Source organism: Thermoactinomyces sp. DSM 45891, assembly GCF_900119485.1.
In the GTDB taxonomy this organism is placed as follows: Bacteria; Bacillota; Bacilli; order Thermoactinomycetales; family Thermoactinomycetaceae; genus Baia.
Genome location: NZ_FPJZ01000004.1, coordinates 13,773 through 129,115, shown reverse-complemented (window position 1 = coordinate 129,115; position 115,343 = coordinate 13,773). Strand labels below are relative to the sequence as shown.

The window sequence follows — 115,343 nt, the reverse complement described above, 5'->3', positions numbered from 1 at the left end:
CATTCTATGTTCACAACCTCCAACGTATGCAAAAAGAAGAGCAGCCGACATAATCAGCTGCTCTCCTCTATAATATAACTATAGTTCTCTTCTGCCTTCTAATGCTTTTGTTAGTGTAACTTCATCTGCGTACTCTAAATCTCCACCTACCGGTAATCCATGAGCAATCCGAGTTACTTTTAACCCAAAAGAACGAACTAATTTCGAGAGATACATAGCCGTTGCCTCCCCTTCGATATTGGGATTGGTTGCAAGAATCAATTCCTTAACCGTTTCATCTCCTAGCCTTCTAAGGAGATCCGGTATCTTTAACTGTTCTGGACCAATGCCTTCAATCGGAGAGATTGCACCGTGTAACACGTGGTATAAACCATCAAACTCCCTCGTTCGCTCCATTGCCATCAAATCCCTTGCATCTTGAACCACACAGATCGTGCTACGATCTCGCTTGGAATCGTTGCAAATATAACAGGGATCTTGATCGGTGATGTTTCCACAAACAGAGCAAGTACGTAAATCCCGTTTAGCACGCACCAATGCCTTAGCAAAATCCATTACATCTTCTTCTTCCATCCGAAGGACAAACATCGCCAAACGTTGAGCCGACTTCGGACCAATCCCTGGCAAACGAACAAAACTCTCAATCAGTTTCGAGATCGGTTCAGGTACATACACTGGGAGACACCTCTATCCTGTTTCTAAAACAACCCAGGGATATTCATTCCACCTGTAAACTTACCCATATCTTTATTTACTAGCTCTTCCACTTGTTTGAGTGCTTCATTGAACGCTGCCGTGATTAAATCTTGAAGCATTTCTGCATCATCTGGATCAATTACTTCAGGAGCAATTTCAATTCCGCGAAGTTGTTTGTGACCGTTCATCGTCACCTTCACCACGCCGCCTCCGGCTGTCCCTACTACCTCTTTGCTTTCTAATTCTTCTTGGGCTTTTGCCATCTCTTGTTGCATTTTCTTAACTTGCTTCATCATTTGATTCATGTTACGCATTCAAATCATCCTTTCTTGTATAAAACTAGTCCTTTTTAATCTGAACTAGATCTTTCCCGAATATAGTGATTGCTTGATCCAAAATGGCTGAATCCCTAGCTGAACCCATTTGATTAGGGGATTCCTGTCTCTTAGATACTACACGATCCTCTACCATTTCAGAAGAGCTTTTTTGCTGCTCGTCCGACTGAACTAACTCCCAGTCACTCCACATAACCGTTTGAATTTGATAGGTATGTTGCAGGGTTTGCGAAATTACTTGCTCGATAATGCCCCGATTCGGTTGTCGTTCAGTGGTTTCGCAATGAATCTCGGTTTTAAAAGCCAAAATAACCATTTGATCTGTCGCAGCAACAGGCTCTCCATTGACTAGCCAAGCATGCACAGTCACCCGTTCGTTTCGTACTTTATTCAAGATATCGCTCCATGATTGTTGAATCCTTTGCAACGCTTTCGGTGATATTTTTGCAAGTAGCTGCGGGGACAGCTTTTTACCTTTTTGAATAGTAGGTTTCGAAAGGGATGGTCTTGGCGCTACTTCAGCTGGCAAGGATTCCCGATTCACCACTACTTGTGATTGATCATGCGAAGGTTGAGCCAGCCTCTCCACTATTTTCTCCAATTGTTCTATTTTTTGATGTAGCAATTGGATTTCCTGTGAGGGAGGCCTGAAATCTCGATCAGAACTGACGCACTCATTCATAGCTCTGAGCAGAGACATTTCCAAAAAGATCCTCGGGTTACTGACATGCTTCAAGTGGGGTTGATCCTGAAGTAGGGAGTCAAGGATTACCTGGAGTTGTGCAGTTGTTACTTTCATTGCTAATTCTGCGGTAGGTCCATTTTGCTCTGCTCCTTGCAACTTTGCTACTTTAGGTGCTGTTTGGATAAGCAGCAAATCACGGCAAGTATAAACGAGATCGTAAAGAATACGATCAGGCTCATTTCCTTCTGCTGAAAGCTGATCCAACAATTGGAGTATGAGACTAGGATTCCGTTCATGTATTCCTTGAATTAACTGATACATAGTCTCTTTACTCACAATTCCCAGAACCGACCTAACCACTTCTTCAGTAAGAACTTCCCCTCCAAATGCAATCGTTTGATCTAATAGACTCAAGGCATCCCGCATTCCGCCATCGGCCGTACGAGCTAAGGTGAATAAAGCTTGATCTTCATATCGAATCTGGTTCGTTTCACAAATCAGCTGTAAACGTTTCACAATCACTTCAAAGGATATCCGCCGAAAAGAAAATCGCTGGCAACGTGAGATAATGGTGGGAAGCAGTTTATGCGGCTCTGTTGTCGCTAGGATAAAAATAACGTGAGGCGGTGGTTCCTCCAATGTTTTCAATAGGGCATTAAATGCTTCTGTCGTCAACATGTGTACTTCATCTATGATATACACTTTATATCTCGCTTCGGTGGGTGCGTATTTTACCTTATCCCGTAGATCTCGTATCTCATCTACCCCTCGATTCGATGCGGCATCCATCTCAAACACATCCATCGAAGAACCATCTGTAATTTGACGACAAATTTCACACTGATTACATGGCTCTGCCGCAGGACCATTTTCACAATTTACGGCCTTGGCAAAAATTTTCGCCGCACTCGTTTTTCCCGTCCCTCTAGGACCACTAAATAAATAAGCATGTGATAGCTGTTGCTCCACAATTGCATTTTGAAGCGTTCGAGTCACATACTCCTGTCCTACCAGATCTTCAAAACGTTGGGATCTCCATACTCTGTATAAGGCGCGATAGGACATAGAAAAAACACTCCATATCGATTCAAATTCTACTTCATTCTTATCTGCTTCTTTTATGATACTATATCAAGCGGCAAACACCAAAAAGAAAACCCACTAAAAAAAGTGGGCTTTCTTCGCTGGAAGGGCAACCGTAAAAATAGTACCCGTAGCGCTTGATTCTACGGAGATGGTACCGTGAAAGCTGTCAATTAGCTTTTTACAATTATATAGTCCGACTCCTGTACCATTTTTCTTAGTCGTGTAATAAAGATCAAAAATTCTAGAAAGGTTTACTTTAGGAATTCCGCACCCTTCATCCTTTACATGAATCGAAACATTCCCTTTTTCGGGATCGTAATCCAGTTCGACTACTACCCCTCCCCCCTCCTTAGACGCTTCCATCGCATTGATACAGAGGTTCATAATCACATGTCGAAGTTCAAGTTCATTTGCAACGACAGGGGGGATTTCTCGATTCCGATCTTCAAAATAAAGATGAATTCCTTTATTCGAAGCATGACCTTGTAAAAATCGGACGGTATCTTGAAGGGACTTCTGGGGATGAATGATTTCTAAACTGTTTTGTTGCTCCACTTTGGCAAAGCTCGAAAATTTTTCTAGTGAATTTTGTATAAACTCTAGGTACTGATGCCATTGTTCTGGTTTGCTACCGCTTTCATTTTCCCTTTCCATCTGGAGGAATCCCTTAAAGCAAGTAAACGCATTTTTTAAATCGTGAGCCGTATTTGATGCAATTAAACCCAAATGCGATAGCCGATCCATATGCTTGATGTTCTCTTCTAGCATCTTGGGTACCGTTATATCTTCGATGGTTACATAAAAATCATTCTTGCTTTCACATTCAAGGGGAACCGATTTAAATAATAGATATCGATCACACCCCTTAACCGTCCATTTGATTTCCATTTGTTTTTCCACTTGCAAATCCTCAAAGAAATCATACAATGCTCTGAGGTTGTTTCGATCCATCGGTCGTAAATTACAAATAACAAACCATTGTCTGTCAAGAAGCGTTTTGGCTGTAACTCCCAGAAAACGCTCTGCATAACGGTTCATTTCACGAAAAATCAGATATTCATCTAAATAGAGATATCCAATTCCCATCTTTGATAACAAAATCTGTTCAGGACGCTCCATGTTGTAGTTTGGCAATAGAGTCCGTAACTGGTATGCCCTCGGACTATTCGTACTAACTAACGTTTGTCGATCCGTATTAACCATACCTTTTCCACCACACTATAACTCGCCTCAAGACCATGGCATCTCAGATCCTCCGGGTTGGAATGGAAGGAATCCCTATCGCATCCCTACCATTTTTAAGTATTTACTTCACTAATTCGCTTCTAACTTCTAACTTCCTTCTTTTGGTAAAATATATTTTGTTAAAATTGAGTCCGTGTCAGTTAGTCAGGATTCCTCTCTTCCTCCTTAAAACTAAAATAAGTCAACTCCATCATGAAGTTGACTTACCTCTCGTATGTAGCCGTGCACCAATCTCTGACTCAAACAACCTATACGGCACCTATCACTCTTGCTCCGATCAGGCAACCCTACGGCACACGAACGATCTCCCTTAGTGCTGCTTCCTTCCGGATCTGACACGGTTCAGAAGTGCTCGTTGCGTAGGACCCAATCTTCAACACAGGACTGATAGACCTGCTATAAACTGAATAAAGCCTCGGATTGGAATTCAGCCCCGCTACAGCGGATTGCGGGTTACAGGGCACCGCTACCTCCCCACCTAGCACGGTAATAGTTACTATAACACAGAATCCATATACAAGGCAACGCAGGCGATGAGGATTCCGAGCAACACAGATTCTAAAATGTAAGCGTCAGTTGATTGCTTTCTGGTAGGTCGATCAAACAGCCATATCCTTTCAATGAATCCACAACCGTTCCACTTGCTTTCGTTCTCTTTTGGAAGTCATCAATGGATAAAAATTCCCCATTTTTTCGGGATTCAGCCATATTTTGTGCTACGTTCGCACCCAGCCCCGGGATGGTAGCAAACGGAGGAATAAGGAAATCCCCATCGATCATAAATCGGGATGCATGAGATTGGTAAAGATCAATTGGCTTAAATTTAAACCCCCTCGCATAGAACTCTTGCGCCAATTCGAGCGCTGTAATAGAAGATCTCTCTTTCGGTGAAGCCGAGTAATTTTTCTCTTTCTCTTTAATATCGAGAGTCGTTTTTCGAACTTGCCCTTCTCCCTTTATAATATTTTCTAAATCAAAGGAGGATAAGAGCCTGTAAAAAAACGCAGCGTAATAATGGATGGGCATATGAACCTTGTACCAAGCAATCCGCACCGCCATCGTTACATAAGCACAAGCATGCGCCCGTGGAAACATATACTTGATCTTTTTACAGGAATCGATATACCACTCAGGTACATTATTCTTACGCATCTCTGCTTCAAACTCTGGTGAGAGACCTTTCCCTTTTCTTACTTTTTCCATAATATCGAAAGCAACTTTAGGAGCTAACCCTTTATACATCAAGTAGCTCATAATCTCATCTCGGGTACAAATCGTTTCAGAAAGCTTATGCCCTTTTTTTACTAGTTCATGGGCATTACCTAGCCATACATCTGTTCCATGAGAGAGCCCTGAAATCCGTACCAGCTCTGAAAAGGTAGCGGGTCGGGTATCCTCTAACATCTGCCTAACAAACCCCGTTCCAAACTCTGGAATCCCCAATGTCCCCACGGTAAGCCCACCAATATCTTCTGGACTGATCCCCAACGCTTCTGTGCGATTAAAAATACTAAGTACCTCTTTGTTATCCAGTGGCAATCGAACAGGATCGATACCCGATGTATCTTGCAACATCCGCAAAGTCGTAGGGTCTTGATGAGCTAGTAAGTCCAGTTTCAATAATCGGCCTTCAATCGCCTTATAGCCAAAGTGAGTAGTGGGTGCATTCGCCTCGGAGTCATCGGCGGGATATTGAACAGGAGTAAACTTCAATACATCACTGTCTTGCGGTACAACCATTAATCCACCTGGATGTTGACCCGTTGTCTTTTTTACTCCTACACACCCACTTGCTAATCGCTGGATTTCGGCATTTCGCAGGGTAAGCCCTTTTTGTTCAGCATACTTCCGAGCGTATCCATACGCCATTTTATCTTGTACCGTACCGATAGTCCCTGCCCGAAATACACTGGACTTCCCAAGCCATTCCTCAGTAAATGCATGAATTCGATGTTGATATTCACCTGAGAAATTGAGGTCGATATCAGGGGTTTTGTCTCCTTCGAAACCAAGAAATGTTTCAAACGGAATATCCTGTCCATCTTTATATAAGAGAGCATCACATTTTGGACATCTTTGATCTGGCAAATCGTATCCTGTCTCATAAGAACCATCGGTAAAAAACTCACTGTATTGGCAGCTCGGACATCGATAGTGTGGTTGCAGTGGATTTACCTCTGTAATAGAGCTAAGTGTAGCGACTAAGGAAGATCCAACCGATCCACGAGACCCCACTAGATATCCATCCTCATTAGACTTCATGACCAGTCTCCGGGCGATGATATAAATCACAGCAAATTCGTTCCCGATAATGGAATCAAGCTCTCTTTCGAGACGTGACGACACAACCTCAGGCAGTGGATCCCCATACCACTCTTTCGCCTTTAGATAACAAGACTCGCGTAACTCTTCTTCTGCTCCTTCAAGTTTCGGGGCAAATAAGTCGTCTGGAAACGGCTGAAATGATTCTACTTGCTCTGCAACCTTTTGCGGATTCGTTAAAACAATCTCTCTCGCCTTTTCGTCTCCTAAATAAGAAAAGCCTTGTAGCATTTCATCCGTTGTGCGCAAATATGCTGGAGACGTGGAAACAGGTTTTCCTGGTTGACTCATATGCAAGATCGTCCGGTGGACCGCTTCCTCAGGCTGGATATAGTGAGCATTTGAAGTAGCAACCACAGGTTTGTTAAGCTTCTCACCCAGCCGAACGATCAGGCGATTAGCCTCCTTTAATCGCTCTGTACTTTCCACTAGTCCCTTTTCTACTAAATGCTGATTTACTTCAATCGGCTGAACTTCCAAGTAGTCATAGAATTTTGCTACTTCTTCTACTTCCTCTGGTGCTTTGTTAAGTGCACATTCATATAGCTCACCTTGTTCACAACCTGAACCGATCAACAAGCCTTCTCGGTATTCTTCTAATTTACTTCGTGGAATTCTAGGAACACGGTAAAAATATTCCAAGTGAGATAGTGTCACAAGCTTATAGAGATGATATAGTCCGATTTCATTTTTAGCCAATAATACTGCATGATATGGACGGCTCTTTTTCACATCAAAGCATTCCAGATTTTGATTTAAATCCAAGAGACGTGTCAGTCCTCGCTTCATCGATTCCTGTACCATTTTCCAGAGAATCGTTCCCGTTGTATCAGCATCGTATATCGCTCGGTGATGCTGTTCCAATGTTACTCCCAAATACTTCGATAGCGTGTTTAATCGATGATTCTTCATAGAAGGATATAAAAAACGAGCTAACTCCAACGTGTCCAATACCGGATTTTCAATGCGAGGCTGATTCATCCGCTTTACTGCTTGTTGTAGGAATCCCATATCAAATCGAGCATTATGAGCAACCAATATAGAACTACCAATAAAATCTACGAATCTCTGGACCACATCACCTATTTCAGGGGCATCAACTAACATCTCATCCGTAATATGAGTCAAATTTTTAATCGTATCTGTCAGAGGTCTATGTGGATTCGCAAACTCGGAAAACCGTTCTACAACCAAGCCATTTTGAATCTTCACCGCCGCTAGCTCGATGATTGTATCGTGCACAACGGAAAGCCCCGTGGTCTCTACGTCAAATACCACATATGTTTCCTCAGACAACTCAGTCTCTCTTGGGTTTATTACAACCGGGACTCCATCGGAAACAATATTGGCTTCCATCCCATAGATAAGCTTAATCCCTTTTTCTTTCGCAGTTTCATACGCCTTTGGAAATGCTTGAACCACACCATGATCCGTAATCGCAATAGCCTTATATCCCCATTGAGAGGCTGTTTTGATGAGATCGGCAGGACTGGTTAAGCCATCCATCGCAGATAGTGAGGTGTGAGCATGTAACTCCACCCGATTTTCACCTGATGTATCTTTTCTAGTCGTAACTTGTACCTCTACAAAATCATGCGCAATCATAGCCAACTCACGGGAAAACGTATCTTCTCTCACTGATCCCCGGCATTTCAACCATGTCCCTACCTTAACCTGCTGAACCATACCCATATTTTCTTTTTCGGCAAAATACTTAACCGTTAGGGAATCCGTATAGTCAGTTAGGAAAAACGTAAATAAAAATTTTCCTGTTCTCAGCTCTTTGGATTCAACCTGGAATACTTTACCTTGAATGGTAACTCGCTTCTCCTCCTCTTGAATTTCGCGAATCGGTAAGGGTGCATCTTGAATAGATGTACCTATTTTGATCACTTTTGCCCCCTCGTCAGTAGATCTACTTGCTTTGCTCTGCTCTATCAAAACAGCTTGTTCTTTCAATGTTTGCTCTACAATCGCCTTCTCTGTTTCGATCTTTTTCTGAACAAACTCTTGTTTATGTTCCTCGGCCGGCATATCAGCCAAAAGGATAACAGGTAGACAAACTCTTGTTAATTGTTCGTAATATTTAGATATAAGATAATCCACGCGAACACGCTCAGCTAACTGTTTCATTGTTGGATGTGGAAATAAAATATCGATCTTCTTTCCATCAAACCTCCACTCCGCCTGGGCTAGCCAACTGCTTGCAGACCTCGTATGATTTTCTTCAATTTGTTTTTGAATCCACATTTTCGACTGGGTGAGGGCGATTGAATGATTAATGTGAGAATAGGTGTAGTGAGTATGAACACAAATGGGCTGATAAAATTCCTGAAGTCTTTTCTCAATCTCACTTGTTCTATCAAACGGTAGAAAGGTAGGCATCTCGAAATGAATTTCCCACGAATTCTGATCGAGAACGACCTCCACCTTTACAATCCTGCCTTCTCGATACACTTCGTACCAACTCCAAGGCAACTTAGCGTCCTCAAATAAGTTTTTCATTGGATCAGACATATGTATGGCTCCTTTTGTATGGTCACAATTCCATCATCTTCTACAAGGAATCCAGAAGTCCTTCCATCACCTAATAATTCAAATAATAAATAAGAGCTTCACAAAAATTTACAACATATAACTAGTCATAAAAATGTAAATATTATATAAATAAAGTAAGGAATACAGCTAATAAGGAGGGATTTTATATGATCCAACCTATTCTCTGGGATTCCTGTGACCATTGTGGCGGAAAAGTGATCCGCACCGATAATGGCGGATATCGTTGTACCGAATGTGACCAACCGGCAGAAGTATAACATAGAAAAGAGATACTATTCTAAACGAGGAATAGTATCTCTTTCATCTAAGCAGACGACTTATTTTTACACTTTACGATTGGGAAGCTCAACCATCACAATCATTCATCTTTATAAAGTAAAGGTAGGCTTACTAGAAGCATAACCATCCCTAATGACAAAAAATATAGCGGCATTGCAAGAACGGTTCCATTATGAAAAATGCTCATTCCATAAATTATAACGCTAACCAATAGATAATAACCTAAGCTAAATATCGCACTTGCAGAACCAATGGCGTCTTGAAAGTCAATGAGAGCTAAGCTTAAACAGTTTGGCAAAGCAGTACCTGTACCAAATAGAATCATAAACACACTCACAATCATGACTAACATTTGGATGGAACTCGGTAAAAAATGTACTGATGAAGCAATCACTGTACCGGTAAGCATCATAGCTAATCCGCGCACGATAATCTTCTCAGGTTTCATGTAGGTGACAAGTCGTTTGGATAACATCGCACCTGCAATAGAAGCAAGCGCAACGATAATGCCTAAAAAACCATACTTCGCACTTGTTAGTGTAAAGTATTTCGTAAAAATAAACGGTGCTTCGGAATAGTAGCTAAACAATACACCGTTAATACCTCCAATTAATACACCATAGCGCCAGAGACGAACATTTGTGATCATACGTTTTACGATTGGGAGTAAAGTCTTCATTTCGATTGAAGCAGGCGCTGTTTCGGGTAAGCGTAAAAATACATAGAAAAATAAAATCACACTCATCACGACTAACACCACAAATACGATTTTAAAGCCCAAATAATAATCAGTAAAACCGCCGATTAACGGGCCAACGGCAGGTGTGAAAGCAAGAGCGGCCGAAACTTGAGCAAACCGTTTATGGCGCTCAATGCCCGAAAAGCTTTCCCGTATAATCGTTTGTGTTATGACAGATCCAACACTAGCACCAAACGCTTGAAGAAAGCGCGCTACTAATAAAACTGCCATTTCATTTGCTACTAAACAAAGGATGTTACCAACAAAATATACAAGTAGCCCATAAAGCATTGCCTTGCGACGACCGATTTTATCAGATAAACGTCCAAAGAAACATACTCCGAATGCAAAAGCGATAAAGTATACACTCATTACTAGCTGTGCATCACTCATAGAAACCTCAAACGCTTCTGCGATCGAAGGTAATGATGGACTAAAAATGGTTTCACTAATTTGGGGAAAGCCTACTAATACAATCAGTAATAATAAGCTGAGTGTTTTGTTTTCGATGTTTTTCTTCAAAATAATCCGCTCCTAAATCATAATAGGCTGGAAAGAAAAACATCGTAGCTTCGGAATGGGGCTCTTCATGAGTTTCACTTTTTCTACATAACTCATGAATTCACTTCCTTTCTTTCAAACTTTCTTCCTGTTACCCTAAACAGAAAAAAGCCGTCAGAAGACGACTTCCTGTTGTTCCTTATGGCAGAGAGGGTGGGATTTGAACCCACGGTACGCCGGAAGACGTACAACAGATTTCGAATCTGCCTCCTTCGGCCTCTCGGACACCTCTCCATAGTAAAAATCTTTACAAGATATAATTCTATGTGTATCTATTTTTCTTGTCAAGCATTGGATTGACCTAACACGCGGTTTTTCTTTGCTTCTTTTCTCTTTTCACGAATCCCTCGAAAAAATTGGGTGAGTAGATCGCTACATTCTTGTTGCAATACGCCAGATTGAATCTCCGTCTGATGATTGAAACGAGTATCCTGAAGCAGATTCATTAATGATCCTGCGCAACCTGCTTTCGGATCGAGGGTTCCGAAAATGACCCGTCTTATCCTCGATTGAATGATCGCTCCTGCACACATCGGGCAAGGCTCTAATGTAACGTATAAATCACAATCGATCAGACGCCAACTACCTAGTCGCTCCGCCGCCTCCTGAATCGCGATCATCTCCGCATGAGCAGTAGGGTCTTGATCCTTTTCACGTAGGTTATAACCACGTCCTACAACTTCTCCTTGGAACACCACAATCGCCCCAATAGGGACCTCGCCAATCTTCTCTGCCTTTCTTGCCTCTTCAATCGCCATCTTCATATAAAACTCTTCCATATCATTTTCCTCTCGATGTCATACAACATGCTAAAAGGGGGAAGCAGACTCCCCCACATCCCTACTAATGAATCGCAGCACCATTAAAATGAAACGTCGACAACATCAAATCAGGTGCCTTCACCGTACTCATCGAACCCGGCCAACTGTGCAGTTTTGATTCATCCCCTACTGCAATCACCTGATTAAAAGCACTTGAAATCTTCTCCGTAAAACGCAGGTTTTTAACTGGTGAAACAATTTTACCATTTTCAATATAAAAAGTCCCACCACGTGTCATGCCTGTAAGTAAGATCTCCTTTGGATGCAGTACACCAATATAATGGAAACGGGTAATGAGGATTCCTCTCTCCATCTGTGCAATCATATCAGCACGAGAAGTTTTTCCTGCTTCCATGTGAAGATGAGAAGGACTGATCCCCATATAGGATGGACTCAAGGGGTACCTTGCATTCCCTGTTGATTTACATCCATACTTCTTGCCTGTTGCATCATCATAAATCATGCCTGTTGCGACTCCATCTTGGATCAACGAAACCTTTTGCTTTGGTAGCCCATCCCAATCAAAACCATCTGGCAATCCTTCTTTTCCTAAAGGATCTTCACTAATAGAGAGTTGTTCACTTAATACACGGTAGCCCATCCGACTTGATAGGAAGCCATTTCCTTGATGATACGTAACAGGGTTGAAAGCAAGCACACCCAGATAGGAAAGTAACTCTGCCGTTGCCTTCTGCTCTAATATCACAGGATAGTCACCAGCAGGTAGCTCGATTGCACCTTCACTTAATTGGCACTTCTCGATTGCTACCCTTCCTACTTCTTCTACTTGAAGGTCATAAAAGGATTTTTTGGTATCAGATGCATAGCCAGATCCTGTTTTCCCTAGCACCACGGCATGAACTTCTGCCTTAGTCCGCCTTCCGTACACCCTTACTCCCGAACTATTGGCCACTGCTTGATCTACCACCTGAACCTGAACGGCTCCCGCAGCTCGTAGATGATTGGCGACTGATCTTGATATAATCACTTCTACCATTTTAGCCATTTCAGCGGCCGTTACTTGCTCCGTCGCTTCATCACAGCCATTTACTTGAGGAATGATTTCCTGCTCAGGAAACGCAGCTACCGCTGGGTGAATCGGCGCAAATTTAGCTAACCCCACCGCTTGTTTTACAGTACGATACAAGGTTTGTTCATCTAATTGATTACAAGATGCCATTCCGATCCGTCCCGATAGGAGCACCTTTACAATCATCGTGTGATCTTGCTTGCGTACATTTTGGATAATTTGATTGTTAGCGTACCTAGTTAAGGTATGTTGATCTCCTAGTAAAAAGCAGGCAATGTGATCTGCCAACCCTTGTCCGGTATTAATTACAAAATCGCATGCTTGTAAAAAAGCTTTCGCAATCGTATGCTCCTGAATTCTCACCTTTAGCTCACTCCAATCTGTACCTGACGGAATCTAGCAGTCGATGCACCGTGACTCACAAAAATGGTTTGATAAGGCTCGCCTTTTCCACAGTTTGGCACTCCCCATAGTTGCCAATCATCATGGGCGATCGCATCACAACGAGACCAAAATTCAGGACTATTCGAAGTATAGAACGGATTCTTGAGCATTCTAATTCGCTTCCCACCCTTAATCTCCCACGCAATTTCACAACCGAACTGGAAGTTATACCGAATATCATCGATACTCCAGCTTTTTATCCCTTCCATATAAATTCCGGACTCTGTAGTGGAAATGATCTCGTCGACTGTAAAGTCACCGGGTTCTAGGTGAACATTGGTCATTCGTACGATCGGCACGTTTTGCCATCCAACTGCTCTCATCGCCCCTGAACTTTCTCTATGAATGCGAGGAGCTGTATCCCTGCCACTTAGATAACCAACAAATTTCCCATTATCCACAAGGGGAGTCCTCTGTGCAGAGACACCTTCATCATCATATAAGTAGGTTCCCACTCCACCTTCCGTCGTAGCATCTGCTGTTAAACAGACCATGTCCGAACCATACTGAAAGTGATCCAAGCAATCAGATGTGAGAAAGCTTTCTCCTACAAAACCAGATTCCTCGCCGAGGGCACGATCTAACTCAACAGCGTGTCCACAAGATTCATGAATCTGAAGGGCAAGCTGGGAACCATGAAGAATCAGAGTTTGAACACCTTCTGGACAATCATCTGCTTGTAAAAGTTGCGCCGCCTCCTGTGCCACCCTCTCTGCCTCACCTACTAATCCTAAGCCCTCTATATATTCATAACCTGCTTGCTGAAAGTTGCCTTGGAACGTATTTGGATAAGATCTAACTTGCACATCTTTCCCATCAGAAGCAACTGCTTGGATTCCTGCACCTACAACCGTTGTTTCCTGATAAATATGAGAACCCACACTATTTAAAAAGAGCTTTTCTTCCCGATGCATATACATCATCGATTTAGCAACCGTCACCTCAGGCTGTACCCGTAAGGCTGCATTCGCTTGCTCTAATAACTCCATCTTCTCTGCTAAAGGAACATCGAATGGGTCTCTTTTTAAGGAAGTACGATATTCCGCCACTGCTTTTTCAATCGGACTTAGTACCAACTCTTCTTGACGAACAGACCCACTCGCTCTCGCTAGCTCGATAGCCTGCACGATACATTTCCGAACCTCTTGTTCACAATGTTTCGGAGTACTAACAAACCCCCATCCTCCGTCTATCAAAACTCGAATCCCAATCCCTTGATCCTCATGATAAAGAAGCTTTTCTAACTCCCCATTATGGATTTCGATTTCCTCTTTGATAAATTGAGAAACACGAACATCTATATATTCGATTCCTAGCTTCTCAGCCTCTTGAATTGCGAACTTAGCTATGTGCTCCATAGGTTCCTCCTGAACAAGGATTCAAATCTTATCTAAATAATTCATTTCTTAATCGCATTTTCCTCTAAAATTGAAAAAAGACCTAGATGGATTCCTAAGCCTTTTTCTTACATTTTGGGTACAGCTACATCTGTTTTGCACGATGAGCAAGTTCCATAGATTTCAAATTTATGTCCCGTTATATCAAAGTCTTCAGGCTTCCCCAAAATGGCGTTCATCGGACAAACATGGATCGTACGCGTCTTTCCACAAAACGTACATATCAGGTGATGGTGATGCTCATCTCCTCCGCAACAAAAACGGTAACGCCTCTCCCCTTGCCATTCGGTCGCCTCCACTATGCCAATATCCTCAAATAACGCTAGATTACGATAAATCGTATCAAAACTAAGTCCTGGATAATCTGCCTGCATATAATCTAAAACTTCTTTCGCACTAAGGTAACGACTCTCTCTATAAAAAACCTCAACCAACCTTTTGCGCTTACCCGTGTATTTATAGCCATTCCTCTTCAGTATCTCGAGTGCTCCTTGTAAATCCATCTACAACCGCTCCTATCATGAATCTATGGAAATCGCTCTTTATAGACGTTATTTATTTTTTTGTAGTCGCGAGATCAGGTAAACTACCTTTTTAATCAAAAACACGCATAACAACATCATGATAGAAACTAATACAATGGCCCCGCCAGAAGCTAAATCAAAGCGGTAGGCAACCAATAGTCCTAAAATAACAGATAATTCACCATATAAAATAGAAGCAATCAATGTTTGTCGAAAGCTATTCGTATGTTGTAAAGCAGTTGCTACAGGTAGGGTAATCAACGCAGATACTAACAAAATCCCCACAACTCGAATGGAGGAGGCAATCACAAGCGCAACCACTACAATAAAAAGAAAATGAACCGTCGAGCGATTTACACCTGTTAAAACAGCATTCTCTTCATCAAATGACAAAGCAAATAATTCTTTCCGAAATAAAACCAGTATCAATAGTGTGATTGCTGCCACCATCAAAATCATTTGTAATTCATCGGTTCGTACTGCCAATATATTTCCGAATAAATACCCGGTAATATCAACATTAAATCCATCAGCCGCGCTAATCAGTACAACCCCTAGACCCACGCCACCAGACATAATAATGGGAATTGCAATCTCCGAATACGAACGATACATCCTCCTCAATCGCTCTACAAACAGAGAACCTATCACTGAAAAGCCCATCCCTATATAAATGGGATTGATCTCTGTGAGCAGATTCAATTTCTTTTGAAGAAATAAGCCTGCCGCAACTCCGGATAACGTAACGTGAGATAACGCATCAGCAATTAATGAAAGCCTCCGCACGACCAAATATACGCCAATCAACGGAGAGATAAATCCGATCAAGAGCCCTGCATAAAGAGCATGTTGTAAGAACTCATACTGAAAAAAATCCTCAATCAAACTTCTTACCTCCTTCACATCCTAGTGATGGTGATGCTCTACTAGTTGAATATCATAATCATATGCCGCTGAGAGAATCTCCTTCTGACGTCGCTGAAACTCGGCCGCCTCTCCGTGAAAAAAGAGCCTCTTATTCAGACACGCCACTCGGTCTACATAAGAAGAGATAACCCCAATATCATGTGTTACCATGATAACTGACAACCCTTGATTCTGATGAAGAAATCGCACCAACTCATAAAATTGAGTGGTTGATTTCGCATCTACTCCAACCGTCGGCTCATCTAATATCAAAAGCTCCGGATTCCCCACCAAAGCCCTAGCAATAAAGGCTCTTTGTTGCTGTCCACCTGATAGCTTTCCGATATTCCGATTAGCCAAATGAGACAACTCTACTTGCTCAATTACTTCATCCACACGTTGCCAATCAGATTTTTTATATCTTTTAAACAGCCCTAGCTTTCCCGTAAGTCCAGACGCTACAACCTCACGAACCGTGGCTGGGAATCCTAAATTAAAGCTATTCGCCTTTTGGGAGACATAACCAATCCTTGAGCGCTCCTTAAAATGAGCAATCGAAGAACCAAAGAGATCGATTTCCCCTTGCTGTGGCGTCATCAACCCCAGTACAATTTTCATCAAAGTAGACTTCCCTGAGCCATTCGGCCCTAAAATCCCTAAAAATTCCCCTTCTTCCAGAGATAGAGACACATCATCAAGCACTTTTTGATTCCCGTAGGAAAAATAGAGATGGCTCACCTTCAGTATCGGAGTACTCATATTACATCGCACCTAATGCCTTCGCTAGATTTTCTTTATTCTTTCTCATCACACTAAAATAATCTTGCTTGCTCTTAATCTCTTCAGCAGTTAACCCCTCAAGCGGATTTAAAATAAGCGCTTCCGCCTTCACTTCATTTTTTACTACATCCGCCATCTTACCGCTAACCAGTGTTTCGAAGAAAATGTACTTCACCTGATGCTCCTTCACTTCATCAATAATTGCCTTTAGCTCTTTCGGTGTTGGCTCATCCTCAGGCGAAAGCCCTGATATTGAAATTTGCTTCAATCCATATCGATGAGCTAAATAGCTAAATGCAGCATGAGACGTGACAAATTCCTTCTTTGTTGCCTTTTTGGCCATCGTTTGAAACTCCACATCCAACTGATCAAACTGTTTCTCAAGCTCAGTAAAGTTTTTAGTGTATTCCTCTTTATGAGCTGGATCAGCAGATACAATCGCATCATAAATCTTACGAGACTCCTTCTTAGCCAAAGTAGGATCTAGCCATAGATGCGGGTCCATCCCTTCGTGATCGTGGCTATGATTGTGGTCTCCTTTAGACCCCTCGTCCAACGTTAGTCCATCCGATGCATTCACGATTTTCGTCTTGCTCTTATCTAGATTAGAAACTGCCTTCTCCGTCCATGACTCAAATCCCGATCCATGATAGAGAAAGATATTTGCCTTGCTTAACTTCGCTAAATCTTTAGCAGATGGCTCAAAATCATGGGATTCAGTCCCAGCCGGAACCACATTCGTCACTTGAACATGACTTCCCCCGATTTTCTTAGCAAAATCCTCTAACGGATATAGAGTCGTCACAATCGATACTGAACCATTCTGATTTGTGCTATCCTTCGATTCTTTCGACGAACAACCTATTACAGAAGTTAAAAAAAGACAAGAAGCAATTATGCCGTAAACATACTGTTTTTTCATACCTATTTTCCTCCAAAAACGTTCATCTTTTAAAAGTAACATCATTATATAGGAAGGGATGAGTTATTGTAAATCGTAAATATTACGTTTTAAATGTTCTTTATTACATTTTTACCTACCTATTATTTCCTTAACTGCAGATAGATAACAAATATGATACAGAAAAAGCCCGCTATATGCAGGCTTCCAATCAACAAAGTATAACTTGCTATGCAGCTTAACTAGCTAGTGACTGCATAGACGATTCTTGTTTCGCTGCTTTTTTCTTCCCCAAGTATCTTCCACCTATCTGGGTCAAAATCACAGCACCAACGAAATACCCCAGCAAAATGAGTGCATCGTGATACACAACGGATTCGTTACCACTCGATAGAATAGCTCGTAATCCGTGTACTGTATACGACATCGGTAAGAACGGATGAATCATTTGGATGAAGTCTGGAGAAAGTTCAATCGGATACGTTCCCCCACTTGATGCCAATTGGAACATCAAAATGACAATTGCCATGAATCGTCCAACGTTACCCAGGTACGTCACCAGCATCTGGTTAATAGCGATAAATGTAACTCCCATTAACATCGTAAAAACATACAACCAGATAGGGAGCTCCACTTTAATTCCCAATCCTTGCGTTAATGCTAATGAAGTAATAACCGCTTGGATCATCCCAACGATACTTACCATCCCGAGTCTCACTGGACGATACGAGATCTTCGATGAGAATTGGAAAATGTCAAAGATAGTAAAAAGAATCATTGCTCCTACCCATAAAGAAAGGGAGAGGAAGTAAGGCGCAAAACCAGTTGCATAGTTTGGTACTTTATGGAGCTCATTTTCCTTTACATGAACCGGATCAGACATAACGGATCCCTTCTCCGTATCCGCAACCAATGATTCCTTTGCCTTATCCACACCGTCTTGTAGCTCTGATGCTAGTCTATCTGAGCCCTCATTAATGATTCGGCCTAATCCTTTGGATAAGTCACCTAATCCTTCTTTCTGTAGTTTGGTGACCCCTTGCGCTACTTTAGCACTACCATCTGCTAATTCCTGTACTTGCTTTAATCCTTCCGGGATCTTATTTTTCTTCTCTTCCAGCTTTGTAATCTCGATATCTACAGCACTGGTCAAACCTTGAAAATTGGATGCAAAATCTTTGTACGAAGAAGAAGAAGCTAATTTTTTTATTTCTTCCTCCATCTTGCTTGCTTCCGACTGGCTACCTACATTCAGTTGTTGAAGCTCACTATGAATATCGATAAGTTTTTTCGTGTTTGGATCTTTGGCTAACTCAGGATGCTCTTTTATCAATATATCTAGTTTTTGACGTGCCTGTTCCTGTAGTTTTTGGGCATCCTTCAAACGCTTGGTAATTTTATCAAATGTTTCTGCTTTATAAATATTGCTTTTATCTTTTTGTATATTATCATTAATTTTATGAAGAAAATCCTGTGCCTTTTTCATATTATCCCAAGTAATATGATATCCTTTCAGTGCTTCTTCTAAGTCTTTAACGGTCTGGTGAAGTTTCGAGACCAATTTCGCATTTCCTGCGGCAACCTTCTGAGCACCATCTTTCAATACTTCCGTCTTTGCAATCATTGTCTCAGTGCCATCTTTAGCTTTTTGTATACTGTCCGTTAACTTTTGCGCCCCATCAGCTGCTTCTTGCAGTTTATCTGTACTCTTATGCAACTCAGCAAACATTTCTGTTAGAAATTCTTTTGTCAGTTGATTTCCTATATCTGTTTTTAATGTTTGAACCACACTATTCCCTAATCGGCTCGTTAAATAGTTTTGACTCGGATCGGAACGATATTCGATTAGGCTTTGGAGAGGTTCAGGGCTATCAACAGTTAATGCCTTCTCACTAAACTCCTTCGGAATAATGAGCGCGAGAGCAAAGGTTCCATCTTTAAATCCTTCTTCCATCTGCTTGCGATTCACAAATTCCCATTTCACTTTCGAATTATCTTTCAGCTTATCTACTATCTTGTTTCCTGCTTCTACCGTACGATCAGACTTATGCACACCCACGTCTTCGTTTACCACAGCTACAGGTAAATATTTCACATTTTCATATGGATCAAAAAAGGCCCACAAATAAATAAAACTATACACAAGAGGCAACGCCAATACTCCCAGCATTGCTAACCGCATAGATTTAATTTGCCAGATCTTCGCAAAGTCGGAGTACTCCAGAAGGAGGGCCTTTGCTTTTTTTCGTTTCATCATAACGTACATTCCCTTCGAGATCGGAAGAAGCTTTTTTCAGTGTAAAAAGTCCATTTTCTCAAAACTGACTGGTCAGTCAATAAATATTATAATATAAAAATATGCACAAAGAAAGTACTTTGTGCCTTAAAATATCATCTATTTTATTAACAAACTACGAAAGACGAGTTGGCTCAAACTTTGGATAATCATTTGAGTAAGTTCCTCTGATTCTTCAGAAGTCCATGCACGATCCTCGAGAGTGTATAATTTATGCAGAACCAATACGCTCCCTGCTCCAAAGATTGAGATTGCCATTTCAGATGGATAATCAAATTGGAAATCGCCAGTAGAAATCCCTCTCTCAATCAACGACTCAATTAGCTGAATATATTCACGAATGCTCGCACGAAACTTCTGTTGTCGCTCCTTTGTTCCAAAAGCTTCATTCAGAAGTAGCTTGGCCAACTTTCCATTTTCCATAAAAAATTGACTATGAGCTCGAATCAATCCATGCATCTGATCAACTGGAGAATCCTCACTGTCGATATGACGCTTCACACAATCTATCAACTTCTCCATACCTTCGTCCATTAATCCGGTAAACAAATCCTCTTTACTCTTAAAATGATAATAAATCGTTCCCTTTGCTACACCTGCCGCCTGTGCAATATCATCCATCTTTGCTTGGTCAAAGCCTTGATCGGAAAATACCTCTACAGCCGCTTGAAGTATAACATCCACTTTTTGATGGCGCATGGTAAGCACACTCCTGTATCCGTTCACTGTTAAGAACATCTTACATGGAAATGCAAACGTTTTCAAAGAGAAAAATTTAAAACTATAAAGATTACCGTAAAACAACTGGATAAACTCCATCATTTCCTGGGAAATAATTTAGCTATCTGCAGGGAATCCCTACCCTCGTATCAACATCTCCTTACTTTGAATCGTTCCAATCATTTACCGGGATCGTAATCGCCATCGTTACCAGTGATTTTAAGATTTGAATTCCTTTATCGAGTAAGATAAAAAGGATTGCTTGCCGATAAATTCATGTCATAATAAATATATAAATATGTAAATATATGAATACATAAACAGAGAGGAGATAAATGGTATGAAGAAGATGATGAGAATTTATACATTAGTCATGTTTGCTGCACTCTTAGCCTTTTCAATCCCCGCTAATACTTTTGCAGAGACGAGGGTAAATACAGCCGATATTTTGGATTTAAAGAAAGAGGTACAGACAGCTTTAAACTATACCTATCGCGGAATTTACCAAGTGAAGAGTATAGACAAAGTAACAGCAAACAATCCACATGTTCGACAGAGCGGTTCACCCGTAATTAATGATGTGGGTGTAGCGTACGTAGGGGTAACAAGGATAGAAAATAACTTAGATATCCCGCAAACCATAAGTACTCAAGCATTTAGTGAAAAGATAAGTGATACTGTATCCAATTCTGTCACACGTGGTCTTAAGATAGGAGCTGAAATTACCGCGGGCTTTTCCTTCTTAGGCGGGAAGCTATCTACAGAATTTTCTTTTAGCAGTACACAAGGAAACAACACTACCGTGGAAAGAACGATCTCTGTTCCATCACAACAAATTGTGGTTCCCGCCCGCACTAGAATACAGATAACAGCCAATCTCCATAAAAAGGAGATCTCTGGAAAAACCGCTCTCAGAACTGGCCTAGGTGGAAAGGTGCGTGTAAAAGATTTACTCAATTCGATCGAATATGAAATGAATTTATATGACATTGTTCAGGAATCTAGAAAAAAGGGCAATACTAGAAGTCCACTGATACCAAACCCCAGTAATAGTACCGTGTCGTTTAGTGGTGCAGGAACATACTCTGGAACCTATGGAACTGACCTTGAATTGAAATTGGACTACTTTGATCTAGGTTCAACTAATGGCAATAGTAGGTTTGCAAGGGGTGTCGTACCTCAGCCGTATAAGTCAGAGACCATTATATTCAATGTAGAATAAAGTTAAACGAAAATGATCACTCCTATTCTCCCCGAATACCATAAAACCCAAAGCCAGTACTAACTGGATAGGGAAAGACACCTTCTTCAAAATGGTAAAGTGCCCACTAAACCATAGAGAGGTGTCCTTATGAAACGTTTACCATCCTTTATCAAACGCTACAATCCCTGATACCAGCAGATGAAATAGAAAACTAGATTACAAAGCACTTTATCTAGATAAAGGTTTGCAATTTGTTTGCACTTAGGGGCTATAACATCATATTTTCAATGTCATAGCCCCTAAACCCCTTGATAATATTGGCGCACCCGAGAGGACTCGAACCTCCGACACCCAGTTTAGGAAACTAGTGCTCTATCCTGCTGAGCTACGGGCGCATATCATTATCTGCCTCTCGTCCATTATATAACGAAGATCCCCTACTCACAATAAGTGTAGGGGATCTTCGTTTAACGATACTGAACTTGGAAGTGAACGAGCCACTGATTGAATTGAAGCCAGTAAGCTAATAATGCGGGGACATTCATCAATTGTCCAAACCAAGGCAGATGCTTCTGTTTTAGATCTTGCCCGACAAAGCGTTGAACCACTTGATAATCAAGAAAATCCCAGATAGGGGCTTGCTTATCGAGAAGTAATTCATTCACCTTCCTTTGCATGGCTTGTAGGTAAAGTGGATGATGTGTTTTGGGATAGGGACTCTTTTTCCGCTCGATAATTTCATCCGGTAAAATCCCTTTTAATGCGTGGCGCAACAATCCTTTTTCTCTACCGTTATGCGCTTTCATCTCCCAAGGAATGTTCCATACATACTCAACTAAGTGATGATCACAAAATGGGACACGAACCTCTAATCCATAAGCCATACTCATACGATCTTTTCGATCGAGGAGAGTAGGCATCCAGCGTGTTAGATTCATGTAGAATAACTCTTTCATCCGATCCTCTCTAGGGGAGTCTTGATCACATCGTGGAACTTCTTCTAAAGTCTGTTGATATCTCATTTCCACATATTCCATTGGCTGAATTCGATCCTGAACGTCTTTTCGGATAAAAGGAATCCGCTCATTCGTTAAGCACGCCCATGGGAATATATTTGCCTGAACCATTTCTTCCCGATGGAACCATGGATAGCCACCAAATACCTCATCGGCACATTCTCCAGAAAGACAAACAGTTAAATCCTTTTTAATCTCCCGGGAGAATAGCATTAATGAACTATCAATATCCGCCATTCCAGGGAAATCCCTTGCGATGAGCGCACTAGGAATATGGTCAACCAGTTCTTGATTATTGAGATATACAACATGATGATCAGACTGTAAGAACTCTGCCATCAACTGCGCCCATGGGGAATCCGCATTAGGTTGGAATTCATTTTGCTCAAAGAACTGATCATTATCCTGATAATCAATCGAAAATGTAGTTAAACGACCTTTGCCTTCCTCGCGGAACACCTTGGCTGCAACTGCGGAAATCGCACTCGAATCCAATCCTCCTGAAAGCATCGTTCCAATTGGCACATCTGAAATTAATTGCCTCCTGACAGAAGCCTCAAATAGATCTGTTACCTTTGTGATCGTTGTCTCAAAGTCGTCTTCATGTGCTCGACTCACTAACTGCCAATATGGATGAGTTTGGATGCCTTGCCTAGATACCTTCAGCCAATGACCTGGCTTGAGCTCCTTAATATCACGAAACACACCTTCACCTGGGGTTCTAGCCGGGCCCATCATCAACACTTCGGCCAAGCCGTGATCATCTATAACAGAACCAATATCTGGATGTTGCAATAAAGACTTTATTTCAGACCCAAACACAAAGGTATCTTTCACATGGGCATAAAACAAAGGTTTGACCCCAATCCGATCCCTCGCGATATATAGCTCTTGTGCGAATTCATCCCAGATCGCAAAAGCAAATATGCCGTTCATTCGTTTAGGAGCATCCACTCCCCACTCTTGATAAGCAGCAGGTAGAAGTTCTGTATCACAGTGAGTAGTAAAACAATACCCAAGAGACTCTAATTCCATCCTGAGATCAACCATATTGTATAGTTCGCCGTTATACGTAACCACCATCTGTTGATTACCAAACTGCTTCACCATAGGTTGTAATCCATTCTCTGGGTCCATCACACTTAATCTTCGATGCCCCAATGCTACATGCTCGCCAATCCAAGTCCCCTCTGAATCAGGACCTCGATTAGCATGTTGTTTATTCATGAGATCAATGACTTTGGTCTGATAGCTCAAGTTTTCCTCGTAATTCATCCACCCTACAATTCCACACATCCGTCTTCCTCCCCTAGGCAGTATCTATGTATGTATATGTAGCAGAACAAGGAATTTTCCATGACTCGTTTTGAATAACGAAAGAAAATAGACTTTTCCATTTTCTTGTGGTATCATGAAATTGCATAACACTAAAAAAGTTGTGCATAGCCAATTTTTATGTCTCCACTCAATACCTATAAAGCTGCCTTAAGTACAAAAGAGCATTGTCTTTCGAAAAGCGAAGGACAGTGCTCTTTGCTGTTTTATGCCATCTAATCAGATCTGATTAGATGAGTACCTTCCTTTATCTCTCACTAAATATCTAGCGTGGTTTATGTTAAAATAATATATATATAATTTTATTTTTTATTATTAAGGAGATATTAAATGGATCATTTGCTTTCTTGTAGAGAGGTTGAGGTTGCCGTTTTAGTGGCGAAAGGATATAAAGATAACGAAATTGCTTTGTCATTATTTATTAGCAGACGACGTGTAGGGGAAATCATTGCTTCTATTAAGAGTAAATGGCATATAACATCTCGTGTTCAGATCGGGATCATTACATATTATTGCGGCCTAATCGATATAAAAAAAGAGGTTTTTGTTAAAATATAAAAATTTTAATCTATAACATAGACTATCTATTATGCTTTACCTAAGAGTCACCTGCTTCTAATTTGGAAGAAGTAGGTGACTCTAGTATATAAATCTGTTCATCTCTAAGAGAGGGGCAGACAAATATGGAAACTTGTTTCCTCGTCATCACTTTCAACATTCACATAACCCTTGTGCAATTCAATGATATTCTTCGTGATGGCTAACCCTAGTCCTGATCCCCCTGTATAAACAGATCGTGACTTTTCAATTCGATAGAAGCGATCAAAAAGATAGGGAAGATCTGCTAGGGGAATGCTATCCCCGTAATTTATGATCTTCACAATCGCAAGTTGGTCACGAACCTCCAAGATAATATCGACAAATCCCCCCTCTTTACCATAGTTCATCGCATTTGAGATAATATTTTCAAATACCCTTGCTAATTGGTCGCCATCTGCCTCCACATAAACAGGACTTTCTGGTAGTGAAAGCCTGGACTTCATTTTTTCTTGAGTAAGTTGGATTTGGAACTGAATCGCGATCTGTTTCAGCAATTCCTTTAAATTAATCGCTCTCATCTGTAAACTCATCTTTGGGTTTTTAGTCCGAACGTATTCAAATAAATCATTTACTAATTGATCCAATCGCTGAGCTTTTTGATAAGCAATGTCTGTATAATATCGAAGCTCTACTTCGTCTTGATACTGATTGCGATCAATCAAACTCAAATACCCCATAATGGAGGTTAATGGAGTTCGTAAATCATGGGAAACATTCGTAATTAGCTCGTTTTTGGTCTGTTCTGCTAGGCGTTCTTCTTCAACGGCTGTACGTAATTGTTCTAAAATCAAATTAATTCGAGTCGCCAACTTACTAAACTCATTTTGAAATTTCACTGGCACTCTCTTTTTAGAATCTCCTTGTGCAATCTCACTAACCGCATGACAGATTTGAATAAAGTATCTGATATAACGCGCAGTAAATAGTAAAAATATAATAATGCCAAATAGCCCTACCAATATATACTCCATACGGATAGGCAACAGGCTTTCGATAGCCTCTAGGTTTGAAGTATATTCTTTCAATAAACTATAAACAAAGTTTGAAATAAACAGAGAAGCCCACAAGCTAAAGATAAAGACCGCAGCAATTTTAGATAAAATCCGATAATACACTTTATCCCTCAATCTTGTAACCTACTCCCCATATGGTATGAATCACTTTATAACCTAGATTTTTTTCTAATTTATCTCGTAAATTACTGATATGCACCATGACAGTGTTATTAGCTTCATAATACTTTTCTTTCCAAACCGATCGAAATATTTCCTCAGAATTAAATGCTTGGCCTAGATGTGTAGCGAGAAGATATAGGATTTCAAATTCTTTAGATGTTAGATTAATTTTTTCCTCTCCAACAAAAGTAGAGTATGTTTTTCGATCAATAGTCAGTTCTCCTAAGCGAATCATCTCATTATATCCCTGTGGGAGCTGATGATTAAAATAATAAGCCCTTCGTAAAAGCGCTTTCACGCGCACCATCATTTCTAATAAGTTAAATGGCTTGGTCATATAATCATCAGCTCCTGTCATCAGACCAGTAATTTTATCCGTATCTTCTGATTTAGCACTCAGCATCAGAATAGGAGTATTATCTTTTTGTCTAACCCGTCGGCAAAACTCCAAGCCATTCATTTTAGGCATCATAACATCTAAAATGATCAAGTGAACAGAACTCTCTTGTAGGATTTCAAGAGCCTCTTCCCCATCATACGCTTTTAATATAGTAAAACCTTCGTTCTGTAAAGAGATATCGATTAAGTTTACGATTTCTTTATCATCATCTACGATTAAGATTTGCTTAGACAAATTCATAATCCCCCTCGCTCTCTCTTATCTCACTATAAGTTTTTCGGTGTCCTTTTTTCTTTTTCATCCTAATGAGGATAAAAAAAGTAGACGTATTCAGCCACCTTCTGTATATTACCGCTACACTTACATACGTTTTGATCATTATATATCTCAAATTCAGTTGAACTAATCCGTTTCACCGTTGAATCAGACACGATTCCTGTGTTTGTAATTTTAGTTATAGCAGATGTGATTTCTTCTAAGCCTTCCCTTTCATAACATCCCATACATAGTTTCTCATTACGTTTTATCTGCGCTTCGCATCGAGAGCAACTATATTCCTCGCTATCCAAATCCGAAATAAGCACACCTTGAATATAATCGGCTATCTCATGTGCAGTACCATTCCAATTACAATCGCTATATGGGCCCTCGTCATCTTCTTCGAGATCCTCTACTTGATATGCTTCAAACGCGGTTGAATGAATTCGAAAGACCTTATAACCAGACAATATCTGGCTGTTTGGTATATCTTGGATATAAGATGTTAGCTTATCTATTTCATCTTGCTTCTCACAATCTAAACAGAATACAGCATTCAGGGATAAAACTCCATCGCACTTGGGGCAACGAGTGGATTTACTATAGTCATTACATGGAGTATAGAGCTGACTTCCATAACGGTTACGAGTCTCACAGTCATGATAGATTTGATCCGGTGCATCATTCAGATCATGCTGACACCAAATATCAGCCACAGTCTTTGTTTCTAGATGATCGTGATAAGGATGCAAGTAGAAGGCAACTGAGCCCTCTGGATCGATCAAGATCGTCTTCCCGACATATGGATCATAGTATGAGGAACCCTCTTTTAACTCGTAGTGATAGACAACAAAATCGAATCCTCGAAGGTCTTGAAATGGATCCCCAACTATGTAGTTAAAATACTTTATGGTAGACTCATGACCCGAAGCAAAAGCAAGAGTGAGGTAAGTATGTTGGTCACGTTCGTTATTCAGCCCTACTGCACGTTCAAACCCTTGATCACTATTCACGTTTACTGTAATCGAGGTTAGGTTTCTCAGTGTTTCCTTGTTTTGTTCATTGATGAGCGCGCCATCGGTAGTTAGACGTATTCTTTCCCCTAATCTCGCGATCGCATAAGCCATAAATTCTTGAAACTGCGGATGGAGCATGGGTTCACCCTCCCAAGAGGGGGTAAGTGTTACATCCTCGTATTGACTACACTCATCAACGATTTTCGACCATAGATCCCATGACATGAATGTGCGATTTCGATTTCCTTCTTTAGAGGAATCCCCATCTATTTGATCAGCAGGATCTCGAGGAGCTACTATTTCGGCATATATGTACTTAGGAAATGTATCCAAATTTACACCTTCTTCTGTTCCTTTGTGTAGTGATTCATAGTCTAGGTAGGCAGAGTAATCTACCTCCGTTGAAATCCCTTAAATCGAGTGCCTTGAAACGTAAGTACACCTGTGTCTCCTACCACTAACACTGATTTAGATCTACTCATACGGAACTCCATTCGATCGCCATTCTCCCCTTCAAATGCGATAAAAGTATATTGTTTGATGGCACGTCGACTTATTACACTAGCGTTTATCGCTTGCACAGGTTGATTGTTATTACGAATCCATCTAAACAAACCCCGAATGGAAATAGAGATAAAGAAAATAATGACTCCACCAAACACGATGATAAAGAAACCCATGATGAGATAACCTATTAATGATCCGATCGATTCCAATGGATTGTTCCTCCTTCGGCTAATTGAAGAGCAGATATTTCTGCTATATACCCATCAAGTCTTTTTTCAAGACAATATCCTTACCTATCGAGAATATAATAAAATATTTTTATACTCAATCAAAATTTTTATAAAGAACAATGATCTAATGGTTTTGGAAATATAAGTTAGTCATATTCTCTTTTTTCCGGACCATACTAAGGTGCAATAAGGAGGTGTTTTTGGAAATGAAACACACACATAACAATCAAGTTCAAAACAGTCTGGATCAAATGAAGAACGAAATTGCATCTGAATTTGGTGTTCAACTTGGAGCAGACACTACTTCCCGTGATAACGGCTATGTTGGCGGAGAAATCACTCGCCGGTTGGTCCAGTTAGGCGAAAATATGCTGTAAAAATTAGGTTACAAACAACAAGGTGCAATCTGGTATTCTCTAGATTGCACCTTGTTGTTTATTGGAAATGTTCTTAGGGAATTTTCCCATATCTCTTCTATGTAGCCGGAGCATTAGGCCCCTTTAACTTCTTCTCTTTATTGGCTTCCACGGCTTCTCCCAGTGGAGTCCCTTGATCTGCAAGTCGTTCATCTCTCCCTTTGCTCGTTCCCTCCGAATGAATGGGAGTTGTGGTGGAGTTTTCGTATGATTTCATCGAATCCCGTCCTTTCGGACTTATTTTGTCTAGTAGCTTCTTAGTTTATGTAGTGGATTTTGCTTCTTGGTTATGATCCTATTGTAATCAACCCTTCCCCCATTATCTATTCTCCTTGATCCTAGGAAAAGCTAAGTATACAGTAGTTCCTACCCCTTCATTTGTATAAAAGTCTATCTTGCCTCCATGCTTTCTGACAACATTGTAACAAAACAAAAGTCCTAAACCAAAATTTTCCTTAGGATTTGATTTTGTAGAGAAGAAGGGTTCCAAAATTCGTGTAAAATGCTCCTTAGGTATACCAATTCCCGTATCTTTGATTATAAGAATAACATTCTTTCTATTTTTAGCTATGTCTATAGTAAGCTCCCCTCCAGTCGGCATAGCTTCTATCGCATTAGAAACAATATTATTTATGACCTCTTCTATTAGTAGGCGATCGCAACAAATAGTCAGATCGCATTTCATACTATTCATTACCTTGATGCCAGAATCTTTTAACTTGGCTTTTGACTGGTATAAGCACCTCTCTACCATATCCACTACTCGATATTCTCCTATATATAGCTTTTGATCCTTTGTTTGTTGTTGTATTCTCATCATCGTATTTTGCATTTTTTCATGCATTTGAAGAATGATGTCAATATCGCTTTGCAAGTTCACTTGATTAGTAGTCATTGCATAATTTTTAATTTTTTCACCATATAGTTTGATGAGTCCTAAATCATTCTTCATTCCATGGTTCATCACAGATGTTTCGGCTGTTAACTGCTGTATAGAATAGTTAAGACTCTGACGCTGAACCCGTAGACGGACTCCAACTAAGCCAAAACGAAAAAGGGAAGTGATGGAAACCACGAAAAGGAAGAGAGCAATCCAGTAATTATAACGCCACCCTTCCTCAATATCCATAATGCGTAGAAAATAACTTGTAGTTACCGCATAAATCATAGTAGGGATAAACGCCAAACAGGTATAAAATCTACTTCTTTTAGTGAATGGATTTTTTTCCATAATATAGGACCATATAAGAAGTATAATACCCGTCAAAATATATGGCACAACCCAGAAAGTCGCTAAGGAATATGGAACTACGAAAGTTGGATATACAGGATAAAACATAATCATCCCTATAACAGGAATAAAAAGGAAATATCGCAGCATCCTAATATATTTTCTAGGAACAATTTCGGAGTATGACAATCCAAAAAATATAAAAGAATAAGGGGTCAGATAGTCAGATACGAACGCTGTAATATTTTCAGCTAAAAGTAGATACTGAAAAACATCAGAATTACTTTCAAAGAGCGGTTTAATCTGTTCCCCAATGACTACTGATAATCCTCCTACACCACCACAAAATGTAGTAGCACTCGCCCACCGCGCACTAGGGTTTTTAAAATCAGCCAATAGAAGCAATATTCCTATCATCCACATCAATATCCATAGGAGGAGCATTTACCGTATTCCTCCTATGGATATACTAGGGATCGTAATACTACAAAAAGTATATAGAATAGATAGATAACTATAACTATTCTTCTTTTTATCTTGAAATTGGAGATCTAGACATATAGTTGTAGGAAATACACAATTCATTGTACATTCATCCCTAGATCGAGACTGTTTACTTGTTTCTAGATAAAAGAGGCGTACGGCAAGATCATCAACAGATTTAGATATATAATCAATCATTTTTATACCTCCTTATTCGATAATACTCAAATAGGAATACTTAATGGTAACTTGAACTAAATAAAAGATTATTATATAGAGTCCCTTAAAATCAAATTGAAAAATAAGCCATAAAAATATGCGCTTGGATATGTAGCAGAGAATCTAACCACACATTTTCACTTCAATAAATCAATTATTTTGTCTTTCAAAAACTAACATAATCGTCAATTCTCATCGCTTGATTACTACATAGACTCAAATGCCAGCCATCTTCCTCCATGTGATTCCTTTGGATAGTACTGGCAGGCACCTTGATCACTTTGTATTCATACATGGTTTATCCGCCTCTCCTTGACATCATTTGTTAATATACATCAAAAAAGTGTAATCGAGTGAACCCGATTACACTTTTTTGCCAGCTAACGGCTAGATTATTCATTTGGCAGAGAGGGTGGGATTCGAACCCACGGACGCCTTGCAACGTCGGCGGTTTTCAAGTCCACGGAATCTACCTTATACAAAGTAATGGAGAGTAATAGTCCTAAACAAACCGCGGTTTCATGTAATATAGGTTAACCTCAATAAGCACCATTGTCTATGGTTTGTTAGCAATGTCATTAGTAGTTTTGTTAGCAACCATTAGCACAGCCAGAGAACGAATTGTATTATTATGCAAGGCCAAAGCCTAGAAGGGGCGATTCTAGGTGATCAACTTTTACGTTATATTCACAAAACTATTTATAACTCATATGAAAACAAACTTCCTTCTATTTATTTGTGATTGCAATTAGCTCCGCTTCCCATATATACCTATAGGGAGCACTACCAAAATAATCAAATGGATAGCATGTAATTAATGAGAGAGTGGGCTTATCTTTAGTAACAATGACATTAGGATCATCAGGATCAGTTTTCCAACCTTTTCGTATTTGATAGACAAAGTAATGGGCTTCAAAATCAATAACCAATTTGTCGCCAACTTTGACCTTGCCTATTCCTTTTAGTTGAGTATCACGATGTCCAGCTAAAACAACGTGTCCTGTATCACCTGGATTAACAGTGTGGTCTTTTGTAATAGGATTATTATCCTCAATGTAAGCTCCTATGCCCTTTTTAAGTGAGTGGTCATCTTGTCCTTGCACAATAGGTCGACTTATTTCTAAACTCGGGATCATCAAAGCCCCGATTCTTTCACCTCTAGTAAATTTCTTACTTGATGTAATACCTTGTTTCAATGTAGGTTGTATAGTTTTATCATCTATTTTTTTCACAATCTGTTCAACCACAGTAGGTTCATAGGGAAGGGAAGCACTCTCACTCCACCAATTATAAGCACTCCAACTTGCTACAATTAGACCTCCAAGGACTAAAATCCCAGATAAAATTCGAAGCATTCGACACACCTTCTTATAGCCTGTTTTTTTTTCAGATAAATAAAAAACACTCCAACTATTGTTTTTTCCAATAATTGAGTGCCTTTGCTGAGAAAATCGTAAATGAGATTCGTATTCCACAAAAACGAGGAGCACCCATTTGAAAGCCTAAGATACTTGTAACAGATAAAGACTATATAAGTCAAGCGTTTCACGCTTCAGACTGCGGACAAACCTCTTCTGAACAACAAGTTTAGGAGAGGTTTTCGTATGAATTGCTCTAAATATCGTTTATGGCGATGGCTTCTCCATCGCCATGTAGCGAGTTTTTTCAAGTTCATTGCAGCAAAAACGAGCATCGCCTGCATCTGTAGTCCAGCGCATTCCATGCTTCTCTTTCATATCTGCAAACACTCGTTCAATCATTTCTTTTCTTTGCTTATAGATTTGTTTGTTCGATTCTGTATGCCTTAAATGGTCCGCTTCTTCGAGATGATATTGCCAAATATGATCGGATGGATGACCTTCGTCGAGAAAACAAATTCTTTGTCATCCGATTAAAGAAAAATGCCGTTACTCGTGATGAACGTATCTGCTCTGTTCCGACAAAGGAATCCTTTGTTAGAGAAGACTGGATAGCACGTTTGGGCGAAGAAGTGAATGGAACGATCCATCCATTTCGGTTAGTTACTTTTCAAGATCTGGAGGGACATAAGATTCGAGTGGTTACGAATCTATATGATGTGGGCGCTGAGGCAATTGCTGGAATGTATCGTGCCCGATGGCAAGTCGAGCTGTTTTTTCGCTGGATGAAACAACATCTGAATGTAAAGCGGTTGTTTGGAACTACTCCTAATGCTGTATATGGCCAGCTATACGCTGCCCTCATCGCCTATGCACTAATTCAATGGTTATATACTGGGACGCGTCCTGCCTTTTCTGCTGTTTCAAAAATCGTTTTCTTGCGCAAGCTGTGGCTTGGACAACTCCAAGCCGAATGGCTAATCAGTTCCTTAGGGAAGAACCTCTTAGATGATTATGTTAAATTCCATATTTATGCAAATCAACACACCTGTAAAAATACATATTGATTATTAATATATATTATTATACAATTCCTAACGCAACGTATATTACTACATAGGAGATGGATTTATAATGAATAAGAAAGTAGTCGGAACATTAGTGGCCGCCGGAATGTTAGTTACTTCTATGGGAGCAGCTTCTGCTACGTGGTTCGAAGGCCCCAATGGGAATGTATGGATTGGAGCGAATGGTAAGGGTGACCATTATTCTACTCCACGCCCCGCAGGACACGGTGGAGGTGATCCTAAAACTCAGCTTGTAAGAGTAACGGATGCAACTAGTCGTGTCTTCTGTATGACTAATGATAATAATAAGAACAATATATCTGCACAAAAACAATGTGTACAGGATACAACTACAGCTCTGCACAGCTCAGCATATAGGAATCAAATGATTATGATGCATTTTGAAACAGCTTACAATAACCCTGAGGTTAGTTTCTTCGATTACAGTTGGGCACCGTAAATAGAAGATTACCGGATGGAGAGACTTTACAATCTCCATCCGTTTTTTTAAACATATGTTTTATCAAATGAGGTGAATACATCGCCGAATATATTGGAAAATACGGTGATCCAAAAAAGAAAGATGACTCCTTTAATTGGGCAGATTATGATATACATCACATTATTCCTAGAGAATACGGCGGAACAAACGACTTTGACAACTTAATACCTTTGCCTCGTGATTTTCATCAACAGAGAGTTACTCCGTGGTGGAATAGCGGGTACAGATAAATTCATGAATACAGTAGAGTTTACAAGTTGTTTGCTTTACTGTATTCTTTTTTCATAAAAAGACATAAAAGCGAGTAGGTGTTTGTTTCCCATGGAAGTTGGAGATCTCGTAAGCAAAACATTAAGTTGCTTAAAATCTAATCTTCAAAGTAACCAGCTAGAAATTGTGAATGAACGAGGCACTAAGTGGAGTGTTTCATTTAAGTTTAACGAACCTGTTCATCCAAATGTACTGTCTGATTTTGAATCAGAGTATTTCCGTCTCCCTCCAGATTATAAAAATTTCCTCCTCATTTCGAATGGAGCTACGATGTTCACTCCAGAGTTTGGCGGAGGTTACGAAATTCATTCCCTCGATAAAATGAAGGAAATAAAGAATTACCATGATTACTTACCTACTGAATGGTGGCCTATTGTATCTATTGTCGATGGAGACTATTTTGTAAATTCGACTAAGCCAGACCAACAAGATTACCTATACCTTTCTAATGCTATTGTTGATGAATCTCAAAAAATGAATATGACATTTGAATTATGGCTGGATCGATTAGTAGTTGCACAAGGATCTAAGTTCTGGGAGTGGGACTTATATTCGGGAGAAAGGTTTTATAAATCATACTAACTTGAGTTTCATAACCACAAAAAAAGTGTAATCGAATTTACTCGACTACACTTTTTTAATTCAATAAGCCAACTAACTTTCTTGATATACAATCAATCACATAACCACACTGATACTAATAGTTATATAAATCTATTTACTCAATCTAGAGTTTAACAAATAGAGCCTCAAACCTAAAAATATATTTACTAGTGAGAGTAAAGAAAGTATACAATCCCGAAAATGACTATAACTAATATCAAACATCTTTGTCATAATAAATATAATAACGATACCTAAAACAACAAGTATATACGCTGATCTAAATGATAAATTGATTACCTTGTCTCTTTTCTCATCTCTTTGCTTCGAAAAAAATATTATAGCGTATATAGTTGGACCTAAAGAAGCTAGCAGAAGTGTATTAACAACTAGGTCCACTACACACACCTCCCTTAATATTAGAATCAATATCTGCGCATTTGGATCGGCTACTTGACGAGGTGCAGTTCATCTATTTAACATCTCTTTCATTTTTATATTAGTCTCTATTTCTGTCTCTCAAAAATTAGCATGATTATCTGATCGCTTCCCAATGTTTGCTTACTACACATCTGAGTCAAACGCCAATCATCTTCCGCCATACGATTCATCACTGTCTCGTAATCTTCTGTGTCCGCAATGGCAGGTACCTTGATCACCCTATACTCATACACGGCTTGTCTACCCCTCTCCACTCAACTTTTCTTCATTTAGTTAATATGCACCAAAAAAGTGTAATCGGATTTACTCGATTACACTTTTTTACCAGCTAACGGCTAGATTATTCATTTGGCAGAGAGGGTGGGATTCGAACCCACGGATGCCTTGCGACATCGCCAGTTTTCAAGACTGGAGCCTTCAACCGCTCGACCACCTCTCCGTATAAAGCCCACTAAAACGCTTGAAAAACGCTTTAGCAGACTAACGTTAGCAATTTCATTAGCAGTTTGCCATTTTCGGCAGATATTCATTTTAAGGAAATCGCCAAACCCTTTGGTACTAGCGGGGTTTGAGAGATCCGATTTCTTGGAGATGTCGAATGTTCCGTGGTTTTCAAGACCGCTGCCTTCAACCACTCGACCACCTCTCCAAAGTTGGTCTAGCAATAACGTTTCTATTGTATCGCATACAATGAGAAACTGTCAAGCTATCTCAACTATATTTTCTTCATTTATTTGCCGATATATTCACGACTACCTAAATAGGGTCGTAGGACTTCTGGAATGCGGATGGCTCCATCTGCCTGCTGGAAGTTTTCGATGATCGCCGCGGTGGTACGTCCGATGGCAAGTCCAGAGCCATTTAAAGTGTGGACAAATTCTGGTTTTGCTTTGGTATCGGGACGGAAGCGAAGATTGGCTCGGCGCGCTTGAAAGTCTTCGAAGTTCGAGCAAGACGAGATTTCGCGGTAAGTTCCGGCACTTGGCATCCATACTTCTAAGTCGTATGTTTTTGCCGATGCAAATCCGGTATCGCCTGTACATAGACTTGCAACACGGTATGGAAGTTCTAGCTTCTGTAATACACGCTCGGCGTTTGCCAAAAGCTTCTCCAACTCAGTGTACGATTCTTCAGGATGCACGATTTTCACTAACTCAATTTTATTAAATTGATGTTGGCGAATAAGCCCCCTCGTATCACGACCAGCAGATCCAGCTTCAGAGCGGAAGTTCGCACTAAAAGCGGCATAGTACTTCGGAAGCTCTTCCACAGCTAGGATTTCATCTGCATGATAATTCGTAAGAGGGACCTCGGCAGTTGGAATCAGATAGTAGTCATTGGTATCTGCTAAGGCAAATACGTCCTCTTTGAATTTAGGAAATTGTCCTGTTCCTTTCAGGCTATTGGCATTTACGATAAAGGGCGGAATCATTTCCGTATAGCCATGCTCTTCGGTGTGTAAATCGAGCATAAAACTCATCAATGCTCGCTCTAGTTTCGCTCCTAATCCTTTGTAGAAAACAAAGCGAGAGCCTGTTACTTTTGCCGCACGTTCAAAGTCAAGTAGATCTAACTCTTGTGCTAAATCCCAATGGGCCTTTGGTTCAAAGTCTAGTGTTTTCACTTCTCCCCAATGATGAAGGACTACATTTTCTTCTTCCGATGTGCCAATCGGTACGCTTTCATGAGGGATATTGGGAATGGAAAGGAGAACTTCTGCTAAATCCTCGTCTAGTTGACGAATTTCGTCATCATATTGCTTAATCTGATCTCCTACTTTTCTCATTTCTAGTACGAGATCGTCTGCATCTTCCTTTGCTTTTTTCTTTTGCGCTATTTCCCGGGAAACATGATTACGTTGACTCTTTAATTGTTCTGTCATTGTGATTAATTCTCGACGTCGATCGTCAATCTTTGCAAAGTCATCTAGAACGGATAGGTCTGCGTTACGTTTCTGTAGTCCTTCTCGTACCCGTTCTGGTTGATTCCGTAGTACTTTTAAATCTAACATGGCTTTTCCTCCTTTTTTCCATAAAAAAGAACCTCTCGTCGTTCCAGGGACGAAAGGTTCCGCGTTGCCACCCTAATTGACATCGTAAATACGACATCCACTTGATTGAGATAACGGCCAAAAGACCGAGCACACTTAATCGTGTGTAGCTCCGAGGTGGATTCCCCACTATTTCAGGACGGTTTGCACCACGACACCGTCTCTCTAAGGCTGAAATGAATGGGTACTAGTCTCTTCTTCACTCTTGTTATATAGATTAGTAATTTTATTATATCCAGAAATTAGCGCAATGCAACCGCTTCACGAACCATATTTACAAAAAACTGATGGAATCGTGCATCGTCCGTAAGCTCAGGATGGAAGGAAGCACATAAAACATGCCCTTGCCGTGCTGCTACTACTTCGCCGTTTACTTCGGCTAGTACTTCTACTTCACTTCCCACGTGGGTAATGAGAGGGGCACGGATAAAGACGGCATGAAAGTCATCCGCGACCCCTTTGATAGCAAGTTTTGCTTCAAAGCTGTCTACTTGACGACCAAATGCATTACGCTTTACGGTCATGTCCATCACAGCAAGATGAGGCTCGTCCGCATCTTCAATCTCATTTGCTAATAAAATGAGACCCGCACAAGTGCCGAATAGCGGCTTTCCTTGGTGATAGAAGTTACGTATAGGCTCAAGCAGATCATATTTACGGATTAGCTTTCCCATCGTGGTTGACTCACCACCTGGGAAAATTAGGCCATCTAGATCTGGCAATTGTTCTTGTTTTTTTACGGCTATTGCTTCAACGCCTACTTTTTCAAGCAGATGTAAATGTTCGCGAACCGCTCCTTGTAGAGCTAGGACCCCGATTTTCATAAAAAAGGTACCTCCTAGTCTCTCTTACCAGCCACGTTCTTGCATACGGTCTTCAGGGCGTAGTTTTGAGATTTCTAAGCCAGTCATCGGACTACCACCTAGTTCTTTTGATACACGTACAATGAGGTCATAGTCATTGTAATGAGTGGTTGCTTCGACGATCGCACGGGCAAATTTCTCTGGATTCTCAGACTTAAAGATACCAGAGCCCACAAATACACCATCTGAACCAAGATGCATCATCAGTGCCGCGTCTGCTGGAGTTGCCACGCCACCTGCAGCAAAGTTTACAACAGGTAGCTTACCTGTCTCATGAATTTGAAGAAGGAGATCATAAGGTGCGCCTAGGTCCTTTGCTTCTGTCATGAGTTCATCACGGGACATGCCTTGTACTTTACGGATTTGGCTTTGCATCATTCTCATATGACGAACGGCTTCTACAATGTTACCTGTTCCCGGCTCGCCTTTTGTACGAAGCATCGATGCACCTTCTCCAACACGACGTAACGCTTCTCCGAGGTTACGAGCGCCACACACGAAGGGTACTGTAAATAGTCCTTTATCGATATGATAAACTTCGTCCGCAGGGGTGAGTACTTCTGATTCGTCGATGTAGTCAACACCCATCGCTTCTAAGACACGTGCTTCTACAAAATGACCGATCCGTGCTTTTGCCATAACAGGAATGGATACCGCCGCCATCACTTCTTCCACGATACGAAGATCAGCCATGCGTGCTACACCGCCAGCTTTCCGAATATCAGATGGAACACGCTCCAAAGCCATTACTGCCACTGCACCTGCAGCTTCAGCAATTTTCGCTTGCTCGGCATTGACAACGTCCATAATGACGCCGCCTTTTTGCATTTCAGCCATACCGCGTTTTACAAGATCTGTCCCAACTTGATGATTTTGACTCATGGTATCTTCCTCCTATGTGTGCCTATAAGATCAATATATATAACTATTGCTTTTGGCTTCATTACTATTAATCAATTGTATAAGAAATGGTCTACATTGACAAGAAACGCGATGGAACTAAAACCAGCTTGATATTTCGTCTCCAATGGAACGGAAAAACAAACGAACCCAACTACCTTCTTCCACATTCTTTGAAGCGACTAATGGAACCGGTTTAAATCCGGGTATACTTTTACCCTGGTGCAAGACCTCTACTTTCCCCACTTCCGTCCCTGCCAAAATGGGTGCTTTCACACCAGGGGCAAATGTTACTTTATATTCATAATCCTTCTCACTCGCACCTTTTTTTACAGGTAGGGTTATATCAGACTTAGATTGTACCTCAACGGACTTTTCCACACCATTTGGTAGCGCCATGTTTTCATCACCAGGTACCGTCGCACCCTTTTTCACAAGCGTTTTCTCTTCATATTGCTCAAACGCATAATCCAATAATTTTTTGGTCTCTACAAATCTCTCAGAGTCTGATTTTGTTTTCATCACCACAGAAATGACTCGTAAATCCCCTTTTTTTGCCGTACTTGTGAAGCAATAGCCTGCCAATTGGGTATGACCCGTCTTCAGTCCATCTACTCCATCATAAGGCAGTTTATTTCGCGCTGGTAACATGAGATTTGAGCTATTGATAGTCAGGTCTTTCTTATCTTTGTGTACAATGTGATTCGCGATGGAAGTATATGTTAAAATGTCGGGGTGACTCCGTAAGAGTGCATCCCCTAGAATCGCAGAATCTTGTGCTCCCATCACATGTTCCCCCGGTACTTCTGGGGCATGGATTCCATAGTCTTCCATATTCAAACCCGTTGTGTTTCGAAAATGCGTACTTTTCATTCCGAGTTCTTTTGCTTTCTCGTTCATCCGCTCTACAAACTTCGCTTCCGAGCCAGCTATATGCTCCGATAGAGCAATCGTAGCATCATTGGCCGACTTTACCACAGAAGAGATAAATAAATCCTTCACAGTCAATGCTTCATTTGGTTCTAAAAAAATTCCACCCTCATTGATCGCCGCCGCACGAGCACTTACCTTGACAACGTCATCCCACTTTATTGTGCCCTTTTTTATCTCATCCAATATGATAAAATGCGTCATCATCTTCGTCATACTGGCAGGCGGTCTCGGCGTCTCTGCATCTTTCTCAGCCAAAATAACACCCGATTCCGCATCCATCAAAAAATAAGACTCCGCTTGCACAGATGACAAGGACTGTGCAGCCCATACCTGATAAGGAAAGAGGATCACCATGAATATCGTAATAAGACTAATCCATATCTTTCTAAGACGTACTTTCACAATTGACCCTCCCATTATAATAAAAAATATATAATAGCAAATAGAACTTATAAGAATTAGCTTACAACATTTAACTGGATAAGGAAGTGACAATTAGTTCAAGTTTCAAAACCGTTCCCATCCCTATTTTGAATTCATCCATATCCCTTACCTTTGATCATTTCATTCTACTGGATTATCTCCACCATGAAAATAAGAAAAGAGTGGGATAACCCACCCTCTTCTCAACCACCTATATGTCATTACCCATGATAATTCGGTGCTTCTTTCGTAATCTGCACATCATGTGGATGCGACTCACGCAATGAAGCACTTGTGATACGAATAAAACGACTATTCTCTTGCAAATCTAAAACCGTTGCCGCTCCACAATAACCCATACCTGAACGAAGTCCGCCGACCAACTGGTAAGTCGTATCGACTAAAGGCCCTTTGTATGGAACACGACCTTCAATCCCTTCTGGTACCAACTTCCGCTCATTTTCCTGGAAGTAGCGGTCTTTACTACCTGCCTCCATCGCACCAATCGATCCCATACCTCGATATACCTTAAACCGGCGGCCTTGATATATTTCAGTATCTCCCGGGGCTTCCTCAGTACCAGCAAAGATACTTCCTAACATTACAGCACTTGCACCTGCGCTGATCGCTTTTACGATATCTCCAGAGTATCGGATTCCACCATCAGCTATAATCGGGACTCCGTATTCGCGAGCCACAGAAGCACAATCATAAATGGCTGTGACTTGTGGAACACCGATTCCAGCTACAACACGTGTCGTGCAGATGGAACCTGGTCCAATTCCTACTTTCACTACAGAAGCACCTGCCTCGATGAGGTCCCTTGTTCCGTCGCCTGTAGCCACATTTCCAGCGATAATCGTAAGTTCAGGATAAAGATCCCGAAGTTTACGAACGGTCTCGAGAACCCCCATAGAATGTCCGTGAGCGGTATCGACAACGACTGCATCTACTTCCGCTTTCACAAGTGCTTCTACACGTCGCATCGTATCTGTGGATACGCCAACTGCTGCTCCCACTAGAAGTCTTCCTTGGCTATCTTTGGCCGAATTTGGAAACTGAGTGGCTTTCTCTATATCCTTAATCGTAATAAGCCCTTTTAGAATTCCTTGCTCATCCACAAGTGGGAGCTTTTCAATCTTATAACGTTGCAAGATGTCTTCCGCTTCTTTTAGTGTCGTACCAACTGGCGCGGTTACTAAATTATCCTTCGTCATAACATCTGAAATTAATGTGGAATAGTTGTGGATAAATCGTAAATCACGATTCGTCAAGATTCCTACTAAACGAACCTGTTCATCTACGATCGGTACACCCGAAATACGATACTTCGCCATCAAAGCCTCTGCATCATGAACCTGATGATGCGGATGTAGATAGAAAGGCTTCGTAATCACGCCACTTTCCGAGCGTTTTACACGATCTACTTCTTCCGCTTGCTCTTCTACTTTCATATTCTTATGGATGATTCCTAAACCGCCTTGCCTCGCGATCGAGATGGCTAGAGCTGATTCTGTAACAGTATCCATCCCTGCACTAATTAATGGAATATTTAGCTGAATATGAGGACCTAGCTTCGTCGCAACACTAACCTGATTAGGCAGAACTTCAGAACGAGCAGGAATTAATAGCACATCATCAAAGGTTAATCCTTCTTTTGTAAATTTCTGATCCCACATGTTTACGAGTCCCTTCTTTCTAGAAGCAAGCAAGATTTTTTGAAAGTTTAACAGAGCGTTCCTACCCCGTCAAGAATGAAAATCTCTTACTACAAGCTTTGTTCCACATATTTCTTTCAACCCCTGTGTATAACTTGTGAATAAATGTGGATAAGTAAGAGAAATGAGGTGATTGGATCATGAAAGTCGAGATATACACAGAATCCCCCGAAAGAGCAATTTGGGGAGAGCTAGCCTACTTTGAAAATGAATTAATCGCTCGAGACTTTCTAAAAGAGAAGTACTCACAACTAGATGTTGAACATCCTGATCGACTCTCTTTTCGTAATGTAACTCCATTTTTGATTTACATACGTCAAGCGAGACAAATCTTTCAATCGGCTCACGAAATCACAAATTGGATGAAGCCGACGCATCTTTATTATGGAATGATGAGCTTGTTAAAAGCTCTTATTTTAACAGTAGATCCTTTCTATCCACAGAATTCACATGTTCTTAAACACGGAATCTCTACTAAGAAAAAGAAGAAGGAGCTATTTCGCTTCTTCTATGATGATATACGTGTGCAAAAAGATGGACTTTTCCCTCATTATCAAGCTCTTTTTTCAAGCCATTATCGAGCAGACTACAGTCCGATTCAACTGATGCAGATGATTCCGGATATACAAGATACTGTATATAAAATTACACAGTATCATCATTTTTTACCAGTCGTAGTCGAAGATAATCAGGAAAATGTGTTGATTACACTCCCGGATACCATTTTAGAGCAATATAAATTTAGCCGGGAACGCTTTGTAGAATGGTTGAACAGTAAGAGTTGCGAGGGGCTTTTTCGATTGGTTGATGTGGAGGGGGAGAAGGCGAAAAATCACTTTCAAGTTACTTGGTCAGGTAAACAGGATCAAGTGATTCAGCACCCCTATCTGTATCAAAATAAAAAAGGTGATTATTTCGTTTGGATTCGAAATAATCACCTCGTTGAACCTGTTCCGGAAATGGAGGCAGAGTATCTTTTACTATTTAGCCTAAGCATGCTAAGCCGCTATGAACCTCCCCTCTGGGCCGAGGTAATGGATGCTACTACCTCGATGGAGGGAATCCTCATTCAAGAATTACTTCACATCGTACAACGGAAGTTTCCAAATCTCATGCTTAACCAACTACACAGAAAAGAGTATGTCTACCTTATTCGGTAGCTTCTTCTGATGAATTTTCTTGAGTCAATTCAAGTTCATCATCATCCGTACGTTGAACACGTGCTACAGTCGCCACTTCTTCCTCACCATCAACGCGAATCAGCTTTACACCTTGCGCGTAACGGCCCATGGAAGAGATCTCGTTGATGTTGAGACGGATCACAATACCCGATTGGGTAACAATCATCAAGTCTTCTACTGGAGAGACGACTTTGTGACTGATTATCTCACCTTTTCTCGCTGTGATACCCATGGTTTTAATCCCTTTGCCACCGCGGGATTGAATACGGTATTCATCGATCGGAGTACGCTTTCCAAAGCCTTTTTTCGTGACAATCAGAACATCTAGATCCGGGGTCACGACATCCATATCAATCACTTTGTCAGCCTCAGCTAAGGTAATTCCTTTCACACCTGTAGCAGAACGACCCATCATGCGCACATCCATCTCCGGGAAGCGAATCGACATTCCTTGCTTCGTACCCATCAAGATTTCTTGCTGTCCATCCGTTAAGTGGACACCAATTAGCTCATCCCCTTCACGTAGATTGATCGCAAAGAGACCATTTTTACGGATGTTTTCAAATTCAGACAGAGAGGTCTTTTTGACCACTCCTTGCTGGGTAGCAAAGAAGAGATATTTATCCTCAACAAACTCTTTTACTGTAATAATGGCCTGAATCCGCTCATCCTGATCAATTTGAATCAAGTTAATGATCGGGGTTCCTCTAGCAGCTCGTCCTAACTCAGGAACTTCATACGCCTTCATGCGATATACTTTTCCTTTGTTAGAGAAGAAGAGGAGATGATTATGGGAATGGGTTGCAAATAGATGATGAACAAAATCATCGTCTTTCGTTCCCATACCCGTCACACCACGCCCACCTCGCTTCTGCGCACGATAGCTGTTTAGTGGCATCCGTTTGATATAACCACGATGAGTCATCATGATGGAAACTTCTTCTTGAGGAATTAAGTCCTCATCTATAATGACACCCTCATCCATCTTGATACGAGTTCTTCGCTCATCACCAAACTGTTTCTGCACCTCGACTGCTTCTTCTCGAACGATCGCTAATATCTTAGCAGGATCTGCTAAAATCCCACGTAGCTCCGCAATCAGTTTGATCAGTTCTTGATACTCGCCTTCGATTTTATCCCGCTCAAGTCCAGTTAGGCGCTGGAGACGCATATCGAGAATGGCATTCGCCTGCTTCTCAGACAGACCGAAACTCTCCATCAAGCCTTCACGAGCTTCAGCAGTCGTTTGAGAACCACGGATCAATGCAATCACTTCATCGATTTGATCGAGCGCAATTCGAAGGCCTTCTAAGATATGGGCACGATCTTCAGCTTTATTCAGGTCAAACTGGGTACGACGCGTAATCACTTCAATTTGGTGTTCTAGGTAGTGGCTGAGCATCTGCTTCAGGTTTAAGACTTGCGGTTGTCCCTTTACCAAAGCCAATGTGTTTACACCAAAGCTTGTTTGTAAAGTAGTATGTTTGTAAAGATTGTTCAAGATGATCATTGGATTCACATCACGACGAAGTTCGATGACCACACGCATTCCGTTACGGTCTGACTCGTCACGTAAATCAGTGATGCCCTCAATCCGTTTGTCACGTACAAGCTCTGCGATTTTTTCTACCAATTTCGCTTTATTTACTTGATACGGGAGTTCTTCTACGATAATACGTGTCTTACCGTTGTTTGCCTCTTCCATTCTCGTCTTGGCACGAATCTGTACGGATCCACGCCCTGTACGGAACGCTTTGCGGATTCCTTCATATCCGAGGATAATACCACCAGTAGGGAAATCGGGTCCTTTGACAACCGTCATCAGCTCGTCTATTTCCACCTCTGGGTTATCAATCACCATTAACAACCCATCGATCACTTCTGTCAGGTTATGAGGCGGGATATTAGTCGCCATCCCCACAGCAATCCCAGCGGCTCCGTTTACGAGCAAGTTTGGGAATCTAGCAGGTAGAACCAGTGGTTCCTCATATTGACCATCGTAGTTAGGACCATAATCAATGACGTCTTTCTGGATATCACGAAGCATCTCTAACGTAATCGGTGCTAGACGTGCCTCGGTGTAACGCATCGCCGCTGCTGCATCTCCGTCAACAGAACCAAAGTTTCCGTGACCATCTACCAACATATAGCGGTAGGAGAAATTTTGAGCCATTCGGACCATCGCATCGTAAATAGCGGAATCCCCATGAGGATGATACTTTGCAATTACGTTTCCCACTACGTGTGCTGACTTTTTATAAGGTTTGTCTGGTGTCATGCCATTTTCATACATCGCATACAAAATACGACGATGTACAGGTTTAAGTCCATCCCGTACATCCGGTAGCGCACGACTGACAATTACACTCATCGCATAGTCTAGGAACGATGTTTTCATCTCTTGACTAATATTGATTTCTTGAACCCGTTCACTTGCTGACAAAATTCATCACTCCTCGCTCCTCTATCAACCCACTCTAGATGTCTAAATTCGCTTGTTTAGCATACTCTTGGATGAAATCACGACGTGGTTCTACGCGGTCTCCCATCAACATTTCAAATACTTCATCAGCATCCATCGCATCGTCTAGAGATACTTGAAGGAGGGTACGGCTCTCTGGGTCCATCGTCGTCTCCCAAAGCTGACCGGCGTTCATCTCACCCAAACCTTTGTAACGCTGAATGTCAATCTTCCCTTTACCTTCTAAGGTTTTAACCAACTCGTCTTTCATCCGATCATTGTACGCATACAATTCCTTTTTCCCTTGCGTAACCTTAAACAACGGAGGCTGTGCAATATACACGTAACCATGTTCGATTAACGGTCTCATGTAGCGATAGAAGAAGGTGAGAAGGAGAGTACGGATGTGAGCTCCGTCAACGTCCGCATCAGTCATAATCACAATCTTATGGTACCGTGCTTTTTCAATGTTGAAATCATCCGAGATTCCTGTACCAAAGGCAGTAATCATCGTACGAATTTCTTCGTTCGACAATGCTTTATCTAAACGCGCTTTTTCTACGTTAAGGATTTTTCCTCTAAGTGGTAAGATCGCTTGGAACATACGGTCGCGTCCTTGCTTCGCTGTTCCACCCGCAGAGTCACCCTCTACTAGGTAAATCTCACTAATCTCCGCATCACGGCTTGTACAATCTGCCAATTTTCCTGGCAACGAGCTTACTTCAAGTGCACTTTTACGTCGAGTTAATTCACGAGCTTTTCGAGCAGCTTCCCGGGCTCGCGCTGCCATCAAGGCTTTCCCGATTACTTTTTTAGCAGTGGCTGGATTTTCATCTAGAAACTCAGCTAATTTCTCACCAAAAACTTGTTCTGTCGCCGTACGAGCTTCACTATTTCCTAGCTTTGTCTTGGTCTGTCCTTCAAACTGAGGATCAGCCAACTTTACACTAATAATCGCGGTAAGCCCTTCGCGAACGTCATCGCCGGATAGATTGCTATCACTATCTTTGATCAGGCTGTTTCGGCGTGCATAATCATTTACTACACGTGTTAGCGCGGATTTGAAACCGGATTCATGTGTCCCGCCCTCATGCGTATGGATATTATTAGCATACGAATAAATGTTCGAGGTATAGGAGTCATTATATTGCATCGAAACTTGAACAGGGATTCCTTCCCGCTCACCTTCGACGTAAATCGGTGGATCATGCAATGCTTCTCGATTCCGATTCAAATATTCGACAAATGATTGAATTCCACCATCAAACTTAAATTCCTTCTTTTTACCATCTCCGCGTTTGTCCTCGATGGTAATGTTGACACCGCGATTTAAGAAAGCAAGCTCACGTAAACGATTTTGTAGGATATCAAAATCGTATTCGGTTGTTTCGGTAAAAATCGTTGGATCCGGTGTAAACGTAATGTGTGTTCCTCTTTGATCCGTTTTACCGATTACTTTCAAGTCCGCTTCTGGGGCTCCACGATGATATTTTTGATAGTGGATCTTCCCATCCTGATGCACGCGTACCTCTAGTTCGGTAGAGAGCGCATTCACAACCGATACCCCTACTCCGTGAAGACCTCCGGAGAACTTATAACCTTCCCCATCAAACTTACCACCTGCATGTAGCACCGTCATAACGACTTCGACTGCTGTCTTCCCAAGCTTAGGCTGAATACCTACAGGGATTCCCCGTCCATTGTCAATCACGGTAATGCTATTATCTTCGTTTACAATGACCTGAATAGTATCACAGTAGCCCGCTAAAGCTTCGTCAATACTGTTATCGACTACTTCCCATACTAAGTGATGCAAACCACGGCTGGAAGTAGAACCGATATACATCCCCGGACGCTTTCGAACCGCCTCTAGACCTTCTAGTACTTGAATCTGAGAAGCATCATAGTTATTGCTGTTTTGTGCTGTCAATCTACTCACCTACTCTCTCATGAATCAACTTTCATTTGTTTTTATGAAAAACCCTGATCTGCTTTGCCCGTCTCATCAAGGTTACGGAAGAGATTGGGGATGGATACACACGATGAGGCGTCACAACATACGACTTCACTTCATCATCTGGAATATCAACTAGCCGACCTGCTTGTTTGCTCGATTCTAAAAAGGAGTGGGAATCCATGGATTGATAATCCAAAATGGCAATGACATCCCTCGCCCTTACAATTTGATCTCCACCTAAGTGAATGTACATATTCTCACCTCAACTCGCGAATGTTTCCTTGCTGGATTTGATAGATCTTTGCCTTAGCCAGCGTCTCCCCGTCAATTCCCTCTAGGTTCGTAGTCGTGACAAACGTTTGAACCCGCCCTCGAATCGCTTCTAGTAGATGCGTTTTCCTCGAATCATCTAACTCCGATAAAACATCATCCAATAATAAAATGGGGTATGTACTTGTTTCCTGGTAAATCAGCTCGATTTCGGCCAATTTCAATGAGAGGGCAGCCGTTCTCTGTTGCCCCTGTGAACCAAATGTATGAAGATCCAATCCATTCGCAACCAAGCGAAAATCATCGCGCTGTGGTCCGAGCAACGTAGAGCCCCTGCGGATTTCTTTTTCACGAACTCTTTGTAACTCAGCTTGAAAAACTGTGCGCCATTCTTCAATCGACATGTCTGCTGTAATGGGGATGGAGGGAAGATATTCAATCAGCAATTCCTCATTGGCACTCGTGATAGATTGATGAATCTCCCCAGACCACTCCGTTAATTTCTTGAGAAAATGAAATCTCTTTCTCCACAATTCTAGGGAAAGAGACATGAGTTGTTCATCGTATACATCTAAAAATTCAACTTGGAATTTTTTATTTGTACCGAGTCCTTTCAGCAAACTATTTCTCTGAGTAAGAAGTTTATGTAACTGAGACAAATGGTACAGATAGGTAGGACTCACTTGTCCAATCTCCATATCCAAGAAACGCCGCCTAATTTGAGGGCTACCTTTGACTATTGCAAGGTCTTCTGGGGCAAACAAAATAGCTGGTAAGAAGCCGATATACTGACTTAACTTCGATTGCTCTATCCCATTAATGCTAACTTTTTTTCCCAGATCGCGCAACTGTACCTCTAACCTAGATCCAGTTTCACCTCGTTTAACCCTCGCTTTTAGAATCGCATGTTGCTCACCAAACTGAATTAACTCCTTAGTAGAACGGGTTCGATGCGATTTTCCAAGCGCTAGAAGATAGAGAGATTCTAAGATGTTGGTCTTTCCTTGCGCATTCGGTCCCACAAAAATGTGGAGATCTTGCGAGCAATCGAGTGAAAGCTGAGAAATATTGCGGTAGCGCTGGATCTCTAGTGACTGAACACGCACCTGGCAACCCCCTATTTCTCAGACAATATGAGAAAACGACCGAAGCCTCGGATATCCACAACATCCTGTGGATAAATCTTTCGACCCCGTCTATTCTCTAGCTCTTGATTGACATATATTTCATTGTCGGCTAAAAACATCTTTGCGAAACCACCACTATCAATGGCATCTACTTTTTTTAATAGTTGCCCTAGCTGAATATAGGGCCCGTCAATATATACGTGTTTCATGATTCAACATCCTTCTTTTTAACGCGTACGGATCGGTACGATGAGGTGTAACGTATCTTCACGGTCTGCAGGCTGAATGATAAATGGAGTCATCGTCCCTGTAAATTGAATGCGAATCTCATCGCTATCAATCGATCGTAGCGCCTCAATCATGTAACGTGCATTAAACGAGATTCCTAGCGCAGTTCCTTTTACACGAGCCTTCACTTCTTCTGTAACGCTCCCGATATCTTGTGACACCGAGGTAACTTCCACCGTGTCATCGCTCATCGTCCATTTTATCACATTATCCCGTCCATCTCGGCTAATAAGAGAAGCACGCTCAACAGATTGTAATAATTCTCTGGTTGAAGTGATTAACTCTGTATCACCGCATTGTGGAATTACTCGATTGGTATCTGGATAGGTGCCATCTAAGAGACGGGAATAAAATTCAATATACTCATTTTTTACCAACAATTGATGATCTGCCACAACGATTTCAACAGAATCCTCATCATCGGCAAAGGTTTTAGCTAGCTCGCTCATACTTTTACCCGGAAGAATTACGTTATCCAAAGACAATTGGCCTGTGTTCGGAGTCGGTATCAAGCGTCTAGACAGACGATGACTATCTGTGGCGACACAGGTGAGAACCCCATTTTCTAATTGCCATAATACACCTGTCAACACGCCTCGGGCCTCATTGGTTGCAACTGAAAAGCCGGTTTGCCGAATTAAGGAACGAAGCTCATCAGCAGGAATCGAGAAAACTTGATCCGCTGATAGACGTGGAAGGCGAGGGTATTCGTCTGGATTAAATCCATGCAGTTGGAACTCCGTTGAACCTGATTGAATCGTAATTTGATAACGCTCATTTACTTCCCATTCTACATACTCACCGGGTAATTTCCTTACCATTTCTCCGAAGATTTTACCGGGAATGACGACACTCCCAGTCTTCTCTACAAATACTTGTTCTTGATCCTCTTTTACATGAGGAATCCTTACTTGAATCGTAATATCAGAGTTACTACCCGTCAGAAGCAATCCTTCTTGATTAGCAATGGCTTTCATTCCTGTTAGAACGGGAATCGTCGTCTTTTGAGATACCGCTTTACTAACTTGTGCTACCGCTTCTACGAGAACCGATTTGGCAATACGGATTTTCATGAGTTCCTCACCTCTGTCAATCAATTGGGGATAAATAAAAAATATAGCATGAATGCTTCTTGTGAGCCATATACATATATATTATTTAATAAAAAATCAGTAGTAATAGTAGTAGGGGCTGTGGATACTGTGGATAAGTCGGTTGACACCAGACAGGAAGCCTACATACGCTGTGGATAAAATGTGTATAAGCTTGGCAAAATTATCCACAGTATCCACAAGCTAACCTAGGAGCCTCTCAGAATTCGTTTCTTTAATTCATCCACAGCCTGTTGGAGATGTGGATCACTGGAAAGAGCTCGATTGATTTTTTCATGAGCATGGATGACCGTTGTGTGGTCTCTGCCCCCAAAGTCTTCACCGATCTTGGGTAGAGAGTAGTCAGTCATCTCGCGAGCGATAAACATCGCAATTTGTCGTGGAAGAGTGATCGTTTTCGTGCGTTTTTTACTTTTTAGGTCTTCAACACGTAAACGATAGTAGGTACTAACCGCCTGCTGAATATCGGCAATTGTAATGATTTTCGGTCTAGCATTGGGCATTATATCTTTTAACGCTTCTGCTGCCAAGTCAGTACTGATCGATTGATTCATCAAGGCAGAATAGGCGACGACACGGATGAGAGCCCCTTCTAATTCTCGGATGTTCGTATCGACTCGATCAGCGATGGTAGCAAGTACGTCACTTGGCACATCGAGCTGGTCAGCAATTGCCTTTTTTCGAAGAATGGCAATACGGGTCTCTAGATCTGGGGGTTGCACATCTGTAATTAATCCCCACTCAAAGCGAGAGCGAAGGCGATCTTCTAATGTTGGGATTTCTTTAGGAGGACGATCACTGGAGATAATAATCTGTTTGTTCTCTTCGTGCAGAGCATTGAATGTATGGAAGAATTCTTCTTGAGTTTGCTCTTTGCCTGCTAAAAACTGAATATCATCTATTAACAAGATATCCACAGTTCGATATTTGTTACGAAAACCAATGGCTCTATTGTCCCGGATCGCATTGATAAATTCATTTGTAAACTTTTCAGATGAGAGGTATACCACACGACTATTTGGATTATGAGCTAGTACGTGATGGCCAATCGCATGCATTAAATGCGTTTTTCCGAGACCAACTCCTCCATATATAAAGAGAGGATTATACGCTTTAGCGGGTGCTTCAGCAACAGCTAAAGAAGCAGCATGTGCAAAACGGTTCCCGGATCCGATGACAAATGTATCAAATGTATATTTGGGATTTAATTGCGACTGAACAAAACCTTCTATTTCTTCATCGGGCTCTCCATTTGGTTCCTCGTGTGAAGAGGAAGTGAACGAATGAGGAGCTTCTGTCTCTTTCTTACCCTCTTCGGCTTTAGGATGAGGAGCTTTTGCTATGTGCTGAACGGGCAATTCCCCTTGCACTTGAATCGGTTCAGTTCCGAGACTGATCACCTCAATCTCCAGATTGGTACCAGAAACTTTTTTAACAGCATCTTTTATCATCCCATAATAGCGATTTGAGAGCATGTCCTGTGCAAATGTAGAGGGAACTCCAATAATCAGCTTGTTGCTTTGGAGCTCGATGGCTTCGGTCTGTTTCAGCCAAGCTTCAAAGCTGGGTTTGCTTATCTTGGATTGAATTAGATCAAGGCTTTTTTTCCATAAGTCATTAACATGTTCCACAATGATCAGAACCCTCCTTCCAAAAAATAATTTTTTTCATATTATCCACAGTATAAATTTGGATGATACCTAGGTTAAACCAACTTATCCACACTATCCACAAGATCGGTATCCATATGTCTATCCACAGAGTATAGTTTGAGGGATAGAAAGTTATCCACAATTGTGGATAACTCGTAGAAAGAAAAAAGTTATCCACGGGGAAAACAACAATAGAATATCAGAATATACCAGTATTTACAATGTACTTATCAGTTTATCCACATTGTCCACAGCCTGTGGATAACTTTTTATCCACAATCAATCAAGCTGTGGATATCTTCTGGATAATGAGTGAATAAGTAGTGGATACATGTGGATAAGTACGGATTGATTCCCACAAGTTATCCACATTTCTTCTATTCTTGACAATGCAATAGGGATAAAGCTATAATGTGGAAGATTGTCTACGGAAATTTTTCATCTTATCGTATGAAGGGAGGCACCCTGGTCGGCGTATGTCCGGTTTGTCGGTTTTTCATGGATCGACTATTACCAGGTAAAACAATATGAAACGTACTTACCAACCATCCAAACGTAAACGTAAAAACGTTCATGGTTTCCGTGCTCGTATGAGTACAAAAAACGGTCGCAGAGTGTTGGCGGCTCGTAGAAGAAAGGGCAGAAAAGTACTTTCTGCATAATGAGAGGCCACTAAGTAGAGTGGCCTTTTTCTCTATATGAGGATCGTTTATAGAAGAATGAATCTGCCGATAATGTGGAATAGGGAGGGAGCTGGATGCAAAAAGAATACAGACTGAGGCGTCGGAATGATTTTCGTCGTGTATTTCGTTTCGGAACTTCTGCTGCCAATCGTCAGTTTGTTGTGTATCTTTCTCCCCGTCATGCTGGGACAGGACTTCCCCCCGGTCCTCGAATCGGTATATCTGTGAGCAAGAAGGTAGGAAATGCAGTCGTACGCAATCGTGTTAAACGACTAGTAAAGGAAGTTACAAGGCACTGGGTTCCTGATTTAAAAAAAGGGATTGATGTTGTGATCATCGCTCGTAATCCTGCTGCTACGATGGATTTCTATCAAGTGGAATCGAGTCTGCGTCATGTATTTAAAAGGGCCAAGCTCTTTCAGAAATATAGAAGGCAGTAGAAGGGGAGAGATAGGTTGAAGGACTTTGCCATTATTCTAATCCGATTTTATCGCAAATGTATCTCTCCTTTGAAACCTCAGCCTACTTGCCGATTTTACCCAACCTGCTCACAATACGGTTTAACTGCCTATCAACGGTTCGGTTTTGTGAAAGGAACATGGCTTACGATGATGCGGATTTTTAAGTGTCATCCGTTTCATCCAGGTGGAATGGACCCTGTTCCAGAAAAAAAGATACGTGTATAGCTTGGGATGATCTGAAAGGAGGAGAGGACGTGCGTTACCTAAACCGAAAATGGACATTGTTAACAGTACTAATCCTTAGTTTTGCGCTACTTACAGGATGTTCAACAACAGGTAAGATTGACCCAGAATCAGGCTTGTGGGATCGTTACTTGGTATATCCACTTTCCCAATTACTTGATTATTTTTATGACTTATTTGGTACATATGGGGTCTCTATTTTAATCGTTACGTTCTTGGTACGTTTATTAATTTTGCCGTTATCCATTAAACAACAGAGAAGTATGCAAGAGATGCAAGTGATTCAGCCCAAAATCCAGAAGTTACGTACTAAATATAAAAAAGATCAACAGAAACAACAGCAAGAGATGATGAAGCTTTATAAAGAGCATAATGTAAATCCGATGTCAGGTTGTCTACCTATGGTCGTACAGATTCCGATCTTTATTGCCTTTTATCAAGCGATTCAATTTGACCCACAGATCGCAAAATCAACCTTCTTGTACCTTCAATTAGGGAAGCCGGATCCTTACTTGATTTTCCCGCTTCTAGCGGCCTTTACGACCTATATTCAGATGATTGCACAAGGAAGTGCAAATACATCACAAACACGAATTCTCATTTGGATTATGCCGATTATGATTTTTATCATTGGTTACAACTTGCCTTCTGCCCTTGCATTGTACTGGGTATACGGCAATATCTTTACCATTTTGCAGTACATGATTTTCAGCCGCAAAAAAGTAGGAAAAGCAACTGCGTAAGAGATGACAACTGTGAAAAATGCCTCTTGTGTGAGGGAATTCAGACTGTAAACAAATGTAGCTTTTGTCGACAAACTGAATCCTCACTGGGAGGCGTTTTTTGTTAAACTGCATCTTTGAAGGGAATTGTAAAATTGTGTTATGATGATCGAGGTGAAAAAAGATGCTATTTGAAAATGATACAATTGCTGCGATTGCAACTGCACTGGGTGAAGGTGGTATCGCTGTCATCCGTGTGAGTGGTCCGCAAGCAATTGAAAAAGTAGATAAACTATATACAGGTAAGGAATCCTTAGAACAAACGCCAACTCATACGGTGCGTTATGGATATATCGTTCAACCGGAAACGAAAGAGCGGATTGATGAGGTACTCGTTACGGTGATGCGTGCACCCAGAACCTTTACACGAGAAGATGTAGTAGAGATTAGCTGTCACGGTGGACTGATTCCCGTTCAGGCGACACTCAAGGCTCTACTATCGGTCGGGATTCGCTTGGCGGAACCAGGAGAATTTACCAAGCGGGCTTTCTTAAATGGTCGGATTGATTTGTCCCAAGCGGAAGCGGTGATAGACTTGATTCGTGCGAAAACGGATCGGGCCGCTAAAGTAGCGAGCCAACAAGCAGAAGGACGCTTATCAAAGTTAATCCAACAGTTGCGAGAAGAGATCGTAGAAACATTAGCCCATTTAGCGGTAAATGTAGACTATCCTGAATATGACGCTGAGGTTATGACGAGTCAGTTTTTACAAGAACGATGCGAATATATCATCCGTCAGATTGGTGAATTACTCCAAACGGCTCGTCAAGGAAAAATCTTGCGAGAGGGAATTGCTACAGCCATCATCGGGCGCCCTAACGTGGGAAAGTCTTCTTTGATGAATGGTTTGACTCAAGAGAACAAAGCGATTGTGACGGATATCCCAGGAACGACTCGGGATGTACTCGAGGAATATGTAAACGTTCGTGGGATTCCGCTTAAATTATTAGATACAGCGGGCATTAGGGAGACAGAAGATCTGGTAGAGCAGATCGGAGTCGCGCGCTCCCGTCAAGCTTTAGAACGGGCTGATTTGGTATTATTAGTGCTAAATCAAGCAGAGGAATTGCAAGAGGAAGATCGCAGACTCTTAGAGCAGATTCAGCATGTTACGGCGATTGTGATTATGAACAAAATGGACTTGCCCGGTAAATGCTCGATTGAAGAGGTACGTTCATCTATTTCAGAACATACACCCGTTATCACCACCTCTTTGAAGGGAGAGCAGGGGGTTCACCAGTTAGAAGAAGCGATTTCCTCTTTATTTTTTACCGGGAAAGTAGCCACGACGGATAGTACGTATGTAAGTAATGCACGCCATATTCATCTGCTTTCAGAAGCTCAAAAAAGCATCCAAGATGTGCTAAACGGGATCGAACTCGGGATGCCGTTAGACTTAGTGGAGATCGATCTAAAAAATGCATGGCAGTATCTAGGGGAAGTAATTGGAGATGCGGTAGCGGAAGACCTAATTGACCAGATTTTCTCCCAGTTCTGTCTAGGGAAATGATGAGGTGAAGATATCAAGATGAATAATCAATATGATGTGATCGTCATCGGTGCAGGCCATGCCGGATGTGAAGCAGCGCTTGCTTCGGCTCGCATGGGGTGTAAGACATTACTCCTGACATTAAGTTTAGATACCATCGCCTATATGCCATGTAATCCATCCGTTGGGGGGCCTGCAAAAGGTCATGTGGTAAGGGAATTGGATGCACTTGGTGGGGAGATGGGAAAAAATATAGATAAGACCCACATTCAAATGAGAATGTTAAACACGGGTAAAGGGCCTGCTGTCTATGCACTACGTGCTCAGGCGGATAAATTATTATATCAACGCGAGATGAAGCGAGTTCTGGAACAAGAACCAAACTTGGAGATTCATCAAAATATGGTAGAACGATTCATCATAGAGGATGGAGAGTGCCGGGGGGTTATCACTCGCACAGGTACTGGATATCGTGCAAAATCTGTGGTTCTTACAACAGGAACTTATTTACGAGGGAAAATTATTATTGGAGACTTAGCCTATGAGAGTGGTCCAAATAATCAACAGCCATCGATTAACTTAGCGCTTCATTTGCAGGAGTTAGGGTTTGAGATGGTGCGCTTTAAAACCGGAACTCCTCCGCGGGTTAGTGCGAAGAGCATTGACACCAGCGTGATGGAGATTCAACCCGGAGATGAAGTTCCACGTGCCTTCTCCTATGAAACAACAGAGTATATCACGGATCAACTTCCTTGTTGGTTAACCTATACGAACGAGCAGACGCACGAATATATTCAAGAAAACTTACATCGAGCTCCGATGTATTCCGGTACGATTGAAGGTAGAGGCCCTCGCTATTGTCCATCCATTGAAGATAAAATTGTTCGTTTCTCTGATAAAAATCGCCATCAAATCTTTATTGAACCAGAAGGGCGCGCGACAGAGGAGATTTACGTTCAGGGATTATCAACAAGCTTGCCAGAGGACGTACAACTTGAGATGTTGCGTACGATTAAGGGCATGGAAAAGGCTGAGATGATGCGGACAGGTTATGCGATTGAATACGATGCGATTGTTCCTACTCAACTATGGCCTAGCTTAGAGACGAAAGAAGTGCCTGGACTCTTTACAGCCGGACAGATCAACGGGACTTCTGGATATGAGGAAGCTGCCGCTCAAGGCGTTATGGCGGGTATTAATGCAGCGAGAAAAGTACAAGGTAAGGATTCCGTTGTGCTAGATCGATCGGAGGCTTATATTGGCGTTTTAATTGATGATCTGGTGACGAAGGGGACAAACGAACCGTATCGTTTACTTACTTCCCGTGCAGAATATCGTCTTTTGTTACGCCATGATAATGCAGATCTTCGATTAACGGAGATTGGACACGAGATTGGGTTAATTAAGGAAGATCGCTATAGACGCTTTACGGCCAAGAAAGAAGCGATTGCGCGTGAAATAGACCGTTTACGTTCGACGAAAGTACGGCCAACACCAGAAGTGCAACAAATCTTACGCGATATGGGGACAAATGAGATCAACAATGCGGTGGAATTAGCAAATTTGATTAAGCGCCCAGAGCTTGGTTATGAGCAGATTGCGAGGATGGCACCCCCAGAGGAATCCGTGTCACCCGATGTAGCAGAACAGGTAGAAATCCAACTAAAATACGAAGGTTATATTTCGAAGTCACTACAACAAGTAGAGAAAATGAAGAAGATGGAAGAAAAGCGAATTCCTCATTGGATCGATTATTCTAAGATTGCGGGTATTTCTTCGGAAGCAAGAGAGAAATTAGCGCAGATTCGTCCGATTTCATTGGGGCAAGCAACGCGTATTTCAGGCGTGAATCCGGCCGATATTTCGATCTTGATGGTGCATATGGAGCAGGGAACAAAAGCCGTTGAAGCATAACGAGATGGGTCTGGTGAAAGCTGGACCCATTTTTGAAGGAGGATGTTGTTTGGAGCAGGGATTGTGGTTACAAGAAGCAGTGAAACCATGGGGAATTCATCTCAATGAGATCCAGCTGAAGCAGTTTGAACAGTATTTTCACCTATTAGTCGAAACCAATAAGGTAATGAATTTGACGGGAATCACGGAGGAGAGAGAAGTGTATGTAAAGCACTTCTACGACTCCCTTACCCTGATGTTACAACTAGGTGAGATAGGGAAGTCAGCCATCTGCATGATTGATGTAGGGACGGGAGCAGGCTTCCCCGGAATCCCGCTTAAAATTGCCAATCCAGACTGGAAAGTGGTGTTATTAGACTCTTCACGCAAGCGGATTCAGTTTCTCGAGCAAGTCGTGGCAGAGCTTAGTTTACAACATGTGACTTGTATACATGGGAGAGCAGAGGACTATGCGAATCAAAAAGAGTATCGTCAGATGTTTGATCTAGCGACCGCCCGTGCCGTAGCGAAGCTAAATGTCATCGCTGAATATTGTCTCCCCTTTGTAAAAGTAGGTGGAAGCTTTATCGCGATGAAGGGTTCCGCAGTCGATGAAGAAGTAGTGGAAGCAAGGCGTGCTCTTCATGTCTTAGGCAAGAACCAAGTCGATGTACGGAAACTTACACTACCCGACGAGATGGGAAGCCGGCACTTGGTACATTTGACCAAACGGGATCATACTCCGAAAGCATATCCACGAAAAGCTGGAACGCCTGTAAAACAGCCTATTATATAAACAAAAAAGCGAATTCCTACCTACGATAGGATTCGCTTTTTTTTATCCAAGATTATCAATTAAATTGTGCAGCCCGCGTAGAGCAAGTTTTCGCTTTTCGATTTGATCGAGCTCTTGTCGCTTGCGGCTGTTCTGGGAGATAGGTGTGAGGAATTCCTCCCAAGAGTTATATCCATAGGCGTCTTCAAACTCAATTTCATCGGCTTTTAATCCATTGTTTTGCTGAGAAGCAAGCGGGTTTGGGTCGTTCTCCTTCTCATGGAGGAGCTTGTTATCAACATGATGACTACTCTTGCCTGTGCTAAGATCGCCTTCAGGTGAGAAGGAGAATAGATCAAAAGGGGAGTGATCACCTTTTGTTTCTAGACTCTTTTTTTTCAGTTCTTTTGATGTATCTTTTCCCGCATTTAGATCAATGTTCTGGAAGAGTCTACTTTTCTTTTGCGTACGAGACCGCCTTCTAGGAGCAAATGAGGTATCGGGTGTTCCGATTTCATCTTCGAGATAGGTAGTCTTCTGGGTATCTTTTGGCTTTTCTAATAGGGTGAGGGAAACCAAGTTAGATGGTTTTATAGGTTTTGGTGTTTCTACCTTGACCTGCTCTATGGATTCTTTCGGATCGGATCCTTGTTCAGGCTCATTGGAAAAGAATTCAAATGAGTCAGGAGAAGGCTTATGTTGCCTAGACTGAGAAAATTTCTTTCTTAAGCGAATATCACGTTCTTTATAGGCGCGATGTGGTTCTTTAGATGCCTTATGAAAAGAAAACACAAATTCAGTGTCCTGATTCTGGTTCTCAACCGATTTGAACGCCACTGCCTCTGATGTGGTTTCTTCTAGGTCTGGTATATCCGATATCGATTCAACAGATGTGTCGGATTCTTCAAGAGAAGGGTGGGATTCCTTTAAATCGATTTCGGTATGAGCTAGGGTCTTTTTATCAGATGGTTGGATTCTATCAAATAAATGACTGGTAAGCGAGCTCTGTAGACCAGCAGGCGTCTTCGTGTGCTCTCTAGTGAGACGATCTTTGAGCGAATTTTCCCGATTCCAGAGGAGACTAGGTAAAATAGATTCCGGTTGATTCTTAGGATCTGAATTTAAATCATCTTGGTCATCAGCCTCAACTGATTCGACGAAATTCTTTTGTTGTGAAGGAGCTGGCTGATCCTCTGCTTGTTCGAAGGCGGAATCAAACTCCCCAGCTAGAGCAGGATCAAATTCTTCTATAGGATCGAAATAATCATCCTCTACCTTCAATTCCAAATCATCATTCACTTCTAGATAACTAGATGAGACGTTAGGTGGTGTCGCTACTAAATCTGAATTATTCTGTTCATCTGGTAAGAAAATATCTTCTATTGCCTTGTCACTTGTTTGTTCCTCCATGGTGACCAATTCGGTTTGAAACACGAATGTCGTTGTTTTGTGGAGTGGAGTATGTACTTCTTGTTTATGAGCAACGATTTTGTGGTCTTTACTTAGCGATACATTGGTGGAAAGCGTTTCTTGACAGATTAAGGATGTCGTAACGTGAAGGTCTAAATCGATCAAGAGAACCTTCTGACCCTGTTGTTCGCTGGCTAGGATGGCCTGTTCAGCTTTTTCTCTCGATCCTAGAATAATCACGTCAAATTGTTCTAAATGAGACATATCTTTCCCTCCTTCTTTTAGATGATTGCAGTCGGGTTATAATTATATATTTTATTATCTCTCTTTTTGCAAGTCATTTCTAGATAAATCTATTCTATTTGCTTGTTTTTTTAGGTGGGTAGATGAACAAATTGGCTATGAACCAGTCATGGGGCGGGAGTACGCTACTCGTGGAGCAAGATACACTATTGCATTGAGAGAAAATATAAAGAATCGATAGAATGTAGATTGGCATGTGATAAAGAATGCTATCTACCTAGATGCTTCTACAAACTCTAACATTTCCGTACAATAGATACAGCATGACAAGTTGGCAACTAGCATTTGTGTTTTCATAGTTTTTAAAGCTTAGTAAGTCGATGAGTAGCTCTCAGACTTACTAAGCTTTAAAATGGTTTTATTTTTTATTGATATTATATAATTTGACATTTTTTATTATTTGGATATACTTAAGTAAGTGTGAAAAAACTTAGGATGAATAGACTTATTTAGATTAGTGATGCTTTAGCAGGTTTAGAGGAGGATATTTATGTGGCGAAAAAGGCTTAGGGAGCGATATTCTCTAATTAGTAGTCTAGGAGTTACGGCAGTTTTTTTATTTTCTATTTTTACATATATTTTTCCAAAATATAAGGATTTCCTTGGTGCCTTTACTATATCAGTTTTTGTAATAGTACTGATTATGTATATTATTACTAGAAAGAATCCGGAGAATGATAAATAGTAACACATAGAAAAGGGGATAACTAACAACTAGTTATCCCCCTTTCTATGTGTTACGTACAGTTGGCAATTACATTATTTATATTGAAGAAATCCAGCAAAGCATCCTTCATATCTGCTCTCAAGTTTTTCCCAATAGAATTGATAGCCCTAGTAGTTGCAGTCTTTACTGAGTTTCCATAGCCTCTATAAAGTTTATAAGTCTTATAAAATTGTTTAGCAAACTTTGTAGCTCCTCCTAAAGCACTAAGGGCTTGTTTTACCTTAAGAATTTTAGTAAATGGAATTCCTGTTGTGACTAAAGCGATCCCAATTGCCCCAACGCATCCAGTTATGCTAGCAAGCTGTTGCTTTGGCATTTTCTCTTCTTTTATTTTTAAAATTCCATTATCTGCTACAAATTCCATATCTGTATGTGTATTTAGCCATTCAACTATCTGTTTATCGCCCTGGGTTACTACTTCATCAGGAATGCTTTCAATAGCTGATAGAAAACGCTCAGTTTCCTTTATTTCCTTTTCTTCATTTGCTCCATGAGCGATTCCATTTAGTTGTTTTGATTCCGCGCTATCCATAGCATACGTAGCTGTTTTTCCAATGCCACCAAAGACCACTAACATAGATAAAGAAAGTGTGATTGTTGTTTTCTTAACTAAAGATAAAATACTTATTTTCATTAAATTAAATCCCCTTTTATTAAATATATTTATTTTTAAATCACATTTTATTATATTATAGTCAAAAAATAAAGTCAATATCATTAAGCGATGGATGGATTGTAAAATGATGTTGTTGCGTATTGGGCAACCATCTCTAAGCCTATATGCAAACGACCTCCCCGAATATACCTTGGGAGGTCGCTTGTAGACAAGATAGGTCTATTTCTTTGTTGGTACAACGACAACTTTCTTCTTGGAACCTTTTTCACTTAGATGGTCTGGAACGGTAAACTCCTGTTGAATGGTTGCAGCAGCTTCTAGTAAATCCTTTACTGGCTGGGCTTTGGACTTCGATTGGGAGAATTTGCATAGGCCAAATCCATTGGCAAACTGTGCATCTATGCCGTAATCCTCAGCAAAAATCAACTTATCGCCAAAGCGTTCACGGTAGAAAGGCTTAAAGGGAATAGACGCGCCTCCGGTTAGGATGATGTATGTGATGTCATCCCCAAAGTCTAGGCGTTGCCAAACTTCTTCTACCAATGATTCTCCTACTTCGCGAATGGATTCGTTAACGATATCGCTAATATCATGCGTTTTTCCTTTAAAACTTATTTCACCAGAGCGAACAATGCGAGGCAAACTCCAAATCGGATACTCTTTGCCATTGTTCTCTAGATCGATACCGCGGGTAAACTCTAGTAAACGTTTGGAAAGGAGAGTATACACATTTAGCATCGCATGGCGGGAAGTAAAGCTCTGACGTTTAATAATAGTTTCCCCGTGTAAGGTTTCGATATCAGAAGTACCGAAGCCGAGATCGTTAATACTTACTTTTTGGATAAAGAGATCCTCATTTAGTAACTTCCCATCGCGATCAAGCGCGATGTGGAAGAGGGTGGCCATCGGTTGGCTGATTACGTAGAGATTTTCTTTCTTGATTTCAAACTCAATTCTACGCCAAGGTAGATTTCCTTGTTTCACTTCGAAGCTATGTTTTCCGATCAGGCGGCGCTTTAACTCTTCTTTATAATCAATATAGCTATCTGTTGGTAAGGCTACGGATACAACAGGCTCGTTACTACCTTGGAGCATGAGTCCTGTACTAACACGGAACATAATTTGATACTCTTGTTCACGAAACCAAGTTGGACTAAATAGACGACGCTTATGGGAATCAAATAACTCGTCATCCCCAGACTGTTCAACTGCAAGCTTCCCACAGAACCACTCGCGATCCCCTTCACGTTCCCGATACATAATGTTATGAGGGTCATTGTTGTATGTAATTTCCCCTACTCGGTTTGGTACTACCATGTTACGAATAAACATTTTATAGAATTTTCCGTTAGATTTAGATACTACTTTCGTTCCATAGTACCCTTGGTCATTACCTATATAAACTGGCGAATTCATATGTATTCCTCCTAATAATGGATGAAATTCTTCTCTCCAACGATTCTATCAAGTGCAGAATGAAAGGGTCAATCATAATTCGCTGTTTTTCACATTTTCTAGATAGAAATCATTTTATTGGAACAGTCAAATAATAAAAAATATGTTTCACGTGAAACATATTGATTGTCAATTTTTTCTTTTTTAGCAGGTAGTTGTTAACATATAGCGAAATGTATACAAATCCCTCCCAATTTATTATGTATAGGAAGGCGTAGGTGGTGAGTGTATGAAGGAGCCTTTTACTCGTTTCTTTGGCTTATCAGAGAAGATAACGGAGCAAATGAAGGATATATCAGTAGCAGAGATTTCGGTCAGTCCTTATCAACCGCGTACGATATTTGAGGATGAACGGTTGGATGAACTATGTCAGACGATTCAGCAACATGGGGTCATTCAGCCTATCGTAGTCAGAAGAAAGCAAAAAGGGTATGAAATCATTGCGGGGGAGCGGAGATGGAGGGCAGTCCTTCGTCTAGGGCATCCCACCATTCCAGCTATTATTAAAGACATGTCTGATCATCAAGCCGCATCTGCATCACTCATTGAAAATTTACAGCGTGAGAATTTAACCGTGATTGAAGAAGCAAGGGCTTATCAGAACTTGATCGAGATCCAATCTCTTACGCAAGAGGAGTTAGCCCAGAAATTAGGGAAAGGGCAGTCAACGATTGCCAATAAAATCCGACTACTCCAACTACCAACAGAGGTTCAAAATGAGCTTTTAAAACGAACCATCACGGAAAGACATGCCAGAGCCTTATTGACGTTAAAAGATGAAACTCTTATTTTATCTATGCTGGAAGAGATTATACAAAAAGAATTAAATGTAAAACAGTCAGAGGAAAAGATCAAGAAGCTGATGGAGATAAACGAAATTGAACAAAAACAGTTGCGACGTAAGAGTTATACACGGGATCTCAGGCTTGCTGTAAACACGATTCGACAATCGATTGATTTAGTAAAGCAAACAGGGATGGAAATATCCACAGAAGAGAAGGAACACGATGATTTTTACGAGGTCGTGATACGGATTCCTAAGCAGCCGGTTCATGCATAGTGTGGATTCGACAAGATCATACAAGCTTTACTTATAACGCTTATTTTCGATATGATGAGTGGGAAGTTTCTTAGAATGGGGTGATTGTATGGGTAAGATCATTGCTATCGCCAATCAAAAGGGTGGAGTGGGTGTGCGTCCGTACAGGTTTCATAGAGATGCCAGAAAGGTGTAGGATTAGAGAGATGTCCTACTGGTGATTGGGCTTACCTGTAAGGGAAACTGGACAGGGAACATCGCATGCCCAAAAAGTGAGTTGTCAGAACTTGCGACACCATGGAGTGATATGGTTAAAGCTAAACTGCTTGAACTCTAGCTTTGAGGCCCTGCCACCGGGGATATGCATGGTATGTGAACATAACTGCATATGAGATGGTTACAGAGACCGTTACCCATAGTCGATGTACTCTCTACGATCTCCCAATCAGTCAATGGATTGAGAAAGAAGCGAACGGGGAACCTACGTTACTCAGATAGCTCTATGAAACTGAAACGGAGAGGCCTAAAGGAAGATGATATTCTTCTCATGGCGTCGGAGCCTTCATAGTAGTCCGAGATCGAGAAAGACGATTACATGGCGAAGGAAGGCAGGTTATCAGATTACAGGGATAAAGTGAGGTATGCGGAATGCAATCAGCCGAACTAATGCTATCTCTGATCAAACAGAAAGCAAGACAAGACGAAAATTTCCAATTCAATCGATTGTATCGAATCCTGTATAATCCGGATGTTTACTCCTATGTAGGGAACTCAGCAGTGGAATCGATAACGAATCCACTCGGAGCCTATCAATGGGAAAGCTGGTACGATTTGATTCAGTCAGAGCGCTGGCATCCACGCAGGAAGGTGGGGGGGCAGACGCTGTTTCCTGAGATGACGGTTATGTACATTCTTCAAGTATGTCACCAGGCGCTATTTCCAGTGCATGAAAATCAGTTTGTGATGGATCAAGGAGTTTCTATGAAACATCATGATTTTCGTGAGTTAGGGAATACATTACGAAGAGTTGCCAATAGCTGGTTGGTTTCATTTTCGATACCAAGTGAACTGCTGGATACTTGGGAGCATTGTCGTACCCTGTTGAAGACGCGGTGTCAGGATGGTCGGTGGTTAGAGTTGGTTCGAAGATTTCATCGCCAAAAGTGGCTTCATCCACATCCAGAATATGAGCGTTATGGTGTACAGCCATTATCTACTACACTACATAAAGCGATTGACACCCTTGTGCAGCGTGCGCTCCTTGGAATGAAAGTCGTTTATATTCGGATTCATTCGCAAGTCCATATCTGTGTAGATGCTCCATTTTCGGAAGTGAAAAGATACCAACAGCGGTTACAATCGGCTTTTGATCAACGGCACCTACCGATTCTTGTGCATAATCCAGAGCATAAGGGGAGGAAAGTGATCGGTCCCTATCAGATGAACTGGCTGAAGAATCATCAGAAGTGGAAGGTTTGCATAGCAGAAGAGGAATGTTGGAACTGGATAAAGTCCTTCACAAAAAGCGGGAGAGCCTGTCATGTTTCGAATCGAATTCATTTATCGATTCCACAGATTATCGAGTTATATCGTCGTGAGTTGCAATTATTTGATATTTATACAGAGGCTAAGAAGTATTTTCCGAAACAGAGGGACGAATTTTGTGACATCCATTTTATAAGCTTATGTAAAACCATCGCAGCGAAAGAAAAGAGTTCCGTTAAGAAGACATTGAATCGATATGGATCAAAAGAGAAGAGGGTTCTTCGGGCTAGGGATGGGGATCGATTCGTCCAGTATGATCCGCGATAAGTTTCATTTTTTCGTCTTGTGTGATTCTGTGATAGCTGGAGAGCCGTATATGCCGAAAGGTGTACGTACGGTTCGGAGGGGGTTGGTAGGAGACCTGCTTCTTAGCAAGGCGCCTACCTTCTACCCTACAAAACTACAACCTCTATAAACTTAGCAGCATGTTTGGCGGCGATAGGCAAGAAAATTTTAATTGTAGATATTGATCCGCAAGGGAATACCACAAGCGGCTTAGGTATTAACAAAGCGGACGTGAAGCATTGTGTATATGATGTTTTGATTAATGATCGCTCTGTTGAAGAAGTCATTCTACCAACAGACGTTGATAACTTTCATTTGATCCCAGCAACAATTCAATTAGCAGGGGCAGAAATTGAATTGGGACAGGCCATTTCGAGAGAACTACGGCTCAAACGAGCGCTACAAACCTGTAAGCATGAATTTGATTATATTTTTATCGATTGTCCACCATCATTAGGCATTATTACACTAAATGCCTTGACTGCCGCAGAGTCGGTTATTATCCCGATTCAATGTGAATTTTACGCATTAGAAGGGCTAGGCCAATTGCTTAACACGGTTCGTCTTGTGCAAAAACATCTAAATAGGCATCTTGAGGTAGAGGGTGTTCTTCTGACCATGTTTGATGCTAGAACCAACTTGTCGGTCCAAGTGATGGAAGAAGTAAAAAAATACTTTCAGTCTAGGGTGTACGAGACGGTTATCCCTCGTAATGTTCGTTTATCGGAGGCGCCTAGTTATGGCAAATCGATTATTGCCTATGATCCAAGATCGAAAGGCGCTGAATGCTATATGCAATTAGCAAAGGAAGTGGCGAGAAGTGAGTAAAGGTTTAGGTAAAGGGTTAAACGCACTTTTTCTCAACACAGATGCTGATGTTCGTGACGATGACATTGTAAAAGAAATAGAGGTCCTTGAATTACGTGCTAATCCATATCAACCCCGAAAGCACTTTGATGAAGATGGCTCTTTAAACGAATTATCGGAGTCTGTGAAACAACATGGGATTATTCAGCCCTTGATTGTAAGGAAAAGTATTCGTGGATATGAGATTGTAGCCGGAGAACGTCGGTTTCGTGCGGCGAAGCGGGTAGGTTTGGAGAAGGTCCCGGTTGTCGTTAGGGATTATACAGACAATGAAATGATGGAAATCGCGCTGGTAGAAAACCTACAAAGAGAGGACTTAAACCCAATCGAGGTGGCAATGGCGTATCAAAAATTGCTTCAACACTTGCATTTAACGCAAGAGCAATTGTCAGAGCGAGTGGGGGTAAGCCGGTCACATGTTACCAATTTCATTCGTCTTCTTCAGCTTCCCGCGGAGATTCAAGAAAATGTTTCACGTGGAACACTGTCCATGGGCCATGCCAGAGCGCTTCTAGGAATCAAAGATTCAGACTTACAAAAGAGGCTCTCCAAGAAAGTAATCGAAGAGGAGACGAACGTTCGTCAACTAGAAGAGTGGATTCAGCGTCTTAATCAAAAGGGGAATTCAAAGTCAGAGAAGCCGAAGCAAGAACAAGACCTTTCTCCCGAGATGAGGCATTTTGAAGGTTTGCTCCAAGAGATATTTAGTACATCTGTTAAGATTCGTCCAGGGAGAAGAAAAGGAAAAATTGAGATTGAATACTACTCTGAGCGCGAGCTGGAGCGGATTGTAGAGTTGCTGCAACAAGATCGGATTTTGTAGGGTAGGAGAAGGAAAAGGAAGCACAAACAACCCCAACTTCATGTGAAAACGACTTCACACGAAGATTAGGGTTGTTTGTTATCGCTGTCCATTAAGGGTACATTATACATAAGGTTGTGCACGGTCTAAAGAGGTATCTTGTACCAGTTGAATGGACTGCTTAATACTCTCCGCAATAATCTCAGCCATATTCATAACTAGACTTAAGCGAGTGTTTTGTAGGACAAGATATTCCATAAAACCAGATACGTTCACAATACCTGTAATCGAAAGATTTCCTACCTCTGGGAGATCTTTATTAACACCTGCTCCTGGCTTGATGGAGCCTTGGGAAACCTGTATGGCACCAACATTTTTTAATTGACCTAGACATGCGTCAATGGCGATCATAAAGTGATCAGGATGGTCCTGTTGAATCATTTCTACCGTACTGGCTAAATTGAGAGCATGAACTGGTTCGTCAAGTGTTCCATATACTTCCGCTATATCAGGAAATGTTTTTTTCTGTAGGATAGAGCCAACAAGGGGGCCTAGTGAATCCCCAGTTGATCGATCTGTACCGATACAAACACAGACAATTTTACGTCCATGAGGAAGCTGTAAGAGGTGTTGATAAAGGGAATGAGTGCAATGGCTTAGTGCGCTAGGATCTTGATAAGAGATGCGAAATGGAGAAAGAGTTTTGAATGGGTTAGATTCTTTCATCACCAGCGTCCTCTCAGAATATATTGATGTTACAGTATACGGATATATTAAGAGGTTTATACCTACAGATTGAGAGATTTGTAGAGTGGGTAGTCTAATTATGTAGAACCAATTTCTATGGAAGGAGGATTTTTTGATGCTCACATCATCACTATTAAAATGGATGATTCGAATGTTCCTCCGCTTATATCATCGTGTGGAAGTAATCGGATTGGAAAAATTTCCCCGTGAAGGGGCCGCACTTATAGTCGGTAATCATATTAGTTATATCGATCCTTTTTATATCGGCTCTATGCTGCCGCGTCATGTTCATTTTATGGCAAAAGCAGAAGCATGGAGATTCCAAATCACAAAGTTTTTTTTGGATATATTTCAAGCATTTCCTGTGAATCGAGAGAAAGCGGATATTCAAGCAATACGCACTGCCTTACGTTATTTACAGGAGCAAAAATGTGTAGGCCTCTTTCCCGAGGGTGGAATCAGAGAGGATGTAGCCCCCCTTCAAGAAGTAAAACAAGGTGCTGCATTCTTATCCTTAAAAGGGAATGTTCCTGTTGTCCCTATTTACCTATCAGGTAGCGAAAAGGCACTACCTGTTGGGAATATTTGGATTAAACCCAGCAAGATTCGAATCATTGTGGGTGATTTGATTTTAGTCCCAGAAGCAGGAACCTTTCGGGAGAGACAAGAATATCTTTCGCAACAAATTTTGCAAGCACTGCAGGACTTGCGGAAGTCGGTTGAGCAAATGGATTAAGTTGTACGTAGATGATTTTAAAATGGAGAGTGGGGACTTTCTTGCAGAGAAAAGATTTTGGATTAGGTGATGTGGTGGAGATGAAGAAGGCACATCCTTGCGGAACCAATGCTTGGAAAGTGATCCGTATGGGAATGGATATCCGCATCAAATGCACAGGTTGTGAACATAGTGTCTTGCTACCTAGGATGAGGTTTGAACAGAAGTTAAAAAAGGTGCTTATGTCAGCTGAGCGAGAAGATATATAAAGTGGAGCGGTTCCATTGGAATCGCTTTTTGTTACGAATTATTTCCGCTATAATAAGATAGTTGAATCAAGAATCGGGAAAATTGGAGTTGAACTTTAAGATGGCATTGACGACAGGAATAGTAGGTCTCCCGAATGTAGGGAAATCCACATTATTTAATGCGATTACGCAAGCCGGGGCAGAATCGGCAAACTATCCATTTTGCACCATTGACCCAAACGTAGGAGTGGTAGATGTACCAGATGTAAGGCTGGATCGTCTAAAGCAAGTGGTCAATCCCCAGAGAGTTGTTCCTACTTCTTTTCATTTTGTTGATATTGCAGGCTTAGTGAAAGGTGCAAGCAAGGGAGAGGGGCTAGGAAATAAGTTTCTTTCTCATATTCGCGAAGTAGATGCAATTATCCATGTAGTGCGGTGTTTTGAAGATGAGAATATTACTCACGTATCTGGACGGATTGATCCAGCCGATGATATGGAAACGATTAATCTCGAACTCGTATTTGCGGATATGGAGACAGTTGAAAAGCGGATGGATCGCGTTTTACGCCAGAAGAAAAGTGGAGAGAAACTGGCTACGCAAGAGCATGATGTGTTATCGAAGATCCTTCCTGTACTAGAAGAAGGAAAGCCAGCACGCTCTGTGGATCTTAGCCCTGAGGAGAAGCTGATTGTAAAAAGTCTTAACTTGCTAACGATGAAAAACATGCTTTATGCAGCAAATGTAAGTGAAGAGGAAGTTGCCAACCCAGATGGGAACCCTCATGTTCAACGGGTAAAGGAAATTGCTGCATCCGAAGGCGCTGGAGTTGTAACGATCAGTGCTCAAGTTGAGGCTGAAATTGCGGAGTTAGATAATGAGGAACGAAAAATGTTCCTAGAAGAGTTAGGCTTGGAGCAATCAGGACTTGATCGTTTGATTACGGAGGCGTATCGTCTACTAGGATTGATCACTTACTTTACTGCGGGTGAAAAAGAAGTACGGGCTTGGACTATTCGAGAAGGCACGAAAGCACCACAAGCGGCAGGTGTGATTCATACGGATTTTGAACGTGGTTTCATTCGCGCTGAGACCGTTGCTTATGAAGATTTAACCAACTCTGGAAGCTTAGGACAGGCACGTGAAAAGGGTCTACTTCGATTAGAAGGTAAGGATTATGTGGTAAATGATGGAGATGTGATGAACTTCCGCTTTAATGTGTAGAAAGTTAACTACTCTCCATTCGAACGTACGTTTGATAGATTTATCCGTAACATCAACGGAGTTTCACAAAATAGGAAATTGCTTCTAGCTTGCTATTATAGTTGAGCTTTGCTAGAATGGATTAACGTGAGTAAATATGCTCGCCCCTTGCTCTCTCCTTAGCTGTGAGAGCCGCAAAGTCCAGAAGGAGGTGTAGACGGAATGCACAAATACGAATTGATGTACATCGTACGTCCAGACATGGACGAAGAAGCTGTGAAAGCAACCCGTGAGAAAGTAGCGGGTGTGATTACAAACAACAGTGGCGAAGTTGTGAAGACCGACGACATGGGGAAACGTCGTTTGGCTTACCTCATCGATAAATACCGTGAAGGTGTTTATACAGTTGTAAACTTCAACGGAGAAGCTGCTATGGTTTCTGAGTTGGAGCGTGTAATCAACATTGATGAAAATATCATCCGCCATATGGTTGTAAACATGGATGAAAAATAAATACTAGAGGGATTCAAGGGAGAGATTGCGTCATGGTGAACCGAGTTGTTTTGATTGGTCGGTTAACTGCCGATCCTGAAATGCGTTACACGCAGTCTGGGGTTGCAGTGACTCGCTTTTCTATTGCTGTAAATCGTAACTATACGAATCAGCAAGGAGAACGTGATGTAGACTTTATCAATATTGTTGCATGGCGTGGACTAGCCGAAACCTGTGCTAACTACCTGAAAAAGGGTCGTTTGGTTGGTGTTGATGGTCGCTTGCAAATCAGCGTCTATGAAAACCAAGAAGGCCGTAAAGTACGTAACGCAGAGATAATAGCCGAAAACGTTCAGTTCTTAGAAACCAATCGTACTCGCGAGGGTAACGGTTCTGATTTCGGCGATTCTTCTTATGGTGGTAACTCAGGTGAAGGTTTCAGCGGTAGCAATAATAACAACCATAACAACTTTGGCGGTGGCTGGAATCAAAACAGTTCTAACAATCAAGGTCGTCGTAAGACGGATAATCCGTTTGAAGATGATGGCAAGCCAATTGATCTCTCTGATGATGATCTTCCGTTCTAGTTAATATAAAACGTACTTTTTTGGATAGGAGGGAATATGAATGGCTCGTCGTCGTGGACATAAACGTCGTAAAGTTTGTTACTTCACAGTAAACAAAGTTTCATACATTGACTATAAAGATACAGACTTGCTCCGTAAGTTTGTTAGCGAACGTGGTAAGATTTTACCACGTCGTGTAACAGGAACTAGCTCTAAGTATCAACGTCAATTGACTCGTGCAATCAAACGTGCTCGTCAAATGGCACTCCTAGCTTATACAAACGACTAGGAACATCTAAAACAATCCATTCAGTGGGTTGTTTTTTTGTTCAGTTGATAAACGTGATTAATTCCTTATTTAGTTTTTCTTTCTCTTCCCACATTAGCCCATGACCACTATGCTCGAAGGGAACTAGTTTTGAGCGCAGAATCCCGTTATGAAGGGCAGTAGCAAGTGGATACAAACACACTTGATCGTGGATTCCATGAAGAATAAGGGTAGGGACATGGATCTCACATAGATCAGAAAATAACGTTTCATCACGAAAAGTCTTAGCTACTTTGGCAGTAGCCCATCCTGCAGCTTCTAGCCCCATTTTCAGAAACCACTCTGCAAAGGGTTGAGATATTTTTTGATAGAAAAATAATGTTCCAAACTGTTCTAACATCTTGGGGCGATCCTGGTACGTTCCTTCGATCAGACGATTGACTTCCTCAATGGGAAGTCCGTGCGGGAAGTTCGGGCGCTGAACCACACTTGGCGCCGCTGCACCGAGTAATGCTAGCTTGGAAACTTGATATCCACAATGTCGTGACATATATCGAATGGCAACTGCGCCCCCTACTGAATGGCCAACCAATGTTATGTTTTCTAACTGAAGAGATTGAATGACACAGTAGATATCATCTGCCAATCGATTGTAACTATATTTTCTCCAAGGTTTATCCGACTTCCCAAAGCCACGAAGATCAACTCCAATACACCGAAAACCATATCCGGGTAGCTCATTAAATTGATATTCAAATAGATTATGATTCGCAGGCCATCCATGAATAAAGAGAATGGTTCGTTTTGCCCTGGGGTTTATGTCTTCCGCATAAATCTTCACATCCGGCTCCACATGTATATAGTAACCCAATACGCTCGCCTCCAACTATTTGACTCTTGTCCCCTACGTCTTTGTTTATTCGTTGTTCTATCCAACTCTAATTTAGCCTCTTATTCATATATCTTATTTGCAGCCAACGGATTCAATGTTACCCTTTTAGAGAATATGGAAGTTGTTTTTTCTAAGTAGGCAGGAAATAACATAAAAATGTGGAAATTCCTTCTAACGAGAAATTAGAAGGGGAGCGAATACCATGAACCGACCAGAAAAAGGTATACATATTGCGAAAAATATTAAAGTGGTCGACTGGTTAAAAACAGAAATTCTAGACCAAATCGCTAGCTTATTCCGTGGTCTCCATTATGCAAACCAACAAATGATTATAGATAGCCTTTCGAGTATTTTAGTTTCTGTTTACGTATTAGCCAGAAGGATGGGGATTCCTTACCGTGAAGTGGACCAAGTGGTCACCCAAAAATTAAGAGAACATATGAAAGAAGGGCATCAATTGGAGGAGTGGTACGGCGATTTGTCTGCTATGGAGAAATATATTAATAAACGTTAGAATAAGAATTAGAAAATGGTAAGCGATAGATAATCCAAAATCTGGTCAAATTTATAACTCTGCAAGAGTTGAAGCTCCGCTGAACTCGGGTAAAATAGAAGGTATGAGGTTATGAGTGTTACCCAGCTTGGAGGAGTTAAAGGAAATGCCAAAAAATTTTATGCATAGATGGCTAAGTGTATCCACAAGTTGGATATTAGGACTTACTGTAATTCTCCTTATATGGATTCTTACAGAAAAGCTTTCCTATGTTGTGATTGCGATACTCTGTGTAGGACTTCTTACTGCCATTCGGTATAAAACAGAGTTTGAACAAAAAAAAGAACAATCCCAATACGTGCTAGCGTTAACGGATCGCATTCAATTTGCTGGTCAGCTTGCGGTGAAGCATCTCCCGATTGGCATGATCCTACTCAACCATGCAGGAGAGGTGCAGTGGCATAATCCATTCGTATCCAACTTATTTCCTAAGGCAAGGTTAATAGGAAGCAAGATTGCTGAGCACTTGCCAGAACTGGATCCGGAGGAACACTCTCTATCAGATCCTGTTATGATTCAGATTCATGATAAACATTATTCGTGTATCTATCATCGCGCTGAACGTTTATATTTGATAGAAGAAGTAACGAAGTGGGTGTCCCTACAAGAGAAGTACGAAGATGAAAAGCCAATATTGGGTTTCTTGCATCTGGACAATATAGATGAGGCTGGGCAGGGGTTATCGGACCAAGAAGAAACCCTTTTGATCAGTAAGGTGTTCCAAGCGATTTCGGAGTGGGCATTGCAGTATGAAGTTGCATTAAAGCGAATTGATACAGATAAAATGTTTTTTATTATGTTTCAAAAGAACCTGGAACGCATGATTCATGATCGTTTTGACATACTGGATACAGTACGGGAGATGACACGGAATAATAAGATCCCGATCACATTAAGCTTAGGGGTTGCTAGCTTAGGAGAAACACTCGTTGAAAAGTCAAAGCATGCACAAGCGGCACTCGAAGTAGCGCTGGCGCGCGGCGGTGATCAAGCCGCTGTACAGTCAAAAGAGAAAATTGCCTTTTTTGGTGGTAAAACCAACGCAGTCGAAAAACGGAATCGGGTAAAAGCGCGAGTCATTTCTCATGCGATTAGTAATCTGCTACAAGATTGCGAGCGAGTGATCGTGATGGGGCATAAGCAGCCTGATTTAGACGCGATTGGTGCTGCGATTGGTGTAGTAAAATTAGCAGAATTAAATGATTGTGAAGCGTTTATTATTCTAGATGATGATTTGAGTGCAGTTCAAAAGTTGATGGACGAGATTGAGAAGCACGAGGAGGTAAGCGACGTGTTCATTACTTCGGATCAAGCTATACAGTGGATTGATGATCCAGACACCCTCCTTGTGCTAGTGGATACACACAAGCCAAGTCTAGTGACGGAGAAGAAACTCATTGATCGCGCTGAAAAAGTTGTTGTGATCGACCATCACCGTCGTGGCGAGGATTTTGTTGAAGATTCCGTTCTGGTATACTTAGAGCCCTACGCATCGTCTACCTGTGAGCTAGTTACGGAGTTACTTCAGTATCAGGATCATCGACTAACAATGGATACGCTGGAAGCATCAGCCCTCCTTTCTGGGATCGTGGTGGATACGAAGAACTTCTCCGTCCGTTCTGGATCGAGGACTTTTGAGGCGGCTGCATTTTTACGGAGACATGGGGCAGATCTCATGTTAGTGCAGTCTTTGCTAAAAGAGGATTTAAGCCAGTTCGTAAAACGTGCAGAACTCATACGTAATACGGAGTTACATCAAGGAAAGATTGCGATTGCAGTGGGGGATGAGAGTCGTGTCTATGACCAGTTGCTCATCGCTCAAGCGGCTAATACGTTATTAGATATGCAAGGGATCTCTGCTTCTTTTGTGATTGCTTATAAGGCAGAAGGAGTCGTTTCGATCAGTGCTCGATCGGAAGGAGATCTAAATGTCCAATTGATTATGGAACAGATGGGCGGTGGAGGACATCTGACCCATGCTGCCTGTCAACCGGAGAACAAAAGTGTTCGAGAGTGCAAACAAATACTAAAATCCCTAATTCAAGAACAGCTGGAGGGGGAGGAGACATCATGAAAGTCATTCTACTACAAGATGTAAAAGGAACAGGTAAAAAAGGTGAATTAAAAGAAGTATCAGAGGGGCATGGCCGTAACTACTTATTACCGAGGAAATTGGCAGTTGAGGCAACTAGCGGGAATGTAAATAGCTTGAAAGAAAAACAACGCCTCGATGATGTGAAAAAGACACAGTTGCTAGAAGATGCAAAGGCGCTTGCTACACAAATGGAATCGTTGGAAGTAGTCTTATTTGCGAAGTCTGGAAAAGAAGGCCGCCTCTTCGGAGCCATCTCAACTAAACAAATCGCTGAAGCGTTGAATAAACAACATCAAATGAAGATTGATAAAAAGAAGCTACTCATTGACGACGCAATCCGTACATTAGGTGTAACGAAGGTGCCCGTTAAGCTCCATCCAGAAGTGACGGGTACCCTTTCTGTACATGTAAAAGAGCAAGGATAGATCAAGGATGGTAAAGAATGGCTAGGGGGATGTATCAGCCCGGGCTAGCTTTTAAACGGATCCGTTTAATAAAGGATAATCAACAAACTTGTAGAAACAAATGGAAAGGCTCCACTGTTCCCACTAGGGAGTGGAGCTTTCTCAGTCGGTAGGGAGGAAAAATAGTTTGAATGAATTATTTGCAGATCGTCTTCCGCCACAAAATATAGAAGCTGAACAAGCCGTTTTGGGGGCGATTATCCTCGAACCTTCTGTACTGATCTCGGTTAACGAACGGTTACGAATGGAGGACTTCTATCGTCCAGGGCATCAGAAATTGTTCCAAGTGATGAATGAAATTGCCGAAAAGGGTGAACCTGTTGATCTCGTGACCGTTACGGCAGATCTCTCTGATAAAAAAGTGTTAGATGAAATCGGAGGAGTCTCCTATCTGACAGAGCTGGCATCTGTTGTTCCCACAGCGGCAAACGTAGAATATTATGCTAAAATCGTGGAAGAAAAGGCGGTTTTACGTCGTCTGATTCGGACGGCGACCCAAATCGCGATGTCTGGATATAGCGGTGGAGAAGAAGTTTCCAGTTTGATCGATACAGCAGAGAAAAAAATCCTGGAGATTTCACAGCGGAATATTAAGGGTGGATTCCTTCCGATTAAAGATGTGTTATTAGAGTCGTTTGAACAGATTGAAAGGCTTCACTATAATCGTACGGGAATCCGCGGCATTCCTTCTGGATTCACCGATCTAGATAGAATGACGTCCGGATTTAATAAGTCTGACCTCATTATTGTCGCTGCACGTCCCGCGATGGGAAAAACGGCATTTGCACTAAATATTGCTCAAAACGTAGCCTTACGAGCAAATGAAACCGTTGCAATCTTCAACCTTGAGATGTCTGCGCCGCAAATGGTGATGCGGATGCTTTCGGCTGAAGGAAATATAGACGCCCAAGCCTTCCGAACCGGAAATTTAAATGAGGAAGATTGGGAAAAACTAACCATGGCCATAAGCTCTTTGTCCGAAGCAAAGGTCTTTATTGATGATACACCCGGAGTAACCGTACATGATATTCGTTCGAAACTCCGTAGATTACAGGTAGAACATGGCCTTGGAATGGTAGTCATCGATTACCTTCAGTTGATCAATGGCCGAGGAAATGGCGAGAGTCGTCAACAAGAAATCTCAGAGATTTCCCGTTCGTTGAAGTTGATGGCGCGTGAGTTTGACTGCCCGATTATTGCCCTATCCCAGTTATCACGTGCTGTAGAACAACGACAGGATAAACGACCGATGTTGTCTGACCTGCGTGAATCCGGTTCGATCGAGCAAGATGCGGATATCGTAGCATTTTTATATCGTGATGATTATTATAATGAGGATTCCGAGAAGAAGAACGTGGCGGAAGTGATTATAGGGAAACAAAGGAGTGGCCCTGTAGGGAAGGTAGAATTACTATTCCTCAAAAACTATAACAAATTTCTTAGTCTAGAGAGTAAAAGCTAGACTAATAACGAATGAATATTTTGTTTTCAAGTTTAATGTTCGGTTTTTATGTTGACAACCTCTTTGAGTCACTGATACAATAACCTCGTTCAGATATGTACGGATTTGTTTTAACTCTTATTTGCCTTTAGTTGATCGGAGGAATGGAAAATGTCAACAGCTGTTGTCGTAGGTACTCAGTGGGGAGATGAAGGAAAAGGGAAAATTACGGATTTCCTTGCTGAGAAAGCAGAAGCCGTTGCCCGTTACCAAGGTGGTAATAATGCGGGTCACACGATTGTGTTTGGCGGTGTAAAATACAAACTTCACATGATTCCATCTGGAATTTTTTATCAAGATAAAGTTTGCGTTCTAGGGAATGGGATGGTGATCCATCCAGAAGCATTAATCACTGAGTTAGATTATCTTCTCGGTTACGGAGTCGATTTATCCAACTTACGGATTTCGGACCGAGCTCATCTCATCATGCCATACCATTTACGTCTAGACCGCTTAGAGGAAACAAGTAAAGGTAGTAGCAAAATCGGAACAACGGGTAAGGGAATTGGCCCTGCCTACATGGATAAAGCTGCGCGAGTCGGAATTCGAGTAGGGGATCTACTAAATCCAAGTCGCTTTGCTGAAAAACTAAAACGCAACTTAGAAGAGAAGAATCGGATTCTCGAGCGTCTATATGAAGTAGAACCATTTCACTTCGATGAAATTTATAATACTTATATGAAGGCTGCTGAGCGAATTAAGCCATTTATCACTGATACTTCCGTCGTACTAAATGATGCAATCGACCAAGGAAAACGGGTATTATTTGAAGGCGCGCAAGGTGTGATGTTAGATATCGACCAAGGCACCTATCCATTTGTAACATCCTCTAACCCAGTTGCAGGTGGAGTATGTATCGGTTCAGGTGTAGGGCCTACAAAAATTAACCAAGTAGTAGGAGTGGCGAAAGCATACACGACCCGCGTAGGCGATGGCCCCTTCCCCACGGAACTCCACAATGAGATTGGGGATCGGATTCGTGAAGTAGGAAGGGAATACGGCACCACTACAGGCCGCCCCCGCCGTGTCGGTTGGTTTGATAGTGTGGTTGTACGCCATGCACGCCGTGTAAGCGGGATTACAGGGCTATCCTTAAACTCCCTAGATGTCCTAACGGGCCTCGACACCGTGAAGATCTGTGTGGCTTACAAACACAAAGGGGAACTGATGGAGAACTATCCAGCTGACCTCGATATCCTCGCCGACTGCGAACCGGTTTATGAAGAGTTACCAGGTTGGCACGAAGATATCACCCAAGTCAAAACACTCCACGACCTCCCGCTAGCTACTCAACACTACGTTGAACGGATTACCCAACTAACAGGGATTCCGCTCACCATCTTCTCCGTTGGCCCAGGTCGTGATCAAACGATTCAAGTTCGTCCTGTGTATGCGTAGATGAAAAAAGAAGCTGTGCCTCCATTGGGGTGCGGCTTTTTTCAATTGTAGGTCTTTTTCACAATGTAGGTGTGTCTCTCTAACAAGATAAAATATAGAAATAACACATAAAAACCACTATAATAATATAACAGTCTAATTTTCATTTGATTTAATTAATTTTTAAATAAAAGATAAAACAAATAATCAACTTCGCATGAGGTGAAAAGATGGTAGTAGGGGATCGAATTAGACAGTTACGCTTACATAAGGGTATGACACAAGGGGAACTCGTAGGCGGAATTACTTCGGTTGCATATCTGAGTCGTGTGGAAAATGGGAACACGAAACCATCTCAGAATTTTATTTCCTCCGTTGCACCTAAGTTGGGAGTAAAAGTAGAGGATTTAATGGAACGACGGGCCGAGGGTGTAGGGCAGAGAGTCGGAGAGATCTATCGTCAGTTTCAACAGGAAAAAAATATCATAGAAGAAGATCTATCATTTCTACGATTAAATGCCACAGATTTATATCCAACATGTGTTCATTTGAAGGTATACTCTATACTGATCTATTACTATTCTAAATTAAAGATAGACTTGGAAGAAGCATATCGGATATACGAATTATCCCAGAGATTTATATCAGAACAAGTAGAATCAGGTTTAGAGGAAGAATTTTTTTACTACTATCGCGCGTGTGGGGCGATGTTCTTCAATAAACAAAACTATATGAAGGCAAGTCACTATGATGATCTACGAGAAGAACTCCTTGTTTATGTGACGAATCGTAAGGAAATAGCTAATTTTTATCTCGATAGGAGTGTAACAAAACAAGAGATTCTAACCGATCAAACGGTTAGTCTTTTTTATGCACAGAAAGCGTATGATCTGTATTTGGAAGTAAATGATCAGGCACAAATAGCCGGTGTATTAATTACGATGGGGATTCAATACCACATGAATCAGCAATTAGATAAATCTGTTGAATCCTTGACAAGAGCGAAGGAATTGGTTGATCCAAATAATAGCTATTTCCTAGGTATCATTGAATTTCATCTAGGAAGAGTTCATATTGCACAAAGAAACAATGAAGTAGCCATTGAGTACTACCTAAGGAGTCTACAGTACTATGAACAGCTTGATGTTGAGGAGAAGCGAATTCATGTTTATAAAAGATTGGTAGAAGTGTATATAGAGCTAAAGGAGTGGGAAAAAGTAGAGTATTATTTGAGCGCAGGGCTGACTGCAGTTGACCCAGACCAGTCTCCTTCCCTTTATATTGACTTGTCCTCTATCAAGGCAGGTACCTATCGGTTGCGGCAAGATGAGGCTCGATATGAGAAAGAGATGCAACGAATTATTAACCTAGGGATTGAGAACCAGCAATTCATTTTAGTTATAAAGTTAGCTAAGCAAATTGCTAGTTACTATTTTGAGAAAAAAGCGTATAAGAAGTCTGCTAATTATTTTATGATGGCTACAGAATATGAAGAGAAACGAATACTATAAAAAGGGCTGTTTGTCAGTGTAGATATAGTTGGTTAAATGTTTTTAGAAATTTGAGGGTTATTATCGCAAATAAATTGATGAATTTTACTTGTTCCATTAAACTGTGGATCTCCATTATCATGAAGACAGAAGATAAATGAACTAGCAGATAGGATGAATATCTATGAAAAAAGTTTCTTGTACTTTATTGATGATAGCTTGTTGTGCGTTACTAATAGGAATAAATACAATAACCATTAAGCCTCCTAAAGATAATGGTGGTGGGCCAATCACTACTGAAGGCATCGGTCGCACGTAAACAACTGTTTATAAAATCTATGCTTTCGTACGTACTATAAATATAAAAAATAGTAGTGTATGTCAGGGGTGAATGTATGAAAGGTGATATGCTATACCACGGCTATTTAAAACGAGGATCTGAGTATTATAGACCGCAAGATGAAATCGATTCGGCAAAAGAGTTCTCTATAGAAGGCCGGATAGCAGATATGGTAGTTATCGATGATAAAAAAACGATCTGGAAATACTATGAGTTTAAAGATAAGGTTTTGCCTGAGCAAGGGTGGAAAATACATGTTAGCGCGACGATGGATGAGGCAGAGCAAGTTTTAAAAGCTGTAAGCGAGGTTTTGATAGAACATAAAGTAGCATTTAAGCACATCAAAAACATAGAGATGCTTCTTCAAATGAATTCGAAAGGCGCTAGCAGGGCAAGCTCTGGTAAGTTTATCGCGATATATCCAAAGGACGACAATGAGTTTGTGCACCTGCTAGGTGCACTTCATAAAAAGATTAAACATTATGAAAAAGGTCCTTATATCCTAAATGATAAATGTTGGAAAAAAAGTAACGTTTATTATCGATATGGTGGTTTTAATATCATTTATAATGATAAAGGTGAATTATGTATCAGAGACGATAAAGGCGAGTTGACGGTAGATGAGAGAACTCCTTTTTATCAAGCTCCTAATTTCGTTAAAGAGTTTGATGAATATCTAGATGCATTAAATGATAAGCCAGACAAGGAAGATCAGAAAAGCAAGCTTGATCTTTATACCATTCATACGGCTCTTCGTTTTACTAATAGTGGAGGTATATATCTCGCCGAGAGAAAATCAGATAACAAAAAGGTAATTATAAAAGAAGCACGGCCACAGGCTGGTCTAGATGGAAACTCGGTCGATGCAGTAGGAAGACAGAATATAGAGCGCGATGCACTAGAAAAGCTTGCAAGAGTAGAAGGCATAGTGAATGTACTGGATCACTTTAAGGTATGGGAGCATTATTTCCTTGTCGAAGAGCATGTAGAAGGAATGGATTTACATTCATGGATTGCGATCCACTATCCTTTCATGAAAAATAAATCGATAGATGACTATCGGGTGAAAATAGGGAAGATCTTATCGCAACTGGTAGTCGTTATGGAAGAAATGCATGGTCAAGGTATAGCAATGGGTGATTTACAGCCAGCCAATATTATGATATCAGAAGATCTTCAAGTGACTTTGATTGATTTTGAAACGGCTAAACAAACCCATTCTCAAGAAAAACCAGGTATGACCACAACTGCGTTTGTACATTCGCAAATTAAAGCGAGTGGGGCGATGGATTGGTTCGCATTACAAAAAATTGTACGTTATTCTTTGTTACCGATTCTTTCTTCTGAATGTCTTGATCAATACGTAAACGATAATTATTACAAGTGGATTAAAAAAGTATATGGGGATGATTTCCATGAATTTGTTAAAAGCATGATTCAAAAATGTACCGATCATCTAGTTGGTTTTGGAGAAGAAGTCCAATTGGTTGATAACATTGATGATGGCTTTATGATAAAAAAGGATATCTTGTCCATCATAGAGGGCCTTAGTGATGGGATGAAAGCGAATCTAACTGGGGATATAAGACTGATAAACGGTGATATACGTCAGTACGAACAGAATGATGGGAAGTTAAACGTTTTAAGCGGAGGAGCTGGGGCTGCGATCGCACTTTCGCGAGTGGGATATGCAAATGATGGTGTCGATCAATGGATTACACAATATGTACTGAAAAGCATAGATACGGTTGAGAGTGCAGGATTGTTTACAGGTAAGTCGGGTATAGCAGGAATGTTGTACGAAAGCGGATATAGAGAAGAGTCGTTAGGTGTTTTTTCTGAAATAGATAGCTCCTTAGATGATTCAGATATCACGCTGAGATCAGGACTAGCCGGAATTGGTTTGGCGTTAACGAGTATCTATTTAGAATCACTGGACCCGAAGTTTTTAGAGAAAGCCGAAGCTATCGCAACAAAAATAGGTATCTTTTTAGAGGAAAATAAAGAGCTTACAGTCCAAGATTGGACAGGTCTTCCAATCGGTTTGATAGATGGATGGTCAGGAGTATCGGTGTTTTATTCAGCGCTTTATGCCCTTACCAAAAAAAGAGGATACTATTTTAGAGCGGTTGAGTTGGTAGTGAGAGATTTGAATAAAACAGTTAGAGATAACGAATTAGAGGCATTAAACACAATAGATGCCCGGAGTAGACTATTACCTTACTTATCAGGAGGATCGATAGGGGTAGGGGTTGCGATATGGTATTTGAATCATGTAAGTGAAGAGAAAATGTTTCAAGAAGAGTTGAAGTTCATCTCAAATCTATCACAGATTAGAACTACTATTACAGGAGGGTTATTCGATGGAGCTGGAAGCTTCCTAGTGATACCTCCAATGATTGGGAAAGACCATACAGCGTATCATTCTCAAACAGAAGATATACTTGCGTTGTTGAATCTACATTTGATCGACAAAAAGAACTATTTATCATTCCCTGGTCAGTTTGGGTTTCGCTTGTCGGATGATCTATTCTCGGGTAGCTCTGGTATCATACTAGCGCTGAAAGGGATACTGCAAGAAAACCCATTGTATTGGCTCCCGATTGTAAATATTGATCGATTCTATGAAGGTACTAGATGTAAGATGGAAACTTCGAAGGCGATGGTTGGAGTACATTAAAAAGAGGAGGTGAAAAGAATGAACCAAGTATTAGACCTACAAAAACTTTCCGAAAACAACTCAGAGCAACCTGAGATGGGAACTTGGACAGTAGTTGTTCGCACTACTGTAACCACAGTATCCGGAATGTCTACCATCAGTAACAACTGCTAATTGAATGAGACTGTTAAGGAGGTGAAAAGAATGAACCAAGTATTAGACTTACAAAAACTTTCCGAAAACAACTCAGAGCAACCTGAGATGGGAACTTGGACAGTAGTTGTTCGTACTACTGTAACCACAGTATCTGGAATGTCTACCATCAGTAACAACTGCTAGTGTATATAAATTAGATTGTACCATTTAGTCGAAGGATCTTCAACTAAATGGTACAGCTTTAAATACGTGTTGGATGACGGATTCAGGTTAAAACTCCATGAGATCCTTTTTTTCTATTCAGTATGTGGAAGGGGAGTAGATATGTCAGCAATTTTAGAAGTAGAAAATCTGAGTAAGTGCTTTTCAGAGGGAAAAATAGCTTTAAGAGATGTCTCTTTCTCAATTCCACGAGGTACTATTGCCGGATTTATCGGGGATAATGGAGCAGGAAAATCAACAACGATGGGGGCCATTCTAGGAACGTTAACGAAAGATGGAGGGTCAATCAAAATTTTTGGAGAAGAGATGGACTCAAATAAGACCTATCTTAAGGAAGATGTGGGTGCAGTCTTTGATCAGATGCACTTGCCTAAGCAGTTGAACATCAAGCAACTAGGCAACGTACTTCGTCTGCTCTATCAAAATTGGGATCAATATATATTTGATTATTATATCAATTTCTTCTCTTTACCTAAAGATAAGAAGATCGGTCATTTTTCAAGAGGCATGTCTATGAAACTCTCGTTAGCAGTTGCCTTATCGCATGATGCGAAATTACTTATTTTAGATGAAGCAACAGCAGGCCTTGATCTGTCGGTTAGATATGATTTATTGCAGGTATTAAAGGGCTTTGTGAATGATGGACAACGTAGTATTTTATTGTCATCTCATATTACAAGTGATATTGAAGCGATAGCGGATATTCTCATTTTTATTAAGTCAGGAAAGATTTTATTACAAGTTAGTAGAGAGACTCTGATGTCGAGATATGCAGTATTACAGTGTACAGATAAGGAATTTGAACAAATCGAATCAAGTTTGGTTGTTGGATACCAAAGAAAGAGCGATCAAGTCGATGTGTTGGTATGTGATCGAGAGCAAGTGACTTCTTCGGTTGCGAGAAAAGATTTTTCTATTGACGATGTGACACTTTTGTTAATGCGAGGTGCGCACGTATGAAAGGCTTATTGTTAAATCAATATTATTCAAATGAAAAGAGTATAAAGGGTTCCTTAGTACTAAGTTTTGTTATTACTACTATTTTGCTCTTACTTCCCTATAAACAGACATTACGTCTAGCAGCATTTCTTCCTTTTGCTATCATGGTCTCGCCTGTACTTGAAGGGTTAAAACTTGAGGCTATGTCTGGATGGAACAAATTTTTGATTACGTTGCCACTGAAAAGAAGCCGTGTGATACAAAGCTATTATCTTTTCTTTTCTATTCTATTATGTATGGGTTTCTGTGTGGCGATTCTCTCATTTGTGTTAGCTGATTTCTTCGCTAAGGATGTACTTACTAACTCTGCCCTTATGTCGGTTTTAAAAGGTATTGGCATGACTCTTATTATGGGAGGAGTTATATTCCCACTAACCTATTATGTAGGAGTGGAAAAAGCAGAGAAAATCATGACACTTAGTACTTTTGCAAGTCTTGGAATACTTCTTTTCAGTGGTTGGTTGTATGAGGAAACCATTGGTAGTGCGATTATGAATCATTTTCCTAGAGTCCATTCTGATTTACCGTTTTCAATTCTTTTCTTGGGGATTTCTCTTGTGATATTCATCGCATCCTACGTGGTTTCAATCGGAATTTACGAACAGAAAGAATTTTGATTCGTAGTGATGTTCACGTTGGAGGAGCTGAGGAAATGAATAGGTCCCATGTAGGTGTTTTAATAAGGATGGTCAAATGGCCCAAGAAAGTTGTTTGCGGTGCCTTTTTGGTATCGATGTTGACAGCTGTTTTAGGGATTTTAGTACCATGGGTCACGAAAAACACAATAGATTCGTTTACATCTCATATCGATGCTACCAAGGTGTTTTTATTGGTGGGGTTGTTCTTGATTAACGTGATACTGAGTGGTATTGCACACTACATGATCTCCTATCTAGGGGAGTATACGATCTATCGACTAAGGGAAAAAATGTGGGCTCATATCTTGAGATTGCCCATTGATTATTTTGATAATAATGGAACAGGACAAACAGTAAGTCGGTTAACAGATGATGTATCGACATTAAATAATTTTGTTTCAAAGAAAGTACCAGAGTTTATATCCCAAGCGCTGTTGGTGGTTGGTTCGATCGTATTTTTATTCGTTTTAGATTGGAGGTTAACTCTGGCATTACTCGTAATGGTTCCTATTTTAGCAGTGATTATAGTACCGATCGGAAAGAAGCTGTATATAGTAGCGGGGAAAACGCAAAATGAAATGGCTACTTTTGTTGGAAAATTAAGTAGCGTATTAGGAGAAATGCGTCTAGTTAAAAGTTATAGTGGGGAGAAAAAAGAGTATGAGCGTGTAATGGAGTCAGGAGAAACTCTATTTCGTCTTAATCTAACAGTGGCGAAGTTACAATCCATTTTCTCTCCTCTTATTTCAGGGACGATTATGTTAATGGTACTTGTGTTGCTTGGCTATGGGGGGCTGCGCATGGCAGATGGAACCATTACTCCAGGGGCATTTGTTGCGATTATTTTTTATATCATTCAAGCGATTACACCTATTAGTTCGGTAGCTTCCTTTTTTACGGAATATAAAGCCACTTCTGGGGCGACAAAAAGATTGTATGAGATTTATTCTTTATCAGAAGAGAATGTTGATGAGCTGGATGAGTGTACGAAGATAATGGATGGTCAGATTTGTTTTCACAATGTGTCTTTTTCGTACTATAAAAATTCTGACGTACTACAAGATGTATCTTTTACAGCACAATCGAATCGAATCACAGCGATTGTAGGACCATCTGGTGCTGGGAAGACGACTCTGTTTCACCTTATAGAGCGCATGTATAAGTTTAACAATGGAATGATCTCGTGCGACCAACTTCGAATTGATGAGATCCCACTATCTAATTGGCGAAAAATGATTGGTTATGTGATGCAAGATAGTGCGATTATGAATGGAACGATTCGAGAAAATATCTTGTATGGTATGGATGATGCGGATGAAGAGAGGTTGGTTCATTATGCAAAGTTAGCGAATGCACATGACTTTATAAGTAGTCTCCCTGAGGGCTATGATACGGTCGTAGGAGAGAGAGGGATCAAGCTATCAGGGGGCCAAAAGCAGCGGATAGCGATTGCGCGCGCTTTTATCATGAATCCCAAGATTTTGTTACTTGATGAGGCAACGGCTAATTTGGATAGCGAAAGTGAGAGATTAGTGCAGGATGCGATGGTTAACTTGATGAGAAATCGTACGACTCTAGTGATCGCGCATCGGCTTTCGACGATTCGCAATGCGGATCAAATTGTTTTCTTGGATGCAGGAAAAGTGACTGGTATGGGAAAACATGATGAGCTGATGAATACGCATCGTAAGTACACTGATTTTGTGGAGGGACAGAACTTAATAATCGCTCAATAGGATGTGATTAGATGGACAATGTAAAGATAACAACACACGAATTTGGCGATATACACCTTCATTTATGGAAAACAGATAAATTTAAAACAACATCTATTATACTAAAGATCAATTCTCCTTTATCGGAAGAGACCGTGACGGCCCGAGCGTTGATTCCAGAGATTTTACAAAGTGGAACAACTGATTATCCGAATAGAACGATGATAAAGCAAAAACTTGATGATATGTATGGCGCTGTGCTTATGACAGATATACAAAAAAATGGTGATCAACACGTCATTACTTTTCGTATAGATGTCGCATCTGAAAGGTTTTTATTAAATAAGATGTCGTTGTTACAGGAAGCACTTCTATTACTACATAAGATTGTGACAGATCCATACTTGGAAAATGGTGCTTTTGTAGGGGAGATTGTTGAGCAAGAGAAGAGGGCATTGCGACAGAGAATTCAATCTATCTATGATAATAAGAATGCATACGCAGCAGTGCGAATAACGGAAGAATTGTTTGCCGAGGAGATGTATCGTCTGCCTGAATACGGCCGAGTAGAAGATCTAGATGTACTAGGTCTTAATTCTATCTACCGTGTGTATAAGGAAATGCTTCAACATGATCGCATGGATCTATTCATTGTGGGTAGTTTTGATGATGATTCTACCAAGGAGTTAGTGTCGTCCCTGTATGGGGGTAAGCGTTCCGTCCGAAGGCAACAAGTTGTGAGCAATTGTAAAGAAAAAGAAGAAGAGAAAGTGGTATTTGATAGAAAGGAAGTGAAGCAAGGGGAACTATGTATGGGTTATCGTACCTATACAACATTTTTGGATGATGATTATATCGCTATGAGAATAGCAAACTGTATTTTTGGAGGCTCTCCATCGTCGAAACTGTTTATGAACGTTCGGGAGAAGAGCGGCTTGGCTTATTTTGTTGGATCCAAACTAGAGGCTCATAAAGGTGTACTTTTTATATCGGCAGGGATTGAGTCTGAAACATATGATCAGACTGTGACCATTATCAAGAAACAAGTAGAAGCTATGCAACAAGGTGACTTTACAGAAAGAGATTTGGAGCAAGCAAAAGGATGGTTGATTAATCAATTATACGGATCGATTAATACTCCACTAGGAGTTACCGAGTTAGCTTATCCTGAAATCGTAGAGATGCGTCATCTTTCTGTGTTAGATCGTGTCAAGAAAATGAGCTATGTAACGAAAGAAGATGTTATTCGGACAGCGAATAGATGGAAATTAGATACCATCTACTTTTTGACTGGTGGAGGTGAACAGAATGAAGAAACTGGTTTATGCACAATTAGATGAAGTACTATATCATGAAGAATTGGATAATGGGCTTAATGTTTACATCTTGCCGAAAGAAGGGTTTCATGAAACTTTTGCTACTTTTACAACGAAATATGGATCGATTGATAACACGTTTATCCCACGGGGATTGATAGAGCCGATAAAAGTACCTGATGGGATGGCTCATTTTCTTGAACATAAAATGTTTGAGGATGAAGAGAAGGACATTTTCTATACGTTTGGCGAACAGGGGGCATCTGCGAATGCATTTACCAGCTTTACAAGGACTGGGTATTTATTTTCTAGTATGATGAATATTGAAAAAAATATCAAAACTTTGCTCAACTTTGTTCAAAATCCGTATTTTACAGGCCGGTCCATAGAAAAGGAAAAAGGCATCATTGCACAAGAAATTATGATGTATGCTGATAACCCTGAGTGGCGCGCTTATTTTGGTGTGATTGAAAATATGTTTGAGAAACATCCTGTAAGGATTGATGTGGGTGGGACGATTGAATCGATTACATCCATTACAAAAAAAGACTTAACTACATGCTATGAAACATTTTACCATCCAAGTAATATGGTGTTATTTATCGTTGGGAATGTTGATTCCGAAGAGATAATGAGTCTTGTACGGGAGAATCAGTCAGCGAAGAAATTCCCAGCTAAGGAAGAAATTATTCGTCATGTAGTACCTGAAGGAACGCCTGCTTATGTTGCAAAAAGAACGATATCGATGCCAATTAGCATGGCAAAGTGTGTCGTTGGGTATAAGGAGAAAAATCCTACAAGGCAAGGAAGGGATTTATTAAAACATCAACTCTCCATTCAGGTAGTACTCGATTTACTATTTTCACCCAGTTCAAAGATGTATGAAAGATTATATGAGTCTGGTAGTCTTCATGACCCACTTTCATTTCATTACACAGCTGAGTGGGGCTTTGGGTTCTCGATGATTAGCGGGAATAGTAATAATCCAGATCATGTAGCGGACCAAATCACGGAGACGATTACTACATATCAACAAGTCGGTCTTTCGGATGAGGAAATTGATCGGGCTGTTAAACGAAGAATTGGTGTTGTTTTGCGGTCATTAAATTCGCTAGATTTTATCGCAAAGGAATTTACGCGATACCAGTTTAATGGTATGAATTTCTTTGATATCGTTTCGACATTAGAGAGCCTTACGCGTCATGATTTGGAAGCTGTTTTAAGAGATCATTTTACACCGGAATATCAGACGGTTTTCATTATTCGTGATGAAAGGGTATAAAGGTTCCTTGCATATGTTCGTACTTTGATATCTTGAAGGGGAGTCTCGATGTTTAAGATCACTTGGGATATGGGTCCCATCGCACAATTTCTAAATGTGGCAGTACTTATTGTCATGGTGATTTTGATTATTAGATTGGTCATAAAAACAGTGAAGAAATAATCCTCTAATAGAAATAGAAATCGTACAGGGCTAAAAATAGCCCTCCTTTTTTATGATGTTTTACTACTTATGATAAGTCTCGCCTCGATTAATCTTACAAGCGCGATAAATCTGTTCCAACAAGAAAACCCGCATCAGTTGATGGGGGAAGGTCATTTTAGAAAAGGAAAGATCCCAGTTGGAGCGGGCGTATACTTCCTTAGATAAACCGTGGGAGCCGCCGATAATGAAGCTAAAGTGACTATGTCCGTAAGTGGTGAGATGGTCTAGTTTTTTTGCTAGTCCGGGGGAGGTTACCATTTCTCCGTTCACAGCTAGGACAATCGCGAATGAGTCGGGATGGAGTCCTTTTAAAATTCGCTCGCCTTCTTTTTGAAGGACTTGCTCAATCTCAGCATCAGAAGGCTGATCAGAACATTTTTCTTCTGCTAACTCGATGATCTCAATCTTGGAATAAGCCTGCAGACGTTTTTGATATTCGTCGCAGGCTTGTTTTAGGAATTTTTCTTTTAGTTTTCCAATCGTAATTAGTTGGATTCGCAAGGGTTATCCTCGATTCTACTCTGTTTGTTCGGAAATGCCGTATTCGAGTTCTAGTTGATACTCGGCTGGTGTCCCGCACCATTTGCATGAATGCTCAACAGGTGATTGTAGCGGCTCTAGTGTGGGCGCAGTGTGGAATTCTTCAATCATATCATCCATGACATAATCAAGATGTTCGTCACAAGCGTACCAAATATGGGAATCTTGCATGGATCCTTCTCCTTCCTTAACATGATTCGACACTATCTATTGTGTTAGTTATCTACAGGAACAATACTACTATTCTCATGAAGAAATAAATAAAAAAATGAATCTAGCAACTCTCTAACCAATATTTGTATTAGCATTTCCTCTGTTTCCAACATACTGTATCAGTGGTACTCAGTTAAAAATGATGCATTAGCGAAAGGGGAAAGCTATGGATAAGGCATGTAATGGTAGGTCAGATCAAGGATGCCAGTGTTGTAGGCGTCTTGAACGGCGTATAGAAAACTTGCGGCGTAGACTTAGACGTCTTGAAGAGATATCAGGGATTCCTGGACCTACAGGGCCTCCTGGAGCTGCAGGGCCCCCTGGAGCTGTAGGGCCCCCTGGAGCCGCAGGGCTTCCTGGAGCTCAAGGATCTCAAGGACCAAGTGGACCAAGTGGAGGGCCTCCTGGACCACCGGGACCCACTGGCTTTGGAATTGCTGGAGTCACAGGACCTCAAGGGTCTACAGGGCCTCAAGGGTCTACAGGACCTCAAGGGCTAACCGGACCTCAAGGGTCTACAGGGCTTCAAGGGTCTACAGGGCCTCAAGGGTCTACAGGGCCTCAAGGGTCTACAGGGCCTCAAGGGTCTACAGGGCTTCAAGGGTCTACAGGGCCTCAAGGGTCTACAGGCCCTCAAGGACCGACAGGACCTCAAGGACCGACACCTTAATATTAGAGAACTCTGAGAGCGAATGGAGAGAGCTGAAGTAGGCCCGAAATGCTAGCAAGGAACTAGTAGGTATTTGTTCGGTATCGAACAAATACCTACTAGTTTTGTTTTTCAAACGTTTATGACTGGAGGAGATCCTGTATTTGCATCAACAACCAATCAGATTCTGATATAATCGTCATGTTTTGTTTTTTTTGGAAAAATAGGAGTCGTTATGGCAAAAACACAACATATGGTAGTGTGTCAGGGGGGTTATCCACATTATCCACAAGATATACACATAGCATGTCAAAATGTAGGTAAAAGCCCCACTAGATAGTGGAGCTTTTTTATTTCCTATTGTGGACTTCGTTCAAGCGTTAAAGTGGCAGTTTGTTTTTGACCATTTCGGTAATAGGTAATCTTTACTTGCTCACCAATTTGTTTCTTTTTATAGAGGAAGCTGCGAAGTTCAGAGCCATTAATAACAGCCTGATCATCTAGGGCGGTGATTAAATCACGAGATTGTAGTCCAGCTTTGCTTGCTGGTGTTCCATTGGAAACACTTTTGATAATTGCCCCACCATCTACTTCATTTGGAATACGTAACTCTTTCCAGATCGCAGGTGATATCTTATCTAGATCAATTAGCTCTACACCTAAGTAAGGCCGTGGAACCTTTCCGTGCTTAATAAGTGCATTTAGTAACGGACGAGCTTCATTAGAAGGAATCGCAAAGCCAAGTCCTTCGACCCCTTGTTCGGCAATCTTCAGGCTGTTGATTCCGATTACTTGCCCAGCGGCATTTAATAAAGCACCTCCGCTGTTACCAGGGTTAATAGCAGCGTCTGTTTGAATGACATCAGTGGATATGCCTTTCCCAAGGTCAATGGTTCGTTTTGCAGAGCTAATAACTCCTACTGTAACGGACTGGGAGAATTGCGGCCCGAGGGGATTCCCGATAGCAATAGCGGGTTCCCCAGCCTTGACGGCATCTGAATTTCCGAAATCAGCTACCGTTGTAACATTGGTAGCATCAATTTCAAGGACAGCTAAGTCTGTAATCGGATCGGTGCCCAGTACCTTTGCTGTCACGGGCTTGGATTTCCCTTTTTCAGCAGGGAGGTTCACCTGTACACTTTGATTATCGGCAATGACATGGTAGTTAGTAGCAACGAGTGCTTTATTGGTGTCTTTGTTTTTCTCAAAGATGATTCCTGATCCAGTGCCCTGTTTTCGATTTTCTCCTCCAGAGCTGAAGAAGTCATCTGATTTGGCTATATTATCAATTCCCACTACAGCATTTTGAACTTTTGCTACCGCTTCAGTAATGTTTGAATTTACTTGTACGGAGGTGGATTTGCTGGGTCCTGAATAGCTACTATCGAGTGTTCCGCTTCCATAGGGAATGATCCCTGCACGGAAGAGAAGAGGTGTACAGGCAAGTACGATTAATCCTCCTACGACAGCTGACGCGATGGCGGTAACCCAAGTAGGAGTCCGTTTTTTGTGCTTAGGTGGTTCGTTATAGTCCATGGACATATACTCTGGACGCGACGTGATAAAGGGCTGGGGTGTGACCGGTTCATTAGGTCGGGTCTGATAAAAGACTTCTGGTTCCTGTCGTGGTGGCTGTGGTTGGTTTTCATGAGTTTTATTTGTCTCGTGGTTTTCATGATTTGAATTCATTTTATTTTCCTCTGAGAATTGAGAGCCGAATGGATCTTGGTTATTATTCATAGTGGGTTCTCATCCTTTCTATTTCCAAAAGTGAACAAACTCAGTGTTTGTGATCGATCCTCATATTATACAATAACCTATGTTATCTGACTGCTAGGATTCATTCTTTTGTTAATTGGCTACTTATTTTATCTTACCCTCTATTTTGCGAAGAAACGTTTAGAATTTGTGGTTATTTCTTGCTAAGGTTTCATTTTACCAGATATCAAATAGGCTACGTGAAATACGAACCGTATCCCATGTAGCCATGTGGCTCAGATAAAGTGATTTGATTCCCATCAACGCTTCGCCAAGCACCGAACCTCTCGCAAGGGGGTAGGGCGGTCGGGATGGGTTTCGTGGAGCTGGAGGTCTCGTCCTGTTTTTGCGCCACTGTTTTCTAGGATTTGTTTGATGGTTAGATGGGCTAATTCGACTACGTTGTTATCTTGGCTAAGGTGAGCGAGATAGACTTGTTCGCCGACTCCTTTTAGGATTTCAAGCAGGGCCTCGCCGGAGTCTTCATTTGATAGGTGACCGAGATCGCTCAGGATGCGGCGTTTGATGTTCCATGGATAAGAACCCATCCGGAGCATGGATACGTCGTGGTTGCTTTCCCAGATGAGGGTATCCACTCCGGAAACTTGGTCGAGAATCCGCTGGTTTACGTAGCCTAGGTCAGTAACGATGGCCAGTGATTCGCGGTCCTCGCTAAGCCGATAGCCCATCGGATCTGCTGCATCATGTGAGATGGGGATGGTTTGGATATGTAATGAATCGATGTCGAGAGTGGCTCCCGCTTCTAGGACATTTTGCAACGTAGGAGGAATCTCCCCAACAGATGAAGGAAGAGCATCCCATGTCTTTTCATTCATGTAGATGGGGAGTTGGTATCGTCTTGCCATGACACCTAGCCCCTTAACATGGTCAATATGCTCATGTGTGACCAAAATAGCCGATAGGGTAGACGGATCTGCGCCCACCTGCTGCAGTCTCTGTTCGAGCTGCTTCCCGCTTAAACCAGCATCGACGAGGATTCGAAAATCCCCTGACTCCACATATAGAGAGTTACCGGAACTCCCACTCGCTAGAACACTAAATTTCATGTGATTACCTAACCCTTTTACTTAGAGTGTTTTTCAATTACTGGTAGCAGGCTGTACACTATTAATACTATCAGAACTAGTTGTACCAATGTAGTAGAACTTTCCTCCCACCTTAAACCGCCAGATCGGGATCATAATCGAATCAGTGTCCTTGTTATACTTGTTGCGCTGATACCCAAGCTCAGCAGATTGAACGGTTGTTTTATTAATTTGTGGCAGTAAGCTGGCCAATGCATTGTTTAGCTGATTCGGCCGATGCGCCTGTGGTAATGGTTCCTTTAGTTCATAGTGGGTATATGAAACCGACTTTACTTCTTTTTTGGTATTAAACTTAAGCTTAATCGTTCCATTAAAAATGGGAAAGTGATCTCTTACCTGATAAACTGTGATTTCGCTACTCGTAACTTCCATCTTGTTAAAGTTATAGTCAGTCAAGTGAGGTAATTTTTCCTTTTGAAGAAATGCCCTTACTTCACTCGGAGTCTCTTCTACCTTGGTTGGGGTAGGAAATTCTTTCTGATAGATTCCATCTCCTACCGGCTTCCAAGACAAGGGATCTAGCTTCGTTGTAACACCGCTGTAGACGGCCATCTCTTTGGGAACCTCTGTTTTTTTGTAAGAAAGCTTAACATCATTATATTGAGCGAGCTCTTCAATCTGCCGATCGGAGAGAGTGCTTTTCGCCACCCGCAAATCATTTTCCCTGTAGTTAGCATAGAGAAGGGAACCGATATACAAATCTAAAATGAGGAAGGCAATGATTAAAATTGTTTTTGCTTTTCGCCAATCCATTGGCCATCCCCCCCTACATAGAATGTATTTTCTTTCATCGGAAAACCGGAGCCTTCCATTACGACCACTTTCCAGTAGGGAATAAGGGTAACGGTGTTTTTATTACTCCCATTTCCCCGATCTGCTAGATATACTAACTGAATTTGTTTGATAGAGCTAAGATCGACTTTGTATTTCTGAAACGTGTCTTTTAACATGTCCTTGTCGGGTAGAGTAACGGACTGTGCTTTTCGATCCGTAGGCTTCCAGATATCGAGTGAGCGGTGATAGACTCTAGCATCCTCCATGTTGCTGTTAGAGATGTACGGCTCTGTACGGATAGACACAGGCGATACTTCGGGTAGAAAAGGGTCTGATTGCCCTTTCCAATAGATGGGGATTCCACTATCAAATTGCCTAAATTTCATTTCGTTGTTCTCAGAAGAAAGGTGTTCGAGGTGAAAATCGCCTGTCCATCCAAAGTGTCTTTTTAGAAAATCATTCATCTTTCCAACTAGTACCTTGGGTTCTGTTTTCGAAGGGCTGTCTTCTGATTCAGGCAATTGTTTATTATATTGAATCTCATTTTTCAACTTGTCATAGAAAAGCGTTTGCCTAGTGCCGTGCGCGTAGATTTCCCAGCCCTCTCGCGGTTTTAAGGGTTGCAGATTAGGATCTTCAAAGAGTACCTTTTTTACCTCTTCGACGGCGATAGGAGTAATCGGATATGTGACTTTATCTACTTTGACCGGCTGATCTGGTAAATAGTATAGATTCCCCTTCGGTAGAACAGGGCCCGAAGAACTGGGATCAAAATTAGATGTTGCTTGATATAAGGTATGTGGTTTTGCACCTTGAATCAGTTTGAAAAATTCATTTTTAGATAAGGTCGTGCTTACTTGATAGACCTGAGGGTCTTGAGAGCGTGAGGAAATCAGATACAGCACAGCGGTCTCTTGTTCGTTCGGTAGCGTCATCCAAACCCTGTCCACTTCTCTTACTGATAAGCTAGGGGGCGTAGATTTCCAGTTTAAAAAAGAACCTACTTGCTCTAGCGGAACTGCGCTATGATATTGAAACTCCACCCCAGGTTGCATCAATATCTTTTTCCAGTCGTCTGTATTGAGCTCGACGGATTGGGCAGTTCCCAAGGAGGATTGTGAAATTTGTTGAATCAATTTTTGATAAGGATTCAGCCCTATTTCACTTGTGGACAACGTTGCCGGTAGAAAACGAATCACAGACTGATCGTGTAGATAGGTAATCGGTGGAGCGGATAATTGATACGTCTCTTTTTCGTTAAATTCCTTTTCACCAAACTTAGGGATCGTTTGGTAGTGATTTTCGGTTATCTCGGTCGAAAAGGCACTGGATAGCCAGTAAAAAGCAGTTTGCCAGATACTTAGGACCACCAGTGAAATGAGGAGGGTGGTCTTGATCGGCTCCTTGTATTTCTTCCAATATGGTTTTTTCATGAATGCACCCTCCTTTCAAACGGGGGCAGAGCAAAGAATACGGTAGTCCCTTTTTGTTCTTTACTCTCGATCCAAACGATTCCTTCATGTGCCTTAATAATCTCTTGAACGATGGCAAGACCTAGACCCGTACCGCCTTGCTCACGTGCGCGTGCCTTATCAACCCGATAAAAGCGTTCAAAAATTCGCTCGAGGTCTTTCTTCGGGATACCCATGCCAGTATCCGTTATCGCGACTTCAATTAAGCCATCTGGACGCAAACGGCTGGAGATCGTGACCGATCCTCCGTGGGGTGTAAATTTCACCGCGTTGGATAGAAGGTTGTCCAATACTTGATCCATCTTATCCCGATCAGCGTAGATTCGAGGTAGCTCTTCGTCGGCATGGCGCAATGTTAATTTAATCGCTTTTTGTTTACATTGGAAAATAAAACGATCTGCTACATCTTCTAAAACATCTTCTAAATACATGATTTTCTTATCAAAGCGAGATTGTTTCGCATCTAATCTCGATAATTGTAGTAAATCATTAATTAAGCGGGTCATACGATCTGCCTCTGTCCTCGATACCTGTAGAAAGCGCATAGCGAGCTCAGGCTGCTCAAGTGCCCCGTCTTCCAGCGCTTCTAAATAACTTTTAATCGTAGTAAGCGGGGTTCGTAGCTCATGGGAAACATTGGCCACGAATTCTTTTCGTTGCCTGTCTAATCGCTCTTCTTCTGTCACATCTTTTAAGACTACAATCGTTCCAGTTGCCTTGTTGCGCTTCTGTTTCAGTGGTGTAAATGTCAGCTTGATATAGAGGGGGTCATCTTGATCGTCATGCTGAACTCGGATTAGATTATGTAATTCTTGGGTGATCGGAAACTGAACCGGTTCCGATAGAGGAAGTACACTATTTAGCATTTCTCCCAGCTTAATTTCTTGATTCAAGATTTGTTCGGAACGCTCATTCTTGACGATAATCGCTCCGGAACGATTGGTCGCAATGACACCGTCACTCATGTCGGAGAGGACCGTTTCCAGCTTCTCTTTTTCTTCCTCTTTCTGAGTGAGAGCAGTCTGTAAGTGAGATGCCAAATGGTTAAATGCCTTGGCCAGTTTCCCGATTTCATCGGTGCTTCTCACATCGACTCGACGGTTAAAGTCGCCTTCAGCCATAGCCGTTGCCTGTTCCTTGATTTCCTTGACAGGAACCGTAATCGTCCGAGTCATAATCACAATTAAAATGCTTACGATGATCATGGCGTAAAAGGTTTGGATGATCAGTATTTTAATGATGGAACGGATTAATTGGTAGGTCGTATCAAGAGGGTATTCCATATAAATCCGATCAAACCCAAAGTCTGGATTCGTAATATCAAGAGGATATACTTTCATCAAGACATCTTGGCTTTTGGATGATGGGCTTCTCCTGATTTCCTCCTGGTTAAATAGGAGTGAATGAACATACGGGTTTTTTAAGCCGATTTTGGATTTTCCATCTCCTGTGGCGGCTACAATGAATCCGTTATTGTCTAGGATTTGCACATTAATTAACTGATTGTTTTTGGTTTGTAGAAATACGACTCGTGCTAAATCATTGTTTATCTTTTCTTTTAGCTCACCCGGTTTTTCATCTTTCTTTCGATTGTGGATCGTTTCCTCAATTACTTTCGAAATGACATTCTTTTGCCTGTTCAAGTCATTGGTTACATTGGCTAGTAGTTGTTTTTCTAAGCCATCGCTAAAATTGACAAATACGACTTGCAGAGCAATGAGAATGATGAGCGCGAGTATAACGAGTAGCTTCCATTGTAGCCCTGTTGCATAAGTGAACCATCGCTCTGCATACTTTCCTTGTCTCACTGATTCGATCCAGTTTCTCATTCTCATCTACCGCTTGTGTCCTGATCTCGCAAGGTATAGCCGATGCCTCGTCTTGTGATGATATATTTCGGTGCACCCGGATCATCCTCAATTTTTTCACGAAGCCTGCGGATCGTAACATCTACCGTCCGCACATCTCCGAAATAATCATATCCCCAGACTGACTGGAGGAGATGTTCGCGGGTGAGAACTTGATTTACATGCTTAGAAAGGAATAACAATAGCTCAAACTCACGATGAGTCAGGTCAATTGTTTGATTTGACTTCTTCACTACGAAGCTATTTGCATCGATGAGAAGCTCTCCGATTTGGATCCCGTGTACTACTGTAGGATCGACGACTTTATGGGAGCCAGTGGAAGAAGCATTGCGGCGCAAATTTGCCTTAATTCTAGCTAAAAGCTCTCGGTTGCTAAACGGCTTCGTTACGTAGTCATCCGCGCCGATTTCCAGTCCGAGGACTTTATCAATCTCAGAGTCTTTCGCTGTTAGCATGATGATGGGAAATTGATAATGCTGACGAACTTGTCTACAAACTTCGATGCCATCCGCTCCTGGAAGCATGAGGTCTAAAAGCATGAGATGAGGAGGTGTTTGGATCGCTTTCGAGATGGCTTCTAATCCATCATGTACACACTCTACTTCAAAGCCTTCCTTTTCAAGGTTAAATTTTAAAATATCTGCAATCGGTTTTTCGTCTTCTACTACTAAAATTTTGGTACTCATCGATTCAGCTCCCTTAGTCGTTCAAACGATCTATGAATAGGATCATTTTCGCACACTCGATTTGGAGAAACAATATTCTTTCAAATATGATCAGAAATTCACAAATAAGACTCAGATCTATATGTAATAATTGGAAGGATTGAAAGTTTCTATCTAGAAGAAATAGGTTCCGATCTAATAAGCTAATATTATATTATTTTACCAGTTATGGTATATAATTGGCGACAACTTTGTTAACTGATAAGAAAATTACCTCGGTAAATGAATTTTTTTTTGACTTTCGCAAATATACGAGCCGATTCGACAAAGTATTCTGTTGACTTATCTAACTGGGTACTGCTACCATTATTATTAATTCAAGTAATTTTAAAATTTTTTATGTCATTTAGAGGAGTGTTAAAATTATGTCATCAATTACAGTTGGTGTATATTTAGGTAAAAAAGATCGTCTCGTGCGTTACTGGTATGAAATTCTTCCGAAGGGTCAGTTTCCTATGTTGGTGAAGTATTGTATCCAATCGTATCTACGAAATAACTATTTCCCATTGCAATCCATTTGTGATGGTAGAATGTTAAAGGAGCAGATCCAGTCGAGAAGCGACTATGTGCCAACCCAACGTAACGTCACCTTTACGCCAGAAGATGGTCCGGTATATCAGTGGATTAAGAATTTAGAAAGTGGTTACCGTAGTGAAGAGATCAAAAATATCCTGAAAGAAACCGTTCTTCACACTTTGTTGAATGAACAGCCAGTTTTTAGCTCTCGTCCCTTCGGTCAAGTGTATAACGATCCACAGCAACAACATGCTATGATGCAAGGACAAGCTATGCCAGCAGGTTATGGGTATGTAGAAGATCCACAGAAGGTAACGATGATCAAACGAGAGCAGATGTCAGCAGGAATGGAAGACGGCTACCAAATGTGGGATAAGGCAGTTATGCAACCTCAAACTGAGGGAGAGCAGAAGAAAGAACAAGGTCCTGTAAAGGGATATAACCATCTAGTTAATTACCTAGGTTAGCCCATACGCTCAACTTTATATGATCCTATTCTAAATTCCCTGATCTGACTGACCCGTCGAGCAGGGTTTTTTGTTTTTGTGGTGAAATGATTTCTAATCCAGCATACCTCACAAATGCAAAAGGGAGTGCATCTATGACAGATAGCCTATTGGACGAAACGATTTCACTAGAAGCCATTCTTTGGGGATGTTTCATCGCAGTATTTATTTATTATTATCTGCATAATAAAAATAAGAAGCTACGGCAAAAAAATCAGGAAATCGCTTCTGAGCTCACCTCCTCTCAGCTTGAGATTCAAGAGATGAATGATGAAATCGAGGAGATCTATCGCCGGGACTACCTAACCGGACTCTATAATCTGGGTGGATTTCAGGATGCAGTGGTTCGGAGCTTGGAGCGAATGTCGCCTCTACAAAGTTACCATGTGGTGAGCATCGATCTAGCTGATTTTAAACAAGTGAACTTGCGAGAGGGTGTGGACTTTGGAGATCAGATCTTGATCGAGGTTGCGAGTCAGTTTCAAGACCAACTACCTACAAGTGTACACATTGCCAGATATGACGGGGATCAGTTTGCGATTGGCCTGACAGGGGATCATCACTATCTACGGCGATGTGTCGAGATTATCGACAAAGTAATGAGCCAAATTTGCACAGAGCGAGTCAATATCGAATACTGCATCGGTACCGCATCCTATCCAGCAGAATCGGCTAATGCGAGTGAACTGATTCGATTAGCAGAAAAGAGATTGTCCATCGAACAAAGACGGATGCGGGATAAAGAGGAAGAAAAGCGGAGGCATATGGAGAAGCTTTCGGCAGTGGGCCAACTAGCCGCTGGCTTGGCTCATGAGATTCGGAATCCGCTTACTTCCATCCGCGGATTTGTGCAGATATCGGCTGCCGAATCTACCGAAGTAAAGAAATGGGAATCGATCATCCTTCCTGAAATCGATCGAATCAATGATCTTCTGACCCAATTCCTAAACCTAAGCGAGTCAAGGCCTACTCGATTTCAAAACTTTCATGTGGATCAGCTGATCTCAGATATCTATTCTCTTCTCAAGCCAAAAGTAATGCTAATGGGACATGAGCTTGTCATGGAAACACCGAAAACACCGATTTATATCGAAGCAGATCCTGAGAAGTTAAAGCAAGTTCTCATCAATTTAATTCAAAATGGCTTAGATGCTTTAGTCCAAAGAGGACAAGTAGATATCAAGTGGTACGTGAAACATAAGCACTTATCGATCGAGATTCAAGACACAGGTGCAGGGATTAAACCCGAGTTTATATCGAGAATATATGAGCCTTTTTTTACGACGAAGGACGAAGGAACGGGAATGGGCTTAGCGATCTGCCATCGAATCATTCAAGATCACGGAGGCAGTATGCGAGTAGAGAGCCGTATGGGGAAAGGCACCACGTTTCACCTATCGCTACCACTAAAACAAGAACCAGTCCAGGTGGAAGAAGAGTGTACATCGATCAGCGAATAAGAGTAAGTTATTGTTTGAACGATAACTATTTTCTATAATGGAATGATAATATAATGCCTAGAGGATAAAGCGAGGTTGATGGGTAGTGGATCAAAAACCAAAGAACCAATTTAACATATTAAGTAATCGTAAAGCGACAACACACGGTGATTATTATACAGGCACACTAAATTTAAGCAACATGTCGTCTGTACTAATCGACCATGATACAGCGAAAATTGATCTAGGCCTTATTCATGCCAAGAGCAAAATTGAGCGCGGTATTAAATTTACTGCTGACCAAGAGGAAGTTGCAGAGGGGAAAACCTACTATGTGGTCTGGGTTGCGATTGATCAAAATGAGCATGGTACCTATTATGCAGGAGTCACAGCTTGCCCGATGGTGATTAACCATGAGACTCGCAAAGGTTGGAAAAATCTCGCCTTCCATGTAAATCGAATGGACGATGCCTTAAAACGCCGGATTAAGGTAAGTGAATTAGGCGAAGTAGAGAAAGAAGCATTAAAAGCGCTCTTTATCGAGCATAATCAAGAAATGTGGGAAAATAGCTCAGATGAATTAAAGGATGCACTTTTGAATTCGTGAACGGAATGTGACATTTTTTTGTGACGTATTGCGTAAGCTATTATTCAGAGAGTAAACTTAATATGGTTTTCGGAACCATTTGCTAGGACACAAAAAAAGCGGACCTCGCTACAAGCGGATTCGCTTTTTTTGTGTTTTTTTAAGGTAACCCCCATGATTTATTTGAAATCATTACGGTACACCATGTTGGGAACGGTAGCATATTCACTTACCCCTTTATTCTCCGTAACGACAATGGGTCTCGCTTCCATGTTGACGATTTGATTCTCTGGGAATTGTACCTGCCAATCGAGATGAATTTTTACGCTCTCTTTCGGCTTAATTGTGATTCCCTTATCTGGTAGTGACATATCCTCTACTTTTATATCTGATGGCTTATAACGGATTAGAGGATTGTCTGAGAGTATGCCTTTGAATACGATAGGATATGGTTGTGAATTGACTAGTTCAAAAAGTAATGGTGTTTGAGTTGGGAAAATGCCTGCTCCCCCTGTATAGACAGTAGCACCAGAAAAGGGTCCCTCCTTAACATCTACTGTGACATCTCCTAATGGATAAATTTTCTTGTCTCCATTTATTTTGACAGCAATTTGGGTAAAGATATGTCTTCCTGCCTTCTTGCTAGTGAAATCAACCGAGAGGGCTTTTTGTTCTAACTCTTTCTGTGGTGGGTTTGCTTTGATACGAAATGCAGTCATCTCCACAATATCCGTTTTGGGTAGTAGTTCAATCGAAATCTCTTCTTGTTTGATTGCAACTTCTTTCTTGTGATTAAATACTAGATTCATGATGAATTCAGTACTCGCTTCCTTATCAAAATATGTATTATAGCTGCTGATGTTATGTACCATTTGAACCTCATTTGGTATGGGCTTCATCATCATTGTTTCCGTGTTTTGACATCCTACTATAAGGAACATCATCGCAGTCATCACATGGCCTTTGAGTTGCATAAAAGTCTCCCCTTTCAAATAAAAACGGAGGACGTCTGTTATCCCCCGTGTCTGTTCATTATGCTTTTGATGCGATCCAAGTAAGGTGAGTTGGATAGTAGACATCTACACCTTTAGAGCCTGTAAAATACGACCATGTACCGCTAATTGCATGAAGCGACGGTCGAATTTGAATTTTACATGACTCCCCTTTTTTCAATTCCACAGAGAGTTCAACGGTACGGGTAACGGTATTCGTTGCAGAGTATCCAAGTGATGCTTGGAATGCTTCATGGAAATTGCCATTTACCCCGATGTTAAAAGTAGTGGATTTAGTAGCAGTCTCTGAAAACTTATGAGTTACTTTGGGAGCGCTCTTGTTGATATATTCAACAAGGGTGGTTGGCATTCCACAAACATTTGATGTCGAGTTGACTTTGAATTTATCAAACAATTGAGGATCTACTTTTGCTTTATCTTCATTGCTGATATCTGGGGATTCTGTTTGTGGAATGAAGGAAGGAACCTCGTCCATTTCTTTCCCTTTCCAACCATCCTTGCCGCAAAAATTACCGCTTGGTTTCTTGGTTTGAACCTCATTTGCATTCACTGTAGGCGTGATATATACAGCTAGAGCTACTAAACATATTGTACCGATCAGCTTCTTCATAATCGTCTCCTCCTCTATTTGCTCTTTGTAGTGAATGTTCCTGCAATCAATCCTTCATTTGAGAAAAACACGGAAGATGAGCCTGGTTGCCTACATCTTCCGTGTTTGTGACCAATAAATCTGTTCTGTAAAAAATCAATTCATTCCCATTCCTACCACATTACCTATGAGTGATGATGCACGATGAAAATTCTCCTCCTGAGGGGCAGATAGAGTGCAATAGATGATTCGAGATCTCCTAGAGAGAAGGAAAAAATAGGAGTTATTCGGAAAACGGATCGAAACCTTTTCCGTAAAATATAAACTTTCCATCTAACATCTCAATCTGACTCCATTTAATATTCGGTAAAGCAATTTGCTTGTGATCTGTCGTCGTAAGTACGAGTGTGTGGTTGGTATCTCGATGGCCGGCGAGATATACTGCCTCTGCTCCATCTGTAAGCAGAGTTGTTCGTTGGACTTCCATCTGAAAGACTTTTTGTAATGCCATTTCTGAACTTTTGAGCGAAACATCTGAGTTGGCTTTTACATGTATACGAACCATATTTTCTCCCTCTCTCTATGAAAAATCTTTGAATATCTACTGCTAACTTCATTGTACTAGGGTATAATGATTTTGAGAAATATGAATAGTCTATTAAAATACTTCTAATTTAGCATAGCACCTATGAAAAACACCTTTGGTACCACTCATCTTTATGAAAGACTATTCAATTCTGTTTCTGTCTTTATGAAAACATACTTCATCTGGTGCATTTTAGAGGGAAACTTTTTTAATAAAAGGTGGGGCAAAAATGGTAGTAAAGGAGTATGTATCGAGAGAATTAGGAAATCTCATCCGAGTGAAACGGGAAGGAAGAAAGTGGACACAAGAAAAACTGGCATTTGAAGCTAAATTCAGTCCAGCTTCTTTGAGTAGATTGGAGAAAGGTGCGACCAACTTTAACGCGGAGAAGGTACTTGAAGTATGCCACATTTTAGGGATCGACTTTGAAAATGTGAATGAGAAACCCGTTGTTCATAATATTAATTCGATTGAAGAGGCTTTGAAGATCATAGAGGCAGAAATGCAAGAAAGCCCGAAATCAGCTATGGAAAAGCTTCGGGAGTTAGAAGAGACTTACAAACATCTTAATGAGGATGTACCTGTACTCTCCCTCTATGGTGCGTATTTGAAGGGCAAGTTTTTTAATGCAAATGGTTCTCCAGACGAAGCAAGGCTACACTTCGAAAATGCAATTCAAATAGGTGAGATCAATCCCGAACTCACACATATGAATCTAATATCAGCGTGCTATTACCGATTGAGCCGAATCATGAACAAGAAAAACTTTTTACAAAAGGCATTAGCATTTGCTGACAAGGGGATTAAATCTTTCATTCAAGGTGGAGGTAGAGAGTATACGTACTACTTGCTATATATCATCAAGGCATCCATTCTTGAAAAGATGAAAGAGTACGGATTGGCATTAAAAATCGTCGAAAAGCTATGGCATGAGCGTTCCTATCTGATGTTTTCAGATTGCAGGTTGAATCTCTATCAATTACGGGTCGAACTATTTAATCGCATGGGCAGGTATTCAGAGGCGATCCAAGTGGCATTAGAAGGTTTGGAATTTGCTAGATTAGAGAGCAATATCGATCGCAAATTTGAGTTGATATCTTCCCTTGGAGAAGCTCATACTCGATTGGGAAATTGGCAAACTGCTGAAAGATACTATGAGTTAGCCCAACAGCTTGAGGACAAAATCACCATTAAGTCCCTCATTATCACAACCTACACCAATTTGGGTGAAATCTACCTACAACAGAATGATATTGGGAATGCGGAAAGAATCCTAATCCCACTTCTAAAGGCCATAAATTTGCTGGAAGAAGGTCAGGAGGAATACAGACTTTGTAAGGCGTTAGTACTCATTGGGGAAGTATATCAACAGCAAAGGAAGTACAAAAAAGCATTGAAATACTTGGAGAAATCACTGGAACTTTGTGAGAAACTATGTATTGACGATACGCAAGAAAATGTATTAGTGTTATTAACAGCGATTGCATATCGATCTAAACATACTGAATTAGGTAAATACATCGAAAAACTGTATCATATGCGTTTAAGGAGAGCAGATAAGGTAGGAGGTGAGATTATGTTTTATAACGAGCCACCAGAAGACTAAAATAGTCTATATTATCCGCCAGAAAGCTAATTCTAATTATGGAATTATTCCAACACCTCGATAAGAGGAAGTATAGCTATGCTTCACATACAAACAGAGCCAACCCAATGTAGACTGGGAAAGGCTCTCTTTTTTCGTCTTCTCATTGCTTCAGGTGTAGTTTAATTCGACCACCATTTCTTAATGCGATCCCATAAAGAAGGCTCAGGATTCGAACTCTCAGGAGCTTGCACGTACTCGGTTGGCTCCGTGCCGGCCACGAAGTATTCAAGCCGTGCATTTTTTTGATCTGGATGAGCTAACTTTCCTGTTTCATCATCGATATATACCGCTTTTACACCACTGGGAACCGCAAAGATTTTGTTGGATTTCCCGAGAGTAGCTTGGCCCATAAAACGTCCCCAGACATGCTGTGAGATCTTGGCCTGATTATGATTTAACTTTTGGTTTTGATCAAATCCGACCCATACCGTGGTCACTAAATCAGGTGTATATCCGACTAACCAGCCGTCCCAGTCCGTGGTGCCTGTTTTTCCGGCGGCAGGATGAGCAAACATTTGTTTCACGCGCTGACCCGTCCCGCCCGTATCAAATACACCGCGCATCAGAGAAGTGAGCACATAGGTAGAGCTAGGCGAAAATACCTGCTTCGATTCAGGTTGATTTTGATAGAGAACGTGACCAAATGAATCTACAATCTTTGTGATGCCTGTAAGAGGCTTATGGTCACCCGAACTGGCGATCGTCGTATACGCCTCTGTCATCTCATACGGAGTTACTTCATAGCTTCCAAGAGCTAAAGAGGGGGTTGCATTCAGCGAGCTATGGATACCTAATTTTCGTGCTGTTTCAATTTCCTGGTCGATCCCCACCTGAAACTGAGTGGTCACCACATAGATATTATCTGATTTGGCGATGGCTTCCCGCATCGTGATCGGGCGTTGGGCATAGATATCTTGAAAATTACCTGGTGTATACGTGTCCCCCTTGTATGTGAACGCAGTGGGAGTACTTACGATTTTTTGTGTGGGGGGAATCCCTTTCTCCAGCGCTGTTAAATAGACGATGGGTTTAAAGGAAGAACCAGGTTGTCTTCGAGCAAACACACGATTAAACTGCGATTCTTGGTAACTCTTCCCACCCACCATCGCTTTAATTGCCCCCGTATGTGCATCGACAGAAAGAAGTGCCCCTTGTAGGTTCGGGACTCGTCCTACCTGGCTTACTAAAGATTCCTCTGCTTGCTTCTGCATCTGCGTATTCAGTGTCGTATAGATGCGCAAACCACCATGCCTCACTAATTCCTCATCAAAGCCTAATTGGTTTACAGATGTCTGAATGACATAATCCCGAAAATAGCTTGCTTTACTCTTTTGACTAGGGAGTGGAGGCTGAAGAGCGAGTGTATACTGAGTAGCTTCCTTTGCTTGTTGCTTCGTAATTAGCTTCATCACGGACATTTGCGCGATAATCGATCGTTGGCGCTCCTTGGCCCGCCCGAAATGTTGATACGGTGAATAGACTGATGGCCCTCGCGGTATACCGGCTAAAAAGGTGCATTCGGCTAGGTTTAAGTCTTTCGCATCCTTGCGAAAATATTCTTGTGCTGCTCGTTGAATCCCGTATGCACCGTTTCCATAATAGATTTCATTAAAGTACATCTCCAATAATTCCTTCTTATCGAAGTGAAGCTCCAGTTGGGCCGTTAGCATCGCTTCTTTCGCCTTCCGGGACCAAGTCCGGTCATGAGAAAGGTACAGATTTCGAGCTAGTTGTTGTGTAATCGTACTAGCTCCCTGAACGACGCGAAATTGCTTTAGATTTACGAGAAGAGCGCGAGTAATGCCACGAAAGGAAAATCCGTGGTGCTCAAAAAAATCACGATCTTCTGCTGTTAACGTAGCATCTACTAGATACTTCGGGATTTGTTGTAATGATATTTTCTCGCGATGTTCTCCCGCATCCATCTGATCTAGCACATTTCCCTGATCGTCATATAAAAAGGTAGTAGCGGAGATATCAGGAGGGGGTAGTGGTTGAGATCGTAGGTATAGTAGGAACAGGAACAAAGCAACGCAAAGAATCGCGAATCCGATGAATACGCGTTTGATCCAGTAGACACTCCGCTTATACCATTTGTATGCCTTTGTTTGTTCAAGCAGTGATTCTACTTGGATTCCCACTCTAGCTGTCGCTCCCTCTCTCTACAAATATCCTAGTTCACATGCCCTAGGTTGAGAGTATTATGCGGAAGTAACAGGTAGAATATACCTGTTTTTAATTTGGGGAACCATTTTCTATGAAATTTAGTGTAAATGCATTAGTTCCGTTGATAGTAGTCAAGCATAACAATATTATGAATTATCCGAAAGGAGGTATAACATGTCTCAAGCTAATATTCCTAATATTTCACCTAACATTTCACTCACGTTAGATGATGCAGTGAATTTGCTACTATCATCGATCGCATTAGAAGAAATAGGACTTAGTCATATTATTAATGCCGAGGGAGAAAAGCTACAATACGTTCTCGGAACTCTCCCTGGAGTGACAACTAACTTTCAAGCCACCCTTAGTGATCTACTTCTCATTAACACCAGTGTTCGCAACACGATTAATACAATCGGAAAGAAAGAATGGACTTTAAACCAGAAGCTAATCAATGTGTTAGGAACAGATGTTACAAGAGGACCAACAGGAATCGAAGGACCAACGGGAGCCACGGGACCATCCGATGGGCCGACGGGACCTCAGGGGCCAGATGGAATTACGGGACCTCAAGGAAACACAGGACCTCAAGGACCTCAAGGGTTAACAGGGCCAACGGGGCCTTTTGCTACCGGTGATTTCTTATTTTTAGTGCAAGGAAACTCAGGCGCGGACGGAAATGTTCCAATCGGTTTTGGAGATACTCTCAACTTTATATCCGATACGATAGACATTGAAGTAACACCTGGTTCCGCCAATGTAAGGATGGAAGTGCCTACAGGTGAGGAAGGTCCTACAGGTACACAAGGACCTATCGGACCCATTGGACCGCAAGGGTTTACGGGACCCCAAGGATTTACAGGGCCTCAAGGGTTTACGGGACCGCAAGGGTTTACGGGACCGCAAGGGTTTACGGGACCGCAAGGGGAAACAGGACCGCAAGGGGAAACAGGACCGCAAGGGGAAACAGGACCGCAAGGGTTTACGGGACCGCAAGGGTTTACGGGACCGCAAGGGTTTACGGGACCGCAAGGAAATACAGGACCGCAAGGAAATACAGGGCCGCAAGGAAACACGGGACCGCAAGGAAATACAGGACCGCAAGGAAATACAGGACCGCAAGGAAATACCGGACCGCAAGGAAATACCGGACCGCAAGGAAATAACGGGCCGCAAGGGAATACGGGAACGCAAGGAAATAACGGGCCGCAAGGAAATACGGGGCCGCAAGGGAATTCGGGGCCGCAAGGAAATTCGGGGCCACAAGGTCCGACTGGGCTAGCAGTTACTCCTGCTTTTCGATATGTTAATTTTACTTCAGCGGCTACTCCAGTTGCGAATAATGCCACTATAAATTTTGCAAATAATTTCGGTTCAGCGAATACATCATACGCTTCACCTAATATCACAGTCACTATCCCGGGAATATATCTCATATCTTTTTTAGCTACGACAGCTGCGAGCGCGAACCCATTGCAATGGACAGTAGGGATTAATGGTACGCGTATTGCTAACGGAGAATTTCATATCTCAGTAAGTGATGGTTCTGCAAACGTTCAAGTGCGTGGAGAATATCTTAGAGTTCTAACAGCTGGAACTACAATCTCTGTCATCAATACTTCAGGAAACTCTCAAACTATATCAGGTGCGAATGGTAGCGATACACACGCCTTTTTAAGTGTATGGAGACTCGGCGATGCACCATAATCGAAATCATTTGGAAGGAGGTATAGCATGTCTCAAGCCAATATCCCTAATATTACACCTAATATAAACATTACGAGAGAAGACGCAGTGAATCTGTTACTTTCGTCGATTGCCTTAGAAGAGCTAGGACTAAGCCATATTATTAATGCCGAGGGTGAAAAGATCCAATACGTTCTCGGAACTCTTCCTGGAGTATCAGCGGCCATCCAACCGACCCTCAGCGAACTACTTCTCATTAACGAAAATGTTCGCGATACGATTAATGTAATAGGGAAAAAAGAATGGATATTAAACGAAAAGTTAGTAAATGTGTTAGAAGCCCCTGTTACGATAGGGCCAACGGGACCCCAAGGGCCAGCAGGACCGACCGGTTCATCTGGAGGGCCACCAGGACCTCAGGGGCCAGTAGGTCCTCAAGGATCGACGGGACCTCAAGGGGATACTGGACCCCAAGGGCCAACAGGAGATACAGGGTCTTTTGCGACCGGTGATTTCTTATTTTTAGTTCAAGGGAATACGGGTGTGAGCGGAAGTGCTCCAGTTGGTTTCGGAGATCTAATCAACTTTATATCTAATACGTTAGAGATTGATGTAACCCCTGGTTCTGCTATCGTGAATATAGAGGTTCCTGAAGATGCTCAAGGACCGACGGGACCCCAAGGGGCTGTAGGACCTACAGGCCCACAAGGAGAAACCGGACCCCAAGGGTTAACCGGAGCCCAGGGAGATGCAGGACCGCAAGGATCGACAGGACCCCAGGGAGAAACAGGACCCCAAGGATCGACAGGACCCCAGGGAGAAACTGGGCCTCAAGGACCAACCGGACCGCAAGGATCGACAGGACCCCAGGGAGAAACAGGACCTCAAGGAGAAATCGGACCCCAAGGATTTACAGGACCGCAAGGGCCTTCAGGACCCCAGGGAGGCACCGGGCCCCAAGGATTTACGGGACCTCAGGGACCTTCAGGACCTCAAGGGAACACAGGACCCCAAGGACCTCCAGGACCCCAAGGGAACACGGGACCCCAAGGGCCTCCAGGGCCTCAAGGACCAATAGGACCCCAAGGGCCTCCGGGACCGCAAGGATTTACAGGACCTCAAGGCGTGACGGGATCTGTTACTGGTCCGACGGGACCACCGGGCACTGCTCTTCGATATGTTGTGGTCACTGGCGGTAATATTGCAGTTGCAAATAATGCTTTTGTACAATTTGCTGATAGTTTCGGCACAGCGAATACACCATATGCTGCACCTAATATCTCAATCACTGTCGGAGGAACCTATCGAATCGCTTTTCTAGTTACGACAGCGCGATCTGGAGCTGGATCCAATTCGTTACAATGGACAGTAGCGATTAATGGTACTCGTATTCCTCAGGGAGAATTTCATATAGCAACAGCTAACACAGCTTCAAACGTCGAAGTGTACGGGGAATATCTTAGAGTTCTAAATCCTGGAAATACAGTCTCTGTGCAAAATACTTCAGGAGGAAATCAAACCATATCAGGTGCCAACCTTAATGAAACAAACGCATATTTACTTGTAACGAGAATCGGCAACGCGCCATAACGGGATCGATCTATTCGGGTGACACTATCTGGAAGGAGGTATAACATGTCTCAAGCTAACATCCCTAATATTTCACCTAATATAAACATGACGAGAGATGATGCAGTAAATCTATTACTATCATCGATTGCATTTGAAGAATTAGGCCTAAGTCATATTATTAATGCTGAGGGAGAAAAACTTCAATACACTTTAGGAACTCTTCCTGGAGTGACAACCACATTTCAACCATCACTTGCAGATATACTCACGATCAATGAGAGCGTTCGCGATACGCTTAATGTAATCACCAAGAAAGAATGGATTTTAAACGAGAAGTTAACAAACGTGTTAGAAGGAGAAGATACTCCGACAGGGGCACCGGGGCCTCAAGGACCACCCGGACCCGAAGGACTGCCGGGAGGACCTCAAGGACCTCAGGGATTCGCAGGACCCACAGGAGAGACAGGACCTCAAGGAGCTATAGGACCTCAAGGTACATCAGGACCCACTGGGACTATCGCTACGGGTGATTTCTTATTTGTAGTCCAAGGAAACTCAGGTGCTGACGGAAATATTCCACTCGGCTTCGGAGATACCCTCAATTTTCTATCTGACTCGTTAGAAATTACGGTAACACCTGGTTCCGCTAATATAAGGCTAGAGGCCCCCACAGGTCCTACAGGCCCTCAGGGAGAAACGGGACCCCAGGGATTAACTGGCCCGCAAGGAGGTACCGGCCCGCAAGGAGGCACCGGCCCGCAAGGAGGCACCGGCCCTCAAGGAGGCATCGGATTCCAAGGAGGCATTGGGTTTCAAGGAGGCACCGGCCCGCAAGGAGGCACTGGATTCCAAGGAGGCATCGGATTTCAAGGAGGCACCGGCCCGCAAGGAGGCACCGGCCCTCAAGGAGGAAGAGGGACCCAAGGGGGTATCGGCCCGCAAGGAGGCACCGGCTTCCAAGGCGGAACTGGACCTCAAGGTACCGGCCCGCAAGGACCAGTCGGCCCGCAAGGAGGCACTGGCCCGCAAGGAGGACGTGGCCCGCAAGGAGGCACTGGGCTCCAAGGAGGAGGAGGCCCTCAAGGAGGCACCGGAACCCAAGGAGGAAGAGGGTTTCAAGGAAGTGCTGGATCCCCGGGAGGCATCGGTCCCCAAGGATCTACGGGACCCCCAGTCTCTGATGCTTTCCGATATGTTGTTTTTACCGGTAGTAATCAGGCAGTTGCTAATAACGGATTTGTACCATTTGTAGATAATTTCGGTACAGCCAATACACCATATACTGCACCTAATATAACAATCAATTCCGCGGGATCGTATCGAATCTCTTTCCAAGTTACTACAGCACGGACGGGAGCCCCGTCCAATGCATTACAATGGGCTGGAGCTATTAATGGTACTCGTATTGCTAACGGAGAATTTCATTATTCATCATCTGAAGCTGGCTCGGCTTGGCAAGTGTTTGGAGAATATTTTAGGAATCTCGCAGCTGGCCAGACGGTCTCAATAATCAATTCTTCAGGAGGTAGTCAAACCATATCAGGTGCCAATCCGAATGAAATAAATGCTTATTTACTTGTAACGAGGATCGCCGATACGACATAAGGCCTATCAATCAATCTGCAGGGTATATGTTTGGTATTGATCCAGACACATACCCTTTATTTACGTGTATTTCCCCTCTGTGGTATTCTTATTGAGGATTGTTGTCAACGAAAGGACGGATTACATATGGAAAAGCCACAAATGGAGCTATGGTATACGGAGCGGCAGACTCCGAATCACGGAATTACGACGAAAATCAATAAAACCTTGCATCACGAGGTAACCGATTTCCAATCCCTAGACGTAATTGAAACGGAGCAGTTTGGGAATATGCTTGTCCTAGACGGCATGGTGATGACGACGGATATAGATGAATTTGTTTACCATGAGATGATTACGCATATCGCGATGAATACACACCCGAATCCGAAGAACGTACTAGTAGTGGGAGGGGGAGACGGTGGCGTAATTCGAGAGATTCTAAAACACTCTTCCGTCGAAAAGGCAGTTCTAGCAGAGATTGATGGTGGCGTGATCGAGGCATCTAAGAAGTACTTCCCAGAGATTGCAAGCGGTCTATTTGGAGATGCTCGTGTTGATATCCAAGTAGCAGATGGCATCAAACATATTGCCGAAAATAAAAATAAATACGATGTTATTATGGTTGATTCCACAGAGCCGGTTGGCCCAGCAGTAGGATTGTTTGAAAAAGGCTTCTATGAAGGCATTCGCGAGGCGCTAAAAGAAGACGGAATCATGGTAGCACAAACGGAATCCCCGTGGTTTAACCGTGATCTTATCCGCCGTGTATTCGCTGATTTATCGGCTACCTTCCCGATCACTCGCCTTTACACTGCAAGTATCCCAACGTATCCATCCGGACTCTGGAGCTTTACCATCGGATCGAAGAAACATGATCCATTAGATGTGGATGTACGGGAATTGCCAGCGCTTGATACCAAATACTATCGTCCAGAGATTCATAAAACGGTGTTCGAACTTCCTCAGTTCGTACGTGAGTTAACAGTGAAAGAGGAGAAGTAGGCATATGCGTTTCGAAGAAAAATACTCAGGAAATGTATTTATTGGTTCAACTGATAACTTTGAGGAATCTACCACCGTCTTATACGGAATGCCGATGGACTGGACCGTAAGCTTCCGGCCTGGCTCTCGCTTTGGCCCTCCTCGAATTCGTGAGGCATCCCTAGTTCACGAAGAATACAGCCACTATCTTCGTCGCGAATTAAATGAAATCGCTTACTATGATGCGGGTGACATTCCTCTTGCTTTCGGGAACCCCGAGAAGAGTCTTACCCAGATCGCGGACTTCGTAAGCCGTGTTCTCGATGCAGGAAAGATGCCTCTCGGGATGGGCGGCGAACACCTAGTAACATGGCCCGTTGTGCAAGAGGTTTACAAGCGTTACCCAGATCTAGCGATTATCCACATCGATGGACACGCAGACCTGCGCACTGATTATGAAGGAGAGCCTTATTCCCACTCAACCCCGCTTCGCAAGATTTCAGAGTTGATCGGTGGCTCCAATGTATATCAGTTTGGAATCCGTTCGATGACGAAAGAAGAAGTGGATTACACAGAGGAAGCAGGCATTCACTTTTTCCCATTTGACGTGCTAGAGCCGCTTACGTCCTGTCTACCCGAACTAGCAGGCCGTCCAGTCTATGTGACCATTGATATCGATGCACTCGATCCAGCACATGCGCCGGGTACAGGTACCCCTGAACCGGGTGGCATCACAACCAAAGAGTTATTAGCTTCCATCCATGCGATAGCGAAGTCAGACTTGATGGTTGTGGGCGCAGACTTAGTAGAAGTGGCTCCAGCCTACGATCCAACCGAGCAAACGCCGATTACAGCAGCGAAGCTAATTCGGGAAATGCTACTTGGCTTTACAACGAAATAGAGATATACAAACGATTAGATGTAACCCTTTTTCTTCGCGAAAAAACCGCCATAGTAGGCGATTTAGGGTTTGCGTCTGAAAACGAAACAAAAGGGTATGAGTCCAGTTCAACACTGAACACATACCCTTTTATATTGTTTCCATCTTTTGTGTCCAACGTTTTGAGTTCATTTTAATGATGAACGTAATTATAATAAGAGTGCCCCAAGACCTCTTGGGTTAGCTCCTACTGATACCGTTGCAATGATTAGATTGCTATCTCCGTCGATGACAGATACATTACGCAAGCCGTTATTGGATATATAGATTCGATTTGTTTCCGCCACCCCTAGAGAATTCGTTGGGCTACTCCCAACCGTTATCGTTGTAATAACTTGATTGCTAACCCCATCAATCACGGTTACAGAGCGATCGGTTGAAAATTGATTTGGTACATAGATGGAATTTGTTCGTGCATTGACCCCAGTATCGTTCGGATTTAATCCACTGGTTACTGTCGCCACTACTGTATTGCTAACTCCATCAATGACAGAGACAGTATTCACACTAAAATTTGGTATATAAATTCGATTCGTTAATGAATTTACTTCCAGACCTTGAGGATTCAATCCAACGGTTACCGTTGCAATGATTGTATTTGTATCTCCATCAATGACAGATATATTTCTGTAAGATGCATTCGTGTTTGTTACATAAATTCGATTCGTTAATGGATTGACTCCGATATTCTGTGGGGCTACTCCAACCGTTATCGTTGCGGTAACTGTATTTGTATTTCCACTTACTACAGAGACACTATTTAAAGAGGGATTTACTACGTAAATGGTATTAGTGGATGGATTTGCTTCCACTCCAAATGGACCGGTTCCCACTGTTATTGTCGAAATGACTTGATTGGTAATACCATTAATCACGGACACAGTATTCGATCCCTGATTTGACACATAGACTCGCTTGGTTGATTGGTTGACTCCGACATCCCTCGGAGAAGTTCCAACAGGTATGGTTGTGATAACTGTATTGGCTCCTCCCTGGATCACAGATACTGAGTTTTGGCCTCCGCCGTTATTTGCCACATAAACGAATTCAACTGGAGTCGGTCCAGTTGGTCCAGTCGGTCCAGTATTGCCTTGAGGTCCAGTATTGCCTTGAGGCCCAGTATTGCCTTGAGGCCCAGTATTGCCTTGAGGTCCAGTATTGCCTTGAGGTCCAGTATTGCCCTGAGGCCCAGTATCGCCTTGAGGTCCCGTAATGCCGTCAGCCCCATCCGCGCCCGTAGGCCCTTGAGGCCCGGTATCTCCTTGAGGTCCCGTAGTGCCGTCAGCCCCATCTGCGCCCGTGGGTCCTTGAGGCCC

Annotated in this window: 103 protein-coding genes, 3 tRNA genes, 1 other RNA gene, 2 pseudogenes and 1 other annotated feature; of the genes and pseudogenes, 50 read left to right on the top strand and 59 right to left on the bottom strand. The window is 41.8% G+C overall.

Annotation, left to right across the window (positions count from 1 at the left end):
* Positions 1-78: 78 nt before the first annotated feature.
* The 17 genes from recR to BT147_RS06165 form a co-directional block, all read right to left on the bottom strand.
* Complete coding sequence (gene recR, locus BT147_RS06245) at positions 79-675, bottom strand: recombination mediator RecR (RefSeq protein ID WP_072332324.1); 597 nt, start codon at positions 673-675, stop codon at positions 79-81.
* A gap of 23 nt (positions 676-698) precedes the next feature.
* Positions 699-1,010: a YbaB/EbfC family nucleoid-associated protein gene (locus BT147_RS06240; protein ID WP_072332321.1), complete on the bottom strand. Its 312-nt coding sequence runs from the start codon at positions 1,008-1,010 to the stop codon at positions 699-701.
* Between the two features lie 25 nt (positions 1,011-1,035).
* The gene (gene dnaX, locus BT147_RS06235) at positions 1,036-2,781 is read right to left on the bottom strand and encodes a DNA polymerase III subunit gamma/tau (protein ID WP_072332318.1); all 1,746 of its coding nucleotides are present in this window, start codon (positions 2,779-2,781) and stop codon (positions 1,036-1,038) included.
* Positions 2,782-2,877: 96 nt separating this feature from the next.
* On the bottom strand, positions 2,878-4,005 hold the full coding sequence (locus BT147_RS06230) for an ATP-binding protein (RefSeq protein WP_072332315.1): 1,128 nt from the start codon (positions 4,003-4,005) through the stop codon (positions 2,878-2,880).
* Positions 4,006-4,267: 262 nt separating this feature from the next.
* Positions 4,268-4,534, bottom strand: an RNA gene (gene ffs, locus BT147_RS06225) — signal recognition particle sRNA large type.
* Between the two features lie 71 nt (positions 4,535-4,605).
* The gene (locus BT147_RS06220) at positions 4,606-8,886 is read right to left on the bottom strand and encodes a PolC-type DNA polymerase III (protein ID WP_072332312.1); all 4,281 of its coding nucleotides are present in this window, start codon (positions 8,884-8,886) and stop codon (positions 4,606-4,608) included.
* 400 nt (positions 8,887-9,286) lie between these two features.
* Positions 9,287-10,468, bottom strand: a complete 1,182-nt coding sequence (locus BT147_RS06215) for a multidrug effflux MFS transporter (RefSeq protein WP_072332310.1) — start codon at positions 10,466-10,468, stop codon at positions 9,287-9,289.
* Between the two features lie 181 nt (positions 10,469-10,649).
* Positions 10,650-10,741: transfer RNA gene (locus BT147_RS06210), tRNA-Ser, on the bottom strand.
* A gap of 50 nt (positions 10,742-10,791) precedes the next feature.
* The gene (tadA, locus tag BT147_RS06205) at positions 10,792-11,286 is read right to left on the bottom strand and encodes a tRNA adenosine(34) deaminase TadA (protein ID WP_072332307.1); all 495 of its coding nucleotides are present in this window, start codon (positions 11,284-11,286) and stop codon (positions 10,792-10,794) included.
* Between the two features lie 64 nt (positions 11,287-11,350).
* Positions 11,351-12,721 carry a TldD/PmbA family protein gene (locus BT147_RS06200; RefSeq protein WP_072332305.1) on the bottom strand — a complete coding sequence of 457 codons (1,371 nt, stop codon included), beginning with the start codon at positions 12,719-12,721 and terminating at the stop codon, positions 11,351-11,353.
* A 2-nt stretch (positions 12,722-12,723) separates the two neighbouring features.
* Positions 12,724-14,160, bottom strand: a complete 1,437-nt coding sequence (locus BT147_RS06195) for a TldD/PmbA family protein (RefSeq protein WP_072332302.1) — start codon at positions 14,158-14,160, stop codon at positions 12,724-12,726.
* A 107-nt stretch (positions 14,161-14,267) separates the two neighbouring features.
* Positions 14,268-14,702 carry a Fur family transcriptional regulator gene (locus tag BT147_RS06190; protein ID WP_072332299.1) on the bottom strand — a complete coding sequence of 145 codons (435 nt, stop codon included), beginning with the start codon at positions 14,700-14,702 and terminating at the stop codon, positions 14,268-14,270.
* 48 nt (positions 14,703-14,750) lie between these two features.
* Positions 14,751-15,608 (bottom strand): metal ABC transporter permease, encoded by an 858-nt coding sequence (locus tag BT147_RS06185; protein ID WP_072332296.1) that lies wholly within the window; start codon positions 15,606-15,608, stop codon positions 14,751-14,753.
* 21 nt (positions 15,609-15,629) lie between these two features.
* Positions 15,630-16,388: a metal ABC transporter ATP-binding protein gene (locus BT147_RS06180; protein WP_072332293.1), complete on the bottom strand. Its 759-nt coding sequence runs from the start codon at positions 16,386-16,388 to the stop codon at positions 15,630-15,632.
* Between the two features lies 1 nt (position 16,389).
* A complete protein-coding gene (locus tag BT147_RS06175) occupies positions 16,390-17,331 on the bottom strand; it encodes a metal ABC transporter substrate-binding protein (protein WP_072332290.1) in 942 nt (313 codons plus the stop codon).
* A gap of 217 nt (positions 17,332-17,548) precedes the next feature.
* The gene (locus BT147_RS06170; protein ID WP_072332287.1) at positions 17,549-19,567 is read right to left on the bottom strand and encodes a YhgE/Pip domain-containing protein; all 2,019 of its coding nucleotides are present in this window, start codon (positions 19,565-19,567) and stop codon (positions 17,549-17,551) included.
* A gap of 138 nt (positions 19,568-19,705) precedes the next feature.
* Entirely contained in the window at positions 19,706-20,305 is a 600-nt protein-coding gene (locus tag BT147_RS06165) for a TetR/AcrR family transcriptional regulator (RefSeq protein ID WP_072332285.1), read from the bottom strand.
* A 361-nt stretch (positions 20,306-20,666) separates the two neighbouring features.
* On the opposite strand from BT147_RS06165, the gene BT147_RS06160 reads away from it, so the two are divergent.
* The gene (locus BT147_RS06160; protein WP_072332282.1) at positions 20,667-21,548 is read left to right on the top strand and encodes an ETX/MTX2 family pore-forming toxin; all 882 of its coding nucleotides are present in this window, start codon (positions 20,667-20,669) and stop codon (positions 21,546-21,548) included.
* A 300-nt stretch (positions 21,549-21,848) separates the two neighbouring features.
* Here BT147_RS06160 and BT147_RS06155 read toward each other — a convergent pair.
* Both BT147_RS06155 and asnB read right to left on the bottom strand, forming a co-directional pair.
* A tRNA-Arg gene (locus BT147_RS06155) sits at positions 21,849-21,925 on the bottom strand.
* Positions 21,926-21,997: 72 nt separating this feature from the next.
* Positions 21,998-23,842 carry an asparagine synthase (glutamine-hydrolyzing) gene (asnB, locus tag BT147_RS06150; protein ID WP_072332280.1) on the bottom strand — a complete coding sequence of 615 codons (1,845 nt, stop codon included), beginning with the start codon at positions 23,840-23,842 and terminating at the stop codon, positions 21,998-22,000.
* A 369-nt stretch (positions 23,843-24,211) separates the two neighbouring features.
* On the opposite strand from asnB, the gene BT147_RS06145 reads away from it, so the two are divergent.
* Positions 24,212-24,439: a LuxR C-terminal-related transcriptional regulator gene (locus BT147_RS06145; protein WP_072332277.1), complete on the top strand. Its 228-nt coding sequence runs from the start codon at positions 24,212-24,214 to the stop codon at positions 24,437-24,439.
* A 104-nt stretch (positions 24,440-24,543) separates the two neighbouring features.
* On the opposite strand, the gene BT147_RS06140 is transcribed toward BT147_RS06145, so the two are convergent.
* From BT147_RS06140 to BT147_RS06125, 4 genes are all read right to left on the bottom strand, one after another.
* Entirely contained in the window at positions 24,544-25,608 is a 1,065-nt protein-coding gene (locus tag BT147_RS06140) for a sensor histidine kinase (RefSeq protein WP_072332274.1), read from the bottom strand.
* Positions 25,598-26,290, bottom strand: a complete 693-nt coding sequence (locus tag BT147_RS06135) for a response regulator transcription factor (protein ID WP_072332272.1) — start codon at positions 26,288-26,290, stop codon at positions 25,598-25,600. Before BT147_RS06135 ends, BT147_RS06140 begins: the two co-directional genes overlap by 11 nt.
* A gap of 68 nt (positions 26,291-26,358) precedes the next feature.
* The gene (locus BT147_RS06130) at positions 26,359-27,663 is read right to left on the bottom strand and encodes a hypothetical protein (RefSeq protein WP_072332269.1); all 1,305 of its coding nucleotides are present in this window, start codon (positions 27,661-27,663) and stop codon (positions 26,359-26,361) included.
* 59 nt (positions 27,664-27,722) lie between these two features.
* Positions 27,723-28,046 carry a DUF2500 domain-containing protein gene (locus tag BT147_RS06125; RefSeq protein WP_072332266.1) on the bottom strand — a complete coding sequence of 108 codons (324 nt, stop codon included), beginning with the start codon at positions 28,044-28,046 and terminating at the stop codon, positions 27,723-27,725.
* A 227-nt stretch (positions 28,047-28,273) separates the two neighbouring features.
* On the opposite strand from BT147_RS06125, the gene BT147_RS06120 reads away from it, so the two are divergent.
* Positions 28,274-28,444 carry an alpha/beta-type small acid-soluble spore protein gene (locus tag BT147_RS06120; protein WP_072332263.1) on the top strand — a complete coding sequence of 57 codons (171 nt, stop codon included), beginning with the start codon at positions 28,274-28,276 and terminating at the stop codon, positions 28,442-28,444.
* Between the two features lie 97 nt (positions 28,445-28,541).
* On the opposite strand, the gene BT147_RS15450 is transcribed toward BT147_RS06120, so the two are convergent.
* The 4 genes and pseudogenes from BT147_RS15450 to BT147_RS06100 all read right to left on the bottom strand — a co-directional run.
* A complete protein-coding gene (locus BT147_RS15450) occupies positions 28,542-28,700 on the bottom strand; it encodes a hypothetical protein (protein WP_165873631.1) in 159 nt (52 codons plus the stop codon).
* A 102-nt stretch (positions 28,701-28,802) separates the two neighbouring features.
* A complete protein-coding gene (locus BT147_RS06115; protein ID WP_177239707.1) occupies positions 28,803-30,110 on the bottom strand; it encodes a sensor histidine kinase in 1,308 nt (435 codons plus the stop codon).
* A gap of 1,034 nt (positions 30,111-31,144) precedes the next feature.
* Positions 31,145-31,771 (bottom strand): class D sortase, LPxTATN-specific, encoded by a 627-nt coding sequence (srtD, locus tag BT147_RS06105; RefSeq protein ID WP_072332254.1) that lies wholly within the window; start codon positions 31,769-31,771, stop codon positions 31,145-31,147.
* Positions 31,772-31,968: 197 nt separating this feature from the next.
* Positions 31,969-32,260 (bottom strand): annotated as a pseudogene (locus BT147_RS06100) (transposase); the annotation flags it as partial.
* 5 nt (positions 32,261-32,265) lie between these two features.
* Between BT147_RS06100 and BT147_RS06095 the strand changes: the two are divergent.
* From BT147_RS06095 to BT147_RS06080, 4 genes are all read left to right on the top strand, one after another.
* Entirely contained in the window at positions 32,266-32,841 is a 576-nt protein-coding gene (locus BT147_RS06095; RefSeq protein WP_072332251.1) for a transposase, read from the top strand.
* Positions 32,842-32,908: 67 nt separating this feature from the next.
* Complete coding sequence (locus BT147_RS06090; protein ID WP_072332248.1) at positions 32,909-33,301, top strand: hypothetical protein; 393 nt, start codon at positions 32,909-32,911, stop codon at positions 33,299-33,301.
* 80 nt (positions 33,302-33,381) lie between these two features.
* Entirely contained in the window at positions 33,382-33,573 is a 192-nt protein-coding gene (locus BT147_RS15980; protein WP_083426426.1) for an HNH endonuclease, read from the top strand.
* Between the two features lie 91 nt (positions 33,574-33,664).
* The gene (locus BT147_RS06080) at positions 33,665-34,195 is read left to right on the top strand and encodes an SMI1/KNR4 family protein (protein WP_072332245.1); all 531 of its coding nucleotides are present in this window, start codon (positions 33,665-33,667) and stop codon (positions 34,193-34,195) included.
* A gap of 527 nt (positions 34,196-34,722) precedes the next feature.
* Here the strand turns inward: BT147_RS06080 and BT147_RS06070 are convergent.
* The 7 genes from BT147_RS06070 to guaB form a co-directional block, all read right to left on the bottom strand.
* The gene (locus BT147_RS06070; protein WP_177239705.1) at positions 34,723-34,890 is read right to left on the bottom strand and encodes a DUF4177 domain-containing protein; all 168 of its coding nucleotides are present in this window, start codon (positions 34,888-34,890) and stop codon (positions 34,723-34,725) included.
* A 116-nt stretch (positions 34,891-35,006) separates the two neighbouring features.
* Positions 35,007-35,096: transfer RNA gene (locus BT147_RS06065), tRNA-Ser, on the bottom strand.
* A 291-nt stretch (positions 35,097-35,387) separates the two neighbouring features.
* The gene (serS, locus tag BT147_RS06060; protein WP_072332239.1) at positions 35,388-36,668 is read right to left on the bottom strand and encodes a serine--tRNA ligase; all 1,281 of its coding nucleotides are present in this window, start codon (positions 36,666-36,668) and stop codon (positions 35,388-35,390) included.
* Between the two features lie 42 nt (positions 36,669-36,710).
* Positions 36,711-36,916: a binding site (T-box leader), on the bottom strand.
* Between the two features lie 33 nt (positions 36,917-36,949).
* Positions 36,950-37,531, bottom strand: a complete 582-nt coding sequence (gene pdxT / locus BT147_RS06055) for a pyridoxal 5'-phosphate synthase glutaminase subunit PdxT (protein WP_072332236.1) — start codon at positions 37,529-37,531, stop codon at positions 36,950-36,952.
* 24 nt (positions 37,532-37,555) lie between these two features.
* Positions 37,556-38,452 carry a pyridoxal 5'-phosphate synthase lyase subunit PdxS gene (gene pdxS, locus BT147_RS06050; RefSeq protein WP_072332233.1) on the bottom strand — a complete coding sequence of 299 codons (897 nt, stop codon included), beginning with the start codon at positions 38,450-38,452 and terminating at the stop codon, positions 37,556-37,558.
* 117 nt (positions 38,453-38,569) lie between these two features.
* Positions 38,570-39,805, bottom strand: coding sequence for a D-alanyl-D-alanine carboxypeptidase family protein (locus BT147_RS06045; RefSeq protein ID WP_177239703.1), 1,236 nt, complete (start codon positions 39,803-39,805; stop codon positions 38,570-38,572).
* Between the two features lie 242 nt (positions 39,806-40,047).
* Positions 40,048-41,505 carry an IMP dehydrogenase gene (gene guaB, locus BT147_RS06040; protein ID WP_072332227.1) on the bottom strand — a complete coding sequence of 486 codons (1,458 nt, stop codon included), beginning with the start codon at positions 41,503-41,505 and terminating at the stop codon, positions 40,048-40,050.
* Positions 41,506-41,684: 179 nt separating this feature from the next.
* On the opposite strand from guaB, the gene BT147_RS06035 reads away from it, so the two are divergent.
* On the top strand, positions 41,685-42,704 hold the full coding sequence (locus BT147_RS06035) for a YaaC family protein (RefSeq protein ID WP_072332224.1): 1,020 nt from the start codon (positions 41,685-41,687) through the stop codon (positions 42,702-42,704).
* Here the strand turns inward: BT147_RS06035 and gyrA are convergent.
* The 7 genes from gyrA to dnaA all read right to left on the bottom strand — a co-directional run bounded on the left by gyrA (position 42,694) and on the right by dnaA (position 51,571).
* The gene (gene gyrA / locus BT147_RS06030; protein ID WP_502688557.1) at positions 42,694-45,171 is read right to left on the bottom strand and encodes a DNA gyrase subunit A; all 2,478 of its coding nucleotides are present in this window, start codon (positions 45,169-45,171) and stop codon (positions 42,694-42,696) included. The genes BT147_RS06035 and gyrA overlap by 11 nt on opposite strands.
* A 31-nt stretch (positions 45,172-45,202) precedes the next feature.
* Positions 45,203-47,116 (bottom strand): DNA topoisomerase (ATP-hydrolyzing) subunit B, encoded by a 1,914-nt coding sequence (gene gyrB / locus BT147_RS06025; protein ID WP_072332218.1) that lies wholly within the window; start codon positions 47,114-47,116, stop codon positions 45,203-45,205.
* Positions 47,117-47,147: 31 nt separating this feature from the next.
* Positions 47,148-47,396, bottom strand: a complete 249-nt coding sequence (remB, locus tag BT147_RS06020) for an extracellular matrix regulator RemB (protein ID WP_072332215.1) — start codon at positions 47,394-47,396, stop codon at positions 47,148-47,150.
* Between the two features lie 4 nt (positions 47,397-47,400).
* Positions 47,401-48,519 carry a DNA replication/repair protein RecF gene (recF, locus tag BT147_RS06015; RefSeq protein WP_072332212.1) on the bottom strand — a complete coding sequence of 373 codons (1,119 nt, stop codon included), beginning with the start codon at positions 48,517-48,519 and terminating at the stop codon, positions 47,401-47,403.
* Between the two features lie 11 nt (positions 48,520-48,530).
* Entirely contained in the window at positions 48,531-48,749 is a 219-nt protein-coding gene (yaaA, locus tag BT147_RS06010) for a S4 domain-containing protein YaaA (protein ID WP_072332209.1), read from the bottom strand.
* An 18-nt stretch (positions 48,750-48,767) separates the two neighbouring features.
* A complete protein-coding gene (gene dnaN / locus BT147_RS06005) occupies positions 48,768-49,901 on the bottom strand; it encodes a DNA polymerase III subunit beta (RefSeq protein ID WP_072332207.1) in 1,134 nt (377 codons plus the stop codon).
* A gap of 227 nt (positions 49,902-50,128) precedes the next feature.
* Complete coding sequence (dnaA, locus tag BT147_RS06000; protein WP_072332204.1) at positions 50,129-51,571, bottom strand: chromosomal replication initiator protein DnaA; 1,443 nt, start codon at positions 51,569-51,571, stop codon at positions 50,129-50,131.
* 548 nt (positions 51,572-52,119) lie between these two features.
* Between dnaA and rpmH the strand changes: the two genes are divergently transcribed.
* The 7 genes from rpmH to rsmG all read left to right on the top strand — a co-directional run bounded on the left by rpmH (position 52,120) and on the right by rsmG (position 57,939).
* Positions 52,120-52,254, top strand: coding sequence for a 50S ribosomal protein L34 (rpmH, locus tag BT147_RS05995; protein WP_072332201.1), 135 nt, complete (start codon positions 52,120-52,122; stop codon positions 52,252-52,254).
* A 95-nt stretch (positions 52,255-52,349) separates the two neighbouring features.
* Entirely contained in the window at positions 52,350-52,715 is a 366-nt protein-coding gene (gene rnpA, locus BT147_RS05990; protein WP_072332198.1) for a ribonuclease P protein component, read from the top strand.
* A gap of 15 nt (positions 52,716-52,730) precedes the next feature.
* Entirely contained in the window at positions 52,731-52,961 is a 231-nt protein-coding gene (yidD, locus tag BT147_RS05985; RefSeq protein ID WP_072332195.1) for a membrane protein insertion efficiency factor YidD, read from the top strand.
* A 29-nt stretch (positions 52,962-52,990) separates the two neighbouring features.
* Complete coding sequence (gene yidC, locus BT147_RS05980) at positions 52,991-53,722, top strand: membrane protein insertase YidC (protein ID WP_177239701.1); 732 nt, start codon at positions 52,991-52,993, stop codon at positions 53,720-53,722.
* 163 nt (positions 53,723-53,885) lie between these two features.
* Positions 53,886-55,271: a tRNA uridine-5-carboxymethylaminomethyl(34) synthesis GTPase MnmE gene (gene mnmE, locus BT147_RS05975; protein WP_072332192.1), complete on the top strand. Its 1,386-nt coding sequence runs from the start codon at positions 53,886-53,888 to the stop codon at positions 55,269-55,271.
* An 18-nt stretch (positions 55,272-55,289) separates the two neighbouring features.
* On the top strand, positions 55,290-57,164 hold the full coding sequence (gene mnmG / locus BT147_RS05970; protein WP_072332190.1) for a tRNA uridine-5-carboxymethylaminomethyl(34) synthesis enzyme MnmG: 1,875 nt from the start codon (positions 55,290-55,292) through the stop codon (positions 57,162-57,164).
* A 49-nt stretch (positions 57,165-57,213) separates the two neighbouring features.
* Complete coding sequence (gene rsmG / locus BT147_RS05965) at positions 57,214-57,939, top strand: 16S rRNA (guanine(527)-N(7))-methyltransferase RsmG (protein WP_072332187.1); 726 nt, start codon at positions 57,214-57,216, stop codon at positions 57,937-57,939.
* A gap of 42 nt (positions 57,940-57,981) precedes the next feature.
* Here rsmG and BT147_RS05960 read toward each other — a convergent pair whose 3' ends face one another.
* The 3 genes from BT147_RS05960 to BT147_RS05945 form a co-directional block, all read right to left on the bottom strand.
* Positions 57,982-59,592, bottom strand: a complete 1,611-nt coding sequence (locus tag BT147_RS05960; RefSeq protein ID WP_072332184.1) for a tRNA uridine-5-carboxymethylaminomethyl(34) synthesis enzyme MnmG — start codon at positions 59,590-59,592, stop codon at positions 57,982-57,984.
* Positions 59,593-60,368: 776 nt separating this feature from the next.
* A complete protein-coding gene (locus tag BT147_RS05950; protein ID WP_083426417.1) occupies positions 60,369-60,992 on the bottom strand; it encodes a hypothetical protein in 624 nt (207 codons plus the stop codon).
* A gap of 201 nt (positions 60,993-61,193) precedes the next feature.
* Positions 61,194-62,390 (bottom strand): ParM/StbA family protein, encoded by a 1,197-nt coding sequence (locus BT147_RS05945; RefSeq protein ID WP_072332179.1) that lies wholly within the window; start codon positions 62,388-62,390, stop codon positions 61,194-61,196.
* Positions 62,391-62,658: 268 nt separating this feature from the next.
* Between BT147_RS05945 and noc the strand changes: the two genes are divergently transcribed.
* The 4 genes and pseudogenes from noc (at position 62,659) to BT147_RS05925 (ending at position 66,988) form a co-directional block, all read left to right on the top strand.
* Entirely contained in the window at positions 62,659-63,489 is an 831-nt protein-coding gene (gene noc / locus BT147_RS05940) for a nucleoid occlusion protein (RefSeq protein WP_072332176.1), read from the top strand.
* 627 nt (positions 63,490-64,116) lie between these two features.
* Positions 64,117-65,280, top strand: coding sequence for a hypothetical protein (locus BT147_RS05935; RefSeq protein ID WP_072332173.1), 1,164 nt, complete (start codon positions 64,117-64,119; stop codon positions 65,278-65,280).
* 129 nt (positions 65,281-65,409) lie between these two features.
* Positions 65,410-66,126: pseudogene (locus tag BT147_RS05930) on the top strand (ParA family protein); the annotation flags it as partial.
* Complete coding sequence (locus tag BT147_RS05925) at positions 66,119-66,988, top strand: ParB/RepB/Spo0J family partition protein (RefSeq protein ID WP_072332167.1); 870 nt, start codon at positions 66,119-66,121, stop codon at positions 66,986-66,988. The pseudogene BT147_RS05930 and the gene BT147_RS05925, both read left to right, overlap by 8 nt.
* A gap of 102 nt (positions 66,989-67,090) precedes the next feature.
* Here the strand turns inward: BT147_RS05925 and yyaC are convergent, their stop codons facing one another.
* On the bottom strand, positions 67,091-67,693 hold the full coding sequence (yyaC, locus tag BT147_RS05920) for a spore protease YyaC (protein ID WP_072332164.1): 603 nt from the start codon (positions 67,691-67,693) through the stop codon (positions 67,091-67,093).
* A gap of 136 nt (positions 67,694-67,829) precedes the next feature.
* On the opposite strand from yyaC, the gene BT147_RS05915 reads away from it, so the two are divergent.
* The 6 genes from BT147_RS05915 to rpsR all read left to right on the top strand — a co-directional run bounded on the left by BT147_RS05915 (position 67,830) and on the right by rpsR (position 71,225).
* Complete coding sequence (locus BT147_RS05915; protein ID WP_072332161.1) at positions 67,830-68,450, top strand: lysophospholipid acyltransferase family protein; 621 nt, start codon at positions 67,830-67,832, stop codon at positions 68,448-68,450.
* A gap of 41 nt (positions 68,451-68,491) precedes the next feature.
* Positions 68,492-68,698, top strand: coding sequence for a DUF951 domain-containing protein (locus BT147_RS05910; protein ID WP_072332158.1), 207 nt, complete (start codon positions 68,492-68,494; stop codon positions 68,696-68,698).
* A 100-nt stretch (positions 68,699-68,798) separates the two neighbouring features.
* Positions 68,799-69,899 (top strand): redox-regulated ATPase YchF, encoded by a 1,101-nt coding sequence (ychF, locus tag BT147_RS05905; RefSeq protein ID WP_072332155.1) that lies wholly within the window; start codon positions 68,799-68,801, stop codon positions 69,897-69,899.
* Between the two features lie 201 nt (positions 69,900-70,100).
* Complete coding sequence (gene rpsF, locus BT147_RS05900) at positions 70,101-70,391, top strand: 30S ribosomal protein S6 (RefSeq protein ID WP_072332152.1); 291 nt, start codon at positions 70,101-70,103, stop codon at positions 70,389-70,391.
* A gap of 32 nt (positions 70,392-70,423) precedes the next feature.
* Positions 70,424-70,957, top strand: coding sequence for a single-stranded DNA-binding protein (gene ssb, locus BT147_RS05895; protein ID WP_072332149.1), 534 nt, complete (start codon positions 70,424-70,426; stop codon positions 70,955-70,957).
* A 40-nt stretch (positions 70,958-70,997) separates the two neighbouring features.
* Positions 70,998-71,225 (top strand): 30S ribosomal protein S18, encoded by a 228-nt coding sequence (rpsR, locus tag BT147_RS05890; protein WP_072332146.1) that lies wholly within the window; start codon positions 70,998-71,000, stop codon positions 71,223-71,225.
* Between the two features lie 40 nt (positions 71,226-71,265).
* Here the strand turns inward: rpsR and BT147_RS05885 are convergent, their stop codons facing one another.
* The gene (locus BT147_RS05885) at positions 71,266-72,075 is read right to left on the bottom strand and encodes an alpha/beta fold hydrolase (protein ID WP_072332143.1); all 810 of its coding nucleotides are present in this window, start codon (positions 72,073-72,075) and stop codon (positions 71,266-71,268) included.
* A 223-nt stretch (positions 72,076-72,298) separates the two neighbouring features.
* Here BT147_RS05885 and BT147_RS05880 point away from each other — a divergent pair, with 223 nt between their 5' ends.
* The 15 genes from BT147_RS05880 to yfmH all read left to right on the top strand — a co-directional run bounded on the left by BT147_RS05880 (position 72,299) and on the right by yfmH (position 88,903).
* The gene (locus BT147_RS05880; protein ID WP_072332140.1) at positions 72,299-72,610 is read left to right on the top strand and encodes a MazG-like family protein; all 312 of its coding nucleotides are present in this window, start codon (positions 72,299-72,301) and stop codon (positions 72,608-72,610) included.
* A gap of 145 nt (positions 72,611-72,755) precedes the next feature.
* On the top strand, positions 72,756-74,723 hold the full coding sequence (locus BT147_RS05875) for a DHH family phosphoesterase (protein ID WP_072332138.1): 1,968 nt from the start codon (positions 72,756-72,758) through the stop codon (positions 74,721-74,723).
* Positions 74,720-75,169 (top strand): 50S ribosomal protein L9, encoded by a 450-nt coding sequence (gene rplI, locus BT147_RS05870; protein WP_072332135.1) that lies wholly within the window; start codon positions 74,720-74,722, stop codon positions 75,167-75,169. Before BT147_RS05875 ends, rplI begins: the two co-directional genes overlap by 4 nt.
* Before the next feature lie 166 nt (positions 75,170-75,335).
* Positions 75,336-76,670, top strand: coding sequence for a replicative DNA helicase (gene dnaB, locus BT147_RS05865; protein WP_072332132.1), 1,335 nt, complete (start codon positions 75,336-75,338; stop codon positions 76,668-76,670).
* 150 nt (positions 76,671-76,820) lie between these two features.
* Positions 76,821-78,107 carry an adenylosuccinate synthase gene (locus tag BT147_RS05860; protein WP_072332129.1) on the top strand — a complete coding sequence of 429 codons (1,287 nt, stop codon included), beginning with the start codon at positions 76,821-76,823 and terminating at the stop codon, positions 78,105-78,107.
* Between the two features lie 209 nt (positions 78,108-78,316).
* Positions 78,317-79,597 carry a helix-turn-helix domain-containing protein gene (locus BT147_RS05855; RefSeq protein WP_072332126.1) on the top strand — a complete coding sequence of 427 codons (1,281 nt, stop codon included), beginning with the start codon at positions 78,317-78,319 and terminating at the stop codon, positions 79,595-79,597.
* Between the two features lie 163 nt (positions 79,598-79,760).
* Positions 79,761-79,895, top strand: coding sequence for a hypothetical protein (locus tag BT147_RS15815; RefSeq protein WP_286119117.1), 135 nt, complete (start codon positions 79,761-79,763; stop codon positions 79,893-79,895).
* 76 nt (positions 79,896-79,971) lie between these two features.
* Positions 79,972-82,596, top strand: coding sequence for a class III lanthionine synthetase LanKC (gene lanKC, locus BT147_RS05850; RefSeq protein WP_072332123.1), 2,625 nt, complete (start codon positions 79,972-79,974; stop codon positions 82,594-82,596).
* An 18-nt stretch (positions 82,597-82,614) separates the two neighbouring features.
* Positions 82,615-82,749 carry a class III lanthipeptide gene (locus BT147_RS15745; protein WP_218159112.1) on the top strand — a complete coding sequence of 45 codons (135 nt, stop codon included), beginning with the start codon at positions 82,615-82,617 and terminating at the stop codon, positions 82,747-82,749.
* 30 nt (positions 82,750-82,779) lie between these two features.
* Positions 82,780-82,914 carry a class III lanthipeptide gene (locus tag BT147_RS15740; RefSeq protein ID WP_218159112.1) on the top strand — a complete coding sequence of 45 codons (135 nt, stop codon included), beginning with the start codon at positions 82,780-82,782 and terminating at the stop codon, positions 82,912-82,914.
* 141 nt (positions 82,915-83,055) lie between these two features.
* On the top strand, positions 83,056-83,913 hold the full coding sequence (locus BT147_RS05845) for an ABC transporter ATP-binding protein (RefSeq protein WP_072332120.1): 858 nt from the start codon (positions 83,056-83,058) through the stop codon (positions 83,911-83,913).
* Positions 83,910-84,569, top strand: coding sequence for an ABC-2 transporter permease (locus BT147_RS05840; RefSeq protein WP_072332117.1), 660 nt, complete (start codon positions 83,910-83,912; stop codon positions 84,567-84,569). Before BT147_RS05845 ends, BT147_RS05840 begins: the two co-directional genes overlap by 4 nt.
* Positions 84,570-84,604: 35 nt before the next feature.
* A complete protein-coding gene (locus BT147_RS05835) occupies positions 84,605-86,326 on the top strand; it encodes an ABC transporter ATP-binding protein (RefSeq protein ID WP_072332114.1) in 1,722 nt (573 codons plus the stop codon).
* Positions 86,327-86,337: 11 nt separating this feature from the next.
* Positions 86,338-87,645 (top strand): EF-P 5-aminopentanol modification-associated protein YfmF, encoded by a 1,308-nt coding sequence (gene yfmF / locus BT147_RS05830; protein WP_072332111.1) that lies wholly within the window; start codon positions 86,338-86,340, stop codon positions 87,643-87,645.
* Positions 87,614-88,903, top strand: a complete 1,290-nt coding sequence (gene yfmH, locus BT147_RS05825; RefSeq protein WP_072332108.1) for an EF-P 5-aminopentanol modification-associated protein YfmH — start codon at positions 87,614-87,616, stop codon at positions 88,901-88,903. Before yfmF ends, yfmH begins: the two co-directional genes overlap by 32 nt.
* Before the next feature lie 225 nt (positions 88,904-89,128).
* Here the strand turns inward: yfmH and rlmH are convergent, their stop codons facing one another.
* Positions 89,129-89,608 carry a 23S rRNA (pseudouridine(1915)-N(3))-methyltransferase RlmH gene (gene rlmH / locus BT147_RS05820; RefSeq protein WP_072332105.1) on the bottom strand — a complete coding sequence of 160 codons (480 nt, stop codon included), beginning with the start codon at positions 89,606-89,608 and terminating at the stop codon, positions 89,129-89,131.
* Positions 89,609-89,623: 15 nt separating this feature from the next.
* Complete coding sequence (locus tag BT147_RS05815; protein ID WP_072332102.1) at positions 89,624-89,818, bottom strand: CxxH/CxxC protein; 195 nt, start codon at positions 89,816-89,818, stop codon at positions 89,624-89,626.
* A gap of 208 nt (positions 89,819-90,026) precedes the next feature.
* Here BT147_RS05815 and BT147_RS15050 point away from each other — a divergent pair, with 208 nt between their 5' ends.
* Positions 90,027-90,530 (top strand): collagen-like protein, encoded by a 504-nt coding sequence (locus BT147_RS15050; protein WP_083426416.1) that lies wholly within the window; start codon positions 90,027-90,029, stop codon positions 90,528-90,530.
* Positions 90,531-90,866: 336 nt separating this feature from the next.
* Here the strand turns inward: BT147_RS15050 and BT147_RS05805 are convergent, their stop codons facing one another.
* The 6 genes from BT147_RS05805 to yycF all read right to left on the bottom strand — a co-directional run bounded on the left by BT147_RS05805 (position 90,867) and on the right by yycF (position 98,173).
* Positions 90,867-92,249, bottom strand: coding sequence for a S1C family serine protease (locus tag BT147_RS05805; RefSeq protein WP_286119115.1), 1,383 nt, complete (start codon positions 92,247-92,249; stop codon positions 90,867-90,869).
* Between the two features lie 278 nt (positions 92,250-92,527).
* On the bottom strand, positions 92,528-93,334 hold the full coding sequence (locus tag BT147_RS05800) for an MBL fold metallo-hydrolase (RefSeq protein WP_072332099.1): 807 nt from the start codon (positions 93,332-93,334) through the stop codon (positions 92,528-92,530).
* Between the two features lie 33 nt (positions 93,335-93,367).
* Complete coding sequence (gene yycI / locus BT147_RS05795) at positions 93,368-94,126, bottom strand: two-component system regulatory protein YycI (protein ID WP_072332091.1); 759 nt, start codon at positions 94,124-94,126, stop codon at positions 93,368-93,370.
* Complete coding sequence (locus BT147_RS05790) at positions 94,096-95,580, bottom strand: two-component system activity regulator YycH (protein ID WP_072332088.1); 1,485 nt, start codon at positions 95,578-95,580, stop codon at positions 94,096-94,098. Before BT147_RS05790 ends, yycI begins: the two co-directional genes overlap by 31 nt.
* On the bottom strand, positions 95,577-97,448 hold the full coding sequence (locus BT147_RS05785) for an ATP-binding protein (RefSeq protein WP_177239699.1): 1,872 nt from the start codon (positions 97,446-97,448) through the stop codon (positions 95,577-95,579). The genes BT147_RS05790 and BT147_RS05785 overlap by 4 nt, the downstream gene beginning before the upstream one ends.
* 2 nt (positions 97,449-97,450) lie before the next feature.
* Positions 97,451-98,173, bottom strand: a complete 723-nt coding sequence (gene yycF, locus BT147_RS05780) for a response regulator YycF (protein ID WP_072332085.1) — start codon at positions 98,171-98,173, stop codon at positions 97,451-97,453.
* 404 nt (positions 98,174-98,577) lie between these two features.
* Between yycF and BT147_RS05775 the strand changes: the two genes are divergently transcribed.
* The 3 genes from BT147_RS05775 (at position 98,578) to BT147_RS05765 (ending at position 101,280) form a co-directional block, all read left to right on the top strand.
* Positions 98,578-99,195, top strand: coding sequence for a hypothetical protein (locus BT147_RS05775; RefSeq protein ID WP_072332082.1), 618 nt, complete (start codon positions 98,578-98,580; stop codon positions 99,193-99,195).
* A gap of 134 nt (positions 99,196-99,329) precedes the next feature.
* Positions 99,330-100,694 (top strand): ATP-binding protein, encoded by a 1,365-nt coding sequence (locus tag BT147_RS05770; RefSeq protein WP_072332079.1) that lies wholly within the window; start codon positions 99,330-99,332, stop codon positions 100,692-100,694.
* A gap of 85 nt (positions 100,695-100,779) precedes the next feature.
* Positions 100,780-101,280 (top strand): YwhD family protein, encoded by a 501-nt coding sequence (locus BT147_RS05765; RefSeq protein WP_072332076.1) that lies wholly within the window; start codon positions 100,780-100,782, stop codon positions 101,278-101,280.
* A 158-nt stretch (positions 101,281-101,438) separates the two neighbouring features.
* On the opposite strand, the gene BT147_RS05760 is transcribed toward BT147_RS05765, so the two are convergent.
* The 3 genes from BT147_RS05760 to BT147_RS05750 all read right to left on the bottom strand — a co-directional run bounded on the left by BT147_RS05760 (position 101,439) and on the right by BT147_RS05750 (position 103,426).
* Positions 101,439-102,233, bottom strand: coding sequence for a hypothetical protein (locus BT147_RS05760; RefSeq protein ID WP_072332073.1), 795 nt, complete (start codon positions 102,231-102,233; stop codon positions 101,439-101,441).
* 58 nt (positions 102,234-102,291) lie between these two features.
* Positions 102,292-102,882, bottom strand: coding sequence for a hypothetical protein (locus BT147_RS05755; protein ID WP_072332070.1), 591 nt, complete (start codon positions 102,880-102,882; stop codon positions 102,292-102,294).
* 262 nt (positions 102,883-103,144) lie between these two features.
* On the bottom strand, positions 103,145-103,426 hold the full coding sequence (locus tag BT147_RS05750) for a hypothetical protein (RefSeq protein WP_072332067.1): 282 nt from the start codon (positions 103,424-103,426) through the stop codon (positions 103,145-103,147).
* A 250-nt stretch (positions 103,427-103,676) separates the two neighbouring features.
* On the opposite strand from BT147_RS05750, the gene BT147_RS05745 reads away from it, so the two are divergent.
* On the top strand, positions 103,677-105,053 hold the full coding sequence (locus BT147_RS05745) for a transcriptional regulator (RefSeq protein ID WP_072332064.1): 1,377 nt from the start codon (positions 103,677-103,679) through the stop codon (positions 105,051-105,053).
* 161 nt (positions 105,054-105,214) lie between these two features.
* On the opposite strand, the gene BT147_RS05740 is transcribed toward BT147_RS05745, so the two are convergent.
* A complete protein-coding gene (locus tag BT147_RS05740; RefSeq protein WP_072332062.1) occupies positions 105,215-107,236 on the bottom strand; it encodes a transglycosylase domain-containing protein in 2,022 nt (673 codons plus the stop codon).
* Positions 107,237-107,435: 199 nt separating this feature from the next.
* Here BT147_RS05740 and BT147_RS05735 point away from each other — a divergent pair, with 199 nt between their 5' ends.
* The 5 genes from BT147_RS05735 to speB all read left to right on the top strand — a co-directional run bounded on the left by BT147_RS05735 (position 107,436) and on the right by speB (position 113,988).
* Positions 107,436-108,968 (top strand): alpha-helical endospore appendage domain-containing protein, encoded by a 1,533-nt coding sequence (locus BT147_RS05735; RefSeq protein WP_072332059.1) that lies wholly within the window; start codon positions 107,436-107,438, stop codon positions 108,966-108,968.
* A gap of 27 nt (positions 108,969-108,995) precedes the next feature.
* Positions 108,996-110,537 (top strand): alpha-helical endospore appendage domain-containing protein, encoded by a 1,542-nt coding sequence (locus tag BT147_RS05730; protein WP_072332056.1) that lies wholly within the window; start codon positions 108,996-108,998, stop codon positions 110,535-110,537.
* A 45-nt stretch (positions 110,538-110,582) separates the two neighbouring features.
* Positions 110,583-112,124: an alpha-helical endospore appendage domain-containing protein gene (locus tag BT147_RS15445; RefSeq protein WP_177239697.1), complete on the top strand. Its 1,542-nt coding sequence runs from the start codon at positions 110,583-110,585 to the stop codon at positions 112,122-112,124.
* A gap of 141 nt (positions 112,125-112,265) precedes the next feature.
* Positions 112,266-113,108 carry a polyamine aminopropyltransferase gene (speE, locus tag BT147_RS05715; protein WP_072332330.1) on the top strand — a complete coding sequence of 281 codons (843 nt, stop codon included), beginning with the start codon at positions 112,266-112,268 and terminating at the stop codon, positions 113,106-113,108.
* 4 nt (positions 113,109-113,112) lie between these two features.
* Positions 113,113-113,988 carry an agmatinase gene (speB, locus tag BT147_RS05710; RefSeq protein WP_072332050.1) on the top strand — a complete coding sequence of 292 codons (876 nt, stop codon included), beginning with the start codon at positions 113,113-113,115 and terminating at the stop codon, positions 113,986-113,988.
* Between the two features lie 188 nt (positions 113,989-114,176).
* Here the strand turns inward: speB and BT147_RS05705 are convergent.
* A partial coding sequence (locus BT147_RS05705) for a beta-propeller fold lactonase family protein (RefSeq protein ID WP_072332047.1) occupies positions 114,177-115,343 on the bottom strand: 1,167 nt, incomplete at its 5' end.

What these genes read in the sequence shown, in the direction of transcription:
- BT147_RS06240 (WP_072332321.1), bottom strand. Translation starts at nt 1,010, where the DNA reads ATGCGTAACATGAATCAAATGATGAAGCAAGTTAAGAAAATGCAACAA.
- dnaX (WP_072332318.1), bottom strand. Translation starts at nt 2,781, where the DNA reads ATGTCCTATCGCGCCTTATACAGAGTATGGAGATCCCAACGTTTTGAA.
- BT147_RS06230 (WP_072332315.1), bottom strand. Translation starts at nt 4,005, where the DNA reads ATGGTTAATACGGATCGACAAACGTTAGTTAGTACGAATAGTCCGAGG.
- BT147_RS06220 (WP_072332312.1), bottom strand. Translation starts at nt 8,886, where the DNA reads ATGTCTGATCCAATGAAAAACTTATTTGAGGACGCTAAGTTGCCTTGG.
- tadA (WP_072332307.1), bottom strand. Translation starts at nt 11,286, where the DNA reads ATGGAAGAGTTTTATATGAAGATGGCGATTGAAGAGGCAAGAAAGGCA.
- BT147_RS06195 (WP_072332302.1), bottom strand. Translation starts at nt 14,160, where the DNA reads ATGGAGCACATAGCTAAGTTCGCAATTCAAGAGGCTGAGAAGCTAGGA.
- BT147_RS06190 (WP_072332299.1), bottom strand. Translation starts at nt 14,702, where the DNA reads ATGGATTTACAAGGAGCACTCGAGATACTGAAGAGGAATGGCTATAAA.
- BT147_RS06180 (WP_072332293.1), bottom strand. Translation starts at nt 16,388, where the DNA reads ATGAGTACTCCGATACTGAAGGTGAGCCATCTCTATTTTTCCTACGGG.
- BT147_RS06175 (WP_072332290.1), bottom strand. Translation starts at nt 17,331, where the DNA reads ATGAAAAAACAGTATGTTTACGGCATAATTGCTTCTTGTCTTTTTTTA.
- BT147_RS06170 (WP_072332287.1), bottom strand. Translation starts at nt 19,567, where the DNA reads ATGATGAAACGAAAAAAAGCAAAGGCCCTCCTTCTGGAGTACTCCGAC.
- BT147_RS06165 (WP_072332285.1), bottom strand. Translation starts at nt 20,305, where the DNA reads ATGCGCCATCAAAAAGTGGATGTTATACTTCAAGCGGCTGTAGAGGTA.
- BT147_RS06160 (WP_072332282.1), top strand. Translation starts at nt 20,667, where the DNA reads ATGAAGAAGATGATGAGAATTTATACATTAGTCATGTTTGCTGCACTC.
- asnB (WP_072332280.1), bottom strand. Translation starts at nt 23,842, where the DNA reads ATGTGTGGAATTGTAGGGTGGATGAATTACGAGGAAAACTTGAGCTAT.
- BT147_RS06145 (WP_072332277.1), top strand. Translation starts at nt 24,212, where the DNA reads ATGGATCATTTGCTTTCTTGTAGAGAGGTTGAGGTTGCCGTTTTAGTG.
- BT147_RS06120 (WP_072332263.1), top strand. Translation starts at nt 28,274, where the DNA reads ATGAAACACACACATAACAATCAAGTTCAAAACAGTCTGGATCAAATG.
- BT147_RS15450 (WP_165873631.1), bottom strand. Translation starts at nt 28,700, where the DNA reads ATGAAATCATACGAAAACTCCACCACAACTCCCATTCATTCGGAGGGA.
- srtD (WP_072332254.1), bottom strand. Translation starts at nt 31,771, where the DNA reads ATGCTTCGAATTTTATCTGGGATTTTAGTCCTTGGAGGTCTAATTGTA.
- BT147_RS06095 (WP_072332251.1), top strand. Translation starts at nt 32,266, where the DNA reads ATGGATGACCTTCGTCGAGAAAACAAATTCTTTGTCATCCGATTAAAG.
- BT147_RS06090 (WP_072332248.1), top strand. Translation starts at nt 32,909, where the DNA reads ATGAATAAGAAAGTAGTCGGAACATTAGTGGCCGCCGGAATGTTAGTT.
- BT147_RS06080 (WP_072332245.1), top strand. Translation starts at nt 33,665, where the DNA reads ATGGAAGTTGGAGATCTCGTAAGCAAAACATTAAGTTGCTTAAAATCT.
- serS (WP_072332239.1), bottom strand. Translation starts at nt 36,668, where the DNA reads ATGTTAGATTTAAAAGTACTACGGAATCAACCAGAACGGGTACGAGAA.
- pdxT (WP_072332236.1), bottom strand. Translation starts at nt 37,531, where the DNA reads ATGAAAATCGGGGTCCTAGCTCTACAAGGAGCGGTTCGCGAACATTTA.
- pdxS (WP_072332233.1), bottom strand. Translation starts at nt 38,452, where the DNA reads ATGAGTCAAAATCATCAAGTTGGGACAGATCTTGTAAAACGCGGTATG.
- guaB (WP_072332227.1), bottom strand. Translation starts at nt 41,505, where the DNA reads ATGTGGGATCAGAAATTTACAAAAGAAGGATTAACCTTTGATGATGTG.
- BT147_RS06035 (WP_072332224.1), top strand. Translation starts at nt 41,685, where the DNA reads ATGAAAGTCGAGATATACACAGAATCCCCCGAAAGAGCAATTTGGGGA.
- remB (WP_072332215.1), bottom strand. Translation starts at nt 47,396, where the DNA reads ATGTACATTCACTTAGGTGGAGATCAAATTGTAAGGGCGAGGGATGTC.
- yaaA (WP_072332209.1), bottom strand. Translation starts at nt 48,749, where the DNA reads ATGAAACACGTATATATTGACGGGCCCTATATTCAGCTAGGGCAACTA.
- dnaN (WP_072332207.1), bottom strand. Translation starts at nt 49,901, where the DNA reads ATGAAAATCCGTATTGCCAAATCGGTTCTCGTAGAAGCGGTAGCACAA.
- rpmH (WP_072332201.1), top strand. Translation starts at nt 52,120, where the DNA reads ATGAAACGTACTTACCAACCATCCAAACGTAAACGTAAAAACGTTCAT.
- rnpA (WP_072332198.1), top strand. Translation starts at nt 52,350, where the DNA reads ATGCAAAAAGAATACAGACTGAGGCGTCGGAATGATTTTCGTCGTGTA.
- mnmE (WP_072332192.1), top strand. Translation starts at nt 53,886, where the DNA reads ATGCTATTTGAAAATGATACAATTGCTGCGATTGCAACTGCACTGGGT.
- mnmG (WP_072332190.1), top strand. Translation starts at nt 55,290, where the DNA reads ATGAATAATCAATATGATGTGATCGTCATCGGTGCAGGCCATGCCGGA.
- BT147_RS05960 (WP_072332184.1), bottom strand. Translation starts at nt 59,592, where the DNA reads ATGTCTCATTTAGAACAATTTGACGTGATTATTCTAGGATCGAGAGAA.
- BT147_RS05950 (WP_083426417.1), bottom strand. Translation starts at nt 60,992, where the DNA reads ATGAAAATAAGTATTTTATCTTTAGTTAAGAAAACAACAATCACACTT.
- BT147_RS05945 (WP_072332179.1), bottom strand. Translation starts at nt 62,390, where the DNA reads ATGAATTCGCCAGTTTATATAGGTAATGACCAAGGGTACTATGGAACG.
- noc (WP_072332176.1), top strand. Translation starts at nt 62,659, where the DNA reads ATGAAGGAGCCTTTTACTCGTTTCTTTGGCTTATCAGAGAAGATAACG.
- BT147_RS05935 (WP_072332173.1), top strand. Translation starts at nt 64,117, where the DNA reads ATGCAATCAGCCGAACTAATGCTATCTCTGATCAAACAGAAAGCAAGA.
- yyaC (WP_072332164.1), bottom strand. Translation starts at nt 67,693, where the DNA reads ATGAAAGAATCTAACCCATTCAAAACTCTTTCTCCATTTCGCATCTCT.
- BT147_RS05915 (WP_072332161.1), top strand. Translation starts at nt 67,830, where the DNA reads ATGCTCACATCATCACTATTAAAATGGATGATTCGAATGTTCCTCCGC.
- ychF (WP_072332155.1), top strand. Translation starts at nt 68,799, where the DNA reads ATGGCATTGACGACAGGAATAGTAGGTCTCCCGAATGTAGGGAAATCC.
- rpsF (WP_072332152.1), top strand. Translation starts at nt 70,101, where the DNA reads ATGCACAAATACGAATTGATGTACATCGTACGTCCAGACATGGACGAA.
- ssb (WP_072332149.1), top strand. Translation starts at nt 70,424, where the DNA reads ATGGTGAACCGAGTTGTTTTGATTGGTCGGTTAACTGCCGATCCTGAA.
- rpsR (WP_072332146.1), top strand. Translation starts at nt 70,998, where the DNA reads ATGGCTCGTCGTCGTGGACATAAACGTCGTAAAGTTTGTTACTTCACA.
- BT147_RS05880 (WP_072332140.1), top strand. Translation starts at nt 72,299, where the DNA reads ATGAACCGACCAGAAAAAGGTATACATATTGCGAAAAATATTAAAGTG.
- BT147_RS05875 (WP_072332138.1), top strand. Translation starts at nt 72,756, where the DNA reads ATGCCAAAAAATTTTATGCATAGATGGCTAAGTGTATCCACAAGTTGG.
- rplI (WP_072332135.1), top strand. Translation starts at nt 74,720, where the DNA reads ATGAAAGTCATTCTACTACAAGATGTAAAAGGAACAGGTAAAAAAGGT.
- BT147_RS05860 (WP_072332129.1), top strand. Translation starts at nt 76,821, where the DNA reads ATGTCAACAGCTGTTGTCGTAGGTACTCAGTGGGGAGATGAAGGAAAA.
- BT147_RS05855 (WP_072332126.1), top strand. Translation starts at nt 78,317, where the DNA reads ATGGTAGTAGGGGATCGAATTAGACAGTTACGCTTACATAAGGGTATG.
- BT147_RS15815 (WP_286119117.1), top strand. Translation starts at nt 79,761, where the DNA reads ATGAAAAAAGTTTCTTGTACTTTATTGATGATAGCTTGTTGTGCGTTA.
- lanKC (WP_072332123.1), top strand. Translation starts at nt 79,972, where the DNA reads ATGAAAGGTGATATGCTATACCACGGCTATTTAAAACGAGGATCTGAG.
- BT147_RS15745 (WP_218159112.1), top strand. Translation starts at nt 82,615, where the DNA reads ATGAACCAAGTATTAGACCTACAAAAACTTTCCGAAAACAACTCAGAG.
- BT147_RS15740 (WP_218159112.1), top strand. Translation starts at nt 82,780, where the DNA reads ATGAACCAAGTATTAGACTTACAAAAACTTTCCGAAAACAACTCAGAG.
- BT147_RS05845 (WP_072332120.1), top strand. Translation starts at nt 83,056, where the DNA reads ATGTCAGCAATTTTAGAAGTAGAAAATCTGAGTAAGTGCTTTTCAGAG.
- BT147_RS05840 (WP_072332117.1), top strand. Translation starts at nt 83,910, where the DNA reads ATGAAAGGCTTATTGTTAAATCAATATTATTCAAATGAAAAGAGTATA.
- BT147_RS05835 (WP_072332114.1), top strand. Translation starts at nt 84,605, where the DNA reads ATGAATAGGTCCCATGTAGGTGTTTTAATAAGGATGGTCAAATGGCCC.
- yfmF (WP_072332111.1), top strand. Translation starts at nt 86,338, where the DNA reads ATGGACAATGTAAAGATAACAACACACGAATTTGGCGATATACACCTT.
- yfmH (WP_072332108.1), top strand. Translation starts at nt 87,614, where the DNA reads ATGAAGAAACTGGTTTATGCACAATTAGATGAAGTACTATATCATGAA.
- BT147_RS05815 (WP_072332102.1), bottom strand. Translation starts at nt 89,818, where the DNA reads ATGCAAGATTCCCATATTTGGTACGCTTGTGACGAACATCTTGATTAT.
- BT147_RS15050 (WP_083426416.1), top strand. Translation starts at nt 90,027, where the DNA reads ATGGATAAGGCATGTAATGGTAGGTCAGATCAAGGATGCCAGTGTTGT.
- BT147_RS05805 (WP_286119115.1), bottom strand. Translation starts at nt 92,249, where the DNA reads ATGAATAATAACCAAGATCCATTCGGCTCTCAATTCTCAGAGGAAAAT.
- BT147_RS05800 (WP_072332099.1), bottom strand. Translation starts at nt 93,334, where the DNA reads ATGAAATTTAGTGTTCTAGCGAGTGGGAGTTCCGGTAACTCTCTATAT.
- yycI (WP_072332091.1), bottom strand. Translation starts at nt 94,126, where the DNA reads ATGGATTGGCGAAAAGCAAAAACAATTTTAATCATTGCCTTCCTCATT.
- BT147_RS05790 (WP_072332088.1), bottom strand. Translation starts at nt 95,580, where the DNA reads ATGAAAAAACCATATTGGAAGAAATACAAGGAGCCGATCAAGACCACC.
- BT147_RS05785 (WP_177239699.1), bottom strand. Translation starts at nt 97,448, where the DNA reads ATGAGAAACTGGATCGAATCAGTGAGACAAGGAAAGTATGCAGAGCGA.
- yycF (WP_072332085.1), bottom strand. Translation starts at nt 98,173, where the DNA reads ATGAGTACCAAAATTTTAGTAGTAGAAGACGAAAAACCGATTGCAGAT.
- BT147_RS05775 (WP_072332082.1), top strand. Translation starts at nt 98,578, where the DNA reads ATGTCATCAATTACAGTTGGTGTATATTTAGGTAAAAAAGATCGTCTC.
- BT147_RS05770 (WP_072332079.1), top strand. Translation starts at nt 99,330, where the DNA reads ATGACAGATAGCCTATTGGACGAAACGATTTCACTAGAAGCCATTCTT.
- BT147_RS05760 (WP_072332073.1), bottom strand. Translation starts at nt 102,233, where the DNA reads ATGCAACTCAAAGGCCATGTGATGACTGCGATGATGTTCCTTATAGTA.
- BT147_RS05755 (WP_072332070.1), bottom strand. Translation starts at nt 102,882, where the DNA reads ATGAAGAAGCTGATCGGTACAATATGTTTAGTAGCTCTAGCTGTATAT.
- BT147_RS05750 (WP_072332067.1), bottom strand. Translation starts at nt 103,426, where the DNA reads ATGGTTCGTATACATGTAAAAGCCAACTCAGATGTTTCGCTCAAAAGT.
- BT147_RS05745 (WP_072332064.1), top strand. Translation starts at nt 103,677, where the DNA reads ATGGTAGTAAAGGAGTATGTATCGAGAGAATTAGGAAATCTCATCCGA.
- BT147_RS05735 (WP_072332059.1), top strand. Translation starts at nt 107,436, where the DNA reads ATGTCTCAAGCTAATATTCCTAATATTTCACCTAACATTTCACTCACG.
- BT147_RS05730 (WP_072332056.1), top strand. Translation starts at nt 108,996, where the DNA reads ATGTCTCAAGCCAATATCCCTAATATTACACCTAATATAAACATTACG.
- BT147_RS15445 (WP_177239697.1), top strand. Translation starts at nt 110,583, where the DNA reads ATGTCTCAAGCTAACATCCCTAATATTTCACCTAATATAAACATGACG.
- speE (WP_072332330.1), top strand. Translation starts at nt 112,266, where the DNA reads ATGGAGCTATGGTATACGGAGCGGCAGACTCCGAATCACGGAATTACG.
- speB (WP_072332050.1), top strand. Translation starts at nt 113,113, where the DNA reads ATGCGTTTCGAAGAAAAATACTCAGGAAATGTATTTATTGGTTCAACT.